The 112,463-nt window shown below is 69.1% G+C and carries 104 protein-coding genes (1 of these 104 running past the window's edge); 60 read left to right on the top strand and 44 right to left on the bottom strand.

The features are described 5' to 3' along the window. A protein-coding gene (fdhA, locus tag SD455_RS09440; protein ID WP_070158503.1) for a formaldehyde dehydrogenase, glutathione-independent crosses the window boundary here: on the top strand, window positions 1–1,128 show its 3' portion. It extends 87 nt beyond the left edge of the window; 1,128 of the gene's 1,215 nt are visible here — the last part of the coding sequence; the start codon falls outside the window, past its left edge; its stop codon occupies window positions 1,126–1,128. 132 nt (window positions 1,129–1,260) lie between these two features. On the opposite strand, the gene SD455_RS09435 is transcribed toward fdhA, so the two are convergent. From SD455_RS09435 to SD455_RS09410, 6 genes are all read right to left on the bottom strand, one after another. Beyond that, window positions 1,261–1,668 carry a hypothetical protein gene (locus tag SD455_RS09435; RefSeq protein WP_139827854.1) on the bottom strand — a complete coding sequence of 136 codons (408 nt, stop codon included), beginning with the start codon at window positions 1,666–1,668 and terminating at the stop codon, window positions 1,261–1,263. A 119-nt stretch (window positions 1,669–1,787) separates the two neighbouring features. Then, a complete protein-coding gene (locus SD455_RS09430) occupies window positions 1,788–2,042 on the bottom strand; it encodes a hypothetical protein (RefSeq protein WP_085437920.1) in 255 nt (84 codons plus the stop codon). 82 nt (window positions 2,043–2,124) lie between these two features. Beyond that, complete coding sequence (locus tag SD455_RS09425; protein WP_445507931.1) at window positions 2,125–3,300, bottom strand: S8 family serine peptidase; 1,176 nt, start codon at window positions 3,298–3,300, stop codon at window positions 2,125–2,127. Window positions 3,301–3,396: 96 nt separating this feature from the next. After that, window positions 3,397–4,104 (bottom strand): pyroglutamyl-peptidase I family protein, encoded by a 708-nt coding sequence (locus SD455_RS09420; RefSeq protein ID WP_445507930.1) that lies wholly within the window; start codon window positions 4,102–4,104, stop codon window positions 3,397–3,399. A 19-nt stretch (window positions 4,105–4,123) separates the two neighbouring features. Then, entirely contained in the window at window positions 4,124–5,188 is a 1,065-nt protein-coding gene (locus tag SD455_RS09415) for a LacI family DNA-binding transcriptional regulator (RefSeq protein WP_311025623.1), read from the bottom strand. Between the two features lie 88 nt (window positions 5,189–5,276). Then, on the bottom strand, window positions 5,277–5,630 hold the full coding sequence (locus SD455_RS09410) for a hypothetical protein (RefSeq protein WP_445507929.1): 354 nt from the start codon (window positions 5,628–5,630) through the stop codon (window positions 5,277–5,279). A gap of 259 nt (window positions 5,631–5,889) precedes the next feature. Here SD455_RS09410 and SD455_RS09405 point away from each other — a divergent pair, with 259 nt between their 5' ends. Next, on the top strand, window positions 5,890–7,122 hold the full coding sequence (locus tag SD455_RS09405) for an NAD(P)-dependent malic enzyme (RefSeq protein ID WP_445507928.1): 1,233 nt from the start codon (window positions 5,890–5,892) through the stop codon (window positions 7,120–7,122). A 71-nt stretch (window positions 7,123–7,193) separates the two neighbouring features. Here SD455_RS09405 and SD455_RS09400 read toward each other — a convergent pair whose 3' ends face one another. Then, on the bottom strand, window positions 7,194–8,066 hold the full coding sequence (locus SD455_RS09400) for an IclR family transcriptional regulator domain-containing protein (protein WP_445507927.1): 873 nt from the start codon (window positions 8,064–8,066) through the stop codon (window positions 7,194–7,196). Window positions 8,067–8,243: 177 nt separating this feature from the next. Between SD455_RS09400 and SD455_RS09395 the strand changes: the two genes are divergently transcribed. From SD455_RS09395 to SD455_RS09360, 8 genes are all read left to right on the top strand, one after another. Continuing rightward, window positions 8,244–9,212, top strand: coding sequence for an ABC transporter substrate-binding protein (locus SD455_RS09395; protein ID WP_445507926.1), 969 nt, complete (start codon window positions 8,244–8,246; stop codon window positions 9,210–9,212). 38 nt (window positions 9,213–9,250) lie between these two features. Beyond that, window positions 9,251–10,084 carry an ABC transporter permease gene (locus SD455_RS09390; RefSeq protein WP_445507925.1) on the top strand — a complete coding sequence of 278 codons (834 nt, stop codon included), beginning with the start codon at window positions 9,251–9,253 and terminating at the stop codon, window positions 10,082–10,084. Next, the gene (locus tag SD455_RS09385) at window positions 10,081–10,920 is read left to right on the top strand and encodes an ABC transporter permease (RefSeq protein ID WP_445507924.1); all 840 of its coding nucleotides are present in this window, start codon (window positions 10,081–10,083) and stop codon (window positions 10,918–10,920) included. The genes SD455_RS09390 and SD455_RS09385 overlap by 4 nt, the downstream gene beginning before the upstream one ends. Further along, window positions 10,920–11,762: an ABC transporter ATP-binding protein gene (locus SD455_RS09380; RefSeq protein WP_445507923.1), complete on the top strand. Its 843-nt coding sequence runs from the start codon at window positions 10,920–10,922 to the stop codon at window positions 11,760–11,762. The genes SD455_RS09385 and SD455_RS09380 overlap by 1 nt, the downstream gene beginning before the upstream one ends. Further along, window positions 11,762–13,051: an MFS transporter gene (locus tag SD455_RS09375; protein ID WP_445507922.1), complete on the top strand. Its 1,290-nt coding sequence runs from the start codon at window positions 11,762–11,764 to the stop codon at window positions 13,049–13,051. The genes SD455_RS09380 and SD455_RS09375 overlap by 1 nt, the downstream gene beginning before the upstream one ends. A 306-nt stretch (window positions 13,052–13,357) precedes the next feature. Beyond that, complete coding sequence (locus tag SD455_RS09370) at window positions 13,358–14,566, top strand: thiolase family protein (protein ID WP_445507936.1); 1,209 nt, start codon at window positions 13,358–13,360, stop codon at window positions 14,564–14,566. 59 nt (window positions 14,567–14,625) lie between these two features. Next, window positions 14,626–15,321 (top strand): 3-oxoacid CoA-transferase subunit A, encoded by a 696-nt coding sequence (locus tag SD455_RS09365; RefSeq protein WP_445507921.1) that lies wholly within the window; start codon window positions 14,626–14,628, stop codon window positions 15,319–15,321. Beyond that, entirely contained in the window at window positions 15,318–16,004 is a 687-nt protein-coding gene (locus SD455_RS09360; RefSeq protein WP_445507920.1) for a 3-oxoacid CoA-transferase subunit B, read from the top strand. Before SD455_RS09365 ends, SD455_RS09360 begins: the two co-directional genes overlap by 4 nt. Window positions 16,005–16,099: 95 nt before the next feature. Here SD455_RS09360 and SD455_RS09355 read toward each other — a convergent pair whose 3' ends face one another. After that, window positions 16,100–16,687: a PadR family transcriptional regulator gene (locus SD455_RS09355; protein WP_445507919.1), complete on the bottom strand. Its 588-nt coding sequence runs from the start codon at window positions 16,685–16,687 to the stop codon at window positions 16,100–16,102. A gap of 153 nt (window positions 16,688–16,840) precedes the next feature. Between SD455_RS09355 and SD455_RS09350 the strand changes: the two genes are divergently transcribed. Genes SD455_RS09350 through SD455_RS09340 form a run of 3 tightly spaced genes read left to right on the top strand, consistent with a single transcriptional unit; the run spans window position 16,841 to window position 20,420 of the window. After that, on the top strand, window positions 16,841–17,986 hold the full coding sequence (locus SD455_RS09350; RefSeq protein WP_445507918.1) for an aromatic ring-hydroxylating dioxygenase subunit alpha: 1,146 nt from the start codon (window positions 16,841–16,843) through the stop codon (window positions 17,984–17,986). 1 nt (window position 17,987) lies between these two features. Continuing rightward, on the top strand, window positions 17,988–19,004 hold the full coding sequence (locus tag SD455_RS09345) for a PDR/VanB family oxidoreductase (protein ID WP_445507917.1): 1,017 nt from the start codon (window positions 17,988–17,990) through the stop codon (window positions 19,002–19,004). A gap of 27 nt (window positions 19,005–19,031) precedes the next feature. Beyond that, window positions 19,032–20,420, top strand: coding sequence for an MFS transporter (locus SD455_RS09340; protein WP_445507916.1), 1,389 nt, complete (start codon window positions 19,032–19,034; stop codon window positions 20,418–20,420). Window positions 20,421–20,490: 70 nt separating this feature from the next. On the opposite strand, the gene SD455_RS09335 is transcribed toward SD455_RS09340, so the two are convergent. After that, the gene (locus tag SD455_RS09335) at window positions 20,491–21,036 is read right to left on the bottom strand and encodes a MarR family winged helix-turn-helix transcriptional regulator (RefSeq protein WP_445507915.1); all 546 of its coding nucleotides are present in this window, start codon (window positions 21,034–21,036) and stop codon (window positions 20,491–20,493) included. Window positions 21,037–21,162: 126 nt separating this feature from the next. Here SD455_RS09335 and SD455_RS09330 point away from each other — a divergent pair, with 126 nt between their 5' ends. From SD455_RS09330 to SD455_RS09305, 6 genes are all read left to right on the top strand, one after another. Then, window positions 21,163–22,089: an SDR family NAD(P)-dependent oxidoreductase gene (locus SD455_RS09330; protein WP_445507914.1), complete on the top strand. Its 927-nt coding sequence runs from the start codon at window positions 21,163–21,165 to the stop codon at window positions 22,087–22,089. 18 nt (window positions 22,090–22,107) lie between these two features. Continuing rightward, window positions 22,108–23,019 carry an amidohydrolase family protein gene (locus tag SD455_RS09325; RefSeq protein ID WP_445507913.1) on the top strand — a complete coding sequence of 304 codons (912 nt, stop codon included), beginning with the start codon at window positions 22,108–22,110 and terminating at the stop codon, window positions 23,017–23,019. Further along, complete coding sequence (locus SD455_RS09320; protein WP_445507912.1) at window positions 23,016–24,260, top strand: acyl-CoA dehydrogenase family protein; 1,245 nt, start codon at window positions 23,016–23,018, stop codon at window positions 24,258–24,260. Before SD455_RS09325 ends, SD455_RS09320 begins: the two co-directional genes overlap by 4 nt. Window positions 24,261–24,329: 69 nt before the next feature. Next, the gene (locus SD455_RS09315; protein ID WP_445507911.1) at window positions 24,330–24,800 is read left to right on the top strand and encodes a MaoC family dehydratase; all 471 of its coding nucleotides are present in this window, start codon (window positions 24,330–24,332) and stop codon (window positions 24,798–24,800) included. Between the two features lie 37 nt (window positions 24,801–24,837). Continuing rightward, the gene (locus SD455_RS09310) at window positions 24,838–25,836 is read left to right on the top strand and encodes an ABC transporter substrate-binding protein (protein WP_445507910.1); all 999 of its coding nucleotides are present in this window, start codon (window positions 24,838–24,840) and stop codon (window positions 25,834–25,836) included. 13 nt (window positions 25,837–25,849) lie between these two features. Beyond that, the gene (locus tag SD455_RS09305; protein ID WP_445507909.1) at window positions 25,850–27,436 is read left to right on the top strand and encodes an acyl-CoA synthetase; all 1,587 of its coding nucleotides are present in this window, start codon (window positions 25,850–25,852) and stop codon (window positions 27,434–27,436) included. Window positions 27,437–27,531: 95 nt separating this feature from the next. Here SD455_RS09305 and pcaC read toward each other — a convergent pair whose 3' ends face one another. The 6 genes from pcaC to SD455_RS09275 form a co-directional block, all read right to left on the bottom strand. Beyond that, window positions 27,532–27,936: a 4-carboxymuconolactone decarboxylase gene (gene pcaC, locus SD455_RS09300; RefSeq protein WP_311025643.1), complete on the bottom strand. Its 405-nt coding sequence runs from the start codon at window positions 27,934–27,936 to the stop codon at window positions 27,532–27,534. Further along, complete coding sequence (locus SD455_RS09295; protein WP_445507908.1) at window positions 27,929–28,765, bottom strand: alpha/beta fold hydrolase; 837 nt, start codon at window positions 28,763–28,765, stop codon at window positions 27,929–27,931. The genes pcaC and SD455_RS09295 overlap by 8 nt, the downstream gene beginning before the upstream one ends. 77 nt (window positions 28,766–28,842) lie before the next feature. Beyond that, entirely contained in the window at window positions 28,843–30,261 is a 1,419-nt protein-coding gene (locus SD455_RS09290; RefSeq protein WP_445507907.1) for a lyase family protein, read from the bottom strand. Window positions 30,262–30,274: 13 nt separating this feature from the next. Beyond that, window positions 30,275–30,868, bottom strand: coding sequence for a protocatechuate 3,4-dioxygenase subunit alpha (gene pcaG / locus SD455_RS09285; RefSeq protein WP_445507906.1), 594 nt, complete (start codon window positions 30,866–30,868; stop codon window positions 30,275–30,277). A 2-nt stretch (window positions 30,869–30,870) separates the two neighbouring features. Beyond that, window positions 30,871–31,662: a protocatechuate 3,4-dioxygenase subunit beta gene (gene pcaH / locus SD455_RS09280; RefSeq protein WP_311025647.1), complete on the bottom strand. Its 792-nt coding sequence runs from the start codon at window positions 31,660–31,662 to the stop codon at window positions 30,871–30,873. A gap of 65 nt (window positions 31,663–31,727) precedes the next feature. Then, a complete protein-coding gene (locus SD455_RS09275; protein ID WP_445507905.1) occupies window positions 31,728–32,519 on the bottom strand; it encodes an IclR family transcriptional regulator in 792 nt (263 codons plus the stop codon). Between the two features lie 131 nt (window positions 32,520–32,650). Between SD455_RS09275 and SD455_RS09270 the strand changes: the two genes are divergently transcribed. From SD455_RS09270 to SD455_RS09260, 3 genes are all read left to right on the top strand, one after another. Beyond that, the gene (locus SD455_RS09270; protein ID WP_445507904.1) at window positions 32,651–33,883 is read left to right on the top strand and encodes a 4-hydroxybenzoate 3-monooxygenase; all 1,233 of its coding nucleotides are present in this window, start codon (window positions 32,651–32,653) and stop codon (window positions 33,881–33,883) included. Window positions 33,884–33,984: 101 nt separating this feature from the next. Next, window positions 33,985–35,442 carry a benzaldehyde dehydrogenase gene (locus SD455_RS09265; protein ID WP_445507903.1) on the top strand — a complete coding sequence of 486 codons (1,458 nt, stop codon included), beginning with the start codon at window positions 33,985–33,987 and terminating at the stop codon, window positions 35,440–35,442. Between the two features lie 110 nt (window positions 35,443–35,552). Beyond that, window positions 35,553–36,842, top strand: a complete 1,290-nt coding sequence (locus SD455_RS09260; protein WP_445507902.1) for an MFS transporter — start codon at window positions 35,553–35,555, stop codon at window positions 36,840–36,842. An 86-nt stretch (window positions 36,843–36,928) separates the two neighbouring features. Here the strand turns inward: SD455_RS09260 and SD455_RS09255 are convergent, their stop codons facing one another. The 5 genes from SD455_RS09255 to SD455_RS09235 all read right to left on the bottom strand — a co-directional run bounded on the left by SD455_RS09255 (window position 36,929) and on the right by SD455_RS09235 (window position 40,838). Continuing rightward, on the bottom strand, window positions 36,929–37,579 hold the full coding sequence (locus SD455_RS09255; RefSeq protein WP_445507901.1) for a hypothetical protein: 651 nt from the start codon (window positions 37,577–37,579) through the stop codon (window positions 36,929–36,931). Continuing rightward, on the bottom strand, window positions 37,576–38,100 hold the full coding sequence (locus tag SD455_RS09250; RefSeq protein ID WP_445507900.1) for a hypothetical protein: 525 nt from the start codon (window positions 38,098–38,100) through the stop codon (window positions 37,576–37,578). The genes SD455_RS09255 and SD455_RS09250 overlap by 4 nt, the downstream gene beginning before the upstream one ends. Window positions 38,101–38,300: 200 nt before the next feature. Next, complete coding sequence (locus SD455_RS09245; protein WP_445507899.1) at window positions 38,301–38,870, bottom strand: hypothetical protein; 570 nt, start codon at window positions 38,868–38,870, stop codon at window positions 38,301–38,303. Between the two features lie 16 nt (window positions 38,871–38,886). Continuing rightward, the gene (locus SD455_RS09240; protein ID WP_445507898.1) at window positions 38,887–40,374 is read right to left on the bottom strand and encodes a hypothetical protein; all 1,488 of its coding nucleotides are present in this window, start codon (window positions 40,372–40,374) and stop codon (window positions 38,887–38,889) included. A gap of 116 nt (window positions 40,375–40,490) precedes the next feature. After that, entirely contained in the window at window positions 40,491–40,838 is a 348-nt protein-coding gene (locus SD455_RS09235; protein WP_445507897.1) for a hypothetical protein, read from the bottom strand. A 272-nt stretch (window positions 40,839–41,110) separates the two neighbouring features. Here SD455_RS09235 and SD455_RS09230 point away from each other — a divergent pair, with 272 nt between their 5' ends. The 3 genes from SD455_RS09230 to SD455_RS09220 all read left to right on the top strand — a co-directional run bounded on the left by SD455_RS09230 (window position 41,111) and on the right by SD455_RS09220 (window position 42,765). Continuing rightward, window positions 41,111–41,488, top strand: a complete 378-nt coding sequence (locus SD455_RS09230; RefSeq protein WP_085437264.1) for a YidH family protein — start codon at window positions 41,111–41,113, stop codon at window positions 41,486–41,488. Continuing rightward, the gene (locus tag SD455_RS09225; RefSeq protein WP_445507896.1) at window positions 41,488–41,820 is read left to right on the top strand and encodes a DUF202 domain-containing protein; all 333 of its coding nucleotides are present in this window, start codon (window positions 41,488–41,490) and stop codon (window positions 41,818–41,820) included. The genes SD455_RS09230 and SD455_RS09225 overlap by 1 nt, the downstream gene beginning before the upstream one ends. Window positions 41,821–41,934: 114 nt before the next feature. Further along, complete coding sequence (locus SD455_RS09220) at window positions 41,935–42,765, top strand: SurA N-terminal domain-containing protein (protein ID WP_445507895.1); 831 nt, start codon at window positions 41,935–41,937, stop codon at window positions 42,763–42,765. Between the two features lie 167 nt (window positions 42,766–42,932). On the opposite strand, the gene SD455_RS09215 is transcribed toward SD455_RS09220, so the two are convergent. From SD455_RS09215 to SD455_RS09205, 3 genes are all read right to left on the bottom strand, one after another. Further along, the gene (locus tag SD455_RS09215) at window positions 42,933–44,309 is read right to left on the bottom strand and encodes a DUF3100 domain-containing protein (protein ID WP_445507894.1); all 1,377 of its coding nucleotides are present in this window, start codon (window positions 44,307–44,309) and stop codon (window positions 42,933–42,935) included. Between the two features lie 321 nt (window positions 44,310–44,630). Continuing rightward, window positions 44,631–46,118, bottom strand: a complete 1,488-nt coding sequence (locus SD455_RS09210) for a chlorohydrolase family protein (RefSeq protein WP_445507893.1) — start codon at window positions 46,116–46,118, stop codon at window positions 44,631–44,633. After that, window positions 46,118–47,359, bottom strand: a complete 1,242-nt coding sequence (locus SD455_RS09205) for an amidohydrolase family protein (protein WP_445507892.1) — start codon at window positions 47,357–47,359, stop codon at window positions 46,118–46,120. Before SD455_RS09205 ends, SD455_RS09210 begins: the two co-directional genes overlap by 1 nt. Window positions 47,360–47,527: 168 nt before the next feature. Here SD455_RS09205 and SD455_RS09200 point away from each other — a divergent pair, with 168 nt between their 5' ends. From SD455_RS09200 to SD455_RS09180, 5 genes are all read left to right on the top strand, one after another. Continuing rightward, window positions 47,528–48,922, top strand: a complete 1,395-nt coding sequence (locus SD455_RS09200; RefSeq protein WP_445507891.1) for an MFS transporter — start codon at window positions 47,528–47,530, stop codon at window positions 48,920–48,922. Next, entirely contained in the window at window positions 48,846–49,493 is a 648-nt protein-coding gene (locus SD455_RS09195) for a GntR family transcriptional regulator (protein ID WP_070161336.1), read from the top strand. Before SD455_RS09200 ends, SD455_RS09195 begins: the two co-directional genes overlap by 77 nt. A 159-nt stretch (window positions 49,494–49,652) precedes the next feature. Then, window positions 49,653–50,630 carry a tripartite tricarboxylate transporter substrate binding protein gene (locus SD455_RS09190; protein WP_139827621.1) on the top strand — a complete coding sequence of 326 codons (978 nt, stop codon included), beginning with the start codon at window positions 49,653–49,655 and terminating at the stop codon, window positions 50,628–50,630. Window positions 50,631–50,635: 5 nt separating this feature from the next. Further along, window positions 50,636–51,148, top strand: a complete 513-nt coding sequence (locus SD455_RS09185) for a tripartite tricarboxylate transporter TctB family protein (protein ID WP_070161331.1) — start codon at window positions 50,636–50,638, stop codon at window positions 51,146–51,148. Window positions 51,149–51,174: 26 nt separating this feature from the next. Then, window positions 51,175–52,809, top strand: a complete 1,635-nt coding sequence (locus SD455_RS09180) for a tripartite tricarboxylate transporter permease (protein ID WP_445507890.1) — start codon at window positions 51,175–51,177, stop codon at window positions 52,807–52,809. 2 nt (window positions 52,810–52,811) lie between these two features. Here the strand turns inward: SD455_RS09180 and SD455_RS09175 are convergent, their stop codons facing one another. Continuing rightward, window positions 52,812–53,708, bottom strand: coding sequence for a LysR family transcriptional regulator (locus SD455_RS09175; RefSeq protein WP_070161325.1), 897 nt, complete (start codon window positions 53,706–53,708; stop codon window positions 52,812–52,814). Between the two features lie 158 nt (window positions 53,709–53,866). On the opposite strand from SD455_RS09175, the gene SD455_RS09170 reads away from it, so the two are divergent. After that, window positions 53,867–54,883, top strand: coding sequence for an MBL fold metallo-hydrolase (locus tag SD455_RS09170; protein WP_237089969.1), 1,017 nt, complete (start codon window positions 53,867–53,869; stop codon window positions 54,881–54,883). A gap of 100 nt (window positions 54,884–54,983) precedes the next feature. Next, a complete protein-coding gene (locus SD455_RS09165) occupies window positions 54,984–55,616 on the top strand; it encodes a trimeric intracellular cation channel family protein (RefSeq protein WP_445507889.1) in 633 nt (210 codons plus the stop codon). 34 nt (window positions 55,617–55,650) lie between these two features. On the opposite strand, the gene SD455_RS09160 is transcribed toward SD455_RS09165, so the two are convergent. The 3 genes from SD455_RS09160 to SD455_RS09150 form a co-directional block, all read right to left on the bottom strand. Beyond that, on the bottom strand, window positions 55,651–56,469 hold the full coding sequence (locus SD455_RS09160) for a creatininase (protein WP_083277653.1): 819 nt from the start codon (window positions 56,467–56,469) through the stop codon (window positions 55,651–55,653). Further along, window positions 56,466–58,079, bottom strand: a complete 1,614-nt coding sequence (locus SD455_RS09155) for a BCCT family transporter (protein WP_139827620.1) — start codon at window positions 58,077–58,079, stop codon at window positions 56,466–56,468. The genes SD455_RS09160 and SD455_RS09155 overlap by 4 nt, the downstream gene beginning before the upstream one ends. A 385-nt stretch (window positions 58,080–58,464) precedes the next feature. Next, window positions 58,465–59,124, bottom strand: a complete 660-nt coding sequence (locus tag SD455_RS09150) for a GntR family transcriptional regulator (protein WP_070161323.1) — start codon at window positions 59,122–59,124, stop codon at window positions 58,465–58,467. Window positions 59,125–59,233: 109 nt separating this feature from the next. Here SD455_RS09150 and glyA point away from each other — a divergent pair, with 109 nt between their 5' ends. The 6 genes from glyA (at window position 59,234) to purU (ending at window position 66,774) form a co-directional block, all read left to right on the top strand. Beyond that, window positions 59,234–60,568 (top strand): serine hydroxymethyltransferase, encoded by a 1,335-nt coding sequence (glyA, locus tag SD455_RS09145; protein ID WP_445507888.1) that lies wholly within the window; start codon window positions 59,234–59,236, stop codon window positions 60,566–60,568. Between the two features lie 2 nt (window positions 60,569–60,570). After that, entirely contained in the window at window positions 60,571–61,788 is a 1,218-nt protein-coding gene (locus SD455_RS09140; RefSeq protein WP_445507887.1) for a sarcosine oxidase subunit beta family protein, read from the top strand. Between the two features lie 9 nt (window positions 61,789–61,797). Continuing rightward, entirely contained in the window at window positions 61,798–62,100 is a 303-nt protein-coding gene (locus tag SD455_RS09135; protein ID WP_070161321.1) for a sarcosine oxidase subunit delta, read from the top strand. After that, complete coding sequence (locus tag SD455_RS09130) at window positions 62,097–65,018, top strand: sarcosine oxidase subunit alpha family protein (protein WP_070161320.1); 2,922 nt, start codon at window positions 62,097–62,099, stop codon at window positions 65,016–65,018. The genes SD455_RS09135 and SD455_RS09130 overlap by 4 nt, the downstream gene beginning before the upstream one ends. Continuing rightward, window positions 65,011–65,697, top strand: coding sequence for a sarcosine oxidase subunit gamma (locus tag SD455_RS09125; RefSeq protein ID WP_445507886.1), 687 nt, complete (start codon window positions 65,011–65,013; stop codon window positions 65,695–65,697). The genes SD455_RS09130 and SD455_RS09125 overlap by 8 nt, the downstream gene beginning before the upstream one ends. A gap of 183 nt (window positions 65,698–65,880) precedes the next feature. After that, window positions 65,881–66,774: a formyltetrahydrofolate deformylase gene (gene purU / locus SD455_RS09120; protein ID WP_139827626.1), complete on the top strand. Its 894-nt coding sequence runs from the start codon at window positions 65,881–65,883 to the stop codon at window positions 66,772–66,774. Between the two features lie 371 nt (window positions 66,775–67,145). Here purU and SD455_RS09115 read toward each other — a convergent pair whose 3' ends face one another. The 4 genes from SD455_RS09115 to SD455_RS09100 all read right to left on the bottom strand — a co-directional run bounded on the left by SD455_RS09115 (window position 67,146) and on the right by SD455_RS09100 (window position 71,992). Further along, entirely contained in the window at window positions 67,146–68,519 is a 1,374-nt protein-coding gene (locus tag SD455_RS09115; protein WP_083277650.1) for an MFS transporter, read from the bottom strand. 173 nt (window positions 68,520–68,692) lie between these two features. Further along, a complete protein-coding gene (locus tag SD455_RS09110) occupies window positions 68,693–69,481 on the bottom strand; it encodes an IclR family transcriptional regulator (RefSeq protein WP_070161316.1) in 789 nt (262 codons plus the stop codon). Between the two features lie 80 nt (window positions 69,482–69,561). Next, window positions 69,562–70,806 (bottom strand): M24 family metallopeptidase, encoded by a 1,245-nt coding sequence (locus SD455_RS09105; RefSeq protein WP_070161314.1) that lies wholly within the window; start codon window positions 70,804–70,806, stop codon window positions 69,562–69,564. A gap of 187 nt (window positions 70,807–70,993) precedes the next feature. Continuing rightward, on the bottom strand, window positions 70,994–71,992 hold the full coding sequence (locus SD455_RS09100; protein WP_445507885.1) for an Lrp/AsnC family transcriptional regulator: 999 nt from the start codon (window positions 71,990–71,992) through the stop codon (window positions 70,994–70,996). Between the two features lie 119 nt (window positions 71,993–72,111). Between SD455_RS09100 and SD455_RS09095 the strand changes: the two genes are divergently transcribed. From SD455_RS09095 to SD455_RS09060, 8 genes are all read left to right on the top strand, one after another. Beyond that, window positions 72,112–72,870, top strand: coding sequence for a DUF5058 family protein (locus tag SD455_RS09095; protein ID WP_070161311.1), 759 nt, complete (start codon window positions 72,112–72,114; stop codon window positions 72,868–72,870). Between the two features lie 15 nt (window positions 72,871–72,885). Then, entirely contained in the window at window positions 72,886–73,116 is a 231-nt protein-coding gene (locus SD455_RS09090; RefSeq protein ID WP_336581973.1) for a hypothetical protein, read from the top strand. A gap of 24 nt (window positions 73,117–73,140) precedes the next feature. Beyond that, window positions 73,141–73,629, top strand: a complete 489-nt coding sequence (locus SD455_RS09085) for a hypothetical protein (RefSeq protein ID WP_336581971.1) — start codon at window positions 73,141–73,143, stop codon at window positions 73,627–73,629. Window positions 73,630–73,656: 27 nt separating this feature from the next. Then, entirely contained in the window at window positions 73,657–74,901 is a 1,245-nt protein-coding gene (locus SD455_RS09080; protein WP_083277649.1) for an amidohydrolase, read from the top strand. Between the two features lie 175 nt (window positions 74,902–75,076). Beyond that, the gene (gene uxaC, locus SD455_RS09075; RefSeq protein ID WP_070161309.1) at window positions 75,077–76,483 is read left to right on the top strand and encodes a glucuronate isomerase; all 1,407 of its coding nucleotides are present in this window, start codon (window positions 75,077–75,079) and stop codon (window positions 76,481–76,483) included. 77 nt (window positions 76,484–76,560) lie between these two features. Next, window positions 76,561–77,958: a mannitol dehydrogenase family protein gene (locus SD455_RS09070; RefSeq protein ID WP_445507884.1), complete on the top strand. Its 1,398-nt coding sequence runs from the start codon at window positions 76,561–76,563 to the stop codon at window positions 77,956–77,958. Window positions 77,959–78,005: 47 nt separating this feature from the next. Beyond that, the gene (gene manD, locus SD455_RS09065) at window positions 78,006–79,235 is read left to right on the top strand and encodes a D-mannonate dehydratase ManD (protein WP_070161305.1); all 1,230 of its coding nucleotides are present in this window, start codon (window positions 78,006–78,008) and stop codon (window positions 79,233–79,235) included. Continuing rightward, window positions 79,232–79,810, top strand: a complete 579-nt coding sequence (locus SD455_RS09060; RefSeq protein WP_445507883.1) for a gluconokinase — start codon at window positions 79,232–79,234, stop codon at window positions 79,808–79,810. The genes manD and SD455_RS09060 overlap by 4 nt, the downstream gene beginning before the upstream one ends. 8 nt (window positions 79,811–79,818) lie before the next feature. On the opposite strand, the gene SD455_RS09055 is transcribed toward SD455_RS09060, so the two are convergent. Both SD455_RS09055 and SD455_RS09050 read right to left on the bottom strand, forming a co-directional pair. Continuing rightward, the gene (locus SD455_RS09055; protein ID WP_070161303.1) at window positions 79,819–80,841 is read right to left on the bottom strand and encodes a LacI family DNA-binding transcriptional regulator; all 1,023 of its coding nucleotides are present in this window, start codon (window positions 80,839–80,841) and stop codon (window positions 79,819–79,821) included. A 92-nt stretch (window positions 80,842–80,933) separates the two neighbouring features. Beyond that, window positions 80,934–83,261: a glycoside hydrolase family 3 protein gene (locus SD455_RS09050; RefSeq protein ID WP_085437256.1), complete on the bottom strand. Its 2,328-nt coding sequence runs from the start codon at window positions 83,259–83,261 to the stop codon at window positions 80,934–80,936. Between the two features lie 297 nt (window positions 83,262–83,558). Here SD455_RS09050 and SD455_RS09045 point away from each other — a divergent pair, with 297 nt between their 5' ends. From SD455_RS09045 to SD455_RS09035, 3 genes are read left to right on the top strand one after another with little or no spacing between them, the layout of a single operon-like run. After that, on the top strand, window positions 83,559–84,569 hold the full coding sequence (locus SD455_RS09045; protein WP_070161362.1) for a TRAP transporter substrate-binding protein: 1,011 nt from the start codon (window positions 83,559–83,561) through the stop codon (window positions 84,567–84,569). A 42-nt stretch (window positions 84,570–84,611) separates the two neighbouring features. Next, window positions 84,612–85,190, top strand: coding sequence for a TRAP transporter small permease (locus SD455_RS09040; RefSeq protein WP_070161301.1), 579 nt, complete (start codon window positions 84,612–84,614; stop codon window positions 85,188–85,190). After that, the gene (locus SD455_RS09035; RefSeq protein ID WP_201791077.1) at window positions 85,190–86,500 is read left to right on the top strand and encodes a TRAP transporter large permease; all 1,311 of its coding nucleotides are present in this window, start codon (window positions 85,190–85,192) and stop codon (window positions 86,498–86,500) included. The genes SD455_RS09040 and SD455_RS09035 overlap by 1 nt, the downstream gene beginning before the upstream one ends. Before the next feature lie 455 nt (window positions 86,501–86,955). On the opposite strand, the gene SD455_RS09030 is transcribed toward SD455_RS09035, so the two are convergent. Next, window positions 86,956–88,191: an acyl-CoA dehydrogenase family protein gene (locus SD455_RS09030; protein ID WP_445507882.1), complete on the bottom strand. Its 1,236-nt coding sequence runs from the start codon at window positions 88,189–88,191 to the stop codon at window positions 86,956–86,958. 62 nt (window positions 88,192–88,253) lie between these two features. Further along, window positions 88,254–89,771, bottom strand: a complete 1,518-nt coding sequence (locus SD455_RS09025) for a class I adenylate-forming enzyme family protein (protein ID WP_445507881.1) — start codon at window positions 89,769–89,771, stop codon at window positions 88,254–88,256. 413 nt (window positions 89,772–90,184) lie between these two features. On the opposite strand from SD455_RS09025, the gene SD455_RS09020 reads away from it, so the two are divergent. Genes SD455_RS09020 through SD455_RS09005 form a run of 4 tightly spaced genes read left to right on the top strand, consistent with a single transcriptional unit; the run spans window position 90,185 to window position 95,287 of the window. Further along, on the top strand, window positions 90,185–91,363 hold the full coding sequence (locus SD455_RS09020; protein ID WP_070161295.1) for a TAXI family TRAP transporter solute-binding subunit: 1,179 nt from the start codon (window positions 90,185–90,187) through the stop codon (window positions 91,361–91,363). Beyond that, the gene (locus SD455_RS09015) at window positions 91,360–93,456 is read left to right on the top strand and encodes a TRAP transporter fused permease subunit (RefSeq protein ID WP_083277648.1); all 2,097 of its coding nucleotides are present in this window, start codon (window positions 91,360–91,362) and stop codon (window positions 93,454–93,456) included. Before SD455_RS09020 ends, SD455_RS09015 begins: the two co-directional genes overlap by 4 nt. 53 nt (window positions 93,457–93,509) lie before the next feature. Then, on the top strand, window positions 93,510–94,391 hold the full coding sequence (locus SD455_RS09010) for an enoyl-CoA hydratase/isomerase family protein (protein WP_083277654.1): 882 nt from the start codon (window positions 93,510–93,512) through the stop codon (window positions 94,389–94,391). Continuing rightward, window positions 94,388–95,287 carry a 3-hydroxyacyl-CoA dehydrogenase family protein gene (locus tag SD455_RS09005; protein WP_445507880.1) on the top strand — a complete coding sequence of 300 codons (900 nt, stop codon included), beginning with the start codon at window positions 94,388–94,390 and terminating at the stop codon, window positions 95,285–95,287. Before SD455_RS09010 ends, SD455_RS09005 begins: the two co-directional genes overlap by 4 nt. A 30-nt stretch (window positions 95,288–95,317) precedes the next feature. On the opposite strand, the gene SD455_RS09000 is transcribed toward SD455_RS09005, so the two are convergent. After that, window positions 95,318–96,244 (bottom strand): LysR family transcriptional regulator, encoded by a 927-nt coding sequence (locus tag SD455_RS09000; protein WP_070161293.1) that lies wholly within the window; start codon window positions 96,242–96,244, stop codon window positions 95,318–95,320. 137 nt (window positions 96,245–96,381) lie between these two features. Between SD455_RS09000 and SD455_RS08995 the strand changes: the two genes are divergently transcribed. From SD455_RS08995 to SD455_RS08985, 3 genes are all read left to right on the top strand, one after another. Beyond that, window positions 96,382–97,662, top strand: coding sequence for a CaiB/BaiF CoA transferase family protein (locus tag SD455_RS08995; RefSeq protein WP_083277646.1), 1,281 nt, complete (start codon window positions 96,382–96,384; stop codon window positions 97,660–97,662). A gap of 26 nt (window positions 97,663–97,688) precedes the next feature. Beyond that, window positions 97,689–98,090, top strand: coding sequence for an acyl-CoA thioesterase (locus SD455_RS08990; RefSeq protein ID WP_070161356.1), 402 nt, complete (start codon window positions 97,689–97,691; stop codon window positions 98,088–98,090). A gap of 89 nt (window positions 98,091–98,179) precedes the next feature. Continuing rightward, window positions 98,180–99,424, top strand: a complete 1,245-nt coding sequence (locus SD455_RS08985; RefSeq protein WP_070161292.1) for an acyl-CoA dehydrogenase family protein — start codon at window positions 98,180–98,182, stop codon at window positions 99,422–99,424. An 11-nt stretch (window positions 99,425–99,435) separates the two neighbouring features. Here the strand turns inward: SD455_RS08985 and SD455_RS08980 are convergent, their stop codons facing one another. Continuing rightward, window positions 99,436–99,969: a GNAT family N-acetyltransferase gene (locus SD455_RS08980; protein ID WP_445507879.1), complete on the bottom strand. Its 534-nt coding sequence runs from the start codon at window positions 99,967–99,969 to the stop codon at window positions 99,436–99,438. Between the two features lie 11 nt (window positions 99,970–99,980). Next, window positions 99,981–101,429, bottom strand: coding sequence for a galactokinase (locus SD455_RS08975; protein WP_445507878.1), 1,449 nt, complete (start codon window positions 101,427–101,429; stop codon window positions 99,981–99,983). Between the two features lie 201 nt (window positions 101,430–101,630). On the opposite strand from SD455_RS08975, the gene SD455_RS08970 reads away from it, so the two are divergent. Beyond that, window positions 101,631–102,053 (top strand): organic hydroperoxide resistance protein, encoded by a 423-nt coding sequence (locus SD455_RS08970; RefSeq protein WP_070161354.1) that lies wholly within the window; start codon window positions 101,631–101,633, stop codon window positions 102,051–102,053. 140 nt (window positions 102,054–102,193) lie between these two features. On the opposite strand, the gene SD455_RS08965 is transcribed toward SD455_RS08970, so the two are convergent. The 3 genes from SD455_RS08965 to SD455_RS08955 all read right to left on the bottom strand — a co-directional run bounded on the left by SD455_RS08965 (window position 102,194) and on the right by SD455_RS08955 (window position 107,016). Beyond that, on the bottom strand, window positions 102,194–104,503 hold the full coding sequence (locus SD455_RS08965) for a family 78 glycoside hydrolase catalytic domain (protein WP_445507877.1): 2,310 nt from the start codon (window positions 104,501–104,503) through the stop codon (window positions 102,194–102,196). Window positions 104,504–104,529: 26 nt separating this feature from the next. Further along, complete coding sequence (locus tag SD455_RS08960) at window positions 104,530–105,810, bottom strand: MFS transporter (RefSeq protein WP_445507876.1); 1,281 nt, start codon at window positions 105,808–105,810, stop codon at window positions 104,530–104,532. A gap of 156 nt (window positions 105,811–105,966) precedes the next feature. Next, complete coding sequence (locus SD455_RS08955) at window positions 105,967–107,016, bottom strand: LacI family DNA-binding transcriptional regulator (RefSeq protein ID WP_445507875.1); 1,050 nt, start codon at window positions 107,014–107,016, stop codon at window positions 105,967–105,969. Window positions 107,017–107,372: 356 nt separating this feature from the next. Between SD455_RS08955 and SD455_RS08950 the strand changes: the two genes are divergently transcribed. The 3 genes from SD455_RS08950 (at window position 107,373) to SD455_RS08940 (ending at window position 109,596) form a co-directional block, all read left to right on the top strand. Continuing rightward, window positions 107,373–108,545 carry a pirin family protein gene (locus tag SD455_RS08950; protein WP_070161285.1) on the top strand — a complete coding sequence of 391 codons (1,173 nt, stop codon included), beginning with the start codon at window positions 107,373–107,375 and terminating at the stop codon, window positions 108,543–108,545. A gap of 152 nt (window positions 108,546–108,697) precedes the next feature. After that, window positions 108,698–108,925: a hypothetical protein gene (locus SD455_RS08945; protein ID WP_139827617.1), complete on the top strand. Its 228-nt coding sequence runs from the start codon at window positions 108,698–108,700 to the stop codon at window positions 108,923–108,925. 131 nt (window positions 108,926–109,056) lie between these two features. Continuing rightward, window positions 109,057–109,596 carry an NADPH-dependent FMN reductase gene (locus SD455_RS08940; RefSeq protein ID WP_083277643.1) on the top strand — a complete coding sequence of 180 codons (540 nt, stop codon included), beginning with the start codon at window positions 109,057–109,059 and terminating at the stop codon, window positions 109,594–109,596. A gap of 112 nt (window positions 109,597–109,708) precedes the next feature. On the opposite strand, the gene SD455_RS08935 is transcribed toward SD455_RS08940, so the two are convergent. The 3 genes from SD455_RS08935 to SD455_RS08925 form a co-directional block, all read right to left on the bottom strand. Further along, window positions 109,709–110,884 (bottom strand): glycerate kinase, encoded by a 1,176-nt coding sequence (locus tag SD455_RS08935; RefSeq protein WP_445507874.1) that lies wholly within the window; start codon window positions 110,882–110,884, stop codon window positions 109,709–109,711. Window positions 110,885–110,942: 58 nt separating this feature from the next. Next, on the bottom strand, window positions 110,943–112,034 hold the full coding sequence (locus tag SD455_RS08930; RefSeq protein WP_445507873.1) for a tartrate dehydrogenase: 1,092 nt from the start codon (window positions 112,032–112,034) through the stop codon (window positions 110,943–110,945). A 100-nt stretch (window positions 112,035–112,134) separates the two neighbouring features. After that, entirely contained in the window at window positions 112,135–112,392 is a 258-nt protein-coding gene (locus SD455_RS08925) for a LysR substrate-binding domain-containing protein (RefSeq protein ID WP_445507872.1), read from the bottom strand. Window positions 112,393–112,463: the final 71 nt, after the last annotated feature.

Here is a 112,463-nt window from a genome sequence, read left to right as displayed (position 1 = left end):
GAGGTGGCGGACCACTTCGGGATCACGAAGAAGGCGCCCCACGCCGCCATCCTGAAGATCGTCACCACCAACATCTGCGGATCCGACCAGCACATGGTCCGCGGACGCACCACCGCACCCCAGGGTCAGACCCTGGGGCACGAGATCACCGGAGAAGTCGTGGAGACCGGGGAGGATGTGCTCTTCCTCCGTGAGGGAGACATCTGCTCGGTGCCCTTCAACATCGCCTGCGGGCGGTGTCGCATGTGCGACGAGGGCAAGACCGGCATCTGCCTCAACGTGAACCCCGCCCGCGCCGGCGCCGCCTACGGCTATGTGGACATGGGCGGCTGGATCGGCGGGCAGGCGGAGTACGTCATGATCCCCTATGCGGACTTCAACCTGCTGAAGTTCCCGGACCGTGACCAGGCGCTGGAGAAGATCCTGGACCTCACCATGCTCTCTGACATCTTCCCCACCGGCTATCACGGTGCCTACACGGCCGGTGTCACCACCGGATCCACCGTCTATGTGGCCGGGGCCGGACCCGTGGGGCTGGCCGCCGCGCACTCGGCCCAGCTGCTGGGCGCCTCCGTGGTCATGGTCGGGGACATGAACAAGGACCGCCTCGCCCAGGCCGAGAGCTTCGGTTGCGTGGGCATCGACCTGACCGCCGAGGGGGAGCTGACGGAGATGATCGCCGAGATCGTCGGCGACCCGGAGGTCGACGCCGCCGTGGATGCCGTCGGCTTCGAAGCCCGTGGTCACGGGGAAGGCGCCGGGGAGGCTCCGGCCACCGTGCTCAACGACTGCATGACCGTCGCCCGCGCCGGGGCCGGGATCGGGATCCCCGGACTGTATGTCACCGGTGATCCTGGGGCCGTGGACGACGCCGCCAAGGAGGGCACCCTCGGTGTCCGCCTGGGGCTCGGCTGGGCGAAGTCGCACTCCTTCGCCACCGGTCAGTGCCCGGTGAAGCAGTACAACCGGAAGCTGATGAACCTGATCCTCCACGATCGGGCGCAGATCGCGCAGGCGGTGAGCGCCACCACCATCAGTCTGGATGACGCACCACGCGGCTACCAGGAGTTCGACGACGGCGCGGCCCGCAAGTTCGTCATCGATCCCCACGGGATGGTGCCAGCCTGAGTCTGCGACGACCCGTGAAGCGCTGGGGCGGCCTGTCGAGGAGGACGGGCCGCCCCAGCCCGGACCTGACGGAGGCCTCCCCGATGCTGCCGAGGCGCGCAGCGGGGTGTCGGCCGACCGCGGCCGACCGGATCAGAGGGCTCCGAGGATCTTGTCCAGGAAGAGGAAGCCGACCAGGCCGTAGACCGCACCGATCCACAGGGCGTGGGTGAGGCTGCGCCAGAACTGGCCGGTGGCGATCAGTAGGCCGAAGGCCCAGGGGACGCAGGCCAGCGCATAGCCGCCCACCAGGAACCACAGGCCGGTGAACTCCCGCAGCGCGAGCATGTACACCCCGACGCCGATGGTCCAGAGCATCGTGAACTCGAACAGCAGCGCGGCGATCACCACGGCGGTCACCACGGCCCACAGGTAGCGGCCCCAGGGGCGCCGCGGGCGTCGGGCGGATGCAGGCGGCCGAGAGGGTCCCGCCGCCCGCCCCGCCGTGCGCGCGGAGCTCCGGGACGGCGGCGGGCTCGGACGCTTCTTTCGGGTGCTCACGGCAGTCCACTGTAGCGCGCAGGGGTGACAGCGGAGCCCAGGGGACAGGCCGGTGTGGCCGGCCCCTCATCGCCCGCGCGTGCATCGACCGGGCTCACATGGCCTGGGCTCAACCCTGGTCACTGCACCTCGGCGTCGGGAGGGCTGATCCGGTGCTCCTGTTCGCGGTCCACCGAGACCACCCCGTCCACGGAGCGCAGAGCCTCCAGCTGCTCCTCCGTGGCGCGGCCATGGACCATCCCCAGCGACGTCAGCACACGGTTGACCCGCAGGCCAGCGGCCTGCAGCTCCGCGACGACCTCGTCGAGCCGCGCGGTCCGTTCCTCGTCCACCGTGACGATCCAGCCGACAGGGCGCTCTCCGGGGGAGGTCATGCCGCCAGGGTAACGTCGCGCCGGCGTCGGCGGACAGCCCTGCCCTCCGGCGGCACCAGCGGGCGGGCCCTCCCGGGACGTCTCACTGCTGCTCCTCAGCGGGCGGGGCCAGCGAGAGCCCCGAGCCCACATCCACCGAGGGCAGCTCCAGACGGGCCGCCTCCTGGACGATCTCCGCCCACAGCTCCCGGGCCCGGAAACCGGTGGCCTCCGCCAGCAGGGCCGCCACCCCGGAGACATGCGGTGTGGCCATGGACGTGCCGCTGATGACCCGGTGCCGCTGGTCGCCGGTCCAGGCGGAGAGCACGTCCACCCCCGGGCCCGCCACGTCCACCTGACCGCCCCGACCCGGAAGAGTCCTTGCGGAGAAGTCCGCAATGCCCAGCTGCGAGTCCAGGGCCCCCACCGCCATCACGTACGGGCTGTTCGCGGGGGCACCCACGAAGCCCCTCTCCCCGGAGCTGCGCCGGGCGTTGTTGCCCGCAGCCGCGATGATCAGCGACCCCTGCTCCAGGGCCCGGCGTCCGGCGGCCACATACGGAGGGTGGACCTCCGGCACGTCGGCCCCCAGCGACATGGAGATCACGGCGCACTCCTGCTGCAGCGCCCAGTCGATGCCGGAGAGGATGGAGGTGTCCGAGCCGGAGCCGTCGTCGCCGAGCACCTTGCCCGCGAAGAGCTCCGCCTCCGGCGCCACCCCGTAGCCAGGGCCGTCCTCGCGGCTGCGCGGACCGCCCACCGTCCCCAGACAGTGGGTCCCATGACCATGGCCGTCCTGGGCGGTCTCTTCGTCGATGAAGGATTCGGCGACGATCCCGCGCCCGGCGAGCTCCGGATGCTCCAGGTCCACCCCGGTGTCCAGGACTGCGACGCGCACACCGGCGCCGGTGTACCCGGACTCCAGAGCGCGGACGGCCTGCAGGCCCCACGTGAGCTCCTCGGTGTCCGTGAAGGAGTCCGGCAGCTCCGCCGGGCGGGCGGCCGGGGCGGCGTCCAGCACGCGGTAGATCCGCTCCGGCAGGACATGGACCGGGCGGCGCTCGGCCTGGCAGCGGCTGCGCAGCGCGTTCAGGTGGTCGGAGTCGGCGTCCACCACGGCGACGCCGAGCCGAGAGAAATAGGTCTCGGTGGAGAATCCCTCGGTGCTCAGCAGCCCCGGGGCAGAGTCCTCTCGGACCTGGGGGTCGGCGGAGTCGAAGACGACGACGAAGCGGCCGGGCCGCGTGGTGGTGGTCAGCGTGTGCTCGGGAGTATGCATGGGGGTGCCTCCTGCCTGATCAGCGCCGGGTCTCGACGCCTGTTCCCAGGGTAGGGGTCACGACTGACACGCACCGAGAGGGCGTGGCTGTGTCGCTCAGTGCAGGGCGCCGCCCGGGACGCTGGAATCGGCGCCGCCGCGCAACGTCTCCGCCAGCAGAAGCTCCACAGCCTCCACGGCCTGGGCCAAGCTCACCGGTGACTGCGGATCACGCAGGTCCGGCACATGGACGAAGCCCCCGGGCACGTCGAGGCCGCGGGCGGAGAGATCATGCAGCAGGGCGTAGAGCACGTCGTTGCACACGAAGCTTCCGGCGCTCAGGGACAGGTGCACGGGGATCCCGGCCTCGCGGATCCGGGCCAGGGCGGCCTTGAGCCGCAGGGTGGAGAACAGCGCTCCCTCGCCGGAGGCGACCACGGGCTCGTCGGCCGGCTGGGCGCCGTCGTTGTCCGGGATGCGGGCGTCGCGCAGGTTCACGCCTACCCGCTCCAGCCGGACCGCCTCCGTGCCGGCGGCCAGCCCCAGGGCGACGACGGCGGCAGGGGTGCGCCCCTGGGCGACGGCGGCGTCCACGGCGTCGGCGAGCAGGCCCGCGGCCCGGCCGAAGGCCACCGGCAGGCGCAGTGCGCGGACCTCCAGGCCGGGGACGTCAGTCGGGCCGGTCGGGCTGGCGGGGCCGGTGGGGTCGAGGGAGCCGGCGGCCCGTTCGGCCACGGCCGTCGCCACATCCCAGGAGGGGTTGTGCGCCATTCCGCCGAAGGGCTCGAAGCCGGTGAGGAGCACCAGGGGTGCGGCAGAGCTCATGAGGAGCGGATCCTGCGGGTCAGGCGGATTCGCGCGCGACGACGTGGGCGCGGCCCAGCATCCAGACCTCATCGACCGAGGCCTGCTCCGCGGCGGGGGTGCGACGGCGCGGGTCGTCGTCGACGGCGGCGATGACGGCGTCGGCGATCAGTGTGGCGATCACGGACTGGTCCCACTGGACCGTGGTCAGCCGGGGACGGGACCACTCCGCCAGGGAGACGTCGTCGTAGCCGACGACCGCGATCTCCTCCGGGCAGGCGATGCCCTCGTCCATCAGGGTGGCCAGCAGCATGAACGCGACCGTGTCCGAGAAGGCGCACAGTGCGGTCACCCCGGCCTCCCGGGCCTGACGCACCACCTCGCCCACGTCGGAACCGTCGGCGGCGACCTCGGCCGACAGGGTCAGCTCGACCCCGGCGTCCTGGGCGACCTTCTGTGCGGTGGCGGCCCGGAACTCGGAGATCTCGTGAGCCACCGGATTTGCGGTGCCCACGTATCCGATGCGCGTGTGCCCGGCGGCGGCGAGATGCTCCACCTGGGCCGCCACGCCGGCGTCGCGCGCGTTCTCCGGCAGCTGGGTGGCGGGCATCAGTGCGGTGCCGTAGGCGACGTCGTCGTCGATCCACTCCGGCAGGGCCCCGAAGAGCGGGAAGATCATCTGCGGGGCGAGATCCTGGACCAGCGCGGTCAGCGAGGCGTGGTCGGTGGACTCGAAGTGCACGGCCATGGAATAGCCGCGGCGGCTCAGCTCGGCGGTGAGCATGCCGATCAGTGCGGTGGCCGGCTCGCCGAGCTGGGTCTTCGGCACCACGCAGACCAGGTTGGTGGACTTCCCCGAGGCCAGCGACTTGGCGTTCCGGTTGGGGTGGTACCCGAGCTCCTCAGCGGCGTTGAGCACTGCCCGCCGGGTCTCCTCGGAGATCGTCTGGCCCGGGGTGTTGTTGAGCACGAAGCTCACGGTCGCGCGGGACACGTTGGCGCGCGCGGCCACATCGGCGCCGGTGGGCCGACGGCGGCGGGTCGGGCTGGCAGCTCCGGCGGTGCTGGAGCCGCCGGGGGCGCGGAGAGAGTCTGAGGCAGGCATCGTGATCAACGTAGCAGAGCGCGGGCCGGTTCCCGAGGAGCATCGACGCCGTGGGAAACATGCATTGTTCTGGGCCGGCGAGGGGCGGTCATCCGACCACCAGGATCAGCACGCCCATGGCCAGCACCGTGAAGCTGGCGCCGGTCCACAGCCCGTGCAGCAGGCCCCGGCGGACGCTGCCGGTGCCGGTCGCCACCGCCGCCGTGGCCGGCAGGCACGCCAGCGCGAAGCCGCCCAGCAGCCAGCCCACCCAGGGCAGCGCGACGCCGTAGCTCGCCAGTGCCATGAACAGCAGCTGGAAGACCGGCCAGCCGACGAGCAGGGCGAGGACGACTCCGACGACGACCGCGAAGGCTCGTCGGCGTCGCGCGATCCGGGCCGCGTCGCCGTCGAGCTCCGCCGCCGTGGGGCGATGTCGCCGGTGCTCCGGGGAGGTGGTCATGGGGCGAAGAGTAGACGCGCAGCGGTGACGAGCACCAGGTCACACGCCCAGTGGGAGCGCGCTGAACCGGACCCGGAGTCCATCTGATGGGACGGATGTCACAGGGAGGCGTCGTCGTGGCGTACCCTGGCCTGCACGGTCTAAAGAAAGTACTGACCACTGCGACGGTGCGAGCGCCGAAGACCTCGGCGGGCACGGCAGCGCACGGCCGGAGCGCACGATCCACCCGACGATGTGTGGAGCTCCCGCGGGATCCGCGATGCGCCGTGCCGACCTGATCAGACACTTTCCAGGAGTCATCACTGATGTCCACCATCGACACGACCGCGCCATCACTGACGACGAGGTCTTCGCCTCACATCTCGGCGGCAAGCTCACGGTGGAGTCCACCATGCCGCTGGAGTCCAAGCGGGCGCTGTCCATCGCCTACACCCCCGGGGTCGCGCAGGTCTCCCGCGCGATCCGGGACGACCCCGCCATGCACGCCACCCACACCTGGGCGTCCCGGCTCGTGGTGGTGCTCTCCGACGGCACTGCGGTGCTGGGTCTCGGAGACATCGGGGCGTCCGCCTCCCTGCCCGTCATGGAGGGCAAGTCAGCACTGTTCCGGGAGTTCGGCGGGCTGAACTCGATCCCTCTGGTCGTCGACACCACCGACGTGGACGAGATCGTCGAGACCATGGTCCGGCTGCGGCCCAGCTTCGGCGCGGTGAACCTCGAAGACGTGGTCGCGCCCCGCTGCTTCGAGCTGGAGCAGCGGCTCATCGAGGCCCTCGACTGCCCCGTCATGCATGACGACCAGCACGGCACCGCAGTGGTGGTGCTCGCCGCGCTGACCAACGCCGCCCGGCTGACCGGACGCCTCTTCGTCGACACCCGCGTGGTGATCGCCGGGGCAGGGGCCGCCGGCATCGCCGTGGCGGACATCCTGCTGGAGGCCGGCATCGGGGACATCATCCTCACGGACTCCCAGGGGACCATCCACCGGGACCGGGACGATCTCAACGTGGTCAAGGCGCGGGTGGCGGCGCAGACCAACCGGGAGAACATCATCGGCGGGGTGACCGAGGCGCTGGAGGGTGCTGACGTGTTCATCGGCGTGTCCTCCTCGCAGGTGCCGGAGGAGGCGGTCGCCGCCATGAACGACGACGCGATCGTCTTCGCCCTGTCCAACCCGGACCCGGAGATCATGCCGGAGGTCGCGGCCCGCCACGCCGCCGTCGTCGCGACAGGGCGTTCCGACTTCCCGAACCAGATCAACAACGTCCTGGCCTTCCCCGGCATCTTCCGCGGGGCCCTCGACGCCGGCGCCCGCCGGATCACCCCGGCGATGAAGGTCGCCGCGGCCACCGCCATCGCCGACATCGTGGGGGAGGAGCTCAGCGCGGAGTACATCGTGCCCTCACCGCTGGACGAGCGCGTCGCCGCCGGAGTGGCCGCCGCCGTGATCGCGGCCGCGCACCAGGACGGGGTGACCGACGGCATGGCGTGACCGGCGGCGTGGGGTGACCGGGGCTGTGCGACCGGCGCTGTGTGACCGGGGAGCGCTGCTGGATGCGCTGGTCAGCCCTGGACGGGGCGGCCCGTGCTCCGCTCCCAGGCGGCGACCGAACGTCCTGCCTCCTCTGCGGCGCGTCGCAGGGGAGGCAGGACGCGGTCACGTGTCTGCTCCGGTGTCTCGAGCCCCGCGGAGACGGAGACGTTGATCGCGGCGACCACGCCGCGGTCGGGATGCTCCACCGGCGCCGAGACTGACCGCAGACCGGTCTCCAGCTCCTGGTCCACCAGAGTCCAGCCCCGGCGGGCTGCGGTCTCGATGACCTCCAGGAGCTCCTCGATCCCGGTCCGGGTGACGGGGGTGAGGGCGGGACGGTCCGCCGCCTCCAGGAGTCGACGGCGCTCCGAAGCGACGAGCCCGCCCAGCAGCACCCTGCCCATGGAGGTGGCGAAGGCCGGAAGGCGGGTGCCGACGTCGAGGTCCATGCGCATGATGCGCCGGGTGTGGGCCCGGGCGATGTAGACGACCTCGTCGCCCACCAGCACCGAGGCGGAGCAGGATTCGTTGAGCTCCGCGGCCAGGGACCGCAGCAGCGGCTGGAGCACGTCATGCAGGCCGTTGCCCGACCAGAATCCGACGCCGAGGCTGAGCACCTTCGGCGTGAGCACGAAGAGCCGGCCGTCCGTGCTCGCGTAGTCCAGGTGGACCAGCGTCTTGAGCATGCGCCGGGCTGCGGCCCGGGAGAGCCCGGTGCGCCGGGCGACGTCGGAGAGCGTCATCGGGTCCTCGGCCTCGGCGAAGGACTCGAGCACCTTGAGCCCGTTGGCCAGCGACCTGACGAACTCCTCCTTGTCCGGGGCTTCCGAGGAGGTCGGGGTCTCCTGCGGCGCATCGGTGCGCTGGGTGGACGCGCCGTTCGCTGTGCGGTGGTCTTCCATGCGACGAGCCTATACCGCCCGGTCAGCGGTGCGACGGCATACGCGCCTCTTGACGTGATCCGCATCACAGCGGTGTAATGTGCCTATAGCGAACCAGTGTTCGCTCTGGGTACATCCTGAGGGTCCTGAGGAGCCCTGAGGGCCGGGAGGCCCAGCCGTTCACATCGAGGAGTCCCCATGCGACGCACCCTGACTGCCGGAGGAGCCGTCACCGCCCTGGCCCTGATGACCGCATGCGGCGGGGGTGACGCCGCAGACGACGGCGGCCCGGGCGCCGAGGGCGAGCTCACCGAGATCACGGTGGGCGTGATGCCGATCGTGGACACCGCCGCCATCTGGTTGGGCGTCGAGGAGGGCATCTTCGAGGACCACGGCCTCGACGTCACGCTGGAGGTGGCCCAGGGCGGTGCCGCCATCGCCCCCGCCGTCGTCAGCGGGGACTACGACTTCGGCTTCTCCAACACCGTCTCCCTGTTCATCGCCGCCGACCGCGACCTGCCGCTGACGCTGCTCACCCCTGGAGCGGCCACCACTGGGGACACCAGCGAGGACATCGGTGCCGTGCTCACCATGCCGGAGACCGGGATCGAGACACCGGCCGACCTCGAGGGCCGCTCCGTGGCCGTCAACACGCTGAACAACATCGGAGACGTCACCATCAGCGAGGTTGTGGCGCAGGACGGCGGAGATCCCACGGACATCAGCTTCGTGGAGATGGGCTTCCCCGACATGCCTGCCGCTGTGGCCTCCGGGGAGGTCGACGCCGCCTGGATCCTCGAACCGTTCTCCAGCATCGCTCAGGAGCAGGGCGCTGAGGTGGTGACCTACAACTTCGCCGAGACCGACGAGAACCTGCTCATCGCCGGATACTTCACCGATGAGCCCTTCTCCCAGCAGGAGCCTGAGATCGTCGATGCCTTCACCGCGGCCATGACGGAGTCTCTCGAATACGCCCAGCAGCACCCCGACGAGGCCCGCGCCATTCTGAGCACCTACACCGAGATCGACGACGAGATCCTCGAGCGCATGGTGATGCCGGAGTTCCCGGCGGAGATCGACCGCGAGTCGCTCCAGCATCTGGCCGACCTCTCTCACGAGCACGGGCTCATCACAGACGAGCTCGACGTCACTGAGATCATCCGCTGACACCTGCCGCTGACGTCCACGACCGGAGGTCCACCACCATGACGACTCAGACGGCCGCGCCGCCGTCGGCGACGACGCGCGCCGCACGCCGGCCCCGTGAAGGGACCAATCGGGCGCTGTGGGGCACCGCCGGGGTGCTGTCCCTGATCCTCGTGCTTGAGCTGCTGCCCCGCAGCGGCGCCGTCGACGCCCGATTCCTGCCGCCCTTCTCCGAGATCGGCGCCGCGCTCGCCGACCGGATCACCACCGGGGAGTTCTGGACCGCCCTGGGTGACACCCTGGTGACCTGGGCGATCGGATTCTCCATCGCCCTGGTGGCCGGGATCGTGCTGGGCATGGTCATCGGTTCCGTGGGGATTCTGCGGGACGCCACGGCGTCGACCATCGAGTTCCTGCGGCCCATCCCCTCCGTGGCGCTCATCCCCCTGGCGGTGCTGATGCTGGGCACCGGTCGCCCCGGGACCCTGCTGCTGGTGGTCTATGCGACCTTCTGGCAGGTCCTGGTGCAGGTGCTCTACGGGGTCCAGGACGTCGATCCGGTCGCCCGGGACACGGCCCGGTCCTACCGCTTCCGCTTCCTGACCACCGCGCGGACCGTGGTCTGGCCGACCACCTTGCCCTTCGCGATGACCGGATTCCGGCTCGGAGCCACTGTGGCGCTGATCCTCACCATCACCGGGGAGCTCATCATCGGCACCCCCGGGCTCGGGCGCCTGCTGGCCGTGGCCCAGCAGTCCGGTCAGGTCTCCTCCATGTACGCCCTGGTCATCGTCACCGGACTGATCGGGGTCCTGGTCAACCTCGGCGCCCGCGCCGTGGAGCGCCGGGTCCTGCACTGGCACTCCTCCGTCCGACGGGAGACTGCGTCATGACCACCACCCAGCCTGCGACCGCCCCCGCCCGCGCGAGCGGCCTCGTCGCTCTGCGGCGGCTTCCGGTGTGGCGTCGCCTCCTGACGCTGCTGGCGCTGCCGCTGATCCTGGTGGTGATCTGGTGGGTCACCTCGGACCGGGCGGACAGCTTCTTCTACCCGCCGCTGCGCGACATCCTGGCGACCTTCGGACCCACCTGGTTCGAGGGGCGGCTGACCGCCGACGTCGTGCCCTCGCTGGGCCGACTGCTGGCCGGCTACGCGCTGGCCATGCTGATCGGCGTCGGGCTCGGGACCGCCATCGGACTCAGCTCCCGGCTGCGCGCCTTCCTGGAGCCGGTGCTGGAGTTCTTCCGCGCCATCCCGCCGCCGGTGATGGTCCCGATCCTCATGCTGTTCCTGGGCATCGGCACCGGCATGAAGGTCTTCGTCATCGCCGCAGGCGCCGTCTGGCCCATCCTGCTGAACACCGTCGAGGGTGTCCGCGGCGTGGACGAGGTGCTGCGGGACACCGCGCGGACCTATCGGCTCGGGCGGCTCACCCAGCTGCGCACGCTGGTGCTGCGCGGGGCGACTCCGCAGATCGTCACCGGTGCCCGCCAGGCCCTGTCCATCGCGATCATCCTGATGGTCATCTCCGAGATGTTCGCCGCCCACAACGGACTGGGTTTCACCATCGTGCAGTTCCAGCGGTCCTTCGCCATGCCGGAGATGTGGACCGGCATCATCCTGCTCGGCCTGGTCGGCGTCGTCCTGTCCGTGCTCTTCCGCATCATCGAACGGCCCGTGCTCTTCTGGTACCACGGCCAGCGCCAGTCCCACAGGGGAGGAAACTGATGTCCCACTCAGCTCATCGACCGCCGACGGGATCCCCCATGCTGGAGGTCCGGGGCCTTCGGAAGGTCTACCGGTCCGCGTCCGGGGACACCGAGGCGATACGCGACCTGACCTTCGACGCCACCGCGGGGGAGATCGTGTGCATCGTGGGGCCTTCGGGTGCTGGGAAGACCACGCTGCTGCGGTGCATCTCCGGGCTGCTGGCCCCCACCTCTGGGACGGTGACGTTGGAGGGCCACGACGTCTCCGGCCCCCCGCGCGGCATGGCGGTGGTGTTCCAGGAGTACGCCCGCTCCCTGTTCCCGTGGCTGACCGTCGCGCAGAACGTGGAGCTGCCCCTGAAGGAGAAGGGGCTGAAGAAGTCTGAGCGGGCCCGGCTGGTCCAGGACTCTCTGGAGGCGGTGGGGCTGGGTGACGTCCCGGACTCCTACCCGTGGCAGCTCTCCGGCGGCATGCAGCAGCGCGTGGCCATCGCCCGCGCCGCCGCCTATGAGCCGCACATCCTGCTGATGGACGAGCCCTTCGCGGCCGTGGACGCACAGACGCGCGCCGATCTGGAGGATCTGGTGCGGGACCTGTGGCAGCGGCTCGGGATCACGCTGCTGTTCGTCACCCATGACATCGATGAGTCCATCTACCTGGGTCAGCGGGTGCTGGTGCTCTCCGCCCGGCCCACGGTGATCCTCGAAGACGTGGCGGTGAACCTCCCCGACGAGCGGGATCAGCTGACGACGCGCAACGATCCCGAGTTCGGCCGTCTGCGCACGCACATCTATGACCTCGTCCAGCGGGCCAAGCAGGGCTATCGTCCCGACGAGGAGGCGGCGGAGAGCGCGGTGTGATGGCCCCCGCGCCCCGGGGCGCCTCCGGCGGTCCGGCGGGCCCCGAGCGCCTGGGGCTGCTGGTGCTGGCGGTCATCCTGGTGGGTCTGACCCTGCGATCCCCGCTCGTCGGAGTGCCCCCGGTGCTGGGTGCCATCAGCGCTGAGCTGGCCTTCAGCCCGACGACGGCGGCGCTGCTGACGTCGCTGCCCCTGCTCGCCTTCGCGCTGCTCTCCCCGGCCGTGCCGCAGCTGATGCGCCGCCTGGGGGTGGACCTGACCCTGCTGCTGTGCCTGGTTCTGCTGGGTGCGGCGATCCTGCTGCGGCCCTGGGTCGGTGCTGCCGGGCTGCTGCTCGGCACGCTGGCCGTCGGGGCGGCGATCACCATGGGCAACGTGGTGATCCCGGTGCTCGTGCGGCGCGACGCCGGAGAGAAGGTGCCGCAGGTGATGGCCGCATCCACCAGTGCCTACGGGTTGGGGCAGGCGGTGGCCGCCGGTGCCGCCGTCCCGGTGGCGGTGCTCGCCGGCTGGCGCTGGGCGATCAGCCTCCCCGGCGTCTTCGTGGTGCTCGCGCTGGTGGTCTGGGTGCTGCGGATGCGGGTCGTCGGCGGGGCGGGCTCGAGCGGGCTGACGGCGGGACGGCAGGCGTCCGGGGCGGCTGGGTCGTCCGGGGCGTCGCCGGCGCCGGGTGCTGGTGCTCGGGCGGAGGCGGGCGGCGCCGTCTGGCGGGAGTCGGGGGCCTGGTGGCTGGCGGTCTTCTTCGGGATGCAGTCCCTGTTGTTCTACACCGGCGCCACCTGGATGCCCGCGCAGCTGGTGGAGTCGGGCGGGCTCAGCGAGGCCGCGGCCGGCACGGCCCTGTCGATCTTCCATCTGATCGGCATCGCCGGGACGCTGCTGGTGCCCTCGATGCTGAGCATCTCCGGGGACGCGCGGATCGTCGGAGCGGGAATCGGGGCCGGCTGGTTCCTCTTCTTCGCCGGGCTGCAGACGGTCCCGGAGCTCTGGCCTCTCCTCATGGTGCTGGGAGGTCTCGTGCAGGGGGCGGGCATCGGGCCGTCTCTGACGCTGATCGCCATGCGTCCGGTGGACCTGGCCTTCGGCAGGCAGCTCTCCGGCATGGTGCAGGGGGTCGGCTATGCGATCTCCGCGACCGGGCCGGTGGTGGTGGGGATGATCCATGAGGTCACTCGGTCCTGGTGGTGGGGGACGGGGATGCTGCTGCTGTGCTCTTCGGTGATGGTGGCGGCCGCGTGGCAGGCCGGCAGGAGCAGCCCGCTCGGGCCCGAGCCCTGCCCTGATGTCTGACCCTGAGGCCCGAACCTGTGACGCATCGACTGGGGGATCTGGACGCGGCTATGCGGCTTTCCGGGGCGTCGCTGTGTCCAGATCCCCGATCGACCAGGGCTCCGCGGGTCGACGGGGGCTCCGCGGGTCGGCGGGGTAGGAGGCGGGGTGTCAGGCATGGGGATGAGGGGTTGGGGTGAGGGTTGGGGTGAGGGGTTGGCGCGGCGCAGCAGGCGGTCTACACTGGGTGCGACAAGCGAACACAAGTACGCATAGCGAACATCACCGATGGGGTGGACGCGGGCAGGAGCTCTCATGCAGGACGCCATGCAGGACGTCTTCGTCTACGACGGCGTGCGCACACCGTTCGGCAAGGTCGGCGGAGCGCTCGCCGGTCAGCGCCCGGATGATCTCGCGCAGCTGGTCATCAGTGCGCTGGTGGACCGCGCCCCGGAGCTCGATCCTGCAGCGGCCGGAGAGGTCGTGGGCGAGGTCATCCTCGGCAACGCCAACGGCGCCGGGGAGGAGAACCGCAATGTCGCCCGCATGGCCTGGCTGTTGGCGGGTCTCCCTGTCGAGGTGCCGGCCACCACCGTGAACCGGCTGTGCGGATCCTCGCTGGATGCGGCGATCGCCGGAGCCCGGCAGATCGCCCTGGCTGAGACCGACGTCGTGCTGGTCGGCGGGGTGGAGTCCATGTCTCGGGCACCCTGGGTGCTGCCCAAGACGGACCGGCCCTTTCCGCTGAAGAACCTCGAAGCCGTCAACACCACTCTGGGCTGGCGGCTGGTCAATGACCGGATGCCCGCCGAGTGGACCGTCTCCCTGGGAGAGGCCACCGAGCAGCTGCGCGAGCGCCACGGCATCAGCCGTGAACGGCAGGACGACTTCGCCGCAGACTCCCACGCCCGTGCGGGCCAGGCCTGGTCCGAGGGCCGCTATGCCGAGATGGTCGTCGAGGTCCCCGGCGTGGACCTGCCCCGGGACGAGACCATCCGCGACGGCGTGACTCCCGAGTCGCTGGCCGGGCTGAAGACGGTCTTCCGGCGTGAAGACGGCACAGTGACCGCCGGCAACGCCTCACCCATGAACGACGGCGCCTCGGCCGCCTGGCTGGGCTCCGCCCGCGGCGGCGAACTGCTGGGGCTCGCCCCACAGGCGCGCATGGCCGGCTGGGGCACCGCCGCCAACGAGCCGCAGTTCTTCGGCTATGCCCCGGTGGAGGCGGCAGACCGCGCGCTGGCGCGGGCCGGGATCAGCTGGGCCGACGTCGGCGCCGTGGAGCTCAACGAGGCCTTCGCGGCCCAGTCCCTGGCTTGCCTGGACGCCTGGGGGTTCGGCGACGAGTACGACCCGGCGATCGTCAACGCCTGGGGCGGCGCCCTCGCGATGGGCCATCCCCTGGGAGCCTCGGGCACCCGCGTGCTGGCCACGCTGGCTCGCCGGATGCAGGCCGAGGGCGCCCAGTGGGGCGTGGCGGCGCTGTGCATCGGAGTGGGCCAGGGGATTGCTGTCGTGCTGGAGCGCGCGGACTGAGCTGTGCTGGAGCGCGCGGACTGAGCTGTGCTGGTGAACGCTGACGGAGGAGGACGAGGATGATCACGATCGCGGAGGATGCCGCCGAGGCGGTGGGACGTCTGGAGGACGGCTCCACAGTGCTGCTGGGAGGGTTCGGCAACCCGGGGCAGCCCATGGAGCTGATCGACGCGCTGCTGGACTCCGGGGTGCGGGATCTCACCGTGGTGAACAACAACGCCGGCCAGGCCGACGCCGGGCTCGCGCTGCTCATCAAGGAGCGCCGCGTGGCCAAGATGATCTGTTCCTTCCCCCGGCAGTCGGACTCCTGGCACTTCGATGAGGCGTATCGTGCCGGGGAGATCGAGCTCGAGCTGGTCCCTCAGGGGAACCTGGCCGAGCGGCTGCGTGCCGCCGGCGCCGGCATCGGGGGGTTCTTCACCCCCACCGGGTACGGCACCGTGCTAGCCGAGGGCAAGGAGACTCGCGTCATCGACGGACGCGGCTATGTGCTGGAGGAGCCGCTGCCCGGGGACATCGCGCTCATCAAGGCGCTGCGCGCCGACGAGGCCGGCAACTTGGTCTACCGGAAGACAGCCCGGAACTTCGGGCCGGTCATGGCCGCGGCCGCGGCCCGCACCGTCGTCCAGGTGGATGAGCTCGTCCCTGTGGGCGGCATCGATCCCGAGCATGTGGTCACCCCGGGCATCCACGTGGACACCGTCACCGTCATCCCGACCGCCTCCGGCGAGGCCGCCCTGAAGGAGATCGCATGACCGCGCAGCAGACCACCGGCACGCAGCCCTCGGCCCGTCTGGGTCGTGACGAACTCGCCCGGCTCATCGCCTCCGACATCGCTCCAGGGTCTTATGTGAATCTCGGGATCGGGCAGCCCACCCTGGTCGCAGATCACCTGACTCCGGAAGGCGGGGTGACCCTGCATACGGAGAACGGCATGCTCGGCATGGGGGCGCAGGCTCACGGCGACGATGTGGACCCCGATCTCATCAACGCCGGGAAGATCCCGGTGACCGAGCTGCCCGGGGCCAGCTACTTCCACCATGCCGACTCCTTCGCCATGATGCGCGGCGGGCACCTGGACGTCTGCGTGCTGGGGGCCTTCCAGGTCTCCGCGGCCGGCGACCTGGCCAACTGGTCCACCGGCGCGCCCGACGCCATCCCGGCGGTGGGCGGTGCGATGGACCTCGCGGTGGGCGCCAAGCAGGTCTTCGTGATGATGACGCTCTTCGCCAAGGACGGCTCCCCGAAGCTGGTGCCGGAGTGCACCTATCCGGTGACGGGACTGGGTTGCGTGACCCGGGTGTACACGGACCACGGGGTGTTCCTGCTGGACCGCCGCGCGGACGGGAGTGTCCGGCTGGTGCTGCGCGAGGCCCACGGGATCACCGTGGAGGAGCTGCGGGAGCGGATCGAGGTGCCCTTCGACGTGGCCGAATGAGCCTGGGCGGCATCCACTGGCCATGAATCCCGGCATCTCGACCCGCTCCACGGCACGCCATCGGGCAGATGGCGGGATTCGTGGCCAGTCGATGCTCAGTCCTCGGCCTCCAGTGAGTCGATGAGCTCCAGTCCCCGCTGGGCCCAGGAGACCTCGGCCTCGCCGCGGGCGATGAGTCCCTCATAGGCGAAGGCCTTGTACGCCACGATCCGGCTGTGGGCCTCGGGTGGGAACTTCTCCAGCCGGGCCGCAATGGTGCGCTGGCTGTGGTCCAGGATCTCCTCGCGGGCTGCGCGCCAGCGCTCCAGCATGCCGCTGTAGAACGCGATGTGCCGGCGCAGGTGGTCCCGGGACCGCTCGGCGTCGGCCCATTCGAAATAGGCAGCCTGCATATGGGCGGCGTCGCGCAACGGCCCATAGTCCAACGGCGTGTCCATCCACTCCCGGAAGGCCTGTTCCCCAGCTGCGGTGATGTAGTACCGCGTCTTGGTGCTGTTGGGCCCCCAGGGCACCTGCACCCCCTCGACGAGCTCCTCCTTCTCCATGCGTCGCAGCTCGGGGTAGATCTGCGAGTCCGGCGCGTTCCACACGTGACCCACGGAGCTGTCGAAGCGTTTGGCGGCCTCGTAGCCGGTCAGCGGCTCGGCGGTCAGCAGCGCGAGCAGGGCGGCGCGCAGGCTCATCGATCCGCTCTCCTTCCTCCTCAGATGCGGGGTCTTGACGACGACTATATCGCTGGCTACCGTGTGTCTCAGCTCACAGAATAACTATCGCCATAGTCAATGGACGAAGTGAGTCACGCGGATCAGTCGCGTGGCGGACACCAGGAGGCAGTGATGACGGATCTCGGACCCACCGGCGCGACCGCGAAGAACATGGAGTACCCCCTCAACGCCTGGTACGTGGCCGGATGGGACTATGAGATCGGGCGCAAGGAGATCACCGCCCGCACCGTGGCGGGACGTCCCCTGGCGCTCTACCGCACCGAGGACGGGAGGCCTGTCGCGCTGGCTGACGCCTGCTGGCACCGTCTCGCGCCGCTGTCCATGGGACAGCTCGTCGGCTCGGACGGCATCCAGTGCCCCTATCACGGACTGCGATACAACTCGGCCGGCCGGTGCACCCATATGCCGGCCCAGGAGACCATCAACCCCTCAGCCATGGTCGCCTCGTATCCGGCGGTGGAGCGGCACCGATTCGTCTGGGTCTGGCCGGGCGACCCCACGCTGGCGGACCCCTCGCTCATCCCGGACATGCACCAGATGGACTCCCCAGACTGGGCCGGCGACGGCCGCACGATCGACGTGGCCGCCAACTACCAGCTCGTGCTGGACAACCTCATGGACCTCACCCATGAGGAGTTCCTGCACTCCTCCTCCATCGGGCAGAAGGAGCTCAGCTCCTCCGACATCGACGTCACCCACGACGAGCGCACCGTCACCGTCACCCGGTACATGGAGGACATCGAGGCGCCCCCGTTCTGGCGGAAGAACATGCGGGACCGTTTCCCCGACTTCGAGGGCCGCGTGGACCGGTGGCAGATCATCACCTTCGAGATGCCCTCGACCATCTGCATCGACGTCGGCGTGGCCGAAGCCGGCACCGGTGCGCTGGAGGGCGACCGCAGCCGCGGGGTCAACGGCTTCGTGATGAACACCATCACGCCCGTGGATCGGCGGCGCTCGCTCTACTACTGGGCGTTCATGCGCAACTACGGCCTGGACCAGCAGCGCATCACCACGCAGCTGCGCGACGGCGTCCACGGCGTCTTCGCCGAGGACGAGGAGATGCTCATGGCCCAGCAGGAGGCCATCGAGGCCAACCCCGACCACGAGTTCTACAACCTCAACATCGACGCGGGCGGCATGTGGGTCCGCCGCCTCATCCAGGCCGCTGTCGAAGCCGAGCGGGCCTTGGGGGCCGACGCCTCCTCCGGTGAGCCGGTGGCGGCCACCGCCGACGGTGCGGGGGCGGTGCGCTGAGATGGCCGGTTCCGCTCAGGTCCGGTGGCAGACCGGGCGCGTCCACTCGACCACGCCGGCCGCCGAGGGGATCCGCCGCATCGAGCTTGACCTGGAGCATCCGGTCCGGGTCGAGCCCGGCGCACATGTGGATCTGCGCATCGACTCCGGGGACGTCCGCTCCTACTCGCTGGTCGGCGGTTCTCAGGACGGGCGTCGGATCACCCTCGGGGTGAACCTCTCGCCCACCTCCCGCGGGGGATCGCGGTTCATGCACTCTCTGCGGCCCGGAGACACCCTCCCGGTGACCTCCCCTCTGCAGAACTTCCCGCTGCGCGTCGGCGCCCCGCGCTACGTGCTGCTCGCCGGCGGCATCGGCATCACCGCCTTGGCCGGCATGGCTTCGGTGCTGCGCCGGCTCGGCGCCGACTACACGCTGGTCTTCGTCGGACGCACCCGAGGGAGGATGGCCTTCCTCGAGGAGCTGCGCGAGGCCCACGGGGAGAATCTGCGCGTGCACATCGACGACGAGGGCGTGCCGCTCTCCGTGTCGGAGCTCCTCGACCAGGTCGACTCCACCACCGAGCTCTACATGTGCGGACCCATCCGGCTCATGGACGCCGTGCGCCGGGAGTGGCTGCAGCGCGAGCTCCCGCTGCCGAACCTGCGCTACGAGACCTTCGGCAGCAGCGGCTGGTTCCAGGCGGAGGAGTTCCTCGTCCGCGCCCCCTCCTGGGGTGTGGAGACCGTGGTGGGAATCGGCGAGTCTCTGCTGGACGCCCTGGAGCGTTCCGGGGTGGAGGCCATGTCGGACTGTCGCAAGGGCGAATGCGGCCTGTGCGTGCTCGCCGTCGAGCAGCTCGACGGCGCGATCGACCACCGTGACGTCTTCTTCTCCGAACGACAGAAGCACGGCGACGCCAAGCTCTGTGCCTGTGTCTCCCGCGTCGCGCGACGGAAGGACTCCTCGGCCCAGGCCGACCAGGGGGCCCCGCCGTCGTCCTCCTCGATGCCCTCCATCACCCTCGACGTCCACTGACGTCCCCGCGCTCGGAAGGAACACCCCATGGATCTGCGTGCCCGCATCGACGCGGCCCCGATGACGTCCTACCAATGGCTCATCGTGGGGCTGTGCGTCGTGCTCAACATCCTCGACGGATTCGACGTCATGGCTCTGGCCTTCACCGCCGCCGCCGTCGGCGAGGAGTTCCAGCTGACCGGGTCCGTGCTGGGCCTGCTGCTCAGCGCCGCCCTGATCGGCATGGCCGTCGGGGCGCTCGTGCTCGGGCCTGTGGCCGACAAGGTCGGACGCCGCCCCACGGTGCTGATCTCCGTGGCTCTGGCCGCGATCGGTCCTGCCCTGGTGGCGGTCTCACACTCCGCCCTGGAGGTGGGCCTCTGGCGGTTCGTCACCGGACTCGGCGTCGGCGGCGTCCTGGTGTGCACCACGGTGATCGTCAGCGAATACTCCTCCGCTCGCTGGCGGGGGCTCGCGGTGAGCATCTACGCGGCGGGCTTCGGGGTCGGGGCCACGCTGGGCGGGCTGGCGGCGGTGACCCTTCAGGAGGGTTTCGGCTGGCGGGGCGTGTTCGTGGCCGGGGCGCTGCTCTCGGCGATCGTGCTGGTGGTGCTGATCGCCGTCCTGCCCGAATCGATCGACTTCCTGCGCGTGCGGGCCCGGCAGAAGGACCGCGCGCGGATCAGCCAGCTGGCCCGCCGGATGGGCCACGACCTCGACGCCGTCGACGCCGAGCTGGCTCGCGATCCGCACGCCCTGCGGGACGGCGCCGAGGCGGCCGGGCGCATCGGGGACCTTCTCCGCGGTGCTCGGAGGCGCCGGACGCTACTGCTGTGGGCGGCCTTCTTCTGCACCATGTTCGGCTTCTACTTCGCGAACTCCTGGACGCCCACCCTGCTGGAGACCTCCGGGCTGAGTCGGGAGCAGAGCGCCAACCTGGGCATGATGGTCGCCCTGGGCGGGGCTGTGGGATCGGTGCTCTTCGGCCTGTGCGCCAGCCGCTGGGCGGCCCGGACGGTGCTGGTCTGGTTCCTCCTGCTCTCCGCAGGGACGATGACGGTGCTCATCGCCGCCACGGCGCTCATGCCGGTGGCCTTTGTGATCGGGATCCTCATCGGCGCGCTCATCAACGGCTGCATCGCCGGGCTGTACACGCTCGCCCCCGCCCAGTACGGGCCGCGTCTGCGCAGCACCGGCGTGGGGTGGGCGATCGGGGTCGGGCGTGCCGGAGCGATTCTGGCTCCTCTGGCGGCCGGCGCTCTGCTGGACCTGAACTGGACACCCGGGCAGCTCTACGGTGCGGTGGCCGGCGTCGTCGTCCTCGGTGCGGCGGCGGTGTTCCTGCTGCCGCGTCCTGCCCCCGGGCCGGCCCCGGAGTCTCCTGTGGAACCCGCCGAGGGCGCGGATGAGCAGGTGCGCACCGGCGCCGCCGGGTAGCACTCCTTGACCGTGCAGGACGCCCTCGACTGTGCGGGGCCTCTCGACGCGGATCTGAGCGGCGGCTCCCTCAGGAGCCGGCCCGGTCGGCGGCGAACACCACGGCGGAGAGCAGCCGCAGGACCTCCTGGCGCTCCCGTTCGGTGAGGCAGGCGAAGAGCTCCTCGTGGGCCAGCTGCGTCTGCTCGGCGGCCTGCTCATGGAGTCGATGCCCTTCCGGCGTGCCCACCAGAATCTTGGAGCGGCGGTCCTGAGGGTCCACCTCCCGGCGCAGCGCGCCGCGGCGCTCCAGTCGGTCCACCAGGGCGACCACCTGGCTGGGGTCCAGGTCCAGGAACCGGCCGAGCTCGCGCTGGGAGGGCCGCGCGTCGGAGCAGGCCATGGACAGCACGGCGAAGTCGCGCACCTTGAGCCCCAGCGGGGCCAGCCGGCGGTTGGCCGCGGCATTGCCGAGCCCTCGCACCCGAGCGATGAGGAACGCCGCCTCCTGGGCCAGGGGCGTGTCGTGGAACCGAGTGATGTCGTCGCGTCGGTGGCCGGTCTCGGCGTGGGCGGCGGCATGTCCGGGGATCTTCACCGGGCTGGGCTTCTCCGGGCTGGAGTTCTCCGGGGTCATCGGGCCTCTCTGGAGTGAGTCGAATATGGGGTGATCGACAACCATTGACTTTCTCAATGGTATCGGTTGTGATGTATCTCACGTGACAGGGGAGCCTGTCTGTCGAAGGATACGAGAGGAGCCGATGTGCTGCTTGAAGGGAAGACGGCGATCGTCACCGGATCCGGCGCCGGACTGGGCCTGGCCTATGCGCAGGAGCTCGCGCGGCATGGCGCCGCCGTCGTGGTCAACGACGTCGACGCCGAGGCCGCGGAGTCCGCGGTGGCGAGCATCCGGTCCGAGGGCGGCCGGGCGGCCGCCTGTGTGGCGCCGGTGGGCAGCGCCGAGGCGGCCGAGCAGCTGGTCTCCACCGCCGTGGAGGAGTTCGGCGGACTCGACGTCCTGGTCACCAACGCCGGCATTCTGCGGGACCGCTCGCTGCTGAAGATGACTGACGAGGATTTCGACGCCGTCATCGACGTCCACCTGCGCGGCACGTTCACCGCCGTTCGTGCTGCCTTCGCCCACTTCAAATCCCAGCAGGTCCCTGGGCGGATCATCTGCATCGGTTCGCCCACCGGCCAGCGCGGCACCTTCGGGCAGACCAACTACGCCGCCGCCAAGGCCGGCATCGTCGGGATGGTGCGCACCTGGGCGCTGGAGATGCGGCGCAGCGAGGTCTGCGTCAATGCGGTCATCCCGGTGGCCGCCACCGCGATGACCAAGACCGTCCCCTATTTCCAGAAGGCTGTCGAGGCTGATGATCGTGGCGAACCGATGCCGGATTTCTTCCGGAAGACCCTCGGCTTCGGAACTGCCGACGACGTCGCCGGGCTGGTGGCCTTCTTGGCCTCCGACGACGCTGCCGAGATCACCGGTCAGGTCATCGGCGCGGGAGGGGATCGGCTTCAGGTCTGGAGCCACCCCGAGGCGGCTGCTGAGGCGCTGCACACAGGCGGATGGGACGTCGAGGCACTCCGGGCAGAGGGGCGCAGGCTCATCGAGGAGCACCTCCAGACAGTCGGGGAACACCTGCCCGAGCTGCCTGACGAGCTGAGGCCGGAGCAACTCTGAGGGCCGGGGGTAGAGCACATGCGCTACGAATGCGGGGTAGACCCCGAGGCCATCGAGGCCATCGATATGCACGTCCACCTCGAAGTGGACACCTGCGGACACCGCGCCCTGCCCGATGAGTTCTTCGACGCCTCCGCGGCCTACTTCAGGACCACCGACCGCACGCCGTCGATCGATCGGATCGCTGAGCTCTACCGGGAGGCTGCCATGGCCGCGGTGGTCTTCACCGTGGACGCCACCACGGCCCTCGGGCATCGCCCCAACTCCATCGACGACCTGGTGGCCGGCTGTCAGCGCCACCGGGACGTGCTGATGCCCTTCGGCTCCGTCGACCCACGCCAGGGCCGAGCCGCCGTCGTCGAGGCCCGCCGCCAGGCCGAGGAGCTCGGGGTCCGAGGATTCAAGTTCCACCCCTCCGTGCAGGCCTTCGACCCCTCCGAGGAGACCTTCCGCCCGCTCTGGGCGGAGCTGGAGGACATCGGGCTGCCCACGGTCTTCCACACCGGGCAGAACGGGATGGGCGCGGGGCTCCCCGGCGGCGGGGGGATCAAGCTGAAACACTCCAATCCGCTGCTGCTGGACGAGGTCGCCGCCGACCACCCGGGGCTGACCATCATCATGGCCCACCCCTCGGTGCCCTGGCAGGAGGAGGCCAACTCGATCGCCACCCACAAGGCCAACGTGTTCATCGACCTCTCCGGCTGGTCCCCCCGCTACTTCCCCGAATCCCTGGTGCGGCTGGCCAGCACCGTGCTGGCTGAGAAGCTGCTCTTCGGCACCGACTTCCCGCTCATCACCCCGGAGAAGTGGCTGCGGAACTTCGCGGAGCTGCCCATCAAGGACGAGGTCCGCCCGCTGATCCTCAAGGAGAACGCGGTGGCGCTGTTGGGGCTGGGGGCCGCCGGAGCCGCCGCAGGGAGCCGGTCATGAGTCTCGACCGTGAGTCCCACCGTCAGCACGGCCGCCAGCCCGACGACGCCCCCGGAGGCTACGCCGCAGGCCTCACCGCCGACCTGTACGGCTTCGCCCAGCGGCTCACCTCCACCGAGCAGGCCGTCCTGGAGGAGCTGCACGCGGTGCTTCAGACCGAGGTCCGCCCTCGGCTCGCCGAGGCCTGGGACGCCGCCCGCCTGCCAGAGGCGCTCACTGAGCCGCTGACCCGCCTGCGGCTCATGGACCCGCCGGCCCTCGCCCGGGCCGGCGAGCCCCTGCGGGAGATCATGCGGGGATTCATCAGCTTCGAGATCGCCCGCTGCGACCTCTCCGTGGCCACCTGGTTCAACGCCCAGGCCAGCCTGTTCCGCACGCTCTGCCGGATCGGCGGTGATCCAGAGACCGCCGCCGAACTGGATCAGCGCATCCGCAGCTATGAGCTCACCGGCGTCTTCGCCCTCACCGAGCCGGGGCACGGCTCCGACGTCGCGCGCGGACTGAGCACCACGGCGGCCCGCACCCCCGACGGCACGGGCTGGATCCTCGACGGCGCCAAGCGCTGGATCGGCGGAGCCGACCGGGCCGATGTGCTGGCCACCTTCGCCCGGGACGCCGAGGACGGACGGATCCGCTGCTTCCTGGTGCCGCGCGAGGCGCCAGGGGTCGATGTCCGGGTGATCAGGCACAAGGCCTCCCTGCGCATCATGCAGAACGCGGAGATCCGCTACGAGAGGGTCGAAGTCCCCGACGCCGCCCGGCTCCCCGGCATCGACGGCTTCGCCGACGTCTCCCGGTGCCTGCGCCGGATGCGCTCGGACGTCGCCTGGATGGCAGTCGGCGCCATGGCCGGGGCCTACGAGGCGGCGCTGCGGCAGGTCGGAGGCCGCGAGCAGTTCGGCCGGCCGCTGGCGGGATTCCAGCTCATCCAGGAGAAGATCGCCCGGATGCTCGGCCAGCTCACCGCCTCCCTGGCGCTGGTGGTCCGGCTGACCGAGCAGCAGCAGGACGGCATCTACCGGGAGGAGACCTCCGCCCTGGCGAAGATGCAGACCGCGCTGGCGCTCCGGGACGTGGTCGCCCTGGCCCGGGAGGTCTGCGGGGGCGACGGCATCACCCTGGAGTCCGACGTCGCCCGCTTCCATGCCGATGCGGAGGCCGTCTACTCCTACGAAGGCACCCATGAGGTCAACGCCCTGCTGGTGGGGCGGGCGGTCACCGGACACAGCGCCTTCGTCTGACCTGACCGCAGCGGATCCTGCCCAGCACCTCGCATGACCCCGACAGCACGCCCACAGCAAGGAGAGCATATGACCACCACCGCATCGCAGACCGTGGTGACCTTCGAGGAGGCCGCCGACCTGGCAGGCACCGACCTCGGCATCACCGCGTGGCGCACGATCACCCAGGAGATGGTCGACACCTTCGCCGACGCCACCGAGGACCACCAGTGGATCCACGTGGATCCCGAGCGCGCCGCCGAAGGGCCCTTCGGCGGAACCATCGCCCACGGGTTCCTCACCCTGGCGCTGATCATCCCCTGTTGGGGGGAGCTGCTCGACGTCACCGGGGTGACCACCAAGGTCAACTACGGGCTGGACAAGGTCCGGTTCACCGCCCCTGTGCGGGTCGGCTCCCGGGTGCGGATGCACGGCACTGTCGCCGACGTCGCGGTCCTCCCCGGCGGTGGGCTGCACCTGACCGTGGACGCCACCTTCGAGATCGAGGGGCAGGAGCGCCCGGCGCTGGTCGCCCGATTCCTGGCCCGCTTCTATGCCTGAGCACGGCCGTTCCCGTGAGCACACCTGAGGAGAAGTCATGACCACCGCCCGCACCACCACCATTCGCCGCACCCGCGCCCTGGGCGCCGCCGCCGTCGGCCTGCTCGCGCTCAGCGCCTGCGGAGGAGACGACGGCACCGCCTCCGAGGAGGGGATCCCCGAGGGAGAACTCGTCGAGGTCACCGTCGGGGTGCTGCCGATCGCCCCGTCGGTGGGGATCTACTACGGCATCGAGCACGGCATCTTCGAGGAGCACGGGCTCGACGTCGAGCTCGAGTACGCCGACGCCGGCGCCGCGATGCTCCCGGCGGTGAGCACCCAGCAGTACGAGTTCGGCATCGGCAACCCGAACTCCGTGCTCAATGCCGCGGACCAGGGCCTGGACATCCGGATCGTCTCCGGCTACACGAACTCCTGGGCAGAGGGAGACGACGTCGCCGGCGTCATCGCCAAGGCGGACAGCGGCATCGAGGACTGGACCGACCTGGAGGGCGCCTCCGTGGCGATCAACGCGCTGCAGACCCAGGGAGACCTGACCATCATGGAGTCGGTGGAGAACGCCGCCGGCGACCCGGAGGCCGTCTCCTTCACGGAGATGCCCTTCCCGGACATGCCTGCGCAGCTGGACCTGGACAACGTCGACGCCATCTGGGTGCCGGAGCCGTTCATGTCCCAGACGCTCAGCGACGACGCCAACCATCTGGTGGGTCACTCCTTCCAGGACGCCGTCCCGGGGATGCCCACCATGGTGGCGTTCAGCTCCGGAGACTACGTGGACCAGAACCCGGAGGTCGCTCAGGCCTTCCATGACGCGATGCACGAGGCGCTCTCGGCGGCCCAGGCCGATGAAGAGGGCGCCCGTGAGCTGCTCGTGGATTTCATCGACATGCCCGAAGAGGCCGCGATGAACATCGCCATGGAGGAGTTCGAGGCCGAGATCCGTACCGAGGAGATCGACGAGGTCGCCGCACTGATGGTCAAGTACGGATTCATCAGCGAGGTGCCGGAGATGTCGGAGATCTACTTCGTCGACTGAGGAGGAGCCGCACATGATCAACCACGGTCTGGGGGACTGGATCCACCGACGTCGGGTCCGGATGGCTGATCGGCCGGCCCTGTTCAGCACCGCCGGCGACCTCACCTATGGGGAGCTGGCCTCCCGCATCGACCGGCTGGCTCAGGCCCTGGCCGAGCGCGGAGTGCGGCCGGGAGACCGGGTGGCCTACCTGGGGGAGAACGCCCCCTCGGTGTTGGAGTGCCTCTTCGCGGTGAGCAGTCTGGGGGCAGTGTTCGTGCCGCTGAACACCCGGCTGGCGCCCCCGGAGCTGGCCTTCCAGCTGCAGGACTCCGGGGCGCGGACGCTGGTCTGCTCCGCCGAGCTCGGCCGGCAGGGTCTGGTCAGCTGCCCAGACACCCCGGTGGAGCGGGTGCTGATCGTCGGCGAGGAGACTGTGCCCGCCGAACTGGAGGACCTGGCCGACGAGCAGTTGGGCGCCGAGGTCTCCGCGCGGCCGGCGCTGGAGGCCTATGAGCCGGTCCTGGCCTCCGGAGCTGACGAGCGGCCCCAGGTGCCGGTGGCCCAGGACGACCTGGCGGTCATCCTGTACACCTCGGGCACCACGGGGCGGCCCAAGGGTGCGATGCTCAGCCACGGGAACCTGCACTGGAACGCGCTGAACGTCATCACCGACTACGACATCACCAGTCGGGACGTGGCGCTGATGATCTCCCCGCTGTTCCACGTGGCAGCCCTCAGCCAGGGGACCCTGCCGGTGCTGCTCAAGGGCGGCGCCGTCATCCTGGAGACCCGGTTCGATCCGGGACGGGCCCTGCGGCTGATCCGGGAGCACGGAGTGACGAACATGTCCGGGGTGCCCACCACCTATCAGATGCTCTGCGAACACCCGGACTGGGAGTCCACCGACCTGTCCTCGCTGCGCACGCTGACCTGCGGCGGGTCGGCTGTGCCGGCGCGGGTGCTCGACGCCTATGAGGACCGCGGCATGGCGTTCACCATGGGGTACGGGCTCACCGAGACGGCCCCCGGGGCCACGATGCTGCCGCCCTCCCATTCGCGGGCCAAGCAGGGCTCCGCGGGACTGCCGCACTTCCACACCGACGTCCGCGTGGTCCGCCCCGACGGCGAGCGGTGTGCCCCCGGTGAAGTGGGGGAGATCCTGGTGCAGGGTCCCCACGTGGTCTCCGGCTATTGGAACCGGCCGGACGCCACTGCGGCCGCCCTGGACGAGACAGACGAGGGCACCTGGTTGCACACCGGGGACATGGGGCACTTGGACGAGGAGGGGTTCCTGTACGTCACCGATCGGCTGAAGGACATGATCATCTCCGGAGGGGAGAACGTCTACCCGGCCCAGGTGGAGCAGGAGATCGCCCAGCTCGACGCGGTCGCCTCAGTGGCAGTGATCGGAGTCGAGGACGACCGCTGGGGCGAGGTGCCCCGCGCCGTCGTCGTGGTCCGCGAGGGTCACGAGATCACGGCGGAGGAGATCATCGAGCATTTGCAGGGAAGGCTCGCCCGCTACAAGATCCCCAAATCCGTGGTGTTCGTGGATGAGATGCCGCGCACCGCCTCCGGGAAGATCCGCAAGCCCGCCCTGCGCGAGCTGCACGCCTGAGGAGGGACGTCATCGAGTGGTCATGAACCCCGGCATCTCGACCCGATCTGCGGCGTGGCATCGGGCAGATGGCGGGATTCGTGGCCACTCGATGCTCAGTCCCCGCCGAGCTCCTCGGCAATGACCCGCTGGCCGATGCCGAAGGCGACGTTCGCCGCCGGCACGGAGCAGTAGATGGCCGCCTGGAGAAAGACCTCCTTGATCTCGTCGGCAGTCATGCCGTTGCGCAGGGCGGCGCGGATGTGCATCTCCAGCTCCTCCCAGTAGCCGCCGGCGATCATGGCGGTCAGCGTGATGGCTGAGCGCGTGGTGCGCGGCAGGCCTGGGCGGGTCCAGATGCTGCCCCAGGCGTAGCGAGTGATCAGCTCCTGGAAGTCCTCGGTGAAGGCGTCCTTCTTCGCCTCGGCGCGGTCCACATGCGCATCCGAGAGCACCTCGCGGCGCACCTCCATGCCGGCGGCGTAGGGGTCTTCAGCGGGTGTGGGGCGGGGGTCAGTCATCGAGCAGCTCCTCCAGGAGTCGGGCCGTGGCCTCGGGGGCCTCGGCGGGGGCCAGGTGTGCGACGTCGGGCAGCGTCACCGCCCGCACCGGTACGGAGCCTGCCGCCGCGCCGTCGGCGATCGCCGCGGCATCCGCCGGCGGACACACGGTGTCCTCGGCGCCGTTGACCACCAGCAGAGGACGGGTGAACCGGTCCAGACGGCCGGTGAGGTCATGGGCGCCCAGGGCGTGGCAGGCGTGGGCGTAGCTGTGGCGGTCGGCGTGCTGCAGGGACTGCAGCAGGGACGTGGCCACCCGGGGGTGCTCGGCCATGAACCCGGGGGCGAACCACCGCTGGACCGAGCCCTCCACCATCGTGGGGGTCCCCGCCTGGGCCACGAGCTCGGCCCGCTCGGCCCAGCCCTCCGGGGTGCCGATCCGGGCGGCGGTGCAGATCGCGGCCAGCCGGTCGATGCGGGTCCCCGGCCGCTGGGCCAGGGCCAGCGTGGTGGCTCCACCGATGGACACCCCGGCGGCCAGCACCGGGGTCGACGACGACACTCCGTGTTCGGCGACCACTCCCGCCAGGATCTCCTCCACGCCGTCGGCCAGGTCCTGGAGGGTGTACGGACCGTCGGAGGGCCGGCTCGCCCCGTGACCCGGCAGATCCCAGCCGATGACGACGAACCGTTCCTGCAGGTGAGGCACCGCGGGCCCCCAGAGCGCCGAGACGCTCGTGCCCAACGAAGGGCCCACCAGCAGCAGCGGGCGCTCGCCGGAGGTCAGGTCCTCGATGCGGCCGGCAAGCAGGGTCGGGGTGAGGGTGAGGGATCCCTGGGTCTGCGTCATCGACTCTTCCTGTGATGGCTGGTTGGTCAGTGGGGTGTGGCGGGTGGTGCGACGCCGAGGCGTCGGGGGCCGTGGCGTCAGGGGGAGAGCCCCGCTCGCAGCTCGGCGAACCGGGCCCGTGCGGCGTCGATCAGCTGCGCCGAGCGGCCCAGGTAGCGGTGGGGGTCCAGCGTCTCGGCCAGCTCGTCGTCGCTGATCGTCTCGGCCGGGAGCTTCTCCCGCAGCCGGACGGTCAGGTCGGACTCATCACGCGCAGCCTCGGCCAGCAGCGCCTTCAGCCCGGCCGGTCCGCCCGGGTGAGCGTCGCCCAGTCGGGCCAGGAGGCGTTCGCCGAGCACCCCCGGGCCTGCGGCGTCCAGGTTCTGACGCATCGCCGCCGGGAACACCTGAAGGCCCTCGCACAGCTCCGCGGCCCGGGCGGCCGCGCCCCCGCTGAGGCGCAGCAGCTCGGTCAGGGCCGGCCATTCGGCGTGCCAGGCGCCGTCGGGGCGCTCGTCCACGGCGGCGCCGGCGGCCTGGTGGAGCGTGGCCAGATGTCCGGGTCCGGCCAGGGCGGCGGAGCGGATCAGCACCGAGAGCACCGGATTCTGCTTCTGCGGCATCGCGGAGGAGCCTCCGCGGCCTGGGGCGGAGGGCTCGCGCAGCTCTCCGATCTCCGGGCGCTGCAGGGTGAGCACGTCGGAGGCCAGCGTGCCCAGCGCGGCGAGGGCCTCGGCGGCGGCGGAGGCCGCCTGCAGCACCGGGCCACGGCGGGTGTGCCAGGGCATGGCCGGGAGCGCCAGGCCCAGCTTCTCTGCCAGCCGGGCGGTCAGCTCCTCGGCGCGGGCGGGGGAGCCGGCGAGCTCCACCAGCGCGGCCTGGGTGCCGACGGCCCCGCCCCACTGCAGGGGGGCGGCACCGGCGGCGACATGCAGGTTCTCGGCGGCGTCGCTGAGCGCGGCCAGCCATTGGGCGGCGCGGAGCCCGAAGACGGTGGGCAGCGCGGGCTGGGTCAGCGACCGGGCGACGGCGAGCGTCTCCCGGTGGGCGTCCGCCGTCCGGCTCAGCACCTCCCCGGTGCGCAGCAGATCCGTCACGACCTGGTCGATCACCCGACGCACCACCAGCATCAGGGCGGTGTCCAGCACGTCCTGGCTGGTGGCTCCGCGGTGCAGCGCGGCATCCGTGGCTCCGCGCTCGGCCAGCAGCCGGCGCACCTCGGCGAGCAGTGGGATCACCGGGTTGCCGCCGCCGGTGGCGGCCTCGGCCAGCACCGCCGGGTCCGGATGGGCTGCCATGTCCCGGCTCAGTTCCCGCAGTGCGTCCGCGCTCTGCGCCGGAGCGAGTTCCGCCTCGGCCAGCACCTCGCCCCAGGTCGCCTCCACCTCCAGCAGCGCGGCGACGACGGCGGCGTCGGAGGTCATCGACGCCGCGGCGGTCCCGGCCCAGGCTGGGTTCAGCAGGCCGTGCTGCCCGGTCGCGGGCCCAGCAGAGTGTTGGTGCAGGGGAGATGTCATGGACACCATCGTGTCAGTCCGCCGGGCCGGTGACCTGTGGGGTGTTCGGGTAGCTCAGGAAGACCGTCTCGTCCTGGCCTTGGAACCGGATGTCGAAACGCAGGCCGTCATCGTCGCGGGCGGCGATCAGCGTGTGGCGTCGGTCCTCCGGCACGGAGACCAGCAGGGGGTCGGCGGCCAAGGCGTCGGTGTGCTCCGGCAGGTACGCGCGGGTGAAGAGTCGGTCCATCAGTCCGCGAGCGAAGACCGTGACCAGGATGAACGGTGCCGCACCGGCCGACGTCGGGCCCGGCTCCACGGTGGTGAAGCTGTAGTGGCCCACTGCGTCCACGGCGGCCCGGCCCCACCCGGTGAAGGTGTGGCCGTCACGGTGCAGGGAGCCCGGCTCGGCAGGGATGCGGCCTGCACCATCGGGCTGCCAGATCTCGATCAGCGCGTCCGGGACGGGGGCGCCGTCGCCGTCGTAGACGGTGCCGTGCAGCCGCACCGCCTGCGGGTGGGAGCGGTCCACCAGGTCCGGCCCGCCCTCATAGGGCAGCGCGAAGCCGAAGAAGGGGCCCACCGTCTGGGCGGGGATGGGGGTCAGGTCGCCGGGGGTGCGGGCCATGGTCAGTGCTCCTCCTGCTCGGACCAGGTGCGGTTGCTGCCGGACAGGACGATGTCCCAGCGGTAGCCGGTGTTCCATTCGTGCTGGGACACCGAGTGGTCGTACTCGGCCACCAGGCGGTCGCGCGCCTTGGGGTCGGTGATGGACTGGTAGATGGGGTCCAAGTCGAAGATCGGGTCCCCGGGGAAGTACATCTGCGTGACGATCCGCTGGGTGAAGTCGGTGCCGAACATCGAGAAGTGCAGATGCGCCGAGCGCCAGGCGTTGTGGTGGTTCTTCCACGGGTAGGGCGCCGGCTTGATGGTGGTGAACGTGTATTCCCCGTTCGGGCCCGTCAGGGCGCGGCCGACGCCGGTGAAGTTGGGGTCCAGCGGGGCGGGGTGCTGGTCCCGCTTGTGCATGTACCGGCCGGCGGCGTTGGCCTGCCACATCTCGATCAGCTGATTCGCCACGGGGCGGCCGTCGCCGTCGAGCACCCGCCCGGTGACCACGATGCGCTCTCCGATGGGCTCACCGTGGTGCTGGATGGTCAGGTCCGCCTCCAGCGGGGAGACGTCCTGGTGCCCGAAGGCCGGGCTGTGGAGCTCGATCTCCTCGGGGTCCGCGTGGTGCAGCGACTTGGTGGGGTGGCGCAGCAGCGAGCTGCGGTAGGGCGGGAAGTTCAGCCGGGCGCTGGTCTCCTCCCCGTCGGCGGCCTTGCGCGACTCGTAGTCGCGGTGGATCTGGGCGATCTCGGCGTCGATCTCCTCCTGGGAGGCCGCCGCCGCATCCGGATCGGTGGGCTTCTCCGCCATGGTTCCGCTCCTTCGCAGGTGAGACCGGGCGCTCCCTGAGGACGCCGGTGGGGACGGGTGCGTCCTCAGTCTGCGGGGCTCTCCGGGGCCCGCACCACGGGTGTCTCATTCAATGGCACAGTCGGCTGGGGCATGGCCCGGCTGATGCCGCGGGCGGCGGTCTGCAGCGCCATGAGGAACTGCGGGATCTCGGGCGAGTCCCGCGGTACGACGACGGTCAGCGCGGCCAGTGCGCGTCCGCGAGGGTCCAGCACTGGCACGGAGAGCCCTGCGGTCTCGGTGTTGATGACGCCCACCAGCAGGGCGTGGCTCCGCCGACGGGCCTCGGCGAGCTCCCGGCGCAGCTCCGGCCGGGCCGCCTCCGCGCGGTCCCCGTGCTCGGCCCACCAGCGCTCGGCGGTGCGCTGAGGTGCGAAGGCCAGCAGCACATGTCCCATGGAGGTCAGATGCGCCGGCATGGTGGTCGCCACCTCCGCCGGGTTGGCGACGGCGCCGTGCCGGGAGAGCCGCTCCACGATCAGTGCGCCGTCGTCGGCGAGCACCGAGAGCTGGGTGGTCTGCCGGACCACCGCATTGACGTCCTGCATGTACGGCAGCGCTGCGCTGCGCAGCTCCCGGTGGATGGGGGCGTGCTGGGCGATCTCCCACACTCGGCGCCCGACGACGATCTCGCCACCATCGGTCAGCGCCAGCAGGCCGCGTGTGCGCAGCTCCCGGATGAGCCGGTATCCGGTGGTCCGGGGCAGGCGTGCGGCGGCGACGAGGTCGCCAGGGGTCTGGGCCGGCTGCTCTTCCAGGGCGGCGAACAGCCGCATCACGCGGTCCAGGACGGCGTCGCCGCTGGGGGAGTTGGCCATGGGACCAGGGTATCGGCCATGCCGTGGGCGAGTCCTGTTCAATGGGATTCTCCTGGTGTCTCGCCCCTGCCGTCGCCACACTGATCGTGTCTCAGAACACATCAGCAGGACCAGATCAGCAGGGAGAACCAGTGAGCGCACACACCAGCCGAGTCGACGTCGGCATCGTGGGCGGCGGGCCGGCCGGCCTGATGACGGCATTGCTGCTCACGCGCCGCGGGATCAGCGTCGCCGTCGTCGAACGCCGCAGCCAGGAGACCATCCGGGCCACTCAGCGGGCGGGCATCCTCGAGGCGCCGACGGTGGACATGCTGGTCGACGCCGAGATCGGCTCCCGGGTGCTCACCGAGGGTCACGAGCACGAGGGTACGGTGCTCAGCTTCGACGGGGTCCAACACCGCATCGACTTCCAGGCCCTGGTGGGCCGCTCGGTGTGGCTCTACCCGCAGAACGAAGTCTTCCATGATCTGGCGACCGCCTGGCAGGCCGAGGGCGGCGAGATCCACTGGGAGGTGGACGACGCCGCCGTCGAAGGGCTCGAGGGCGACGCCCCGGCGATCACCTTCACGGATGCCGCCGGTGAGCCGCGGCGGATCGAGGCGGAGCTGATCGTCGGCGCCGACGGGTCCCGGTCCATGTGCCGGAAGCTCATCCCTGATGACGTCCGCACCGACTACCGCACCACCTACCCCTTCGCCTGGTTCGGGATCCTCTGCGAGGCCCCGCCTACCGCCCCGGAGCTGATCTATGCGAACTCCGAGGTCGGCTTCGCGCTGATCTCCCAGCGCAACGAGGACATCACCCGCATGTACTTCCAGTGCGATCCGGACACCGACCCCGAGGACTGGAGCGACGACGCCATCTTCGACCACATCCAGCGGGTGCTCGGCGGCGAGGACGTGGTGGCGCTGAAACGTGGGCGGATCATCGACAAGACGGTGCTGCCTTTCCGCTCCTACGTGTGCGACCCGCTGACCCACGGGCGGCTCGTCCTGGCCGGCGACGCCGGGCACACCGTGCCGCCCACCGGTGCCAAGGGGCTCAACCTCGCCTTCTCCGACGTCCGCGCCCTGGTGCCGCGCATCGAGGAGTTCCTCACCGGCCTGAGGCAGGGCGTCGAGGGCGCGGCCGACGTCGACCCGTTGACTGTCACCGAACCCCTGCGCCGCTATTCGAAGACCGCATTGGACCGGGTGTGGAAGGCCCAGAACTTCTCATGGTGGGCCACCAACCTGCTGCACCGCCGGCCCGGGGAGGATCCCTTCGCCCACCAGCGACGCCGCGGTGAGTTCGACGCCATCACCGGATCAGTCCACGGGCAGGCCTACTTCGCGGACTCGTACACCGGCTGGGCCGACGCCTGACGACCTGAGAACCTGACGACCTGAGAACCTGTCGACCTGACCACCTGAGAACCCACCACGGGACAGACCACCGGGCAGACCACCACGAGAGAGAGGCATCGATGACGCTGCTGGACTCCACCACCTGGACGGGCAAGATCCACTCCACGCGCTGGACGGAGGGCTCGGACGGCACGATCACCGTCCGGGAGCCCGCCACCGGCGAGACCCTCGGGGCCGTGGGCGCCGCCTCCCGCGAGGATGTGCTGGCCGCCTCCCGCGCGGCGGCCGCCGCGCAGAAGGACTGGGCCGCCCGACCCCCGCGGGAGCGGGCCGCCGTGCTGCGCCGGGCCGGACGGCTCTTCGAGGAGCACGCCGAGGAGATCCGCTCCTGGATCGTCTCCGAGACCGGCGCCATCCCGCCCAAGGGCGGGCTGGAGGCCAAGATCGCCGCTGACGAGTGCCACGAGGCGGCCGCGCTGCCCACCCACCCGCACGGTGAGGTGCTGGCCACCGACGAAGATCGCTGGTCCCAGGCGCGACGTCGGCCCGCCGGAGTGGTCTCCGTGATCGCCCCGTTCAACTTCCCGCTGATCCTCTCCATCCGCTCCGTGGCGCCCGCCCTGGCGCTGGGCAATGCCGTGCTGCTCAAGCCCGACCCGCGCACCTCCGTCTCCGGGGGTGTGGTGCTGGCCCGCATCTTCGAGGAGGCCGGCCTGCCCGAGGGGCTCCTGCATCTGCTGCCCGGCGGCCGAGAGACCGGCGCCGCCGTCGTCGAGGCCCCGGAGGCGCGCGTGGTGGCCTTCACCGGTTCCACGGAGGCCGGCCGCAGCATCGGGGAGACCTGCGCCCGGCTGCTGAAGCGGCCGCATCTGGAACTCGGCGGCAACAACGCGATGATCGTGCTCCCCGAGGCTGACCTGGACCGGGCGGTCTCCGCGGCCGCCTTCGGCTCCTTCATGCACCAGGGACAGATCTGCATGACCACGGGGCGGCACCTCGTCCACGAGGACATCCACGACGACTACCTGGAGCGACTCGCCGCGAAGGCCGACGGCCTGCCGGTGGGTGACCCGGCCCGGGAGCAGGTGGCCCTGGGGCCGATCATCGATGAGAACCAGCTCAAGCGGGTGGACTCCATCGTCCAGGAGACCGTGCTCCACGGCGGCCGCGTGGTGGCCGGCGGCACCCATGAGGGACCGTTCTACCGGCCCACAGTGCTCACCGACCTGACCGAGGAGAGCCCCGCCTGGGCGCAGGAGATCTTCGGGCCGGTGGCCCCGGTGATGCGGTTCCGCACCGAGGAGGAGGCCATCGCCCTGGCCAATGGCAGCGCCTACGGGCTCTCCGCCTCCATCCTGGGCGACGTCGGCGCGGCCATGCGGATCGCCGACCAGCTCGCCTCTGGGAAGATCCACATCAATGAGCAGACCGTCTCCGATGAGGCCTATGCCCCCTTCGGCGGCGTCGGCGACTCCGGCAACGGGAGCCGGGTAGGAGGCGCGGCCGCCAACATCGAGTCCTTCACCGAGCTGCAGTGGCTGACCCTGCGTCCGGAGATCGCCCAGTACCCGTTCTGACGCCGTCTCTCCGTCCCGACGCCGTTGGTCCCGACGCCGGCCAGGCCGCCGCCGTCGTCGTCGGCTCCGGCGTACTCTGAGCAGGGGCAAGGAGACGTCAGGAGGCGCGGGTGAGCAGAGGCGAGCCGTCACAGGTGGGCGCATCGGGCCGCGAGGGTCCCGGGATCGGGCTGCTGGCCGCGCTGCTCGGTGCGGTCGGGATCGGCCCGGTGCTGCTCTACGGGCTCAGCGCCACCAGTGAGCTGGTGATCGTCGACCTCGGCATCACCGAAGCCCAGTTCGGACTCTTCGCCACCGTCTGCTTCGCCTGCGCCGCCGTGGGCAACGCGTCTCTGGCCAGGCTCTCGGACCGGCTCTCCGACCGTGTCCTGATGAGCCTGATCTTCGTGCTCGCCGCGCTCGCACTCGGCCTGGCCGCCGTGCCGGGAGGCTACGTCCTGGTGCTCGTGGCCGCCGGGGTCTCCGGGCTGGCCCAGTCCTTCCCCAACGGGGTCACCAACAGGATCCTGCTGCAGCGCGTGCCCGCCCGCCGACGCATCGGCTGGGCCGGAATCAAGCAGTCCGGGGTGCAGGCCAGCCAGCTCACCGCCAGTCTCGCCTTCCCCGCCCTGGCGGTGTGGATCGGCTGGCGCGGCGCGTCCCTGCTCTCTGTGCTGCTGGCCCTGGGCCTGATGGCGCTGACCTTCCGGGCCCTGCGGGCGGCACCGCCGCTGAGCGCCCCCGATCCCGGTCGCTCCAGGCCGACCTCGGCCTCCCCGGGGGCGACGCCGGAGGCCCCCGGCGCGTCACCGGCCGCAGGCCGGGGACCGGAAGGGGCGTCGTCGAGATCGCGCCTGCCGGGGGCGGTGTGGGCGCTGACGCTCTTCGGCTTCCTCAACGGGCTGGGCGTCCAGGCGACCAACGTGTACCTGCCGCTGTTCGCGGTGCGGGAGCTGGAGTTCAGTCTGCTCGCTGGCGGCATGACCGCCGCGGCCGCCGGCGCGATCGGGGTGGCCGCCCGCGTGGGATGGGGCCGGGTGATGTCGCGCGGCGCCTCTGCACCGAGGCTGCTGCTCGCCCTGGCGCTGATGGCGCTCGCCGGGGCCGGGACGTTCCTGCTGGCTGGGGCGACCGGATGGGCGGCGCTGCTGTGGCTGGCCGTGGCGCTGCACGGGGCCTCGGCGCTGGGGGTCTCCGTGGTGATCATGGGGGCGCTGCTGCGCCGTATCCCCGCGGAGAAGATGGCCTCGGCCACCGGGATCGCCACGGCGGGGATGTTCGCCGGATTCACCCTGGGCCCGCTCGTGATGGGGCTGCTGATCGGCGCCACGGGAGGATTCCAAGCCGGGTGGCTGGCCGCGGCCGGGACCTATGCCGGCTGCGCAGTGCTCGCCGCCGCACTGGTGGCCCGGGGCCGGTGACGTCCTGCTGCGTTGCCGCCGGAGCAATTGTCGCTAAACGTCGCTTCAGTGCCTGGATTCCGACCACCGCTCCGGAGCCAAGGGTCTCAGCCGTCGTTCTCCTGTTCGTGCTCTTCGCGTTCGAGGAGCTCGGAGGGCCCGGGGTTTCTCTCTCGACGTTCTTGCCGGTGTTCTTCGGCGAAGCGTTCGAAGGTCTCGTACATGGTGTGGTGGTCGGAGCAGCGGGTCTGGTAGAAGACTTCGATGTGGGAGTCGTCACCGCGCACTTCGAGGAAGCGGCCCTCAGAGTTGCCTGCGCCAAAGACGGCGGGGCGGTCCATTTCGGTTGAGCTGGTGTGGTTGTTCGCGTTGGGGGTCAGGCCGAGTTCTGCGGTGATGGCTTCGCCAGCGGCGTAGACCTCCTCGCGCGGGAGGCCGTGGGAGTACTCGAAGATGACGCGGTACCGGTGGGAGTCTCCGGTGCAGGCGATCGGCCGGATGTTCTCGTGGTGATCTTCCAGGGTCCATGTGTTGCCGTTGGGCAGGAGGTAGTCCTGGCCGAAACGAGCTTCCATGGCCTCAGCGACTTGGCCGAGCTCTTTGAGCTGTTCGGGCTGGGTATAGCCGCCGTCAGTGGCGATCGAGGTGGATGAGGTAGGGGTGGGGTCCTGTCTGTCGGCTGTGGGGGTGCAGGCGGTCAGGAGGAGTCCCAGGGCCAGGGTCGTGGCGATGAGGGATCGGTGCGGTGTGCGGTTCACTCGTCCGCGTCTTCGTCGGGTCCGAGCCCGGGAGGGGGAGAGTATTGCTCCCGGAGTTCTTGCCGGTGTTCTTCGGCGAAGCGTTCGAAGGTCTCGTACATGGTGTGGTGGTCGGAGCAGCGGGTCTGGTAGAGGACCTGGATCTTGGAGTCGTCGCCTCGGACGCGGAGGAACCGGCTCTCGGAGTTGCCTGCGCCGAAGACGGCGGGGCGGTCCATTTCGGTTGAGCCGGTGTGGTTGTTCGCGTTGGGGGTCAGGCCGAGTTCTGCGGTGATGGCTTCGCCAGCGGCGTGGACCTCCTCGCGGGGGAGGCCGTGGATGTACTCGAGGGTGATGCGGTATCGGTAGGTTTCGCCGGAGCAGATCACTGGTCGGTAGTCGGCGTCCTGGTCTTCCAGGGACCACTGGTGGCCGTTCGCCCTGCGGAAATCATCACCGAGGTGGCGTGACATGGCCGCCACGACCTGGCCGAGCTCCTCGATCTGTTCGGGCTGGGTATAGCCGCCGTCAGCATTGATCATGTCGTCATCCTCGCGATCTGGTTCGTTGGACTGGTCCTCCAGATGAGTGGACTCGGGCCCGGCAGGTGCTGATGGGTCCGACTCTGGGCTGCAACCTGTCATGATCAGGGCGGCCGTGAGGGCAACTGTCGGGACGAGGCGACGCGGAGGATCAAGGACGATCCGGGGCAGGCGTCCCGTGCAATCGGCGGTTCTGAGTGTCATTCTCGTTCCTCGCTCCAGGGGAGACGCTCTTCCAGGTTCCGCCAGGTCGAACTTCGCTCGAGCTTTCTCCAGGGATGGTGGTGCTCAAGGTCCCAGCCATCCTCGTCGGCCGGCTCCGCGATCCAGTCGATACGGTCGTGTTGGCCGTTGAGAACCTCCATCACGGTGATGAAAGCCTGCGCGTCGAGGTCCAAGTACCCAGTACCGTCGCCGTCGTGTCGACTGTGGCTCGTGACTCCTTCGCCGTCGATGGGGGATGCGTCGAGGTACTGCCCCGTGCCGTCAGAATCGAAGATATAGGCGCCCGACCCCGGATCAGCGGGGTTGAAGGAGTTCTGACTCCACCACCCGCGCCCGATGTTCGACGTCCAGTCCCAGAATCCATCGGTGGCATAGACGGCGGGGTGGCCGCCGCCAGCGTCCTTGACGTGGAGATTGCCCAGGTCGTCGTCCTCCACCAGGCCGTCAGGGTATCCCGAGGACCCGAAGGAGATGAAGCTGTCCACATCATGGGCGGTCCGAGTCAACGCGTGGATGGACATGTTGGTGCCGTATGAGTGGGCCATGACGTCGAGTCGAGCGTCATGGTTGCCCCCTGCGGCTGTGGTGGCACGGTGACCGTCCAGGGCATGGGCAAAAGCCCAAGACCCAGCGTCGGCGCTGTCGGAGCGGAGCACGGACTCCTTCTTCAGCGTGGTGTCGCTCTGTGGGCGTGTCAGATGGTCTGTGTAAGCCGTACCGAGAGGAACGGTAAGAATCATGACCATGACTGAGGAGAAGAACCCAGCCGAGCCTTCGGGCCAGGAGTTCGTCGTAGACGTCCTGCGCATGGTCGACTTCGCCGGGCTCATGGTCCTTCGTCATCTGGTCGGTCCCGCTGTTCATGCCCGGCGCGTTGAAGACCGTCTGCTCGGCATCATCCGGATTCCCGATCGAGACAGAGGCCAATGGTGGATGGTCATCCACGCCTGTCACGCCCACGTTCAGCGACAGCAGAAGGCGTTCGCCCTGGCTGTCCTCATCTCCTATGACACTGTCTTGGATGTTCTCCAGGTAAGGCAAGTGTTCGTCCGGTGTGGAGGGGGAATCCAGCAGTCCGATCAACGTGCTCTTGTTCGCCTGGTCACGGACCTCGTACGGTACGCCTTCGGTATTTCCGACGATCACCGGCAGGTCAGACGTCAGTGCCTCCTGCTGCTCCTCATCGAGCTGCTCATGCCACCACTGGGCGCCGTCAGGCCAGCCGTCCAGCTCCTCCTGACTGCTCGGGGTGGGCAGGTTGCCGCGGTTGACCTGGGGATTCTCCCGGGCGAAGTCCTTGATCTCATCTGCGGACATGGCCGTCAGGTGGTCATAGAAGTCGCCGACGTCCTCCACGGTGCAGTCCGGGCCGGTGGCCGCCTTGTAGAGGTCTTCAGCCCGCTCGACAGGATCCCTCTGCAGGGTGGACAGCACCGCGGCCAGTGCGAAGCCGGGCGCGAAGTCCCGTGAGGATGCGGTCGTTCCCGGGCCGAAGACGGCAGCGGAGGCGGTACCGACGTTGAAGCTCAGACGGCCCCCGGAGTACGTCGGGCCCACACCAGGGGTCAGGCCGGAGCCGCCGTCGGCATAGGCGGTGGGAATCGACTCTTCCACCCCACCGTGGCCCTGCAGCGCGTCCAGCTCCTGTTCCGTATCGGACTGCAGGGTCTGCCACGCGTGGTTCAGCTGGACCACGGCCTGGTTGTGCTGCTGGACCTGCCGGCGCAGGAACTCCTCCGCGGCCGAGCCGTCGTCGTCAGCGCTCGAGGAGAGCCCCGTGGTGGACAGCTGCCCCTCCAGCTGGACCGCCTGTGCGGCGAGGTCATCGGCTCGCCGTTGCAGGGGGCGCCCGGCGAGGATGAAGTCGTGCAGCGTCCGCGCGGCCAACCCCCAGACTCGGGCCCAGTCATCCGAGTCGTCCGGGACGCCGTCGAGTGCGGACCACAGCTGCTCCTGAGTCTCCGGCTCGGAGTAGTGGAGCCGCACCGTCTCCCATGCGGTGGCCGCCTCGCGGAGCGAGGCCGCATGACGGTTCGACTCGTCAGCCATGCGTTGAGCCGCATCGTCGAGGTCCGTCCAGGGGACATCGATGGCCGCTGGGCGGAGGACAGCATGACCTGTCGCGGACAGGAGCGCCGTCCCGGCTCCGTGAACACCGAGCCCCGTCATCCGCGGCTCCCCGGACTGTCGAGCGGCCTGACGTTCGCGGAGGCGGCCTGGGCCTCGGCGGACATCTCCTCGTCACCCGTGGAGACGATCAGCGCCACCTGCTCCAGCACGTCGGCACACCCCTGGCCATAGGAGGCGGCCTTGGTGCCGGTGCCAGCACGCGGCGCGATGAGCCGGGACAGCGCGGCCGCCACACCGTCGGCGGTCCCGCAGAGCTCCGTGGATGCGCGAGCGGCCGAGGCCGCGTGCATCCCCTGGGCGCGCGCCGCCGTGGAGTGCAGACGTACCGACGTCGCCACGCTGGTCAGCCCAGCGGTCGAGATGTCATACCTGATGTCCCCCACAGGTCCTTCCTCGTCAGTCGCGCGCTTCAGCAGAATCGCCGACCACATCATCAGAGAAATCTGGACAGGAGCTTGACGGGGATGAGTATGACGCCGGCACGCGGTGCCGTCGGAGGGACTGCCGGAACGCACGCACTGACGCGAGGTTCAGCGACGATCGCTCCGCAGGCGTCCCGAGGAGGGGAGAACGTGGCAGACTCGTGGTGTCGCAGCCGGCGGGGGAAGCCGTCGCAGAAGCGGCATCGACCCAGTGCTGAGGCAGGGAGGAGCGCATGGCAGAGTCCACGGATCGCGGATGGTTGGAGTCCAAGCTGCTCGCCGACGGCGAGGAGCCGGACCCCCGGTTCACCCTGGCCAACGAGCGCACCTTCCTGGCCTGGATCCGCACCGCCCTGGCCTTCCTGGCCGGCGGCATCGCCCTGGAGGCGTTCGCCGCCGACGTCTTCGCCGACCCCTACCGGACCATCATCTCCGTGCTCACCATCGGGGTCGGGCTGCTCATCAGCCTCGGCGCGGCGGCCCGCTGGCTGCATGTGGAGCGCAGCCTGCGCCGTCGTCGTCCGCTGCCCATGCCGCTGATCATCCCGGTGCTCAGCTTCGCCTCCGGGGTGGCGATGGCGGTGGTGATCCTGCTGGTGGTCATCAGCTGATGCCGTCCACCCCGGCCGCGCTGCACGGCGACCCCGGACTCCAGCCGGAGCGCACAGTGCTCTCCTGGGGCCGCACCATGCTGCTGTTCGCCCTCATCGGAGCGGTGTTCCTGCGCTGGATGCCGCACTACGGGCTGTGGACCCTGCTGCTGACACTGGTCTGCGCCGGTGTCGCGGCCGGTATCTACCTCACCCAGCGCCTCCGCTACCGGCGCCAGGCCCGCGGGGTCCAGCAGGAGAAGGTGGAGGCCGACGTCGTGGCGGTCCTCTGCACCACCGGTGCCGTCGTCGCCCTGGGCGTGTTGGGTCTGTTCGCGGTGCTGTGGGCCTGAACGCCCCCTGAACGTCCGGGGTCGAGTCTGGTGTCGGGCTGGATGGAGCCTGGCTTGCATGTTGTGTCCCGTGTGCTACGTTGCCCGCTCATCCACGATCAGGAGGTGCTTGTCATGTCCAAGAAGCTGTTGACAAGCTGTGCCCTGGCCGGCGTGCTCTTTGCAGTCGCGGCCTGTGGCGATGCCCCCGAGGAGGGGGCCGACGCGGACACCACCGCCGAGGCGGAGCAGGGCGCCGAAGAGCAGGGTGCCGAACAGGGCGCTGAAGAGCAGGGTGCCGAGGGTGAGGCCGGTGCTGAGGGCGAGATGCCCGAGCCGGACACCTCGGACATCCCCGACGTGGTCGCCGAGGTCAACGGGGAGGAGATCTCCGGGGAGGACTTCGCGGCCTTCTACGAGAGCCAGTTCCAGCAGGCCGTCATGCAGTCCCAGATGAGCGGTGAAGAGCCGGACGAGGACGCCATCAAGGAGCAGTCCCTGGAGTCCATGATCGGCAACGAGCTGCTCATCCAGGACGCGGAGGACGCCGGCTACGAGGCCAGCGAGGACGACGTCGAGTCGTTGCTGGAAGACACCGCGGAGCAGTCCGGCATGGAGTCGGTGGACGACCTCATCGCCGCCTACGAGGAGCAGGGCATGGACGAGGAGCAGCTCCGCGAGGACGCCCAGAACCAGGTGCTCATCGATCAGGTGATCGAGGACATCGACGTCGAGGAGCCCTCCGAGGAGGAGCTTCGGGACTACTACGACCAGTCCGTGGGTCAGCAGGCCCCGCCCGAGGAGGGCGCTGAGGAGGGTGCCGAGGGCGAGGCCCCCGAGACCCCGGAGTTCGAGGACGTCAAGGACGAGCTCGAGGACCAGCTGACCAGCCAGAAGCAGGGTGAGGCCGCCCAGGCCCACGTGGACGAGCTCCGCGAGGATGCCGACGTGGAGACCCACCTCTGAGTCGCTGACTCACCCCGCGTCACCGACTCACCCATATCGCCGACCCTCCTCGGGTGCGGCTGAGGCACATCGATCGGTCGATCCGACGAGATCACCGGGCCTGTGAGGCTCAGATCCCGTCGGATCGACCGATCGATGCGTCGTGGCGCGTCGTGCGCCTGCGCCGGTCAGCCGGCTGGAAGGGCGAACTGCGCGACGACGGCTGCCGCCAGATACGCAGATCCCAAGGTGAGGAACCCGATGAGCACGACCTTCCAGCTCATCCTCTTCAGGCCCTCGATGTCGCGGCCGAGGCTCAGCCCGAGCAGTGCGATCTGCGGAAGGCCGACCAGCAGCACGTTGAGGTCCTGGGTCATGGCCACCAGGAACTCGGAGCCGGGGAAGAACGGCGCCGAGGCCAGGGTCGCCATGCCGAGTACCCAGATGCTCGCCGGCACGCCCCGGGTGTAGCGGGCCAGGAGGAAGGCCAGCACGGAGAGCCCGGTGACCATGGTGATGCCGATGATGCCGGTCAGGTTCAGCTCGCCGGTGCCCTGCCAGTTGATCAGCAGCGCGGCGACGCCCGTGAAGATGAAGGCGGCCACCCAGGCGGCGACGGTCTTCGGAGGCGGCGGGTCCTGCGGCTTCTTGGCCCGCGCGGGGCCCTCCTCTGGGGCGGGGACAGGCTCGGCGGCGATGCTGCGCGCATCCGCCTCCTGTTTGCCGAGGATCTTCACCCAGACTCGGTAGAACCAGCGGGCGAAGGGCAGCACCACGTAGACGCCCATGTAGAAGCCCACGATATTGGTGACCAGGTTGGAGATCGCGGCCAGCGCCATGATCTCGCCGGCCATCTCGGGGTAGAGCACGGTCAGTGAGCCGGCGCCGCCGAGCATCATGGACGCGGAGCCGAGGCCGCAGGCCAGGGCGAGGGCGCGCGGGTCGAAGATCTCCAGGCCGCCGGTGACGCCGGCGATCAGAGAGATGAAGGCCGCGCCGAAGACGGTGCCGAGCAGCCAGACGCCGAACACGCCCTGGTACTCCGGCGCCCGGACGCCCCATTTGTCGATCGCGTAGGCCAGGTAGGACTCGCGGTTGGCCGACCAGGTCGCGCCGATGGCCACCCTCCCCAGTCCCATGGCCACGGCCACCGGAATGCCGATGATGACGGTGCCGAAGGCGTTGCCCAGCTCCTGCAGGGCGATGGCGGGTCCGATGTCCACGAGGTCCGGCAGGGAGGGGCCGATGCCGGTGCCCAGCAGGGCGAGGAAGACGACGATGCCGACGCGGATCAGCAGTTCGCTGACGGCTCGCGTGGGCCCGGTGACGGGGCGCCAGGGTTGGAGTCCCACGACCGCGCCGATCAGCACTGCCCACAGCAGCGGGAACAGCACGATGGCGGCGAGGCCGATGGTGAGCTCATAGGTGCCGATGAGGACGGCGGCCGCGGAGACGCCGACGCCGAGTCCCATGGCCCACATCCAGGAGCGGCGTGTATGCCGCTGGAGCGGTGATTCGACGGCGATCGGTTCCGACTCCGCCGCAGTCTGTCCGGTGGTCTGCATTCAAGCCTCCCGCGTGAATTGGTATACCAAAACCATAGGGAGCGGTGTGACGTACGTCAATAGCTGCTGTGAGGCGTTTCACAGAGTGAGAAGGTTCTGTCACTCAACAGGAGAGGCGGCGCGGCGAGAAGAACGGGCCGACCCGAGAGCAGGGGGAGACTCCCGGGCCGGCCCGCAGGGCGGCGCCTGTCGACGGCGCCGATCAGGGGTGCCGACTCACCGGCACTGGTCACCGGCACTGGTCAGCGGCACTGGTCAGCGGAGCAGCGCCCTCTCAGACGTCGTGGCGAGTCAGAGGGCACGCGCTGTCAGGCGCGGCGTTCAGCGGATCGGGAAGCTCGGCGGCTGCAGCTCCTCCAGGCTCCGTCCGGCATGGTCGCTGATCGTGTGGGAGGCGATGTACTCGTCCAGGAACTCCTGGGCGCGCGGGAGGTAGTCGCCGTCGTCGACGGTGAGGATCGCCCCGTCCTCGACGATGGTCCGTCCGGCCACCACCACGCGGGTGATGTCCCGGCCGTCGCCGTTCATCACCAGGGTGCGCACCGGATCCGCATGAGGGCCCACATGGGTGCCGGTCAGATCCATCACGAAGTAGTCCGCCTGCGTGCCCGGCGCGAGCCGCCCGAGATCCTCCCTGCCCAGGGCGCGGGCCGGGTCCAGGGTGGCCGAGCGGAACAGGTCATGCGGTTGGGCGGCCGGGCCCCGACCGGTCAGGGTCTTGGTCATGGTCATCGCCAGATCCAGGGCGCGGATCATGTTCGGCGGGGCGGAGTCGGTGCCGATCACCACCCGCACTCCGCGGTCCCGGTAGGACTGGTAGCTGTCCATCGCGGAGCCGTAGTGGCCGCTGGGGATCGGGCAGAAGATCACTGAGGTTCCAGACTCGGCCAACAATGCCAGGTCATCGATGCTGTCTCCTCCGAGACCGTGCTGCGGGCCGCTGATCTCGGCAGGCATGTGCAGATGCCCCGGCATAGTCCAGGCGTGCGGAATGAACGTCCGCTCACCGAGGAACCCGATCTCGGCCAGATGCGGCAGCGAACGGCGCCCGGTCCGGGCGATCATCTCCCGGTTCTCGGGCACTCCCTGGGCGGCGTGCAGGCGGATCGGCACGTCCAGATCGTCGGCGGCCTGACGGGTCAGCCGCAGCGTCTGCTCGGTCTGCGTCTCGATCCGTGCCGGCAGCAGCGCCCCGCGGATCAGCCCGTCCGCGGCGCCGTCGTAGTCCTGGACGAACCGCACGGCGTCCTCCAGGCCTGCCAGGCCCTTCCGCTCGTCCCGGTGCAGCAGCATCTGCGTGCCGTCGGTGTAGGGCACATGGGTCCGGTAGCTGGGCCCCAGGTAGGCGCGGATGCCCAGCGCCTCCACCGCCTCAGCGGTGTCGGCCATGTCCTGGTAGTCCTCGCACCATTCCTTGTAGGTCTCGGCCGCGATCGGCATCATCGTGGTGATGCCGTTGCGGATCAGCTGGCTGATCGCGAACTCGCGCCGGAACTTCTCCTGGTCTCGGGTGAAGCGCGGACCGTGATCGTGCAGGTACTCCTCGGACCAGGCCAGGCCGAGCAGCCGGGAGGCGTCGGGCCAACAGTCGAACAGGGCGTGGTCGATGTCGGCCAGCGCGTTGAGGTCGATGAAGCCGGGGGAGACGATGGCGTGGCCGGCGTCGATCTCCCGGTCGGGGGTGCCCGGCCAGTCGCGGCCGACGAAGAGGACCTCGGCGTCGTCGTGGACGAGCTCGCCGTCGGGGATCAGGCAGTGGTCGCCGTCGGCGTAACCGATGACGAACCGAGCGCGGATGCGGGTGATCATCAGCGGACACCTCCGATCAGCTCGCCGCCGGAGGCCACCAGCCGGCCGGCGGAATAGACGTCTCGTGCGGACGGGCAGTCCATCACCGCCGCGGTGACGGTGTCGGCCTCCAGGAGGATGAAGTTCGCCGGGGCGCCCGCGGCGAGGCCGAACTCGGCGTCGTCGAGCAGATTCACGCCCTCGGGGCGGGCTCCGGCCATCACCATCGCCCCGCCGCGGGAGGCGATGTCCACGCAGGCCTCGACGTCGGCGTCGCGGCGGAACCCGTTGGTGAAGGCCAGCTGCCAGGTCCGGCGCAGCAGGTCGCCGTCACCGTAGGGGCTCCAGTGGTCACGCTGCCCGTCCTCGCCCAGGCCGAGCGCGACCCCGTGCTCACGCAGCATGCCCTGAGGCAGGGAGCCGATGGAGGGGGCCACCGTGGTCAGCGAGACGCCGGCCTCGGCGAGCTGCTCCACCACGCGTGCCACCTCCTTCTCCGGATTGGTGTGCAGGGCGAAGGCGTGGGAGATCGTCACCTTGCCCTGCAGGCCCAGCTCCCGGGTGCGGTGGGCGATCTCCTCCATCGAGAAGATGCCGGCGGTGCCGGACTCGTGCAGGTGGATGTCGGCGCCCGCACCGTGCTTCTCGCACAGCCCGAACACCACGTTCAGGTGGGAGACCGGGTCGCGGTCATAGAGGACGGGGTCCAGGCCGCCCACCAAGTCCGCGCCCTCGGCCAGCGCCTGGTCGAGCAGGTCGACGACGCCGGCCTCCCGCTGGATGCCGGCCTGGGGGAAGGCCACGATCTGGTGGTCGATGATGTCGGTGTACCGGGAGAGCCCCTCCTGCACGCCGTGGAACCGCTCCAGGCCGCAGTCGGAGTCCACCTGGGCGTGGGAGCGGATCCGCACTCCGCCGGAGGCGATGATCTGCGCCAGCGCGTAGGAGGCCTGGTCGGCCACGCTGCGCTCGCCGTCGCGCCATTTGCGACGGTCGTTCATGATGTAGCCGTGCAGCGTGCCGTCTGCGGTGTGGGGCAGGAAGGTCTGCCCGAGGCGGTTCGAGTCCAGGTGGGAGTGGACGTCGCCCAGGGCTGGAAGCAGGACGCGGCCGCCGCCGTCGACGATCTCCGCGCCGTCGGGGGCGGGAGTGGTCCCGGCCGGGATGATCTCCGCGATGCGGCCGTCCTGGACCGTGAGGTCGACGGCAGGTTCGTCGGGGGTGCGAGGGAAGAGTCTGACGTCGGTGAATCGGGTGGTCATCCGCTGTCTCCTGGATGGTCGGTGATGTCGGGCGTCGACGGCGTCGGTGGAGCTGACAGGGTCAGTCTCGGGCGACCTGCCGAGGGAGTGGGAGAAATCACGTCCACGTATTATGGTATACCAAACAGGAGTGGCACGATATTGAGGTGACAGGATCAGGAGGCGGGCATGAGAACTGACGCGCAACCCGGACGGGGCGCGACGGCCCTGGCCGTCCTGGCCCTGGCGCTGCTGGCCGTGTGCCTGCGTCCCGCCGCGACGTCGCTGGGCCCCGTGCTGGCCGAGGTCGAAGCTGCCTTCGCGCTGCAGGGGTGGCAGTCCGGACTGCTCACCGCGCTGCCCGGAGCCGCCTTCGTGGTCTTCGGGGCGATCTCCTTCCTGCTGCTGCGTCGGCTGGGTCTGTTCTGGTCCCTGGCCATCTGTGCGGCGGCCATCGGCACCGGGCTGGGCTTGCGGGTGCTGGTGGACAGCTGGTGGGGCTTCGCGGCGTTCACCACGCTCTCACTCGCCGGCATGGCGATGGGCAACGTGGTGCTGCCCGTCTTCGCCAAAGCGCGTTTCCCTGAACGCCAGGCCGTCTCGGTGACCGTCTTCATGGTGGGACTGGGGCTCGGCGCCTCCGTCCCAGCCCTGCTCACCGCACCCCTGGCCGAGCACGTCGGCGGGTGGCGCTTGGGTCTGGGGGTGTGGGCCGGACTGCCGCTGGTCGCCCTCATCGCCTGGGCCGCCCTGCGGCGCCTGGGCGGCGTCCCGGCCGCCTCCACCCAGAACCGCGGCGCCTCCGGGGCGGTCGGCCGCATCACCGCGTCGTCCGGGGCCTGGATCCTGCTGCTCTACTTCGGGCTGCAGTCCCTCCACGCCTATACGCACTTCGGCTGGCTGGCCCGGATCTACCGCGACGCCGGCCTGGACCCTGTCGCCGCCGGCGCCATGGTCGCGATCATCGTCGCCGGAGGCATCCCGGGCGGCTTCATCGCCCCCCAGATCGTGGTGCGCCGCTGGCATGTGCGCAGCGTGCTCATCGGCTACGGCCTGATCTCCGCCGTCGGCTACACCGGTCTGCTGGTCGCCCCCACCACCACCCCATGGCTGTGGGCGATCTGCCTGGCCATCGGCGGGTTCTCCTTCCCCTCGGCGCTGGCGCTGATCACCGCCCGCACCCGGGATCCGGAGGTCACCGCGCGGGCCTCCGGCTTCATCCAGTCCGGCGGCTACGTCTTCGCCGCCCTCGGCCCTCTGGCCATCGGCGTGGTCCTGGAGCGCACCGGCACCTGGACCGTGCCGCTGGTGGGGCTCATCGTGCTGGCCCTGGCGATGGCCGTCGTCGCCTGGTGGGCCTCCTCGCCCGAGTCTCTGGATGATGAGGTGGCGCCCGACGGGCCGCCGCCGGGCGAGTCGCAGGAGGCGGCCGATGCGGAGACGGGCAGCGCGGAGACGAGCATTCCCGAGGCGGGCCCAGCAGACGCGGAGTGGAACAATGAGACCTATGGCCGAGCCAGAGAACAGAGAGTCCGAGACGACGCGCGTGGCCACCCGGCTGCGCGAGCAGATCATCGACGGTGAGCGCCCGCCCGGCAGCAGGCTCGTCGAGCGTGAGCTGGCCGCCGAGCTCGGCGTGAGCCGGGTGCCCGTCCGCGAGGGTCTGCGCCTGCTGGCCGCCGAGGGTCTCATCACGCCCCGGCCCCGGACCTGGGCCATCGTGCGTGAGTTCACGGAACGTGATGTGCGCGAGCTCGAGGAGGTGCGCACCTCCCTGGACACGCTGGCCTTCACCTCGGCCGCCCGGCGCCACGACGATGCGGGACTGGCGCGCCTCGAGCGTGTCCTGGTCAACGGGGAGGCCGCGGCCCAGGCCGGCGACGCCGTCACCGCCCACCGTGCCGCAGCCGCCTTCCACTCCACCGTGGTGGAACTGGCTGACAACACCCACCTCCAAGAGCTGTGGGGCACCATCCAGAGCCGGGTCCGCTGGATGCTCAGCCAGCATGATGACCTGCTGGTGGTCACCCAGGAGCACCGCGGCCTGTTCGAGGCGCTCGCCTCCCGGAACGAGGAGCTGCTGGAGCGGCTGGTGGTCGAGCACGCCCAGACCAGCCGGGATCAGCACCGCGAACGTCAGGCCCGCCGCAGCTGAGCGGGGCGGCCTGTCTAGCGGTGAACTTGACGGGGACCGAGCTGCTAGACATAACGATCCATAGGGTCATTCATAATCAACTTATCGTTTTGTGATGTCCCATCCACTGTCATTATGAAGTGCACCACACTTCTGCACCGATGACCCGTGGAGGACAAGATGAGGACCCGCAGCGCACTCTTCGCCCCCTGGGCGGTTCTGACCATGCTGGTCGTGACGGCCTGCGGGCCGCAGGGCGGAGACGGCTCTGACTTCCCCTCCCAGAACGTGGAGCTTCTCGTCGGCTTCGCGGCGGGGGGCCACAACGACGCCACTGCTCGCAAGTTCGCCGAGGGGCTTGAGGCCGAGCTCGATGCGAACGTGCTGGTGGTCAACCGGGAAGGCGGAGGCGGCGCCATCGCCGCGACGGAGGCTGCGAATGCTGGCGCCGACGGTCACACGCTGCTCTTCGCCCCGACCGGTGCCTTCACGTCGGTGCTGCTTCAGCAGGACGTCTCCTACGGCATCGAGGACTTCCGATCCGTGGAAGCCGTCGCTGAGAACGCGTTCGTGATCGTGGTCCCCGATGACTCGCCGATCGAGAGTTTCGAGGACCTTGAAGACGTCGACGACCGGATGACGTACTCGGCCTTCGGTGAGGGCCACCAGACTCACCTGATCGGAGAGGGCATCGTCCAGGGTTACGGCCTGGACGCGGAGGTGGCGACCTTCCCAGGCGGCGCCCCTGCCTTGCCCGCGCTCGTCAATGGTGATGTCGACTGGGGCGTCCAGGACATCACCAGCGCCCTGCCACGAGTCCGGTCCGGGGAGCTTCGCATCCTGGCCATCAGCACCGACTACCTCCCCGACGCTCTCGATGAGGAGGTCCCGACACTCGGCGAGTTGGGGTTCGAAGAGCTTCAGACGGCCGGTTCCCAGGCCCTCGTGGTGCCGGCCGATACGCCCCAGGAGGTCTACGACGTGCTGGCCGCGGCGTCGACCGCTGTCGTCGAATCCGACGAGTTCGTGGAGTTCGTGGAGCAGTCCGGCGGTGCGGTCCCAGATGTGGAGGGAGAAGCCTGGTTCAGCGAGTACATGCCGACTGAGCTGGAACGGTTCCGGTCGCTGTTCGAGGATCTGGGCCTTGAGGTTCCGTGAGTCCGATGGCGATGCGGAACTCTCAGCCCGCACGGGAGCAGGAGCCCCTGCGCGAGCACCTCGATGACTTTGAGGGGACTCCTCAGCTGGATGAACCCGGACCCGTCGACTGGTGGTCGCCGGTGGTTCTGGCTGCCCTGGCCGCCGTCGTCATCATCCCCGCGGTCCAACTGGGCCTTGGCTCCATCGCCAGGCCGGGTCCGGGCCTCTGGCCCTTCCTCAACGCGATGCTGGTGGTGGCGGCCATTCCGCTGCTGCTGGCCACCCGGCACCGGTTCCATCCGCCGAATCGGTCTGAGCTGACCCGGGTCGCCCTCGTGGCCGGCCCGCTCCTGCTCTTCGTCCCCGCCTATGACTGGCTGGGCCTGATCGGGGCGGGGGCACCCGTGATGTTGATCGTGGCGCGCTTCGTGGCACGCATGAGGTGGCGGACGTCGATCCTGATCGCTGTGATCGCACCCGCCGCCGTCTACGCGCTCTTCGCCCTGGCCCTCGGGGTCAACCTCCGTCCGTTCTGATCCACCTGAGAGAAGCGACTTTTCCCATGACCGACATCCTCGCGGGGCTGGGGCACGGATTCAGCGTGGCGTTCCAGCCCGAGAATCTGCTCTTCGTCCTCATCGGCGTCACGGTGGGCACACTGATCGGCCTGATCCCGGGGCTCGGGCCGGTGGCGACCATCGCACTGCTGCTCCCTCTGACCTTCTCGCTCGACCCCGCCGGTGCCGTGATGATGCTCGCCGGGATCTACTACGGATCCATGTACGGGGGTCGGATCCCCGCTATCCTGCTGCGTCTGCCGGGTGACGCCTCTGCGGTGGTGACCACGTTCGACGGATATCCGCTGGCTCAGCAAGGCCGTGCCGGACCTGCGCTGGGGATCACGGCGATCGGTTCGTTCCTCGGGGGCACGGTGGCCATCATCGGGTTGTCCTTCCTTGCTCCGACGTTGGCCGGGGTGGCCAAGTCGGTCGGAAGCCCCGACATGTTCGTCCTGGCCGCGATGGGGTTGCTCATGATCGTGTTCCTCGGCTCGGGGTCGAAGGTCAAGGCGATCGTCTCGGCCGCGCTGGGGGTGATCGTCGCCACTGTCGGGTTGGATCCCACCACGGCTGATCCACGGCTGACCTATGGCAGTTTCGAGCTGACGGCCGGTGTCAGCATCGTCGCCGTAGCAGTGGGGCTGTTCGGGATCGGCGAGATCCTGTACAACGCACAGCAGGGCTTCTACGGCGGTCTGGCCCGATCGGCGATCGGTAGGGTCCTCCCAACGCGCGCGGACTGGCTGATGACCCGGATGGCGATCCTGCGGTCCTCGATCATCGGATTCTTCATCGGCATCATCCCAGGAGGAGGGGGCACGATCTCCGCGGTGGTGGCCTATGGGGCCGAGCGGCGGTTCTCCCGCCATCCGGAGAAGTTCGGCAAAGGTGCCATGGACGGCCTGGCTGCCACGGAGACCGCCGACAACTCCTCCTCGAACTCCTCCTTCCTCCCGCTGTTGACCCTGGGCGTGCCGCCGAATCCGGTGCTCGCCCTGATCTTCGGTGCGTTGCTGCTGCACAACATCACGCCAGGACCACAGCTCATCGATGAGCACCCGGACGTCTTCTGGGGCGTCATCGCCTCCATGTACGTCGGCAACATCCTGCTGCTGATCCTCAACCTGCCGCTGATCGGCCTCTTTGTGAGACTCCTGCGCATCCCGGGCGGAATCATGGCTCCGATCATCCTGATGGTCGCCGTGGCCGGCGTGTACTCGGTCCGGAACTCGATGTTTGACGTGCTGCTTGCGGTGATCTTCGGCATCGTCGGTTACGTGCTGCGCACTTTCAACTTCGGGCTGGGACCCTTCGTCCTGGGGTTCATCCTGGGACCGCTGCTGGAGGAGCATTTCCGGCGTTCAATGGTGCTCTCGGACGGATCGTTCATGATCTTCCTGACCCGCCCGATCCCCCTGGTGCTGATGTCGCTGCTTCTCGCGGTGATCATCTGGACCGTGGCGGACTCCCGCCGGAAGAACATGCGCCCCACCATCGACCAGTTTCGGGAGGCCGAGCGTGCGGAGGGTGTGGTTGCCGAGTCCGACTCAGGAGCCCGCCCGGGGTCAGAGGGCGAGCCAGTTGAAGAGGGTGACACGCCGCGTCATCCGGGAACCGATCCTCGACACGACGCCTGACGTCAGACCATCTGGTCCTGAAGGTGCCGCAGCGCCTCTCGCACGCGGGCAGGCAGCTCTTCGGAGGGAGCGGTGAGCGCGATGATGGGATTCGCTGGGATGTCGTCGAGGATCGGCACGTAGGACACCTTCAGGCCGTCATAGGTGATGTCCGTCTGAGGAGTCACATTCACGAACGCCCAGCCGAGTCCGTGCCCCACGAGAGACCGGACCGTCTCGAAGTTCGACGACGACCACTGGACGCGGGGCTGCAGCCCAAGGTCCATGATGATCTGGGTGACGCGTTCGACGCTCGGCGGAATGTCCACCATGATCATGGGCTCCTGGATGAGTTCGCGAAGCTGAATGCCGGGACGATCGGCGAGCGGGTGCTCCGCAGGGAGCATCACGTGATGCTGATTCGTGCCGATCCGCGTCTCGTCGAGATCCTCTGCTGACTGGCGTGCATAGGCGAACCCCAAGTCGGCCTGTCCGCTCCGCAGCATCTGATGGATCTCGGGAACGGTGGCCTCCGCGATGGTCACGTCCACCGCGGGATGCTCCGCAGCGAAATGTGACACGAGTCGAGGAAGCACGTGCGGTGACACAGTCATTGAACTGACGACGCGCAGCGTGCCGCGAATCTCGGAATGGTCGTTGCTGACAGCCTCTGATGCATCAGAGATGGCTGTGGCGGCCCGCCGGGCATGGGGCAGCAGGGCCTGGCCGGCAGGTGTGGGTTGGGCGCGACGTGCCGGAGCTCGGTTCAGCAGCTCTGCGTCCAGGCCCTTCTCCAGCTGCCGGATCGCCACAGAGATGGCCGCCTGGCTGATGTGCAGCTGCCGGGCTGCGGCGCTGATCGAGCCGTGGTCAACCACGGCGAGGAAGTACTCCAGTTGACGAAGGGTGATCTCCGGCATCGTGTCTCCTCGAGGCGTGGCGAGTTGAGCATGAACTTAATCTGAGTCGAAGTCTGCCATGACTTAAATTCGCTTTCCACTATGGGGCAGCCCGAGCAGACTGGATCCACGAGACGGGCGTGAGCAGGCGCCAAGCGGACAGTGAGGAGCGGAGACCCGTGAGCGGACTGACGAAGCAGAGTGGACACCACGTGATCACACTGGGCACGGCCGGCGGGCCGCGGTTCTGGCGGGACTCTTCGCGCACCGGCATTGCCACGGCCATCGTGGTCGACGACGGCTTCTATCTGGTGGACTGCGGCCACGGTGTCGGCCGCCAGATCGAGAGGGCAGGGCTCGAGATGAGCAGACTCAAGGGCATCTTCCTCACACACCTGCACTCGGATCACACGGTGGACCTCAACACACTGGCCCTGTTCGGGCTCTTTGAGCTCCAGGACAGGATCGGCCGACCTGTGCCGATCATAGGTCCCGGTGACCGGGGCGCCCTGCCGCCGGTGTCTCCACTGGCCGCCGTCGCGCCCAGTCCGGTGGCTCCGTACAGTCCCACCCCAGGGACTGCGGAGATGTTCATGCGGCTGATGGAGGCCGCTGCGACAGACCTCAACGACCGGGTCATCGATGCCCTCAGGCCGTCGCCGCTCGACATCTTTGCTGCGCAGGACATCGAGATCCCCAGCTCCTTGGAGTTCCACCCCAATGAGAATCCGGTGCCGGCGACGAACGGCTTCGAGATCTTCCGGGACGAGTCAGTGGTCGTCACGGCCACCCTTGTACAGCATCCGCCTGTCGCCCCGGCCTTCGCATTCCGCTTCGACACGGCCCAGGGCTCGGTGTGCGTCTCGGGGGACACGACGTACACACCGAATATGGTTCGACTGAGCCGGGACGCCGGACTGGTACTGCACGAGGCCATCGATTTCGACTTCATGGAGTCGATGTACCGGGGCAAGGACGACGAGATGTCGCGTGCATCCTTGGCGCATCACTACAAGTCCCACACCTCGGTGGCCGATGCCGTTCGCGTGGCCCGTGAGGCGGGGGCGCGGCGTCTGGCGCTGCATCACCTCGTCCCCGGCTCCGGTGCCATTGCCTGGGAGCGGGTGGCGGCTGAAGGGTACTCGGGAGAGTTCCTCGTGCCAGATGACCTGGCGGTCATCCCCTTCCAGGTCTGACGGCTGCTCTGCCCGCTGCGTCGGAGGAGACTCCCGCGTGGCAGGCTTGTGGTTGCGGACTTGGTGAGGGTTCGAGCGACGACCGAGGAGGAAAGCCGCGATGTCGATGACCACAGTGGTCCTCGTCCTGGAGCTGGTGGGCACTTTCGCCTTCGCAGTCTCCGGGGCGCTGCTGGCTGTGCGCAAGGGCTTCGATCTGGTGGGTTCGCTGCTGCTGGCGAGCCTCGCCGGACTTGGCGGCGGCGTGATCCGGGATCTGGTGCTGAACATCGGGGTCCCCAATGCCTTCGCGGCCCCGCAATACCTGGTGCCGGTGGTGCTCGCGGTCCTGGCGGTGTTCATCCGACTCATCCATGAGGACCGACTGCGGCGCACGCTGCTGGTCTTCGACGCCCTCGGGCTGTCCCTGTTCTGCGTCATGGGGGCGACGATCGCCCATGAGGCGGGGCTGAACCCGGTGGCGGTCGTTCTGCTGGGCGTCACCACCGCCGTCGGCGGAGGGGCGCTGCGCGACGTCGTCGCCAATGAGGTGCCGCAGATCTTCAACCCCCAGGGCGTCTACGCCGCCCCCGCGTTCCTGGGTGCGGGGGCGACGGCGCTGCTGCTGGAGACCGGCCTGTTCCACGCGATCAGCGCCGTCGCCGTCGCGCTGCTGGTGTTCGGACTGCGCCTGCTGGCGCTGCGGCACCGGTGGAGGGTGCCGCTGGCGGTGCTGCGGCGGCGCCGTCGGTGAGGAGTCAGTCGGCGACTCCGCAGCAGTGCGCTGGTCATCTGCTGTCCGGAAGTGCCAGCTCCTCGACGAGGTCGGTGCGGAGGGCCTCCACCACCTGGTCGAAGAGCAGCCGACCTTTCGCCGCATCGGATCCGCTGGGGGAGGAGAGGCATCCGCTGGCCGGGGTCCGCGCTTCCACCACTGGCAGACGGTCGAAGCGCGGGAGCTGCGCCGCCGGATGGTCCGGAGCGAGGTCCAGGCGCACCTTCGAAGGGTCGATGTGGAGCATCAGTGAGGTCTCGAGGACACCGCCGTGCTCGACGTCCCAGCCCGGGAACCCGTCGGGGTAGACAGTCTCCAGCGTGGTGGCTGAGACATAGTCCCAGTACGAGAGCAGCAGCGCCGCCTGGTCCTCGCGGCGGCCTGCGCCCAGGTCCCGGAGCGCGAGGTCGACCCCCTCGTAGAGGAACTGGTAGTTCTCATAGTGTCCATTGACCAGGACGACGTGGGCCACCCCTTGCTGCAGAAAGGACCTGGCGAGGTCCCGGGTCATGGCGATCAGCGACGTGGCGTCAAGGCTGGTGGTGCCGGGCAGATGGTCCCCGCCGCCGGAGCGCTGCTGAGACTTATACCCGTAGGTGAGCGCGGGAGCGACACGCATGGCGGTCCCTTCGGCGACCCCGGCGGCGATCCTGTCCGCCAGCAGCGCGTCGGTCCCCAAGGGGAGGTGCGGGCCATGCTGCTCCAGAGCTCCGACGGGGATCAGCACCGTCGAGCCGGGCTGCGTCGCCCAGCGTCTCCAGCTGACGGCGTCCATCATCGCCAGGTGGACCTCAGCCGGCTCTGCCTGGGCGGCTCGGTGGTCAGATGTCATGGTCGGTCTCCTTGCGCCGGCTGGACGACGGGTGACGATTCCGTGGTTCCTCCGGGGTCGTCATGGTCGAGATGGTCGTCCTCCGCGCGATGCCGCGGGTCGTTGATCTCCTTCTCCATCCTGCGGACCGCCGCCGTGCGGCACCTGAGACGGCGGATGAGGTTGACGATCATCACCAGAATGACGAAGGAGAACGGGAAGGCGCCGATGATCGTGCCCGTCTGGACGGTGTCGACGACCTGGGTCCCGCCCAGGGTGAGGAGGACCACGGCCACGGTGCCGATGCTCGCGACCAGCACCACCCGGAACCAGGGTCCGGCCTTCTTCGGGGCGGAGACGAACTCTGCCAGGGCGTAGCTGCCGGCGTCGAGGCTCGTCACGTAGTAGGTGGCCACGAGGATCGTGGCGATGACGAGCAGCCCAGTGCCGAGCACCGGGATCATGTCGAGGGTGAGGAAGAGCCCGGCGGCAGAGTCCTCGGCGACGGCCTCCGAGATCGACCGGTCAGTGGTGTCGTCGTAGTGCAGACCGGCTGATCCGATGATTCCGACCCATATCATCACGATCAGGGACGGAACGAGGGTCACGCCCAGGACGAATTCGCGGATGGTGCGTCCGCGGGAGATGCGGGCGATGAAGCCCGCCACGAACGGCGAGAAGGCGATGACCCAACACCAGATGAAGACGGTCCACCAGCCGTTCCAGGTGTCCTGCCAAGAGTCCAGCGCCGCGCCGCCTTCGCCCGCTTCGGTCCAGAACGACATCGGGACGAAGTGGGTGATGAAGGAGCCGAACGTCTGGGTGAGGTTGGACAGGGTGTAGACGGTGGGCCCGAAGACGAAGACGATGACCATCAGCATGATGCTCAGGACCGAATTGGTCTCGCTGATGCGCCGCATGCCCTTGTTGACACCGAGCAGCACGGAGATCGCAGTGAGCCCGGCCAGGGTCAGAATGACCCCCATCCAGATGCCCGGGCCGCTCTCCACTCCCGTGAAGGACTGCAGGCCGGCCGAGAACTGCATCGAGGCGAATCCGAAGGAGGTCGCCAGGCCCAGCACCGTGGCGATGATGGCGAGCAGCTCCACGACCACGCCCGCGGGACGACGGGCTCGGTGCGGAAGGATGTCGACCGTGGCTTCGCGGAATGTCAGGGTCTTGCCGAGATTGTGGTGGGAGTAGGCGAGGCAGACCGCTACGACGCAGTACATGGCCCATGCTGTGACTCCCCAGTGGAAGTAGGTCCACACCACGCCTCCTTCGCTCGGCGAGGAGCCTGAGATGAGAGGTGCGTCCACGCGGAGCATGAGAGGCTGAGCGATCCCCCAGAAGATCAGGCCGATCCCCTGACCGCAGCCGAACAGCATCGAGTACCAGGCGAATCGACTGTGTTCAGGGCGTGCCTGGGGGCCGCCGAGACGGATGCGTCCGTGTCTGCTGATCGCCAGCCAGGCGCAGACGCCGACGGCGATCAGTGAGTACAGCACGAAGTGCCAGGTGAACCCGGAGGTGACGAAGGTGCGCATCCGGTCGATGAGCTCGGCGGTGCGCTCGGGGTGTCGGATCGTCAGCACGACGACGGCGGCGATCATCAGCGGCGGGAGCGTCATGATGATCATCCGATCTGTTCGGGGGATGATCTGTCCGCGGAAGCGGGGCAGAACCCTCGGTGAGGAGGCGGGGTCAGCAGGGGGCGGTGACGGGATCCGTTCTTCGTCGGACGCAGGTGACGGGTCGGACCGATCGGGGCGCATCTGAGCGGTCGTGCGGGGCGGGGGTGTGGCTGCTGGTTCTGGTGACATGCGTCCTCCGAGAGACGTCTTCAGCGACAGAGTGTGGTCGATGGAGCCAGTGGGTGTGACCCGGCGTGGCCGACGGCGAGGCAGGGCCTCATCGAGGTGTTGCGTCAGTCACAACTGAGTTGCATGAATTATGTGGGGATCTGTCCTCGCGGTCAAGGGGCCCTCTCTGTCATGGGGCGACTCAGGGGTCCGGTCACAGCGCGGTGCGCACCGTGGCTTCGAACGCGGCGACGTGGGTGCGCGCGAGGCGTTCGGCGCCGGGGGAGTCCCCGCCGAGGATGGCGGCCAGCAGGGCCTCGTGCTCGGTGATGTGTGTGGTGATGCTGGGGAGTCGGTGCAGCACCAGGCACCAGATCCGGGTGGCCAGATTGTCCAGGCGGACGAGCGTCTCCTCCAGATGGGGGTTCTCGGCGGCGCGATAGATGGTGCGGTGGATCTCCAGATCCTGGGTGATGAGCTCCCGACGGCTCGACGTCGTCTCGATCAGCCGGATGGACTCGAGTGCGCGTTCGATCTGGCTCCGTGCGGAGCCGCCTCGTCGCTCGGCGGCTTTGGCGGCCGCATGCGGTTCCAGCAGCATCCTGATCTCGGAGATCGTTGCGAGTTCGGTGACGTCGGCCGGCGTCGCGAAGGTCCCGCGGCGCGGGTAGGTCACGACCAGATGGTCCGTCTCGAGGCGCTTGAGGGCCTCGCGCAGCGGGGTGCGGCCTATCCCCAGCTCCTCCGTCAGTGCGTTCTCGCTGATCGGCGCGCCCGCAGGGATGTCGAGCAGGATGAGGCGGTCGCGAAGCTCGCGGTAGGCGCGCTCGCCCAGCGGCAGCGGCCCAGCGGCCGGGGAGGGATCGGGACGCATGGCTGTCTCGCTATCTGCGCGGGAGGGGTTGACCGGATATGACGTACCTCATATTGTAAGGCGTCAACTGATATATCAGTTGTCGACAAACAAGGCACGAGGAGGGGACATGACCGTCACGCCCATCACAGACTCCGGGGTCTCCCGGGTGCAGACCGGATCACTCGGTCACATCGATCCCGAAGTCGCCGGACATATCGACGCCGAGCTGACCCGGCAGCGCGACGGGCTGGAGATGATCGCTTCGGAGAACCACACGGCGCTCGCGGTGATGCAGGCCCAGGGGTCCGTGCTGACCAACAAATACGCCGAGGGCTACCCCGGCCGTCGCTACTACGGCGGGTGCGAGCATGTCGACGCGATCGAGACGCTGGCGATCGACCGAGCTCGTGCGCTCTTCGGCGCAGCCCATGCCAACGTGCAGCCGCACTCCGGTGCCCAGGCCAATGCTGCGGCGATGCATGCGCTGCTCAGTCCCGGGGACACGATTCTGGGGCTCGACCTCGCCCATGGGGGACACCTCACCCACGGGATGAAGCTGAACTTCTCCGGCCGCCTCTATGAGGTCGCCGCCTACGGCGTCGACCCGGAGTCCTCCATGATCGACATGGACCACGTGGCGGAGCAGGCTCGCCGACACCGTCCGCGCCTGATCATCGCGGGTTGGTCGGCCTATCCGCGGCAGCTCGACTTCGCTGCGTTCCGTCGCATCGCGGACGACGTCGGAGCTCGCCTGATGGTCGACATGGCGCATTTCGCCGGCCTCGTCGCCGCCGGCCTCCACCCCAATCCGGTGCCCTATGCCGACGTCGTCACCAGCACCACCCACAAGACGCTGGCGGGTCCGCGCGGCGGGCTGATCCTCACCGACGACGACGCGATCGCCAAGTCGGTCCGCAGCGCAGTCTTCCCCGGCCAGCAGGGCGGACCCCTCGAGCACGTCATCGCCGGAAAGGCCGTGGCCTTCGGGCTGGCCGGTCAGGAGGACTTCCGCGAGCGTCAGACGCGCACAGTCGCCGGAGCCCAGATGCTCGCGGACAGGCTCTCCCAGGAGGACGTGAAGGAGGCGGGCGTCCGCGTGCTCAGCGGTGGGACCGACGTCCACCTGGTCATGGTGGATCTGCGCGACTCCCGGATCGACGGGCAGCAGGCCGAGGACCTGCTGAGCCAGGTGGGCATCACGGTGAACCGCAACGCCGTGCCGGACGATCCGCGTCCTCCGATGGTCACCTCCGGGCTGCGCATCGGGACCCCCGCTCTGGCGAGCCGCGGCTTCGGCGACGACGCCTTCGCCGAGGTCGCCGACGTCATCGCCCGTGCGCTGATCGCCGGATGCGCGGATCAGGGCGCCGAACCCGCAGAGGTGGCGACGCTGCGCGACCGGGTGGAGGCCCTGGCGGCGGAGCACCCCCTGTACCCGACACTGACACCGATGGGAGCCTGATCATGACTGAGGCGCTTCCGGAGCACCCGGACTTCCTCTGGCGGAACCCCGAGCCGAGGGACAGCTACGACGTGGTGATCGTCGGTGGAGGCGGCCATGGACTGGCCACTGCCTACTATCTGGCGACCCGGCACGGGATCACGGACATCGCCGTGCTCGAGAAGGGCTGGCTCGGCGGCGGGAACATGGCCAGGAACACCACGATCATCCGCTCCAACTATCTGTGGGATGAGTCTGCCGCGATCTACGAGCAGTCCCTGAAGCTGTGGGAGCAGCTTCCCGAGGAGCTCGACTATGACTTTCTCTTCTCGCAGCGCGGAGTGCTCAATCTGACGCACACGCTCCAGGACGTCCGGGAGGCGCGGCGCAGGGTCAATGCGAATGCGCTGAACGGGGTGGATGCCGAATTCCTGAGCCCGGCGGAGGTCAAGGAGGTGTGCCCGATCATCAACGTCGAGGACGACATCCGTTACCCCGTCATGGGCGCCACCTACCAGCCCCGGGCCGGCATCGCCAAGCACGACCACGTGGCCTGGGCGCTGGCTCGCCGGTGTGACGAGCTCGGAGTGGATCTCATCCAGAACTGTGAGGTCACCGGTTTCCAGCTCGACCGAGGTCGCGTCACCGGGGTGCAGACATCACGCGGACGGATCGCCGCGGGCAAGGTCGGGCTGGCGGCGGCGGGCCACTCCTCGGTGCTGGCCGAACTGGCCGGCTTCCGTCTGCCCATCCAGTCCCACCCGCTGCAGGCGCTGGTCTCGGAACTGTTCGAGCCGGTGCACCCGACTGTGGTGATGTCCAACCACGTCCATGTCTACGTCTCCCAGGCCCATAAGGGGGAGCTCGTCCTCGGCGCCGGGGTCGACTCCTACAACGGCTACGGGCAGCGCGGAGCGTTCCACGTCATCGAAGAGCAGATGGCCGCCGCCGTCGAGCTGTTCCCGATGTTCGCCCGCGCCCACGTGCTGCGCACCTGGGGCGGCATCGTGGACACCACCTTCGACGCCTCGCCGATCATCTCCGACACCCCGGTCGATGAGCTGTACGTCAACTGCGGATGGGGGACCGGTGGGTTCAAGGGCACCCCCGCCTCCGGGCTCACGTTCGCCCACACGATCGCCACAGGGAAGGCCCACCCGCTCAATGAACCCTTCGCGCTCGACCGCTTCGAGACCGGCCAGCTCATCGACGAACACGGCGCAGCCGCCGTCGCCCACTAGGAGACCCTCTTGCTGCTGATCACCTGCCCCCACTGCGGGCCCCGAAACGAGACCGAGTTCCACTACGGCGGCCAGGCGCACGTCGCCTATCCCCGGGATCCGCACGCCCTGGACGACCGCCAGTGGGCCGAGTACCTGTTCTACCGCGACAACCCGAAGGGTGAGTTCGCCGAGCGTTGGAACCACGCCGTCGGGTGCCGGCGATGGTTCAACGCGCTGCGCGACACCGTGACGTACCGCATCCACGAGACCTGGCCCATGGGGGAGCGGGCCACGGCGGACGCCGCCCACGAGGAAGGAGGAGACCGATGACCACTGGACGACTCACCACAGACCGTGCACCGGGCCACGGCATCGACCGAGACGTGACTCTGCGCCTGCAGGTGGACGGGCATCCGCTCACCGCCTGTGCGGGGGACACGGTGGCCAGCGCCCTCGTCGGCGCGGGGCGCCTGGTGTCGGGACGATCCATCTATCGGAGTCGGCCCCGCGGCATCATGAGCGCAGGAGTGGAGGAGCCGAACGCTCTGCTCGCCGTCAGCTCCCGGAATGCGGGCCACGCTGATGAGTCTATGATTCCGGCCACGACGGTCTCGGCCGTGGACGAGCTCGAGGCCAGGTTCCTGCAGGGTCTGGGTCGACTGGACCCGAGGCCCGACGGCGCCACCTATGACCACAAGCACGTCCATGTCGACGTCTTGGTGGTGGGAGCCGGCCCAGGCGGTCTGGCCGCCGCCCGGCAGGCCGCCGTCGGCGGTGCGCGCACCATGCTGATCGACGAGCAGCCACAGCCGGGCGGGTCCCTGCTGTCCAGCCGCGACGAGAGCATCGCCGGCCGTGATGCGAGGCGCTGGGCCGATGACGTCGCCGAAGAGCTGGAGGCCCGCCAGGACGTCACCTACCTGCGCAGGGCCACCGCATTCGGCAGCTATGACTCCAACTACGTCATCGCCGTCGAGCGCCGCACCGACCATCTCCCCCCGGCATCGCGCCCGGGGGTCTCTCGGGAGCGGGTCTGGCACATCCGCGCCGGCCGCGTCGTGCTGGCCACCGGTACGCATGAGCGCCCCCTGGTCTTCGCAGACAACGACCGTCCGGGCGTCATGCTGGCTGGAGCCGTCAGAAGCTACCTCAACCGCTACGCGGCCTTGGCCGGCTCGCAGGTGGTCGTGGCCACGACCAATGACAGCGCCTATGCCCTCGTGCAGGATCTCCACGCCGCTGGTGCGCCGCCCGTGGCCGTGGTCGACTCCCGGCCGGAGCCCTCACCAGCCGCCGCAGAGGTGCTGCGGGCCACAGGCGTGCGGGGTCTTTTCGGCCAGGCCGTCATCGGGACGGCGGGCGAGGGGGCCGACGGCCGGATCAGCGCCGTCTCCGCAGCTCCGCTGGATGCGCAGGGGAACCTCGCAGGCGAGCCTGAGACCATCCCGGTGGACCTGCTGGCGGTCTCGGGCGGACACTCCCCGGTGGTCCACCTGCACAGCCAGCGGCAGGGCCGACTGCGGTGGGACGAGGAGCTGGCCGCCTTCCTCCCGGACGCTCCCGTGCCCGGGCAGCAGGTCGTCGGCTCGCTCGCCGGCACCGCCGGCCTGCAGGCCGTGCTCGAGGAAGGCGCCCGGGCCGGGCATCAGTGTGCCGTCGAGATGGGGTATGCCGCCGAGCTCGAGATCCCCCGGGCAGACGCTCGTCCCGGCGCGGACTGCACAGGCGGACCCGTATGTCCGTTGTGGCTCGTCCCGCGCGCAGACGGGGAGCCTGCCGAGTGGGACACCCACTTCGTCGACCTTCAGCGTGACCAGACCGTCGCCGATGTGCTGCGGGCGGTCGGCGCCGGACTGCGCGCGGTCGAACACGTCAAGCGCTACACCTCGATCTCCACGGCCAACGACCAGGGCAAGACCAGCGCCGTCAACGCCATCGGGGTCATCGCCGCTGTGCTGAATGACGAAGTCCCCGAGGTCGGGACCACGACCTTCCGCGCCCCCTACTCGCCGGTCTCCTTCGCGGCCTTGGCGGGCCGGCGTCGCGGAGACCTCTACGATCCGGCGCGCGTGACCGCGATCCACCCCTGGCACCTCGCCCACGGAGCACTCTTCGAGGACGTGGGCCAGTGGAAGCGTCCGTGGTACTTCCCCCGGCCCGGTGAGGACATGGACACCGCCGTCCTGCGGGAGTGTGCCGCTGTGCGCGATTCTGTGGGATTCATGGACGTCACCACGCTGGGCAAGATCGAGATCCGCGGTGTCGACGCGGGGGAGTTCCTCAACCGCATCTACACCAATGGGTTCGCCAAACTTCCGGTCGGCAAAGGACGCTACGGACTCATGTGCGGCGCTGATGGAATGATCTTCGACGACGGCGTCACACTCCGCATCGCCGAGGATCGGTACCTGATGACCACCACGACCGGCGGTGCCGCCGGGGTGCTGGACTGGTTGGAGGAGTGGCATCAGACGGAGTGGCCGGAGCTGGACGTGTCATTGACCTCGGTGACCGAGCAGTGGAGCACGATCGCCGTGGTCGGCCCTCGGTCCCGTGACGTCATCGCCAAGCTGGCGCCCGAGCTCGACGTCTCCCGCGAGGGCTTCCCCTTCATGGCGTTCCGCGAGACGGAGCTGGTCGATGGTACCCCCGCGCGGATCTGTCGGGTCTCGTTCTCCGGCGAGCTGGCCTTCGAGGTCAATGTGGACGCCTTCTACGGGCTCAACGTCTGGGAGATGGTCGCCGAGGCCGGGGCGGAGTTCGACATCACGCCGTACGGGACAGAGACGATGCACGTGCTGCGTGCGGAGAAGGGCCTGATCATCGTCGGACAGGACACCGACGGCACCGTCACCCCGGATGATGCGGGAATGGGTTGGGCGGTCTCCAAGGTCAAGGACTTCGTGGGCAAACGGTCACTCTCGCGGCCTGACACAGCCCGTTCCGACCGTCGGCAGCTCGTGGGGGTGCTGCCTGTCGACGGCGCCACCCGCCTCGAGGAAGGCGCACAGCTCGTCGCCCGCGGAACGTCGATCACGCCTGATCAGGGTCCTGTGCCGATGATCGGTCACGTGACCTCCTCCTACCTCTCGGCCGCTCTGGGCCGTCCCTTCGGGCTGGCCCTGGTGGATGACGGCAGGAATCTCATCGGCGAGATCGCGCAGGTCCCGGTGCGGGACCGCGTGGTCGACGTCGAGATCACCTCACATGTCCTCTACGACCCCGAAGGGAGCCGGCGCGATGGGTGACCACACCGTGACGATGACAGCAGAGACGGCGCGGACCGGTCCGCATCAGGGAGGTCCGCAGGGCCCGCGGCGACGTTCACCGGTGGCCCACCTCGAGGAGGCCATGCACGATGCCGGAGTCTCGGGCCGGCGGGAGGTGCGGCTCCGCGAGATCGCCTTCCCGGTGCAACTGGGGGTGCGGGTGAGGCCCGGCACGCCGTCCGCACAGGCGGTCGAGCAGCGTGTCGGGCTGACGCTCCCTCAGCATCACCGGGGCACCAGCGGCGATCTGAACGGCCTGCACGCGGTCTGGCTCGGCCCGGATGAGTTCCTCGTCATCGACGTCTCCCGGGAGCAGCTCCCCGGCGAAGCTGAGGAGCTGGCCGGCTGCCTGGAGGGACTGCCGGGCCAGCTGCTCGACCTCTCCGCCAACCGTGCGGTGCTCGAACTGGCCGGCGTCGAGGCACGTGCGGTCCTGGAGAAGGGCTGCGCGGTGGATCTCCATCCGAGGGCGTTCCCGGTCGGGAGCGGGGTCTCCACGCTGCTCGGGACCGTCCCGGTGGTCCTGGTGCGCAGCGCGGAGACCACGTGGCGGATCCTGCCGCGGGCCTCCTTCGCGGACTACACCGTCCGGTGGCTGATCGACGCCATGGCGGAGTTCGCCCAGCCGGAGCTCCCGGGGGCACCGGGATTCCTCTGACGTTGGGATGACGCGCATCGGACCCTCTGCTGTGTGCGAGGGTCCGGTGTGCGTCCCTGGCGGACGCGCTCGACGGACGCGGGCGGAGGATCGAAGAACCGACGGACCTCAACAGGGGGTCTCATGGCCGACGTCAGTGCAGGTCGGCCTCCACCATCACTTCAGGAGGATGTCATGGCAGTCATGATCGGGCCTGACCGTGGATCGGCAGACCAGTCGCAGGACCATGTGCTCAGCATGGACTGTCCGGACAGACCGGGCCTGGTCCATGCTGTGAGCGGGGTGCTGCTGCGGCATGGGGGCGACATCGTGGAGCTCAGGCAGTTCGACGACCAGCACACCGGCCGATTCTTCCTCCGCGTCCAGGTCAGGCTGAGCGGACCTGGGGGCGCCGAGGTCGGCGGCGCGGGGATGCGCGAGGAGCTCGCCGAGCTGGCCGACGAGCTGGACGCCCGGTGGGAGCTCTTCCGCCACGGGGAGCCGCGGCGCGTGCTGATCATGGTGTCCCGATTCAGCCACTGCCTCAACGACCTGCTCAACCGGTCGCGGGCGGGTGAGCTGCCGATCGAGATCGCCGCCGTGGTGTCGAACCACGAGGATCATCGACAGCTCGTGGAGTGGCATGGGATCCCGTACTTCCACGTGCCGGTCACCCCCGAGACGAAGCAGGCCGCCGAGCAGGAGCTGCTGGACCTGGTAGGCCGGTTCGACGTGGAGCTGGTCGTCTTGGCGCGGTACATGCAGATCCTCTCGGATGATCTCACGAGGACGCTCTCGGGGAAGGCGATCAACATCCATCACTCTTTCCTGCCCTCCTTCAAAGGCGCCCGACCGTATCACCAGGCCTTCGACCGGGGAGTGAAGACCGTGGGCGCGACCGCCCACTATGTCAACGAGGAGCTGGACGAAGGTCCGATCATCGCCCAGCAGGTGGTCGATGTCGATCACACCTATATGCCGCAGGATCTGGTCGCCGCCGGACGAGACACCGAGTCGAAGGCGTTGTCCAACGCCGTCCGGTGGCACTGTGAGGGGCGGGTCTTCCTCAACGGGATGCGCACGGTCGTCCTGCGGTGAGGGCGCAGGACGATCGTGCGCCGCGACGCATCGCGGTCACCGGGCCCTCAGAGAGTGGTGGTGGGCCCAGGCGGCCGACCGCTGCTGTCCCGCAACCTCCCCGGGCCCTGATCCACGTGCTGTCGCCGAAGGTCATCGACGAGCTGCTCTGCGCAGACGCTGACACGCCCATGAGGCGCAGATCGTCGACGACGGGTGAGAACTGAACACTCCCGTCTCTGCTCCGAGTCCGGCCCGATCCGGCTCTGGAGGCTCCGGTTTCCCGGTCACACCACGCTGTCCCAGCACGCCTGTGCCGTCCGGGCAGACGTGACTCCCGCACAGCGCCGTCAGAACGAGGCTCACGCCCGTCGTGCGCGCCTCCCTGCCGTTCAGCGCAGCTCCTCCTGCGCCGTCTCCCGGGAGAGCAGGACCGCCACGAAGGCGATCGACGCTGCAGCCATCAGCATCCAGCCAGGGGCCAGCGCGGATCCGGTCACGGAGATCAGCAGCGTGGCCACGAATGCGGCGGTGCCGCCGAAGAAGGCGTTGGCCGAGTTGAACGAGACTGCGAAGCCGGTGTAGCGGATCCGTGTGGGGAACTGTTCGGAGAGGAAGCTCGGCAGGACGCCGTCGTTCAGTGCGAGCGTTCCGCCCATGATGACGAGGACCAGCACGCCGAGGAGGAATCCGTGCTTCAGCAGCATGAAGGCCGGTACGGCCAGTACGAACATGGCCACGGACGCCGAGAGCAGCACTTTGCGCCGGCCTACTCGGTCTGAGAGCGATCCGGTGATGAGGATGAACCCGATATAGGTGACAAGTGAGGTCGCCGTCATAGTGTTGGCCTGGGTCACTGAGAGGTCAAGCTGGGACTCCAGATAGTTGGGCATGTAGCTGAGCAGGATGTAGAAGGCGACCGCATTGAGCAGCGCGGCACCCAGGGCACGCAGCAGCAGGCGCCAGTGCTGGACGAAGAGGTCGCGCCAGGGCGCCGTGATGACGTCATCCTGCTGCTGGAGCGCCGTGAACTGCGGGGTGTCCTCCAGCCGGGTGCGGATGTAATGGCCGATCAGTCCCAGGGGTGCGGCCAGGAGGAACGGGATGCGCCACGCCCACTCATTCACCGCGTCCGATCCGAGAGCCGCGGTGAGCCCGGTGACGAAGAGCAGGCCGAAGAGCAGGCCGGCCGACGTCGAGGCCGGCACGACGGCCGCGTATCTGCCTCGCTGGCCCTTGGGTGCGTACTCGACGAGGAAGGCCGAGGCGCCGGCGTATTCCCCGGCAGCAGAGAACCCTTGCACCACACGGACCAGCAGGAGCATCAGCGGTGCGAGGATTCCGGCTGTCGGGTAGGTGGGGAGAAGTCCGATGCAGAAGGTTGCGACCGACATGACCAGGATCGACCAGGACAGGGCCGTCTTGCGGCCCCAACGGTCCCCGAGCCACCCCCAGAAGAACCCGCCGAGGGGTCGGACCAGGAACGAGACGGCGAAGACGGCCCACGCGCCCAGCAGCTGAGTCGTCGGATCGCTCTCCGGAAAGAACGCGATGGCGATGCTTCCGGCGAGGTAGCCGTAGACGGCGTAGTCGAACCATTCGACGAAGTTGCCGATGAAGGTGGCGGCGACCACTTTGCGTCGAGTGAGCGGGTCGACGGGAGTCAGTCCCGCCGTGTTCGGTGTTGGGGTGGTCTGGTGGGTGTCGGTTCGGTCGAGAGCCGGTGGCTGGGTGTGCCGGATAGGGGAGTCGGGCTGAGGGGACATGCGATACCTCCGCTCAAAGGTTGCGATGAACGCAACTCGGTTGCGTTAAGAGTATGAGCGGTGTCACATGTCGTCAACGGTTCGGCACAGTTCAGTGGGTGGGCGCGTGCGGGCATGCCGCGCCGAACCGGGGCGCGGATCGCAGCAGGAGGTGTGCCGAAGGGGTGTCGCGGTCAGGAGGGCTGGGGTGCGGCGCCCAGGCGCCGACTGACCCGGTCGGCAGAGTGGCGACACAGCTGCACCAGCTCCGGGATGCGCGTCTCTGGGACGCGGAAGGCGGGGGCTGCGATCATCATGGCGGCGACGACCTCCCCGCGGTGGTCCCGCACGGGGGCGGCGACTCCGGCCTCATCGGCGGACGTCTGGGCGTGGTTGACCGCGAAGCCCTGGCGGCGGACCTGGGCGAGCAGGTCGAGGTGCTGCTCCGTGGACAGGGACGGCGGGATCGTCACCCTCCCGGTGTCCAGGAGGCGCTGGGCCTCTCCCGGAGGGCGATGGGCGAGGAGCACCTGCACGCTGGCGCTCAGGCCGGTCGAGTATCGGCTGCCCAGCTCGGAGGTGTGTTTGACCTGAAGCCGGCTCGCCACCTGCTCAACCGTCACAGAGGATTCGCCGTCCCAGATGGTCAGCGCCGCGGTCTCGGCGGTCTCCGCAGCGAGATCCTGGAGCTCGTCGAGGGAGACGCGACGCACGTCCAGATTGGCCAGCAGCGGTCCGGCGACGGCGATCAGGCCCAGGCCGAGCTGGTAGCGGCGGGAGGGTTCGTCGCGCTCCACGATGCGCTCATCCTCGAGCGTGGCCAGGATGCGCGAGACGGTCGACTTGTGGAGGCCGACCTGGGAGGAGATCCCGGTGACGCTCTGCTGCGGCTCGTCGACGGTGAAGCAGCGGAGCACCTCGATGACGTTGACGATCACCGAGGGCTCACGGCCCGGCTGTCGCCTGGTCTCGCGGTCTGCCATGTCGGGGGCTCCTGTTCTCCAGCCCGTGGCCACGGTGGGGCCGACGCTCCGGCGTCGACCCCACCGTGCGATGAGGAGCCTCAGGCGAGGATGATGTTGTGCTCCGGTCCGAAGCCGAATCCGGTGATGTTCTCAGCTCCGTCCTCCTGGACGACGAGGATATCGTGTTCGCGGTATCCTCCCGCGCCGGGCTCGCCCTCGGGGATCGTGATCATGGGCTCCATGGAGACCACCATGCCTGGTTCGAGGACGGTGTCGATGTCCTCGCGCAGCTCCAGGCCGGCCTCGCGGCCGTAGTAGTGGGAGAGCACCCCGAACGAGTGGCCGTATCCGAAGGTGCGCCGGGGGAGGAGTCCGTGGCTCACGTAGATCTCGTTGAGCTCTGCCGCAATGTCCTTGCAGACCGCCCCGGGCCTGATCAGCTCGAGGCCGCGCCGATGCACCTCGACGTTGACGTTCCACAGGTGCAGGCTCGTCTCGTCCGGCTCGCCGAGGAACAGTGTGCGCTCCAGAGCGGTGTAGTAGCCCGAGGTCATGGGGAAGCAGTTCAGCGACAGGATGTCGCCGTGCTGCAGCCGGCGGGTGGTCGCCCAGTTGTGGGCGCCGTCGGTGTTGATGCCGGACTGGAACCAGACCCAGGTGTCCCGCACTTCGCGGTGGGGGAAGGTTCTGGCGATCTCGTGGGTCATCGCCTCGGTGCCGATGAGGGCGACCTCATATTCCATGATGCCCTCGCGGATGGCGGCCTTGATCGCCTCACCTCCGAGATCCGCAATGCGGGCGCCATGTCGGATGACCTCGATCTCCTCGTCCGACTTGATCATCCTCTGGCGCATGGCGGCCTGCGAGACGTCGAGGAGCTCGGCATCCGGGAAGGCGTCCTGGATGCTGCGTCGTGTCATCACCGGCAGGGAGTCGTCCTCGACGCCGATTCGTGAGGCGGGGACGCCGGCGCGGGCCACGGCCTGCTGCAGGCCGTAGTAGAAGTTGTCACGTTTCCAGTCGGTGTAGACGATGTTGTCGGCGTGGCTGGTCCGCCACGGCATGCCGGCATCGATGTTGGCGGTGACGGTGACTGAATCGTCCTGCGTGACGACCAGTGCGTAGTTGCGGCCGAAGGTGGTGTAGAGGAAGTCGGAGTAGTACTTGATGCCGTGGTAGCTGGTCAGGATCGCGGCGTCGAGGCCCTGTTCGCTCATGATGCGCCGAAGGCCCGACAGGCGGCGCTCGAACTCTTCGGCGGAGAACGTCAGCGGCTGCTTCTCGCCGTTGTGCAGCGTCTTCAGGCGCTCCAGGTCGGAGACAGTGTCAGTGGTGGTCGTCATCGGTGTGCCTCGCCGTCGTCGGGCGCCCATATGTGGAGAGCGCGGTGTCTGAATCGCTGAGTTGCATTCAACACAACTCAGTTGCGCCAATTATGGAGAGTGACGCTCGCCACGTCAAGGAGGCTGCTGAGGCGTGTGTGGCCTGGGGCGACTCGCGAGTCATGGGGGATTCTGGCTCCGCTGCAGCTCACCAGTAGTCCGCCGGCTTGGTGAGCAGCTGTCCGGCACGACCCTGCTCGTCGAGGGCCCAGCCGACGCGCTTGGGGATGTGGGTCAGCACGACGCTCTCTGCCAGCTGCAGGCTCGGCAGGGCTTCCTCGATCTGCTGTTCGATCTCGGTGATCTCCGCGGCTGATCGAAGCCACATCATGAACAGGAAGTTCGTCGTGCCTGTCGTGGAGGTGCACAGCCGCAGGGCTCCCATCTGGGCAAGCAGCGCAGCGGCTCGGGGGTGCAGCGTCGTCGGGAGGCGCGCGAACCATTGGCAGACGAGAGGGTAGCCCAGCAGTCCCTGGGCGACGTCGCAGCGCAGGGAGACTCGCCCGCTGGCCAGCACCTGGTGCAGGCGACGGCGTGCGGTGGTGGGTGCGAGGCCGGTCCGTGCGGCGACGGTCCGGGACGAGGCTCTCCCGTCCTCGGCGAGGATCCGGACGATCGGCCCGAAGGAGCGCAGGGAGCGGGGGGTCTGCGGATGGGCGGGTCGTGCCCTCAGCTGACGGATCTGGTCAGGGGAAAGGGCCCCGAGGTCCCAGTCGTCCGCACCCCTGTGCAGTGCGGTGCAGTGGAACGTCTGCCAGCGGAGCAGGCCTGGTATGGCGTCGAAGAGGGGGAATACCCGTTCTCGCAGGTCGCCGGGGTGGGGGACGATCACGGTGAGCAGCAGGTCCCGTCCGCTGGGGGACTCCTCCACCGAGTAGACCTCGGGGAGTGCGCACAGGGCTGCGGTGACGGACCTTCGGGAGGCCGGATCGCAGATGACGCTGTGGAGGGTCAGGGTCATCTCGTCCGGGGTGCCTCGTGGGTGTGCCGTGACCCAGGCGGCGCCGGACCGGCGGAGGTTCTCGAACCGTGCGGCGAGCGTCGAGGGATGGCGGGCGAGCACGGTCCCGAGATGTGTCCAGGAGGCGCGGGGGGAGACCTGGAGTGCATGGATCAATCGCAGGTCTTCCTCAGCAAGAACGGTCATATGTCCATCATCCGACGGGATCTTTGGATTTTTCTCGGAAATCTGGTGAAAGTGTCGGGCGTCACAGTCAAGGTGGAGTCGTCCGCGGAACACCCCTCGACGACGGAGGCATCTCGTCCATGACATCACCCGCCGCCTCGCCTGAGACGTCGACCGATGTGCTGGCTGTGGCGAACATGCCGCTGCTGTGGGTCAGCGCCCTCGGCGTCTTCCTGGTCATCATCGTCCAGACCGCCATCTATATGAAGGCCGCCCGGCGTGCCGGACCCGGAGTCGGCATGGATCGGCACGACCTACGGGTCTCCTTCCGGTCAGGAGCGGTCGCGGCACTGGGCCCCTCCGTAGCCGTGGTGATCGTCGCCCTCTCGCTGCTCGCGCTCTTCGGCACCCCTGGTGTCCTGGTCAGGATCGGTCTCATCGGCTCGGTGGCCTATGAGACCGGCGCAGCGTCGATCGCCGCCGGTGCCGCCGGGGCTGAGCTGGGCGGCCCCGGCTACACGCAGACGGCGTTCGCCGTCGCCTTCTTCGCCATGAGCGCCGGCGGCGCCATGTGGATGCTCGCCACCCTGCTGCTCACTCCGGTCCTGCAGCGCAGTGAGAAGCGGATCGCACGGTTGAACCCGCTGGTGCTGACCGTGGTGCCGGGAGCGGCGCTGGTCGCAGCGTTCCTCTCCCTGGGGATCGCGGAGGTCCGCATCAGCGCGGCGCATACGACCGCGTTGGTCGTCGGGGGCGCCTCCATGGGGCTCGCCGCCTATGCGGCGTCGCGTCTCTCGCTGCCCTGGATCCGGGAGTGGGGGCTGGGCCTCTCCATCCTGTCGGGCCTCGCGGCGGCATATGTCGCAGACCAGGCCGGCCTCGGACTGGGCATCAGCTGACACGGAAGGACACCCATGAGCACCTCCACCCTAGGGAATCCCCCGCGCTCGATGGCGCAGTTCACAGCGACGACGACACGTGCTGGCCGCCTCACCATGATCATCGGGCTGATGGTCTCTCTCTCCGGGCCGCTCTACCTGGTCCTCTTCGCGGACCTGGGCGTCACCGCCTCAGCCCTGCTGACGGCCTTCGCGGCCGTGGCCGGCACGTTCTTCATCATCTGGCTCGTCGAGCCGGTGACCTAATACCCGATCCTGGGCCCTGCCGCCATGTATCAGGCCTTCATGATCGGCAACATCTCCAACAAGCTCCTCCCCTCAGCTGTGGTCGCCCAGCAGAACGTGGGTGCTCAGCCTGGGACCGACCGGGGCAGCCTGGCGGCATCCATGGCGATATGCGGGGCCGCGGTGGTGCACATCGTCTCGCTGGTGATCTTCGTGGGACTGATGGGCACCTGGCTGCTGTCCATCACCCCGGAGACGGTGCTCGAGGTGGTGCGCACCTACGTCGTGCCGGCCGTCTTCGGCGCCGTCGCCGTACAGGCGATCATCACAGTGCGACGACTGCGCCCTGTGGTCATCGCCTTCGCGGTCGCGGTCCTCGTGCAGCTGGGGCTGGTGCCGCTGATGCCCGGCCTGGCATTCGTCGCCACCGGAATCTGTGTGCTCACCACGATCCTGCTGACCTGGTTCCTGCGACCGCGCGTAGCGGAGGGCCGCGCTGAGACCGCAGCGAGCGGGCAGCCCCAGGGGAAGTGACCAGTGACCGACCGGAGAGGAACCACGATGCATGCACCCGTCACGACGACGGCACCCGGACGAATCCACCTCGACGACGAGCCCAGGGGGCGACTGAGACAGGACTACCGGCACCTGCACCGCCACCCCGAGCTCTCGATGCAGGAGCATCACACCGCCGAGTACCTCACCCGCGCACTGGAGGCTGCCGGTCTCGAGACCTTCCGCTGCGGCGGGACCGGGGTCGTCGGGGTGCTGCGCAACGGGGAGGGCCCCACGGTGGCCTTCCGTGCGGACACCGACGGGCTCCCGATCGAGGAGGAGACCGGGCTGCCCTACGCGAGCGGCGCGCGGGGCACGCTGCCGGACGGGACCGAGGTGCCGGTCATGCACGGGTGCGGCCATGACGTCCACACCGCGTGCCTGCTGGGGGCCGTCCGCCACCTGGTCGCCCAGCAGGACGGATGGTCAGGCACCCTGCTCGTCCTCTTCCAGCCGGGCGAGGAGACCGCCGCCGGCGCGCGGGCCATGGTCGAGGACGGCCTCTGGGAGCGGGCGCCCCGGCCCGATGTCATCCTGGGGCAGCATGTCATGCCGATTCCGGCCGGAGAGATCCGGCACATCACGGGGAACGCCATGGCGCTCGCGGACTCGTGGCGAGTGACCCTCCGCGGGCGCCAGTCCCACGGTTCACAGCCTCAGGATGCGATCGACCCCGTGGTCCTGGGTGCCCACATCGTCACGCGACTCCAGACGGTGGTCTCCCGCGAGCTCGACGCCCGGCGCTCCGCAGTGGTGACGGTGGGGACCTTCCACGCGGGGCTCAAGGAGAACATCATCCCGGAGCAGGCGGAGATCACGCTGAACATCCGCAGTCTGGACGAGCAGACCCGCCGGCGCGTCCTCACCGCGGTGCGGCGCGTCATCCTGGCCGAGGCGGAGGCGTCCGCCGCCCCGGCGCCGGTCATCGAAGAGCTCTACACATTCCCGCTGCTCACCAACGACCCCGACTGGACGGCTTCGATCGTCGAGGCCCTGGGCGCCGAGCTCGGCCCGGACCAGGTGATGGAGAGCGAGCCGCTCATGGGCTCGGAGGACTTCGGCACGCTGCCGGCCTCCGCCGGCGTCCCCGGCGTGTACTGGTACTTCGGAGGACATGATGCGCAGACCCTGGCAGGGGAGCACGTGCCGATGAACCATTCGCCGCACTTCGCCCCGGAGGAGGAGACCACCTTGGAGACGGGCGTGCGGGCCGCGGTGGCGGCGCTGTGCCGAGCCTTCAGAGCGGGGTGAGCTCGGGCGCCCTTCAGCGGAAGGCGGCCTCCCCGGTGAGGCGCTGACCGATTCCAGGTCGTTCGCGTGCCGCAACGGGGAGTGCTCGGCAGTGGCGAGCGCGGCCGCCCACCGATGGTGGCAACTTCTGGCAAGAGATTGCCCGGGGGGTCTGCGCGGGCCAAGCATAGTGCCCATGCCGACTGAGATTGCTGATCACGCGGATCGTCTGTTGCCGGCCGACCCGAGGGTGCGTGAGATCGCCAGAGACCTCCACGCCGAGGTGGAGGCCCTGCCGATCGTCTCCCCGCATGGACACGTGGACGCCGCCATGCTGGCCGACGACACTCCCTTTCCGGACCCCACAGCGCTGCTGATCAGCCCCGATCACTACGTCACCCGACTGATCCACGCCAACGGCGTGCCGCTGGAGCAGCTGCGGGTCGGCGGGAGCGCCGAGGTCTCCCCGCGGGAGGCGTGGCGCATCTTCTGCGCGCACTGGGCGGATTTCGACGGCACCGCATCCGGGTACTGGCTGCGGCAGGAGTTCACCGGGGTCTTCGGCATCGACGATTCGACCATCACCGAGGACCGTGCCGACGAGCTCTATGACGCGATCTCCGAGCGCATCGCAGCACCGGACTTTCGGCCGCGGGCGCTGTTCGACCAGTTCGGCATCGAAGTCCTGGCCACCACCGACGATCCGCTGGACGATCTGGAGGCCCACCGTCGGCTGGCTGAGGATCCCACCTTCACCGGTCGGGTCCTGCCGACGTTCCGTCCTGACCGATACCTGAAGTTCGGTCCCGAGTTCCGTCAGGTCGTCGAAGCCCTGGTGGAGACGGTCGGAGGCGGAGTCTCCGGATACGCCGGGTATCTGCGCGCCCTCCAGGCCCGTCGCGGGTACTTCATCGACCACGGGGCGGTCTCCGCCGACCACGGGGCCCACACCCCACGCACTCTGCGGATGGACAAGTCCGAGGCCGAGGCTCTGTTTGAGAAGGGCATGACCGGCACGGCCACGCTGGAGGAGGCCCGCGCCTTCGAAGCGCACATGATGTATCAGATGGCGCAGATGTCGGCCGAGGACGGACTGGTCATGACGGTCCATCCTGGTGTGCACCGCAACACCCACACACCGACTCTTGAACGCTTCGGCCCGGACACCGGACATGACATCCCCTTCGCCGTGGACTACTCGAGCGGACTGCGTCCGGTGCTTGAGGACTTCGGCACCGTGGAGGGTTTCCATCTCATTCCCTTCACCATCGATGAGTCGGTCTACTCTCGCGAGATCGCCCCTCTGGCGGGCTTCTACCCCTCGGTGTTCGTCGGTGCCCCGTGGTGGTTCCTTGACGCACCGGACGCGATGCTGCGCTTCCGTGCCGCGGTCACCGAGACCACCGGGTTCACCCGCTCCTCGGGCTTCATCGATGACACCCGTGCCTTCTGCTCGATCCCGGCTCGTCATGACGCCTCACGCAGGGTGGAGGCCTCATTCCTGGCCAGACTGGTGGCAGAGCACCGCATCACCGAAGCTCGTGCTCATCAGGCGATCGTCGAGCTGGTCGACACCTCACCCAGGAGGGCCTTCAAGCTGTGAACGACGCATCGAATACGACAGGGGACACTCTCTCTCTCCTGAACCGCACCGATCACCAGACGGCACCAGCTCCGCGCGTGCGCATCGTGCACATCGGTCTCGGCGCCTTTCACCGGGCCCATCAGGCCTGGTACACGGCACTGGCGGATCCGCGGGGGGAGTGGGGCATCGCCGCCTTCACCGGACGCACCCGGACGGCGGCAGACCACCTCACCGCCCAGGACGGCCTGTACACATTGGTCACCCGCGGCCCGCTGGGCGATGAGTTCGACGTGGTGACCTCCATCGCCGAAGCTCATGACGGGGCGGACGTGGAGGCCCTGAGCGGTCTGATCTCTCGGGCCGAGACTGCGCTGATCACGCTGACCATCACCGAGGCCGGATATCACCTCACCCCTGGGCCGGAGGGCCTCCAGCTCGACACTGCCGATGAGGTCGTCGCTGCGGACGTCGCGGCGCTGCGCACCCACCGGACCGGAGGCGCCTTCACCCTCGGAGACGCCGGTCTGACCGGAGACGGCGTCCGCAGCGCCGCCGCACGCATGGTGGTGGGGCTGGCGGCGCGTCGCGCCGCCGGCTCAGGTCCGCTGGCCGTGGTCTCCTGCGACAACCTGCCCGGCAACGGGGCAGCGGCACGGGCGGCCGTCCTGGGGACGGCGCGGCTGGTCGACGAGGACCTCGCCGCATGGATCGCAGAGCAGATCTCGTTCGTCGACTCCTCCATCGACCGCATCACGCCGCGGACCGCTGAGGAGGATCGCGCCGCCGTCGCGGCCGCCACGGGTCGGACGGACCAGACTCCAGTGGTCACCGAGCCCTTCACCTCCTGGGTGCTCAGCGGCCGGTTCCCCGCCGGTCGACCGTGCTGGGAAGATGCCGGGGCCGTGTTCGTCGAGGACGTGGAACCCTTCGAGCGCCGCAAACTGTGGATGCTCAACGGTGCTCACTCGCTAATGGCCTACGCGGGACAGCTGCGTGGTCACTCCACCGTCTCCGAGGCTCTGGGCGACTCTGCCGTCTCCGACTGGGTCGAGGAGCTCTGGGACGCCGCCGGAGCCCATCTCCAGGACCCTGCGCTGGGCATCCCCGAGTACCGGGCCGCGTTGCGCGCCCGGTTCGAGAACCCCAGGATCGCACACCATCTGGCTCAGATCGGAGCCGACGGATCGCTCAAGCTGGCAGCCCGAGCGGTGCCGATCCTCCAGGCCGAACGGAGGGCCGGACGTCCCGGCACCGCTGCGCTGCGAGCCATCGCGGCCTGGATGGACCAGATCTGCGCACAGTTTGAGACAGGCCGGGAGCTCCACGACTCGGCTGCTGAGCGCCTCCGCGCCGTCATCGCTGAGGCCGACGACGCTGAGGCCGTCGACGACGCGCAGACTTCTGCCCTGCTCGCCGTCATCGACCCTGTGCTGGCTGAGGAGACCGAGGTCGTCACCGCGGTCCAGGGACTGCGCGGCACCTTCACCGACTGAAGTCACCCCCGGCGGAGCGCAGCTCCGCCCCACTGAGAGGACATCGTATGAAGATCACGAAGGCCGAAGTCTTCGTCACCAGTCCGTCCCGCAACTTCGTCACGCTCCGTGTGGAGACCGACGAAGGTCTGGTCGGGATCGGCGACGCCACGCTGAACGGCCGAGAGCTCGCAGTGGCCGCGTATCTGCGCGAGCACGTGACCCAGCTCCTGATCGGCCGGGACCCGCACCGGATCGAGGACACCTGGCAGTTCCTGTACCGGTCCTCCTACTGGCGCCGTGGACCGGTCACGATGGCGGCGATCGCGGCTGTCGACATGGCCCTGTGGGACATCAAGGGGAAGGCGGCCGGCATGCCCGTCTACCAGCTGCTCGGCGGCGCCTCACGGACAGGGCTGCGCGCCTACGGCCATGCCTCAGGGACCGACATCCCCGAGCTGTTCGACTCGGTCCGGGAGCACCTGGAGCTGGGCTATCGGTCCATCCGCATCCAGACCGCAGTGCCGGGGCTCAAGGCCGTCTACGGCGTGGCCGCCCAGGTGCAGAGCTCCGGGGAGCGTTACGACTACGAACCCGCCGGACGCGGCGCCTTCCCGCAGGAGGAGGACTGGGACACCCGGGCCTACCTGCGCCACCTGCCCACAGTGTTCGAAGCTGTCCGCAACGAGTTCGGCCCTGAGCTTCCGCTGCTCCATGACGGACACCACCGGATGACCCCCATCCAGGCGGCCAAGCTCGGCAAGGCATTGGAGCCCTACGATCTGTTCTGGCTGGAGGACTGCACTCCTGCGGAGAACCAGGACGCCCTGCGCCTGGTCCGTCAGCACACCACCACCCCGCTGGCCATCGGTGAGATCTTCAACACCGTCTGGGACTTCCAGGCACTGATCAGCGAGCAGCTCATCGACTACGTGCGGGCCGCCTCCACGCACTTCGGCGGCATCTCGCCGTTGAAGAAGGTGATGGACTACGCGGCGCAGTATCAGATCAAGTCCGGCTTCCACGGGCCCACCGACATCTCACCCATCGGATTCGCCGCCCAGCTGCACGTCGGGCTCGCCATCCACAACTACGGGCTGCAGGAGTACATGCCGCACTCCCCGGCGACCAACGAGGTCTTCGAGCAGTCCATGACCTTCACCGACGGCTATCTGCACCCGGGGCAGGCCCCGGGGCTCGGCGTCGAGTTCAACGTCGAGGCTGCGGAGAAGCACCCATACCAGCAGGCGTACCTGCCGTACAACCGTCTGGCTGACGGGACGGTCCACGACTGGTGAGCGCGAGCATCCCGCAGACTCCCGCGCGGCCGCCTCAGGGAGACTCCTCGCGCGTCTCCAGCGGTGGGCCGCACCGTGTGGTGGTCATGGGGGTCTCTGGCTGCGGCAAGACCACGGTGGGGGAGCTGCTCGCCGCGCAGCTCGACGGCAGGTTCCTCGACGGCGACGTCCTGCATCCCGAATCCAACATCGCGAAGATGCGTTCGGGGGTTCCCCTGGAGGACGCAGACCGCGAACCCTGGCTTCGACAGATCGGAGAGCTGCTGGCCGACGCCGCCGACGACGGCGGAGCCCTGGTGATCGGCTGTTCGGCGTTGAAGCACAGCTACCGGGAGATCATCCGTGAGGCGTCGCCGGAGGTGACGTTCCTGCACCTGCATGGGAGCCGGGAGCTGCTCGCCCAGCGTCTGGAGGCGAGGCCTGGACACTTCATGCCGGCGAGCCTGCTGGACTCCCAGCTCGCCACGCTGGAGATGCTCCAGCCCGACGAATCAGGACGGATGGTCGACATCTCGACTCCGGTGGCCGCTGTGGTGGACCAGGCCCGGAGCTGGCTGACGGGCTCTGCCGCCTGAATCGTCCCTCAGGCCGACGGCGGGCGGCCCGATGCCGGCCCGCTGGAGGAGCGCTCTACGAGTTTCGTGGGCAGCAGAACGGGTTCCTCCGAGGAGATCGCCCCGTTGATGATCGCGATCAGGTTCTTCACCGCCATCTCTCCCTGGTGCTGCAAGGGGGACGCCACTGACGTCAGGGCCGGGGTGGTGAGCAGCCCGATGCGGCTGTTGTCGAAACCGATGACGCTGACATCGGTCGGCACGTCCAGACCTGTCGCCTGCAGGCGGCGGATGAAACCCACCGCCATGATGTCGTTGTAGCAGATCACGCCTGTGGTGGGAGCCTCCGCCCATGCTCTCGCGGCCTGTTCGCCTCCGGCCACAGTGGGGACGCCGGGCCCGATGCGGCGAGTGCGGATGTCCAGGTCGATCCCGGCCTCCTGGGCTCCCCGCCAGCGCATGCCGTCCGTCCATGACGCTTCAGGGCCGGCCACGTAGGCCAACGAGTCGTGCCCGTGGGCGCCGAGGTGCTCAGCGGCCCTGCGCGTCCCGCGCGCGCTGTCAGTGAGCACGCTGGGCAGGCCCCGCACCTGGCGGTTCAAGGTGATCAGCGGGCGCTGCTTGGCGATTGCGTGTATCCCGGCATCCGAGAGCCGTGGGCTGGTCAGCACCAGACCGTCGACAGCGGGCAGGAACTGCTCGGCGGCGCGGCGCTCTCTCTCGTCCGACTCCTGGGCGTCGAACAGGATCACGGTGTATCCCGCCTCCTCGGCAGCCGCCTCGGCGCCGCGGATGACGTCGTGGAACACCGGATTGGCGATGTCTGCGACCACAATGGCCAGCAAACGTGTCGGCAGGGCGGTCAGCCCGGGGGAGGGCGGGCGTCTGCCGTAGCCCAGCGCTTCGGCGGCGCGACGAACCTTGTCCGCCGTCTGGGTGCTCACGCGACCGGGCCGAGCCAGCGCCCGGGAGACCGTCGAGGGGGCGACCCCTGCACGTTCGGCGACGTCATAGATGGTCGGAGGCCTCACCCGCTTCGCATCATCCGCCATGTGCGTGAGAGTACTCAGAGCACCGGACGGCGGCAACTCAAGGAAGACCCTCAAGGTGCCGCCGTCGAGCTCGTGGCGAGTCGCCGCGGGATCTACCTGCCCTCTTCGTAGGTGAGGCCGTGGCCGAACTCGAACAGGGCGCCGTCCTCGGTGTCGGCATATCCAGGGGCGTCGCTGTTCTGATCGATGACCGCCTGACGGGTGGAGGGCAGGGCGAAAGGCAGCCTGCCCTGCGGCGCATGCTCACCGGAGAGCACATCCATCAGGGCCGTGTCGCTCATGCCGAACCCGGCGACGATCGCACCGGCATCGAGCAGGCCGCTGTCCTCGTCCAGGACGTAGGGCTGGCGGAAGTAGACGTGCAGAACGACCTTGCTGGGGTCGTCCACCTCGTCCATGACCTCCTGGATCGTCTCCAGGGACGGGACGACCTCCCAGGACTCGGCCTCTTCCATCCCGGTGAAGTCCAGGATGGAGGACTCCCACGGATATGAGCCTCCGAAGATCAGGCCGTCATCGGTGCAGTCTTCGGCGCGATAGGCCACGCACGCGTCCGCGGCTCCGTAGGGGCTCCACCCGTCGAGGCCCTCCAGGCCGTCGATGGTGATCGGGTTGGTGTGTTCCAGATCGAGGCCGAACTCCTCATCGTCGCTGACATACTCGTCAGAGACATTGCGTGCCGTTATGGAGATCAGCACGTGGTCGCTCCCTTCGGCGCTGGGGCGTTCCTGGTCCTCGTCGACGTTGCCGTCGACGACGTCGAAGCCGTACTCGGCGACCGTCTCCTCGGTGAAGTCACCCAGGATGTAGACCTCCGAATCGGTCTCCAGGGGCAGGGTGGGCTCGCCGTCGACGTCCTCGTTCTGCAGCAGAGTCAGCGACTGCCGCTGCAGGTCCAGGCCGAGCTCCCGGTTCTCCTGGGCGCCGATGGTGGCTGTGGCAGCCTCGGGGTCAGCGTAGGGGTTCTCGAAGAGCCCCATCTGGAACATCGGTGTCAGCAGCCGCTCTGCCGCCTCGTCCACCCGCTCCTCGGTGACGAGGCCGTCATCGACGAGATCAAGGATGACGTCGACCTCGTTGAACCCGGAGAGGGTGTCCGTCCCGGCGTTGATCGAGGCCGCGACCCGCTCAGGCACGGAGGCCTCCTCCAGTCCCCAGGCCCGGTCGTTGATGATGCCGGTGTCGGAGTTGACGTACCCGCCGAAGTCGAGGTTCTCGCGCAGCAGCCCGTCGATGATCTCATCGGAGAAGGCGAAGCCGGTCTCGTCGTACTGCTGTTCGTCATGGGTCACATCCATCGGGATGCCGTAGTACGGCATGATGGAGGAGACTCCTGCATCGATGGCGGCCTCGAAGGGCAGCAGGTGCTCCCCGAAGGCGTCGGTGGGGTAGACCTGTGATTTCCCGAAGGCGTAATGCGGGTCCAGCCCCAGCTCCTGAGGCCCGCCGCCCGGGAAGTGCTTCAGCGTCAGTGCCACTGCTGTGTCGGGGGACAGGGAGACGCCGTCCTGGTCGACAGGGCCCTGCAGGGTGCCGACCAGGGTCTCCATGATGTCTGCGGCCAGCGCCGCATCCTCCGTGAACGTCTCATGAGTCCGGTACCAGCGCGGCTCGGTGGCGAGGTCGGCCATGTAGCCGTACATTCCACGCAGTCCGATGGATTCCCACTCCTGACCCATGACCTGCGCGAAGTCCTCCACCACACTCATGTCGCCGGTGGTCGGCGCTTCCCCAGTGGCCTCCGCCTCAGCTCCGAGTGCCGCCGCGGCGATGCCCGCCTCCTTGGGGAACGCGCTGAAGGCTCCCGCCGATTCGTTGATCCCGGCACGGGCGTCCGGGTCGATGTGGTTGCGCGCATTGGACTTGAACAGCGCCGGGATGCCCAATCGGGTGGCTTCGCTCAGCTCCTGCACGGCGTTCGTGAACTCCGCCGCCTCCGCCGGGGTCACGCTGGTGCTCGCCCGGAAGCCGCCGTCGGGATCCCCGCATTCGGCGTCGTCCTCATGGGTGACCTCGTTGCGGAAGACGAATCGGTGCATGTGCTCGGTGTCGATGTAGTCCTCGGCATGCTCCGGCACCGCGCCGCGCTCCTCGTCCAGGCACTCTGCATTGAGCGTGTCGATGAGCATCAGGCCGGCCTTCTCCTCCAGGGTCATCCGGCCCACCAGATCCGTGACGCGCTCCGAGGTGGGCAGGCGCCAGTCCTCATAGGGATCCAGTTCACCGTTGTCGTTCAGGTCGCGGAAGCTCTCTCCGTCGACCTCGATGATCTCGGCGACCCGGGAGTCGAGCTCCGGCGGCTCTTCGGATGCGCTCTCTGTGGGAGTGGCGCAGGACGTGGCGACCAGGGTCAGGCCGAGCGGGACAGGGAGAAGACCACGACGCAGGGTGCGTCGCCGTGGCGGGTGAGACGTCGTCATTGAGTGATCCTCCATTCGGTGTGGAGTGATCAGGATCACGGCGTGCGACGCCGACCGGCAACAAGTTGCCATGAGTTGCCGCTCCCCAGGCTGCAGTGCGGAGCGAGGGGTTCAGCGCCGGGGCCAGGGATGTGTCCTGGGCCACGTAGTCTGGCAACTCGTGGCAACAACTTCCCTGCCTTTCTGCGGTCTGACGACAATGCAGGTCTGAGGCTGTTCCTGTTCTGAGCGGCCGGATCACCCCACGGCGGCGACGAGGACGTCGTGGACGCACCGATGAAGGATGGACTGATTTCGATGAACAGCACCAGAACCCCGATCATCATCTCCAGCGTGGCCACAGTGACCCTGCTGCTGAGCGCCTGCGGCGGTGAGGCGGCAGATGGTGCCGACGCCGGCCAGACGCTGCGGCTGGCGCTGAACCAGTCTGAGGATCACCCGTCGTACATCGCGCTGGAGAACTTCAACGACCATCTCGCAGAGAACACGGAGGGGTGGGAGATCGACGTCTACCCCAATGAGACGCTCGGCGCGCAGGCCGAGGCTCTGCAGCTGGTCAGCGATGGAAGCGTGGACATGGCCATCGTCTCCGGCGCCCAGCTGGAGAACCTCAACGACGACTTCATGGTGTTCAACCTGCCGCGGGTCTTCGACGACGTCGACCATCAGATGGACGTCATCCACGACCCGGAGATCACCGGCGACCTCTATGCCTCGCTCGAGGACTCCCACAGCTTCACCGTGCTCGGAGGCTTCACTCAGGGGGCCCGAAGCGTCTACACCACGGACGGGCCGATCGAGACTCCGGAGGACCTCAGCGGACAGAACCTGCGCATCCAGGAGTCCCCGATCAACATCGCCATGGCTGAGGCGCTGGGCGGGTCCGCGACGCCGATGGCCTATGGAGAGCTGTACACCGGGCTGCAGTCCGGTGTGGTGGACGCTGCCGAGAACAACGAAGTCTCCTACTACACGCAAGGACACTACGAGGTGGCGCCCTACTGGTCCTACACGAACCACTTGGTGGGTCTGGACTACCTGATCATCAACTCCGACGTCCTGGACTCGATGAGCGAGGAGGACCGTGCGACCTTCGACGAGGGCTGGGCCGCCGCCCACCAGGAGCACACCGAGCTCTGGGCCGAGGCCACCGAGGAGGCCATCGCAGGAGCCGAGGCTGGCGGCGCCGAGTTCTCAGAGGTCGATGACGAGGCCTTCGACGACGAGCTCACGGCGATGGTCGAGGAGTTCATCACCACCGACTCCCAGCAGGAGCTCCATGACGCCGCACGGGATGCGGCTGAGTGATCCTGCTGTGCTGCCCGTGCCGGTGATGGTCGGAGGTGTGACGTGGACATTCTGAAGAAGTCCTTGGACAGAGGCCTCTACTGGATCACCGTGGTGCTCTTCGCGCTGCTGGTCCTGGTGGTGGTGTGGCAGGTCTTCAGCCGGCAGGTCGCCGGGAGTCCGGCCACCTGGACTGAAGAGGGGGCTCGGCTGACGTTCGTGTGGTTGGGGCTCTTCGCCTCGGCGTTCGTCTTCGGGGAGCGTGGCCACATCGCCGTGGAGTTCCTGGCGCGGAAGCTCCCCAGCGGAGCCGAGCGACTGCTCTCCGTGCTGGTCCAGGTGGTGGTGCTCACCTTCTCTCTCGTCGTGCTGATCTGGGGAGGATGGCGGGCGTCGCAGAACGCCTGGAACCAGGAGCTGAGTGCGTTGCCGTTCACCGTGGGGCAGATGTATCTGGCGCTCCCGGTGACCGGGGTGCTGATCACCTTCTACGCGCTGTACTACATCCAGGCGCTGGTGCGTGAGGCTGAACCTCCGTATCCCGACACCAGCGACGAGGACGACCCGCAGGTCCAGGTGACGAAGTACACCGACCGCAGCACGATCCTGCCCAGTACGGATGACCCACGGAAGGGGAAGTGATGGAGCCTGCGACGCTGACCGGACTCATCCTGCTGGTCGGGATCATCATCGGCATGGCCTTCTCCGTGCCGATCGCGGTGGTCATCGGCGCCGTCTCGTTCCTCGCCGCCATCCCGCTGCTCGGGCTGCAGGAGGCCGCGCTGATCAGCGCTCAGCAGATGTTCACCGGGATCAACTCCTTCCCGCTGTTGGCCATCCCCCTGTTCGTGCTGGCCGGGGTGCTCATGAACAACGGCGGGATCGCCGGGCGACTGGTCGATGCTGCCAAGGTGGTCACCGGTCGGATGCCGGCCTCCATGGCGCAGACCAATGTCGTGGCCAACGGCCTCTTCGGCTCCGTCTCCGGCGCGGCGGTCGCCTCGGCGGCGGCGGTCGGGACGGTGATGAACCCGAGGATGACCCAGGAGGGCTACGACCGCCGCTTCAGCGCCTCAGTGAACATCGCCTCGGCCCCGGCAGGGATGCTGCTGCCGCCGTCGAACACGTTCATCGTCTATGCGCTGGTCTCCGGGACCTCCATCGCAGCACTCTTCATGGCCGGCGTGGTCCCGGGAATCCTCTGGGTGCTGGCCTGCATGGTGGTGGTGCTCGTCTACGCCCTGCGCCAGCCCGGGCGACTGCGCACCCCGGAGCGGGTGAGCTTCGTGCAGGCACTGAGGGTGCTGTGGAGGGCATTCCCCTCGCTGCTGATGATCGTGATCGTGGTCGGCGGCATCATCGCCGGATACTTCACCGCCACGGAGTCCGCGGCGATCGCTGTGGTCTACTGCTTGGTGCTCTCCGCCTTCTACCGAACCATCCGAGTGCAGGATCTGCCGCAGATCCTCGTCGACGCAGGCCGCACGACGGCCATCGTGATGCTGCTGGTGGGCGTCTCCACAGTGCTGTCCTTCGTGCTGTCCTTCGCGAGGATCCCCCCGTTGATCTCGGACCTGGTCCTCGGTCTGACCGAGAGCGAGATCGTGGTGCTGCTGCTGATGATGGCGGTGCTCATCGCGATCGGGACATTCATGGATCCCACTCCGGCGATCCTGATCTTCGTGCCGATCTTCCTGCCCATCGCCCTAGAGTTCGGCATCGACCCGGTGCACTTCGGAACTATGGTCGTGATGAACCTGTCGCTCGGTGTGATCACGCCCCCGATCGGCAACGTGCTATTCGTCGGGGCGCGGGTGGCGCGGCTCCGCATCGAGCCGGTGATCGGGAAGCTCTGGCCGTTCCTCCTGGCGATCCTGGTGGCGCTGCTGCTGGTGGTGTTCGTCCCTGAGCTCTCACTGACGGTGCCGCGGCTGAGCGGTCTCATGGACTGACGCGCCTCGGACGGCGGACGGTGTCGCTGGTCTCCCCGGGCAGAATCTCACGTCGCGCGCCGGGGTGCTTGAGGCCGAGGCGGATGCTGCCGGCAGCGCTGGTGCTGCTGCCGGTGTGGAGACTCCAGCGGTCTAGGATCTGCTGCCCGAGTGCCTCAGGGGCCCCGGCCGAGAGGCGCTGGTGGACGGTCAGGACCTCACTCTACGGACCCCCAACGGCCTGGCCGGGCATCTGCAGCAGGAGGGGTGCGGGGTGTTCCTCATGGACTGCCGGGGTCATGGGCGCGATCTCGGGAGCCCCACGGATGAGGGGCGTCTCAACGAGGCATCGCGGAGCCTGGGGGCACGCGAGGAGCAGGGCTTCCCGCCCGGGCGGCCCTGCTCCTCAGGGCGAGTCTCCCGTGACGGATGCCGTGGCTGAGCCCTCCATCGCGGAGGCCGTCAACCTCAGATGATCAGCGGAAAGCGGCCTCCCCGGTGAGCCGCTGACCGATGATCAGGGTGTGGACCTCGTCAGTGCCCTCATAGGTGCGGACCGACTCCAGGTTGTTGGCGTGTCGCAGCGGGGAGTGCTCGGCGGTGATGCCGTTGCCGCCCAGGATGGTGCGGGCCTCTCGGCAGATCTCGATGGCGGTCCGGCAGTTGTTCAGCTTGCCCACGGAGATCATGTGGTTCTCCAGGGTGCCGGCGTCCTTCGCCCGGCCCAGCTGCAGGGCCAGCAGCTGGCCCTTGGTGAGTTCCAGGGCCATGTCGGTGAGCTTCTTCTGGGTCAGCTGGTAGCCGGAGAGCGGGCGGCCGAACTGCTGGCGCTCCGCCGCGTAGTCCAGGGCGGCTTCCAAGGCGTCTCGGGCCGCGCCCATGGCACCCCAAGCGATGCCGTAGCGGGCCTCCGAGAGGCAGGAGAAGGGGCCACGCAGGCCCGGGTGCTTCGGCAGGATCGCATCGGCTGGCAGCCGGACGCCGTCCAGGACGATGTCGCACTGCAGGGAGGCGCGCATGGAGAGCTTCCGTTCGATGGCCTCGGCCCGGAACCCGAGGGTGTCGGTCGGCACGATGAAGCCGCGCACCACCTCGCCCGCGTCGTCGGGGCGGGTACGGTGCTCGCCATCGACGGCGGCCTCGGACTCCCCGGCCGCGACCTTGGCCCAGATGATCGCCACATCCGCGATCGTGGCCAGGCCGATCCAGCGCTTCGCCCCGTCGAGCACCCATTCGTCACCCTCACGGCGGGCCCGGGTGGACATGCCGCCCGGGTCTGAGCCGGCGGTCGGCTCGGTCAGTCCGAAGCATCCGATGGTGTCCCCGGCGGCCATGCCGGGCAGCCACTGCTGCTTCTGCGCCTCGGAGCCGTGCTTGTGGATGGCCGACATCGCCAGCGAGCCCTGCACCGAGACCACCGTGCGGATCCCCGAGTCCCCGGCCTCCAGCTCCTGCATGGCCAGCCCGTACTCAGTGGCGCTGCGGCCCGCGCAGCCGTAGCCGCTCAGGTGCATGCCGAACAACCCCAGCTCCGCCATCTCCCCGAACAGCTCCGTGGGCAGGACCGCCTCGTCGTACCACCGGGCGATGTGCGGACGGATCCTCCGGTCCACGAACTCCGCAACCCGGTCCCGGGTGGCGATCTCCTCGGCGGAGAGCTGGGTCTCGATGCCCATCAGGTCGGTGCGGTGGAGGGCGGGGGTGGTGGTCATCAAGACTCCTTCGTCATGGGGCGGGTGCGGGTGGTCGGGGATGGGTGGGACTGGGCGGTGAGTCACGCGGGGTCGACGGTCCGCTCCGCCAGCAGGCTGCGGGCTGCAGGTCGAATGATCTTCCCCGCGGCGGTCCGCGGCAGAGAGTCGATCAGGTGGGTCTGCCGGGGGCGTTTGTACGGGGCGAGCTCCTGGCGTGCATGCTGATCGAGGGTCTCCAGCAGCTGGGTCCGGTCCGGTGTGCTCAGCTCCGCCGTGGGGCGACGTGGAACCACCAGGGCGGCGATCTCCTGTCCGAGCCTCTCATGGGGCTGCCCCAGGACCACGGCCTCCGCGACGTCCGGATGGGACGTCAGCACGTGTTCCACCTCGGCCGGATAGACGTTGCGGCCGCCGCGGATGATCATGTTCGACCGACGATCGACCAGGTGGACGTAGCCGTCCGGGGTGATCCAGGCGAGATCCCCGGTGCGGAGCCAGTCGCCGTCGAATGCCGCGGAGGTGGCGTCGGGATCTCCGGCGTATCCGGCGAAGACCGTGGGACCGCAGATCTGGAGCTCACCCACATGCTCCGGTCCAGGAGGGAGCGGAGTTCCGTCATCGGACACGACACGCATCTGCGTGCCCCAGGACGGTGTGCCGACTGAACCGGGGCGTCGTCGTGCTCTGCTCGAGTTCACGCATACCGACGACGTCGTCTCGGAGGACCCATAGCCCTCCAGCAGGGTCGCACTGGGAATCAAGTTCTCGAAGTCCTCCAGCACGCCGGGAGGCAGTGCCGAGCCGCCGGAAGTGACGTGACGCAGGCTGGAGAGATCACGTTCTCCGACGCCTTGTCGGATCATGTCCAGGAACATGGTGGGCACCCCGGAGAAGCGGGTTACCCGGTGCTCCTCGATGAGATCCAGGGCCTCGGCCGCCTCGAAGCGGGACTGGAGCACCAGCGTCATCCCCCAGGTCATGGCGGCGTTCATCAGTCCGGACATGCCGAAGACGTGGTGGAGGGGCAGGGAGGCCAGGACCACGTCGTCGGCCGTGGGTTGGGAACGAGAGAGCAGGGCGGTGCAGCTCATCCAGAGGTTCCAGTGGGTCAGCTGCGCGGCCTTCGCGGCTCCGGTGGTCCCGGAGGTGAAGATGACGGCGGCGACGTCCTCAGGTGATCGTGCCGTCAATGACTCGGCGCCGTCGTCAGCGCTGTGCTCGACGAGGCCCGAGAGACTCAGCACGGTGAGGTCATCGCTGCCCTCTGGCCGGCTGCCGTCCAGGGTGACGAGCGCCCGGGCGCCGCACGTGCCCAGTGCGTGTCGCACCTCCCGGGCTGACGAGTACGGGGCCATCGGGGCGACGGTGAGACCGGCTCTCAGTACGGCGTAGTAGGAGACGACGAACTCGGGCGACGTCGGCAGGCTCAGTGCGACGGTGTCGCCCGGCATGAGCCCGGCATTCCGGAGACCTCCTGCGGCGCGACGGATGTGGTCCTCCAGCTCGGCGAACGTCCACGACTCTTCGGCGGAGACCACTGCCAGCCGATGGGGACGCGTCTGGGCGGTGTGTGAGACGGCCATCGCCAGATTGAACATGAGGACTCCTTACTCCGCGTCACGGGTGAGAGTTGTGGCCTTCGCATCCGCGTGACGAGCAACACGTAACCAGGGTCGGCCCCGTTTGGCAACGCGGTGACCAGGCTCCGGGCGAGGGTGCGACGCCCGTGAGGTCCCCGCGCACCACGTGGTGGCCCGGACTCTCCTGATCTGGTGCGGGACTCGGCAGGCGTTGCGTCTGTCGCTCGTGATTCATGCGAAAAGAGGAATAAAGCCCCCGTGGAGTGTTGCGGATCACACTCTGCGGGTATGAATGGAGGTACTGCTCCGACCGCGAGGCGACGTCCTCGTTCCGTCCGCAGACGATTCTCAGGTACGCCGGCCCGACAGGCTCGATGCGGCCTGAGGAGTCGGCCGGACGTCTCGCATCGCGCTCCCCACCTGGAGGTCACATGTCCCCGAGGTTGACTCGTCGCACGTTCCTGGCAGCCGCGTCCGGGACCGGGCTGGCCGCGCTGGCCGGCCTCACCGGATGCAGCCCGGCCCCTGCCCAGGCCTCCGGCCTGCCCCGGCAGCTGGTCTGGTCCACCTACGGCGTCGGCACCGGGACGTACAACGATCTCGCCGCCGTCGCCAACACTCTCACGGGGCGCATGGGGGTCCAGGTCCGCCTCATGACCTCAGATACGGGGATCGGGCGACTGGCCCCCATGATCAACGGAACGGCCCACTACGCCCGCGCCGGAGACGAGTACTACTACGGCTTCGAAGGCGACGACGAGTTCGCCTCCGAGCAGTGGGGACCGCAGCCCATCCGGCAGGTCTGGGCTCCTCCCGGCAACTACGGCGTCCTGGTGCTGGCGGACAGCGGAATCGAGACCGTCGCCGACCTCGAAGGCAAGCGGTACCCGCGCCTGGTGGCCAGCACCTCGATGAATCGCAAGCTCGAGGCGATCCTCAACTACGGTGGCCTCACCGGCGAGGACGTGGTCCCGGTGGACCTGACCTACGGAGAGCAGATCGACGCACTGCGCACCGGCCACCTCGACGCGCTCTATCAGAACGTGGTCGGCTCGAACATCGAGGAGCTGGCCTCTCAGCATGAGGTCCGTTGGCTCGACCTCGGCGGCGATGACCCGACTCGCTATGAGACCTGGGAGGAGCTGGCACCCATGGTCCGGCCCGGTGAGTTCACCGGTGCCGGGATGGACGACGGCGAGACCGCCGTCAACATGGAGTACTCCATCCCGCTGACCACTGTGGCCGAACGGCCCGCGGACGAGGTCTCCGAGTTGGTGCTCGGGATCGACGAGCACTTCGAGCATTTCCGGGATGCCACACCGGACGCGCAGAACTTCGGGCCCGACAAGGTCCTTCTGGAGCCGATGGTGGTCCCCTTCCACTCCGGGTCCGTCGAGTACTTCCGCTCCATCGGACGGTGGACGGAAGGGCACGAGGCCCGTCAGCAGGCCCTGCTGGATCGTGAGGGACTCCTGGCCGAGGCCTGGCCGGGATTCTGGGAGCGCCATGGCGACGACGACGGCGTCGCCCGCCGCTGGAAGGACTGGAAGCGGGAGAATCTGCCGAGCCTGCCCTCCATCGATTCCACCGACGACGGAGCTGACGCATGACCTCCATCAGTCCTGAGCGCCGCAGCGCAGCGACGACCCGGCGGGAGCAACCTGAGGCCCCCGGGATGCCCGCGATGTCCGAGGGGGAGGAGTCCACGGAGACGCGCCGCGTCCTCGACGCCGTCCGGAGGAACCCTCGTCTGACCCTCCCGTGGACCGTGGTCGTCACCGGGCTCACCCTGGCCGGGATCCTGCTGACCATGAATCAGGTGTTCTTCTGGAACATCGGAGGCCTGGCCGTGCTGACCAACGCCTTCCTCTATCTGCTGATCGCCTGCTTCATCCCGATCGTGTTCATCATGTGGCCGGCCCGCGGTGCACGGTCCGCCCCGACCGCGGGCGAGGACGCCGCCCCGGGCGTCCCCTGGTACGACGTGCTGGTGCTGGCGGTCTTCCTCGCGTGCTGCCTGTGGTTCGCCTACCACGGCGTGGACATCCAGGAGTATGGCTGGGAGTTCGTCGCGCCGACCACTGCCACGGTGCTCAGCTTCGTCCTGTGGGGCATCGTCTTGGAGGCCCTTCGACGGGCCGCGGGATGGATCGTGGCGGTGCTGGCCCTGGCCTTCTCGCTGTATCCGATGGTCGCCGACGTCATACCGATGGGTCTGCTGCAGGGGATCTCCTACGACCTTCCGACGATCGCGCAGATCCACGTGATGGGGGCGGAGAGCATTCTGGGCCTGCCGCTGCAGACGGCAGGGTCCATCCTGGTCGGTTTCCTGCTCTTCGGCGTCGTCCTCCAGCACACCGGCGGCGCAGGGTTCTTCCATGGCCTGTCCATGGCGTTGTTCGGCCGATACCGCGGGGGCTCGGCGAAGGTCACGGTGGCGAGCTCTGCCGCCATGGGCATGATGAGCGGCTCGGCCGTCTCCAACGTGCTCACCACCGGCCCCATGACCATCCCTGCCATGAAACGCAGCGGTTTCAGCGCCCGCATGGCCGGAGGGATCGAGGCCACGGCCTCATCGGGCGGCTCCATCACGCCGCCGATCATGGGCACGGCCGCCTTCCTCATGGTCTCCTTCGTCGGGGTTCCCTACACCGAGGTCCTCATCGCGGCCACCATCCCCGCGGTGCTCTACTTCCTGGGCATCTTCCTGCAGATCGACGGCTATGCCGCGCAGCAGGGTCTTACCGGCACGCCGCGGGAACGGCTTCCTCGGCTGGGCGCCTCGCTGCTGGCGGGATGGCCCTACCTGGGGGCGCTCGCCCTGCTGACCGTCCTGCTGTTCACCTCAGGGTCAGAGTCCCAGGTCCCGTTCTGGGTCGTGGGCGTGCTCCTGGCCATCGCTGTGGTCACCCCGGGGCTGCGCTTCGGTCCGCAGGAATGGCTCGCGATGGTGCTCGACGTCGGCCGGACCCTCGGGCAGATCATCGCGATCATCGCCGGGGTGGGGCTGTTCCTGGGTGGACTCTCCGCCACCGGAGTGGCGCTGTCGCTGTCCCGCGACCTCGTCGCCGTCGTCGGGGACAACCTGCTGCTGATCCTCATCGCCAGCGCCCTGGTGTGCTTCATCCTCGGCATGGGGCTGACGATCTCCGCGGCCTACGTCTTCCTCGCCATCGTCATGGTCCCCGCCGTCACCGCGCTGGGAGTGGATCCGATCGCGGCGCACCTGTTCGTCATCTACTGGGCCTCGGTCTCCTACATCACTCCGCCGGTCGGACTGGCCGCGTTCGCCGCCGCAGGGATCGCCCGATCCAGCCCGATGGCGACCTGCATCTCCGCGATGAAGCTCGGTGCCGTGAAGTACGTCGTGCCCTTCGGGTTCGTGCTCAATCCGGCTCTCGTGGCCCAGGCAGGGTTCGGCGATGTCGCGCTGGCGCTGCTGGCCGGCCTCGTGGCGGTCTACGCCCTTGCCTGCGCGATCGGGGGCTGGCTGGTCGGCGTCGAAGCGCATGTGAGCGTGCCGCTGCGGGTGCTGCTCGGAGCCGGCGGGTTCCTTCTCTTCCTCAGCGGGAGCATCTGGGCGTTGGTCGGCCTGGCCGTCGTCGCGGGAGTGGTGGGCGTGGCCTGGGCGGGACGCGGCCGTCAGGAGGACGACACACCCCAGGATGCGGCCGCCGAGGCCGCCGCGGAAGGAGCACGATGACACTGCAACCGACCACCGAGACCGACCCGACACGTGAAGGGGCACAATCGACGATGACCACATATGCACACGAATCCACCCGCAGGGTCGGGAGCCTGATCCTGGACGTCGACGACGGCATCGGGACGATCACTGTGGACCGTCCGGAGGTCCGCAACGCCCTGGACAGCCGTGTCCTGCAGCAGCTGGCCGATGCGGTGGAGGAGCTCCGGTGGGACGACGCCGTGCGGGTCATCGTGTTCACCGGGGCAGGGGAGAAGGCCTTCGTCGCCGGTGCCGACATCAACGAGCTCGCCCGGCGCACGCCTGAGGACGGGCTGCGTGCCACCATGCAGCGGTTCTACACCGCCGTAGAGGCCGTGGAGAAGCCCACGATCGCCGCCGTCAACGGCTATGCCTTCGGGGGCGGGCTCGAGCTGGCGCTGGCCTGCGACATCCGGATCGCCTCCACGGCCGCTCGTTTCGCCCTGCCGGAGACGGGGTTGGGCATCATCCCCGCCGCCGGCGGCACCCAGCGTCTTGCCCGGCTGATCGGTGCCGGGCGGGCCACCGAGATGATCCTGACCGGGCGCCGTCTCGACGCCGATGAGGCGCTGCAGGCGGGGCTGGTTACTGCCGTCGTGGAACCGGACGGCCTGCTCGAGGAGGCGCGACGGACCGCAGCCCAGATCATGGCCCGGGGGCCGCTCGCCGTCCAGCTCGCCACCACGATCATCCGTCACGGTCTGAACGCCGACGCCGCGACCGGCATGCTCCTTGAACGACTGGCCCAGTCGGTGCTCTACAGCACCGGAGAGCGAGCAGAGGGCACCGGCGCCTTTCTGGAGAAGCGGACGCCCGACTACAGCGCGCACCAGGTGGTGCAGCCGTCCCGACCCACTGACTCCGGAAGCCCCGCCGCATCCGATCGCGCCCCTGAAGGAGGCCAGGAATGAGCACTCACGCCCACGAGCCCTCGACGCCTCAGGGGGAGTCAGCGATCTCCACGGCCACCGTGGTGGGCGCTGGCACCATGGGCTCACAGATCGCGGCCGTGTCCGCGCTCGCCGGCTTCCGCACCCACCTGGTGGACATCAGCCAGGAGCAGCTCGACTCCGCGGGCGACCAGCTGCGCTCCCGACTGGACAGGGATGTGGAGAAGGGGAGGCGGACTCCGGAGGACGTGGCCGCAGCCTGGGGTCGCCTGAGCATGACCACCGACCGTGACGCGGTCGCGGCCGCCAGCGACATCGTCATCGAAGCCGCTGTGGAGGAGCTCGGTGTGAAACGCCGGATCTTCAGCGAGCTGGACGCCGTCTGCGGTCCTGACACCATCTTGGCCACCAACTCGTCCAACATCGTGTCGTCCCGCCTGGCGGACGCGGTGCGGCATCCGGAGCGGGTGTGCAACCTGCACTTCTTCAATCCGGCCCTGGTCATGGAGTGCGTGGAGCTGGTGCCGCACCCCGGCACCTCGGAAGCCACGCTCGAACGCGCGGCGGACTTCACCCGCGCCCTCGGCAAGACCCTGGTCACGCTGCGGAAGGAGATCCCCGGGTTCGTGGCCAATCGGCTGCTCCAAGCCATCCGCCAGGAGGCGCTGAGCCTCCTGGACCAGGGCGTGGCCGACTTCCAGGACATCGACGCCGCCGCTCGGACGGCCCTGCGCCACCCCATGGGGCCCTTCGAGCTGATGGATCTGGTGGGAATCGACGTCGTGCACATGATCCGGAACGCCGAGTATGAGCAGACCGGCGACCCCGCGAGCCTGCCCCACCCGGCCATCACGGAGCTGGTGGAGGCCGGACGGTACGGCAGGAAGAGCGGACAGGGCTGGTACACCTACGAGTGACGGTCCGTCGTCGGGAGACGCCCCCGCGCCTCAGGTGTGTCCGTCCTGCCCCTCCTGCCCGTCCCGTGGGTCGGGGAACATGGTCTGGGCGATGTCGATGACCGCGTGCAGCGCCGGATTGTCGTCGGCCCGCCGCCAGATCATCCTCACCTCCAACGGGCGGTCCTCCGAGGTGATCGAGGAGAACACGACGCCGTCTGACGAGACGTTGTCCCGCACGGAGTCCAGACTGAGGCCGCATCCCATCTGGGCGCCGACGAGGACCACCTGCGTCCATGAGTCGGGTGCGGTCTGCACGACTCGGGGGACGAACCCGGCCGCCATCGCCAGCGAGTTCAGGCGGTTCTGCAGCGCGGCGCCGACACCACCGGGAAGGGTGATCCAGGGCTCCTCGGCGAGGTCCCGCATGTCGACCGTGGCCCGCGAGGCCAGCGGGTGGGCCGCCGGCAGGACCACCATCACCTCCTCCAGGGCGATGACTGCCGAGTCGACCTCGGCCGGCAGGAAGTCCCAGCGCCCGATGACCAGGTCCAGGGAGCCGTCCAGCACGCGCTCGAGACCCAGATGGGAGAACTGCGAGCTGTAGAGCTCCAGCATGAGCCCGGGGCGTGCCGCACGGACCTGGCGGGCGAGCTCGCCGACCTTGCGATTGATCGAGGCCCCCGCGAACCCGACGCGGACCCGGCCCGTCTCCCCGGTGAGAGCGTTGCGCACGGCCTGTTCCGCCTCCTCTGACGCTTCGACGAGCCTCCGGGCGGGTTCGAGTAGGGCGCGGCCGGCGGCGGTGAGGGCGACGTGACGGGTGCTGCGTTCGAAGAGGTCCGCTCCCAGGGAACGCTCGAGCTGCTTGATGAGGCGGCTCAGCGGGGGCTGGGCCATGCGCAGCCGGGAGGCCGCCCGTCCGAAGTGCAGCTCCTCGGCCACCGTGAGGAAGGCCTGAGCCTGGTGGACCTCCATGCGCCTCCATTGTTCGTGCTGCCCGTCCGATTATTGCCGCGCAGGTATCAGAGTTCAGAGGAATTTGTCTTGGACAAAGCCTAATCTGCGTGGTTGTGTGGTGCAAAGCACAGCGTTCACAGGAATCGGGGGAAGTGATGACACTGTCAGCCGAAGACGTCGCCGCCGGGGAGTACGGATCTCAGGACCAGGACCCGGCGTGCTGGCCGACGTCGCAGGCCACGCCCACGGGTCCACTGGCCGGCGTCGTCATCGCCGACTTCTCCCGGGTGCTGGCCGGGCCGTACTGCACCATGCTCCTGGCGGACATGGGGGCGACCGTGATCAAAGTGGAAGGCCCCGGCGGAGACGACACCCGCCAGTGGATCCCCCCGCACCGTGACGGTGTGAGCACCTACTACCTCGCGGTCAACCGCAACAAGCACTCCGTGATGCTGGATCTGAAGGATCCTGAGGATCTGCGCACCGCTCACGAGCTGCTCGATGCGGCCGACGTCTTCGTGGAGAACTTCAAGCCCGGAGGCCTCGCGAAGTTCGGCCTCGACGTCGAGTCGGTGGCGCGGCGTTGGCCCGAGATCGTCCATGTGAGCATCACCGGCTTCGGCACCAAGGGCGGGGCCACGATGCCCGGCTACGACCTGCTCGCTCAGGGCGTCTCCGGGTTCATGTCCGTGACCGGGGAGGCCGACGGTTCGCCGCAGCGTGCAGGAGTGGCGATGTTCGACGTCATCACCGGCCTCCACGCGGCAGTCGGCATCCTCGGCGCCCTGCGGGAGCGGGAGGCCTCCGGCAAAGGTCAGCATCTGGCCCTGGACCTGCTCTCCTCAGCGCTGTCCGGCCTGGTGAACCAGACCACCGGCTACGTCGCCTGCGGAAACGTGCCCCGGAGACTCGGCAACGACCACCCCAGCCTCTATCCGTACGGACCTTTCCCTGCGAAGGATCGAGACCTCATCATCTGCGTGGGCAACGACCGGCAGTTCACCCGACTGGTCACCCGCCTCGGGCTGCCGGAACTTGCTGACGACCCCCGGTTCTCCTCCATGGAGGCCCGGAACGGGCATCGGGACGAGCTCCGCCCTCTGCTCCTCGACGCGCTCGCCGGAGCCACGGCTCAGGAATGGTTCGACGCCCTGCAGGCTGAAGGCGTGCCATGCTCGCCCATCCTCGGGATCGACGAAGGGGTGGAGTTCGCCGCCTCTCTGGGCCTGGAGCCTGTGGCCGAGAGCGGCGACGGTGAGACGAGCGTGCCGACCGTCAGGCATCCTGTCACCTACAGCCGGACGCCCGCCAGCTATCCCAAGCAGCCCCCGGCCCTGGGGGAGGACCAGGACGCCGTGCTGACCTGGCTCGCCGAGCGGCGAGAGAAGAGCGGAGACTCCTCCGGCGGCGGCGCCTCGGCTGAGGGCGTGCGGTGACAGGCGTCGCACCGTTCACCTGCGCCATGCCGCTGCGATGGTCGGATCAGGACCTCAACGCGCATGTGAACAACGCCAAGGTCATCACGCTGTTCGAAGAGGCGCGCATCCAGGCCTCCTCCCAGTGGTTCCGGGGCATTCCGGAGAGGCCGCGCCTGGTGCGCTCCCTTTCCGTCGACTATGTCCACCCGCTGCACTACGGGGAAGAGACGACGGCGCGCGTGTGGATATCCCGGATCGGCACGACGTCGTTCAGCGTCCACCACGAGCTGCACCAGAAGGGGCGGGCCTGCGTCACCGGCCGTTCCGTGATGGTCTGCGTAGATCCAGAGGTCGGACGCCCGGAGCCCCTGAGCCCGGACCTCCGGGCCGCGCTCGAGGCGGCGCTGATCCCCGAGGACACTGCCGAAAGAGCAGGGCAGCTCTGATCCGGCCCGTCCTCGCTCTTCCCCGAGTCGACCGGTTCCGACCACTCCCTGCTGTCCATCCCGTACGTTCTGAGAAGGAGATGCCTTCGATGGCTGAGACCCTGAGTGCCGCTCCGGCGGCAGACACCTCTGTAGGCCAGGAGCCGACAGTTCTGGACTTCTTCGAGCTCGACGCGGATCTCAGCCAGGACGAGCGGGACCTGCGTGACCGGGTCCGGGAGTTCGGACTGCGAGAGATCGCCCCGGTGATCGATGACCACTGGGAGCGGGCAGAGTTCCCCACCTCTGTGCTGCCCGGATTGGCGGAGCTCGGCATCGTGGGCGGCTTCATCCCGGGGCACGGATGTCCGGGGCTCTCCCGGCGAGCTGCGGGGATCGTGGCGCGGGAGATGGGGCGCATCGACGGGTCCGTGAACACCTTCTTCGGGGTGCACTCGTCGCTGTGCATGGGCAGCATCTACATGCTGGGCAATGACGAACAGCACCACCGGTGGCTGCCCGCCATGGCTCGATTGGAGAAGACCGGGGCCTTCGCTCTGACCGAGCCGGCCCACGGCTCGGACTCAGTCTCGCTGGAGACGCGGGCGCGCCGAGAAGGTGACACCTGGGTGCTCGATGGGCACAAACGCTGGATCGGCAACGGACATGCCGCCGACGTCGTCGTGGTCTATGCCCGGGATGAGGCTGACGGCCAGGTCAAGGCGTTCGTGGTGGAGAGGCAGGACGACGGCGCCTGGCCTGCGGGTTATCGGCCTGAGGTCATCACCGGGAAGATCGGCAAGCGTGCCATCAACCAGGCGGACATCGTGATCGAGGCCCTCAGGGTCCCCTCGGAGAACCGTCTGGAGCACTGCGAGAGCTTCGCGGGTGTCAACCGAGTGCTGGCCGCGACGCGCGGCGGGGCGTCCTGGGAGGCGCTGGGCCACGGGATGGCCGCCTTTGACATCGCCGTCCGCTACTCCCTGGAGCGGGAGCAGTTCGGCGGGCCCATCGGCGGATACCAGCTGGTCCAGGAGAAGCTGGCCACGATGCTCTCCGACCTGGTCTCCATGCAGCTGATGTGCCTGCGAATGGCCGACCTCGCGGAGGCGGGGAGGCTGACCGGCCCTCGGGCCTCACTGGTGAAGATGACCACGTCGCGGAAGGCGCTGGAGATGTGCCGCACCGCACGGGACATCCTCGCCGGGAACGGCCTTCTGCTGGAGAACGAGATCGCGCGTCATCTCACCGACATGGAAGTGGTCTCCACGTATGAGGGGACCGACTCCATGCAGGCGCTCATCGTCGGTCGAGAGATCACGGGTCTCTCCGCCTTCACCCGTTCGCGTCGCTGATCGCAGTCGGCTCAGGGCTCCAAGCGCTTGACCAGCAGCTCCTCAGTCTCGGTGGCGGTGCCGGGGGCGCCGCCGTCGTCCACGGATGAGAACGTGGTGGTGGTGCGCACGCCGGTGGGCCGGTACCCCAGCCGCTCGTAGAGCCGCCGGCCGCCCGCGTTGTCCGCGCTCACGCGCAGCTGGAGGCTCAGCGCCTCCTCATCGTCGGCAGGCTCACCATCGTCCGCCGACTCACCCTGTGCGGCCCGCGCCAGCACCGCCTGCTCAGCCGCGTTCATCAGCGCGGTGCCGATGCCTTGCCCTCGCCAAGTCTCGACGACGTGGACGTTTCTCACCTCGGCAGGCCAGGTCCAGCACAGCTCCAGTGACCCGCTCAGCTCCTCCCCGCAGAAGGCCACCAGGCCCGTGCCGATGCCGCTGGTCTGCTGGCGCAGCAGATACGGGCCCATGCTCGCGGCGTCCGGCCGGGCGGCGAGGAAGGCGGGGAGGTCGGTCGCGCGGATCTCACGGACGGTCGGTCCTTCCAGAGGGGCTGGTGCGACCACCTGGAAGGCCCTCACCCCACCACGCGCGCCGGCGCCGACGGTTCCACATGCAGGAACCGCGGAGCGGTGAACCCCTGCTCCTGGCACACTCGGGCCGCAGCCCCGATGACCGCATCCTCGCGGTCGCGGGGCACCAGCGCGAGCACGGAACCGCCGAAGCCGCCGCCGATCAGCCGCGCGCCCAGCGCCCCGACCTCGGACACCGTCCCCACCAGGGCGTCCGCCGCCGGGAAGGAGACTTCGGCGTCGTCCCGCATCGAGGCATGCCCGGCGGTGAGGATGCGACCCACCTCGGCGGCCGCCGTCGTGGGCTCCAGTTCCTCGTCAGTGAGGATCCGGTCCAGCTGCTCAGATCGCAGCATCTCCGTCAACGCATGCCGCAGGCGACGCCGGCATGCCGCCGTGCTGCGCCCCTCGAGCGCCTCTGCGCAGCCGGTCAGCTCATCGCAGCCTTCCAGCTCATCGCCGCCGACCAACGTATCGAATCGTGCCAGCGCGGCGTCGACGTCGCCGGGCTCCGGATGCTCCGGCAGCAGATCCCGCAGCCGGTCCACACCGAGCAGGCGCATCGCCGCCTCCGAGTCGGCGCGACGATCGTCGAACTGCCCGTCACCCAGCCAGTGGGCCTGCCGGGTGTCGATCGCCAAGAAGGCGTGCTCGGCCAGCAGTCCGTCCATCGGCAGGCGCTCCACCGTGAAGTCCCGGCAGTCCAGGGACACCACATGACCGGCACGCCCCCTCAGGCTCACCGTCTGGTCCAGCCCGCCGGTGCCTGCACCGACCACCTCCACCTCGGCGCGCATGCAGGCCGCAGCCAGCCGGGCCCTCAGCTCGTCGTCCAGGGCCGCGTCCAGCGCGGTTCCACGGTTTGCCGCTCCCAGCGGGGTGGCCAGAGCGACGAACGCCAGCATCGCCGAGCACTCCAGCGCGGCCGAGGAGGACAGCCCGCCGCCGATGGGCAGGGTCGAGCAGATCAGCAGGTCCGCGCCGAAGTCCTCCGGCACCGCCAGCTCCGGGGCCTCCTCGCCCACCCGAGCCAGCGCCCACAGGGTGCCGGCCACGTACCAGGTCCATCCTGAGATCTGCCCGGGCACGATGGTGTGCACATCGGTGATCGTGGCCGGCTCGCCGGCCTCCGCGCCGTCGTCGCTCATCACCGCGGCGACGGCGGCCAGGCTGAGGGTCTGCACGCCGTCGTCGAGCTCCGGGTCCAGGGTGCGCAGCCGCAGCAGGCCGTCCTGCCGCGGGGCGGCGGCCACGTAGGTGCCATGCGCCAGAGCCATCGGCAGGCACCGGCCACCATGGAAGTCCACGTGTTCACCGTTGAGGTTCGCCCGCCCGGGGGCGAACCAGACGCCGTCCGGATCCCGGCCGAACTCCTCGGCGAACCGGGTGCGGAGCCCTGCGCTGATGCGGTGCGGCTCCCCGGGGGAGAGGCGGGCGGCGTCGTCGGAATGCATGGTTCCCTATTCTGCCTGGCGGACGGCCCGGACACGGCATCGGTGACACGAGCCAGGCTCACCGGCGACGTCCCGCCCCCGGGTGGAGGAGTGGTTGAACAGCGCACAGCTCTGAGCGAATACCGGCACGAACCCCTGGTCAAGGCCGGACAGATGTGTTGTTCTGATGCAGGACTGATCGTCGACCGAGAGGAGATCACCATGGAGACCCTGTACACGGCGGAGGCCATCGCGACCGGGGGAGGCCGCAACGGCCACACCCGTACCGACGACGGCCGCGTCGACCTCGACCTGGCCGCCCCGAAGGCCATGGGCGGATCCGGCGAGGGCGCCAACCCGGAGCAGCTCTTCGCCGCCGGCTACGCGGCCTGCTTCCACGGCGCGCTGCAGCTGGTCGCCAGCCAGGAGAACGCCGAGCTGGGCGACTCCTCCGTGGGGGCCAAGGTCGGCATCGGCAAGCTGCCCGAGGGCGGCTTCGGTCTGGAGGTCACCCTCGAGGTGGTCGTGCCGGACTTGCCCCAGGATGAGGCGCAGAAGCTGGCCGACAAGGCCCACGAGGTGTGCCCCTACTCCAACGCCACCCGCGGCAACATCGAGGTCAAGGTCGTCGTGACCGACGACTGATCGATCCGCGAGGAGAAGCGCCCGCGCTTCCGCCGCACGTGCCACGGCCCGTCTCCCTGATCAGGGAGACGGGCCGTTGTCGTCTCAGCGGCAGGCCATCGGCGCCTCTCAGCCGAGCCCCGCTTCAGCCGAACCCTGCCTCAGCCGAACCGCAGCTCGTGGCGCCCCGCCCCGAGCACGGCCGGCTCAGACTGCGGGAACGTGGAGGAGAGGTCGACGTCGGCCGCGACCCCCTCCGGGAGCTCCACCGTCAGCACCAGCGCCTCGCCGTCACGCCGCCACGCCACCGAGACCAGCCCGTGGGGCGTCTGCTGGGTGGTCTCGGCCCAGGTGATCTCCTCGGCGAAGACCCCGACGGGAGGCTGCGGGGCCACCCGCACCCGCGCATAGCCCGGCGCCGCCGGAGCCAGACCGCCGACCACACGGTGCATCCAGGCGGCCACCGACCCCAGCGCGTAGTGGTTGAAGCTGGTCATCTCCCCGGGGTTGATCGACCCGTCCGGCAGCATGGAGTCCCAGCGCTCCCAGATGGTGGTGGCCCCCATCGTCACCGGGTACAGCCAGGACGGGCAGCCGGTCTCCAGCAGCAGCCCGTAGGCCTCCTCCGTGTGCCCGGTGCGGCTCAGCGCCTCGGTGATGTACGGGGTCCCGGCGAAGCCGGTGGACACCCGGAACTCCGCCTGGCGCACCAGCTCAGCCAGGCGCTCGCCGGCGGCGGCACGCCGTGTCCCGTCCAGCAGGTCGAAGACGATCGCCAGGGTGTAGACGGTGGTGGAGTCCGAGCGGATCCGCCCCTCGGCGTCCACATAGTGCTCCAGGAATGCGGCCTGGACCCGGTCGGCCAGCGCGCGGAAGGTGGCGGCGTCATCGTCGCGGCCCAGGATCTGCGCGCTCTCGGCGACCATGCGGGCGGTGCGCACCACACAGGCTGTGGCCACCACTGCACGGTCGGCCTTGGCGTTCCAGGGCTCGTGGGGTGAGGCGTCCGGGTCCAGCCAGTCGCCGAACTGGAAGTCCTGATCCCACAGCCCGGTCGGCGAGAGCCGGGACTCCACGCGGCGCAGATGCGCGGTCATCGAATCGTACTGGGCGGCCAGGACGTCGGCCTCCCCGGTGGCCTCCCACAGCGCCCACGGGACCCACACGGCGGCATCGGACCAGATGGCGGCCGACTCCACCGGCTGGAACTCCTCCGGCATGTCCTGGTACTTCAAGGCATCCGGCACCACATAGGGCACGAACCCGTCAGCGGCCCGCTGTTCCGCATCCAGGTCCCGCAGCCAGTCGGCCAGGAAGCCGTGCACGTCGTACAGATGCGCCGCCGCCGGGGCGAACACGGCGATGTCACCGGTCCAGCCCAGCCGCTCGTCGCGCTGCGGGCAGTCGGTGGGCACGTCCAGGAAGTTCCCGCGCAGCCCCCACACGACGTTCTCGTGCAACCGGTTCACCAGGTCATGCGAGGAACGGAACGTCCCGGTGCGCGGCATCTCGGAATGCACGACGACGGCGGTCAGCGCGTCCGCGGTCAGCTCGCCGGGGTAGCCGGTCACCTCGGCGTAGCGGAACCCGTGGAACGTGAACGTGGGTTCGAAGGTGTCCCGTCCGCCGGAGAGGACGAACCGGTCGGTGGCGTCGGCGTGGCGCAGCGGACGGGTGCCCAGCTCGTCGTGCTCCAGCACCTCGGCGTGCCGCACGGTGATCGTCTCGCCCGGCGCCCCGGAGGCGGTCATCCGGATCCAGCCCACCAGGTTCTGCCCGAAGTCCACCAGGGTCTTCCCCGAGGGGGAGGTCCAGATCCGCTGCGGGGCGATCTCCTGCTGGCGGCGCACCGGGGGGCCCAGCGGCTCCATCAGCTCGGCATCGACCTCCAGGGTGCGCACCGGCACCTGGTCGGTGTCCTGTCCCCGCTGGCGCGCGTCGATGGTCTGGCCGTCGTAGAGGTCGTCGGAGAGGATCTCCGACCCGGAGGCCGTCCAGGACGTATCCGTGCGGATCGACTGCACGTGGCCGTCGTCGTACTCCACGTCCAGCTGCATGATCAGGCCCCGGTGCTCCCCGTAGAGCCGCCGACGCTCCTGCCAGCCCAGCTGCCCCAGGTACCAGCCGTTGCCCACGGTGGCGGTGAGCACGTGCTCGTCGTCGGAGGAGTCGGCCCTCAGCTGAGGGGTGATGTCATAGGTCTGGTAGCGCAGACGCCACTCGTAGCTGGACCAGCCGGGGGCCAGCACGTCCTCGCTGACCGGGACCTCGTCGAGCTGGGCCTCGTAGACGCCCAGGGCGGAGGCGCGCAGCGTGGCGCGGGCGACGCCTCCGTGTCCGGTGTCCAGCGTGAAGGCACGGCGGAACCGAGGGGCGGTGTCCACGGGCCGGGCCGGGGTGATGGCCTCGGCGGTGAGCGGGGGGAGCGCAGCGGCGCGGCCGGCAGGGTCGGTGGCGAGGTGCTGGGTCATGGCGTCCTTCTGTCGGGGTCGTAGGGTCATGAGGTGCGGGAAGCTGTCGGTCGAGGGTGCGCCGTCGTGTCCTTCTCGGACTGCAGGACCTTCGGGCGGCGCGCCACCCAGAGGAAGCCGATGAGCCCGGCCACCAGGATCACCCCGGCGAGGAACAGGAACATCAGCTCGGCGCTGCGGTCCAGGATCGCCGGGGTGACGAGCCCGACGCCGGCGGCGACGGCACGGGCGAACGCGATGGACACACCCTGGGCGGTGCTGCGGTGCGCGGTGGGGATCAGCTCCTGGGACCAGACCTTGAACATGGGTTCGCCGGAGACGATGCCGGAGATTCCGTAGACCACGCCGAACAGTACGAGCGCGACGATGGAGATCCCCACCACGGCGGGAACCAGGCAGGCGATGACCGCCGCGACGGTGCCGAGCACGAAGCCGAGCATCCGGTATCGGGTGTCCACGATGCGCATCAGGAACAGTGAGGCGGCGATGCTGCAGCCCAGTCCCACCAGGCTCATGGCCGAGGCCGTGGAGACGTCGGCCCCGGCCACATTGACGTACATGTAGGTGGAGAACTGCCCATTGGTGTTGGCGGCGATGTTGGTGATCGCGTAGAAGAGGGCGACCCCGGCCAGGGCGGGCAGCCAGCGGCGGGAGAACAGGTCCTTGAGGCTGGCCCGATCCACGGCGCCGGTGTCCACGTCGACCTGACGTTGCGCCCAGAGGGGAGATTCCGGCAGGCGCATGCGCAGCGCCAGCACCACGAGCGCGACCACGAGCAGATGGCCGTACATGATGCGTGCCCCGGTGGCTCCCATGCCGCCGACGATGATGCCGAAGACGTTGACCACCGGGATCGCGATCATCCACAGCACGTGGGAGAACGCCACCATCTTGCCCTCGTCGTTCTCCGGCGCGGCCTCGGCGATCATCGCCAACGACGGCGGAAGGTCGGCGCCGGAGGCGAAGCCGAGCAGAAGGATGCCCAGGTACAGCGCGCCGACGCCGGGTGCGGCCACCAGGATGAGCGCGCCCACGGCGTAGAGGACCATGGTGACGGTGAAGACGCGGCGGCGTCCGAAGCGGTCTGAGAGATTGCCGCCGATCAGGGCGCCGAGGCCGATCATGACCATCAGCAGTGCGGAGAGCTGGCCGAACTGGCCGGAGGTGATGCCGAGCTCGTCCTGGTAGAGCACCAGCGCGGTTCCGGTGGTGACGATCGCGCCGGCGTCGAGATACGAGGCCATGCCGGCGACGCCGGCGGTCCACCACGCGCGACGACGTGCCGACGTCAGGGGGGTCAGTGCCATGGGTGCTCCTGCGGACGAGGGGATGACAGTCGATGCCGCCCGGTGAGGTGCATCACGTGGGCGTGGTCACTCAGCGTAGACAGTTGTAGAACGTTTTACAAGCAGTAAGTGAAACGATTCATGACGCGTGTCGGTGTGCCTCTCGGTCTGCCCAGGTCAGCGTGGGGGCGCGCTGGTGCCGCGGACCACCAGCTGGGGTGTGATGACTCGATGGGCAGGCTCGGCGCGGCCGTCCAGCCGCTGAAGGAGCAGCTCCGCGGCGATCCTCCCGGTGGTGGGTCCGTCCTGGTCCACCGTGCTCAGGGAGACCCGGCCGATGCTGGAGACGAAGGCGTTGTCGAAGCCCACCACGGAGAGGGCCTCCGGCACGTCGAGGCCGCGCTCCTCAGCGGCCCGCAGAGCGCCCAGTGCGCTGCCGTCGGCTCCGGCGAAGACCGCCGACGGCGGGGTAGGGGCGTCCAGTGCCTGGGCGGTGGCGCGGTGGCCTCCGGGCTCCGAGTAGTCCGTCTCGATCACCTGTGCAGAGAGGCCATGGCGCTCCATGGCCGCCAGGTATCCGTCCAGCCGCGGAGTCTGGGACAGCACCGACGGGCGTTTCAGCTCCCCGATCGGCGCCGTGATGTGCATGATCCGCCGGTGCCCGAGGGAGACGAGGTGATCGACCGCCAAGCCCGCGCCGAGGTGGTCGTCGGTGACCACCGAGTCATAGGTCAGGGAGGGTCCATGACGGGCGACCGTCACCAGGGGCACGCGGCGCCCGAGCTCCTCCAGCCACGCGGCCTCCATGCTGGGCGTGATGAGGATCAGGCCGTCCATCTGGCGGTCCAGCAGGGCCTCCACCGCGCGCTTCTGCCGGGCGGGATCCAGCCCTCCGGTGATGAGCACCTCCTGGAACGGGGTGGGCTCCAGATGGGTGGTGATCCCGTCGATGATCTCCCACTGGAACTGCGCGGCCACGTCCAGCAGCATCACCCCCACCGTGAAGGAGCGTCCGCGCATCGTGCGTGCGCCGGTGTGGGGACGGTAGCCGAGGGCCTCGACGGCGGCCTGGACCTTCGCCCGCATCTGGTCGCTCACGCCGTAGGCGTCACGGAGGACCTTGGAGACCGCTGCGGTGGAGACCCCGGCCTCGGCGGCGACGTCGGCGATGGTGACGCGCCGCCGTCGTGACGCCTCTCCGGTGCGCTCCTCGCGTGACCTCCCCATGGTCATGGGAGGCTACACGACCTGCTCAGGGTGCACTCCCCGCTGGGCAGATCGAGGCCGGACAGAATCAGGCCGGCGAGATCCAGGCCAGCGCGGAGGGCGGGCCCGGCTCGGAGATGCGCCGCGGTCCGGGGTGCCGCAGGCCAGGCCTGGATGTGCCGCAGGCCAGGCCTGGACGACCGGCCGGACCGGGCGCCTGTCCTCATGAGTTCCAGGATGACGGCTCACTGTGGGAATCAGGTGAGAGAGAGGGAGGCGGCCGGGGCTCTTGCGGCGTCGTTCCTCTCGGCTACAGTGGAGACCCCAGATGATTCAAATCTGAATGACCCCCGTGGCTGAGTGTCGGAGGTGCCAGGATGAGCAATGTGGAGCGCGCCCCGCAGGAGCGGGTCTGTGTCAACGGCCCCCAGGTCAACGGCCCCCAGGTCAACGGCCCCCAGGTGGGCGGCCCCCAGGTGGGCGGCACCGGGGGACTGCGCGACGGCGTCGCCGTGGCTGACTCCGGCGTCGAGATCCTTGAGCCGCGGGAGGTGCCGCTCGGAGGGCCGCGGGCCATGACTGTCCGCCGAACCCTGCCACAGCGTGCGCGCTCCCTGGTGGGGGCCTGGTGCTTCCTGGACTTCTACGGTCCTGACGACGTCTCCGCGTCCACGCCGATGCGGGTGCCCCGCCATCCGCACACCGGACTGGCCACCGTCTCCTGGCTGTTCTCCGGCCGCATCGACCACCTGGACTCCGCCGGACATTGGGCCACCGTCCGTCCCGGTGAGCTGGCCCTGATGAACGCAGGGAGCGGCATCAGCCACTCCGAGTACTCCACCGAGGACACCACTGTGCTGCATGGCGCGCAGCTGTGGTTCGCGTTCCCGCAGGACCACCGGTTCTCGGAGCCCTCACTGGCGGCGTACCGTCCTGAGACCGTCACCGGCCGGGGTTGGGAGGCGAAGGTCTTCCTCGGCGAGCTGCTCGGCAGCCGTTCGCCGGTGCCCACGCCTCTGCCGCTGACCGGCGCCGAGCTGCGCCTGGAACCCGGTGCGAGCCTGGAGCTCACGATCCCCGCAGATCACGAACACGGCCTGCTCCCGGTGTCCGGCCGGGTGCGCGTCGACGGCGCGGACGTTCCCGCCGACCATCTGGCCGTGGCCGACGTCGGACGCACCGCTCTGCGGATCGACGCCGGTGAGGAGCCCGTGGCGGCATTGCTGCTGGGCGGCCTGCCCTTGGGAGAGCGGATCGTGATGTGGTGGAACTTCGTGGGTCGCAGCCACGAGGACATCGCCGCCTACCGGGCCGCCTACCAGTCGGAGATGGGCTTCGAGCCTCCTCCTGCGGGTTCCCCGCTGCACCGGCACCTGCCGGAGGGTGAGCCGCTCGGAGCGCCGCTGTCCGGGGAGCTGCGGGACGCGCTCGCCGGGGAGACCTACGACGACGGCCGCCCCTTCCCGCAGTTCGGCGACTTCCCGCGGCACACCGAGCCGCCCCTGCCTGCCCCGGCTCTGCCGACCACTCGGATGAAGCCGCGGGGATGAGCCGACCCTCCGGCGTTGACCCCGGAGCGTTGGTCGGAATCCACGCACTGACGCGAGGTTAGCGATACGATCTCCGGGGTCAACGTGGGGCGGACGCCAGCGCCCGCGAGATCAGGACAGAATCTGTCCTCATCGCTCCATAGCGTGGGTGCATGATCACCACAGCGCCCCGGCCGGATGCCCCCGCGTCCGAGAGTCTGGAACCTCCGCCCCATCGGCAGGCTCGGGCCGCACGCCGCGAAGCCCGACGCCGTCGTCGGGTTCTCTCCCGCGAGGTCCGACTCCTCCGTGCTCGCGAGCTGGCCCTGCAGCGGCTTGAGGTCGAGCGTGCGGGTCATCGGTGGAGGATCGGAGGCTCCGGGGACTTCCGCTGGATCTGAGCTGGAGCTGAGGCGGCATGGACCGGGGCTGATCCGGATCCCCGCCAGGGGTAGGCCTTCCCGTCACCTCCTCCCGCCCGCAGGGACTGTCGTGCCAGACTGGCATCGTCGTCGACGGGAAGGGAGCACAGATGGTGCGGATCGGATACATCGTGGGCAGCTTCGCGGAGGACTCCGTGAACCGGAAGCTCGCCGAGGTCTTGGTGGACCAGGCCCCGGAGCGGGCAGAGCTCACCGAGATCGACATCCGCCCCCTGCCGCTCTATGACCGGCACCTCGACGACGACTTCCCGGCCGAGATGACCGTATTCAAGGAGCAGGCCTCCGCCTGCGATGGGCTGCTGCTGGTCAGTCCGGAGCACAACCAGAGCTTCCCCGCTCCGGTGAAGAACGCGATCGACATCCTCACCCGACCCCCGCGGCAGGGCGTGCTGCGCGGTAAGCCGATGGGCATCGCCGGTGCCTCGCCCAGCAGGTTCGGGACCATCAACTCGCAGACTCAGCTGCGCAGCTTCCTGCCGCTGCTCGGGGTCAAGCTCATGGGCACCCCGCTGATGGCCGTGCAGGTCACCGAGGACACCTTCGGCGACGCCGGCCCAGACGAGCAGCTCGCCACGCGCGCCGCCAAGTACATGGAGGCGCTCACCACCTGGGTGGAGCAGCACTCCTGAGCTCTCCCGGGAAGTCCGCGCCACGATGACTCCGCGGTTTAGGCCCTTCTGAGGGCTCCCAGCGCCGGATAAGGGCCCAAACCGCGGAGGCAACTCGGTCCGCGGAGGGAGCTCAGCGGCTGTGCGCCAGCAGCCCGCAGGCTTGGGCCGCGGTCTGCGTGATCAGCTCGGGCGCGCGCTCCAGCAGCTCCTGAAGCTCCGCGGCCCCGGGCGCGATGGAGAATGCCCCGGTCAGCCCCGCCTCCCGACATTCGGCGGCGGTCAGCTTCACGGTGCCGGCGATGACGACGACGGCGGCACCCGCCGGCGCGTTGCGGCGCACCGCCTCCACGACCTTCCCACCCAGTGACTGGGAGTCCAGGGAGCCTTCGCCGGTCAGCACGATGTCGGCTTCGGCCAGTGACTCGGCCAGACCCACGGCCTCGCCCACCATCTGCGAACCCGGCACCACCTCGGCCCCGAGCAGGCTCACCAGTCCCACGGGGATGCCGCCGGCGGCCCCGAACCCGGCGGCCTCCCGGTAGTCCTCGGCGGCAGCGCCGGTGTGGGCGGCGAGCACCCCGGCCAGGTGGGAGAGCCCGGCGTCGAGCGCGGCGACGTCGTCCTCATCCGCGCCCTTCTGCGGACCGAAGACGGCGGCGGCCCCGCGCTCACCGGTCAACGGATTGTCCACGTCCACGGCGATCCGCCACCGCACCTCGGCGGCGCGGGGATGCAGTCCGGAGACGTCCACGGCAGCGATCTCGGCCAGCCCCTGCCCGCCGGGCGCCACCGGGGCGCCTGCGTCGTCCAGGAACTCCACGCCCAGGGCGCGCAGCAGCCCGGTGCCTCCGTCGGTGCTGGCCGAGCCGCCGATGCACAGCAGGATCTCCTCCACCTGGGTGCCGCCGGGGGCGGAGTCCAGCAGGTGCTGCGCGATCAGCCCGACCCCGTAGGTGTCGGCCCGGCGTGGCTGCAGCGGCACATCGCTGACCTGCGGGAGACCGTTGCCCTGCGCCGCCTCCAGCACGGCGGTCCGCCCGTCGGCGGAACGGCCCACCAGGGCCGTGGCGGGACGCCCGATGGCGTCGAGGACCTCCAGCTGTTCAGCCTCCTGGCCCCAGACCGCCAGCAACGCCTCCAGGGTCCCCTCGCCGCCGTCGGCGAAGGGAAGCTCGGTGATCTGCGCCTGCGGGAACACCTCCCGAGCGCCGCGGGCCAGCGCGGCGGCAGCCTCGGCGGCGGTGGCGGAGCCTTTGAACGAGTCGGGGACGCAGACGACGTGAGGCATGCGAGTGACGTGTGTCATGAGCCGATCCTAGGACAACTGGTCGCGTCAGTTGCTTCCGTGACTCTGATGGGGATGCTCAGTTGAGTGAGTCGATCACTGCGTTCGTCACGTCTTGTGTCGTTGCGGATCCCCCGACGTCAGGAGTGAGAACTCCCCGTCGGCAGGTCTCCTCAATGCCGCGCTGGAGGCTCTTGGCGGCGTCGGGGAGACCCAGGTGATCCAACATCAGGGCTGCGGAGCCCAATGCGCCGATCGGATTGCAGAGTCCCTTACCCGCGATGTCAGGAGCTGAACCATGGACGGGCTCGAACATGCTGGGGAATCTACGCTCCGGATTGAGGTTCGCGCTGGCCGCGAGTCCCAGTGATCCGGCCAGCGCGCTCCCCAGATCCGAGAGGATGTCGGCATTGAGATTGGATGCGACCACGACGTCGAGGTCCTCCGGATGGAGGATGAACTTCGCTGACATCGCGTCCACGAGGACGCTCTCCGTCTCGACGTCGGGGTAGTCGGCGGTCACGCGCTCGAACACCTCGTCCCACAGCACCATCCCGTACTGCTGCGCATTGCTCTTGGTGACACTGGACAGCTTCCTGCGTGGACGAGTGCGAGCCAGGTCGAAGGCGAACCGGATGATGCGTTCGCATCCCACCTCGGTGAATACGGCAGACTGCGTGGCGACCTCGCCCTGGCCGGGGCGACCGTTGAAGTTTCGTCCCCCGAACCCTGCGTACTCGCCTTCGGAATTCTCCCTGACCACCACCCAGTCCAGCGGCGTGGTGTCTGCCTTGCGCAGCGGGCTTTCCACGCCGGGGAGGAAGGTGACCGGTCGGACGTTCGCCCACTGGTCGAAACCTTGGCAGAGACGCAGTCGCAGGCCCCAGAGACTGATGTGATCCGGCACGGTCGGCCATCCGACCGCCCCGAAGTAGATTGCGTCAGAGTCCGACACCTGGTCCGGTCCGTCCTCAGGCATCATGCGGCCATGCCGAGCGTAGTAGTCGCTTCCCCAGTCGAGCTCCCGCCAGGAGAACGAAAACTCGCCCTTGGATTCCCGAGCGAGCGTGTCGAGGACCGTGCGGCCGGCATCTACGACCTCCAATCCCACTCCGTCTGCGGGGATCGCGGAGATGTCGAAGGTTCGAGTGTCTGTGGTGGGTGTCGTCATGGTGGCTCCTGATGGGTCTGAGGTTAGTCCTGACCCCCAGTACACCCACGGCCCGCGCGACTGTCTAAGACGTGATCGCGATCAGATTCATAGGCCTGTCTTATGTGTCGTTGTCCGAGTACTCCGCGGCGAGGGCCAGGAAGGAGCGCGCTCCAGGGGTGAGGTCCTGGGACCGGTGGACGGCCGCCACGTCCAGGTGCGCGGCCGGGGCGATGCCCCGAACCCGACACCCGGCGGCGAGTGCGAGGTCCTTCCACGATTCGGGCATCACAGAGTGGCCGAGCCCGGCGAGGATAAACGGCAGGAGAGAGGTGCGGTGCGTGACTTCTGCGACGACGCGCAGGCTGTTGCCGGTCAAGTCCGGTGGAGTGGTGTATGAGCCGTGATCCTTCGATCCTGTGATTCTGGGTCAGGCTGCCAGGGGCTCCA

It is taken from the genome of Nesterenkonia sp. K-15-9-6 (assembly GCF_052656005.1).
This window is presented reverse-complemented; position numbering and strand designations above follow the sequence as displayed.

What these genes read in the sequence shown, in the direction of transcription:
- SD455_RS09080 (WP_083277649.1), top strand. Translation starts at nt 73,657, where the DNA reads ATGCATGCACCCGTCACGACGACGGCACCCGGACGAATCCACCTCGAC.
- manD (WP_070161305.1), top strand. Translation starts at nt 78,006, where the DNA reads ATGAAGATCACGAAGGCCGAAGTCTTCGTCACCAGTCCGTCCCGCAAC.
- SD455_RS08950 (WP_070161285.1), top strand. Translation starts at nt 107,373, where the DNA reads ATGAGCAATGTGGAGCGCGCCCCGCAGGAGCGGGTCTGTGTCAACGGC.
- SD455_RS09165 (WP_445507889.1), top strand. Translation starts at nt 54,984, where the DNA reads ATGTCGATGACCACAGTGGTCCTCGTCCTGGAGCTGGTGGGCACTTTC.
- SD455_RS09105 (WP_070161314.1), bottom strand. Translation starts at nt 70,806, where the DNA reads ATGACGACCACCACTGACACTGTCTCCGACCTGGAGCGCCTGAAGACG.
- uxaC (WP_070161309.1), top strand. Translation starts at nt 75,077, where the DNA reads ATGCCGACTGAGATTGCTGATCACGCGGATCGTCTGTTGCCGGCCGAC.
- SD455_RS09425 (WP_445507931.1), bottom strand. Translation starts at nt 3,300, where the DNA reads ATGCATACTCCCGAGCACACGCTGACCACCACCACGCGGCCCGGCCGC.
- SD455_RS09025 (WP_445507881.1), bottom strand. Translation starts at nt 89,771, where the DNA reads ATGTTCAATCTGGCGATGGCCGTCTCACACACCGCCCAGACGCGTCCC.
- SD455_RS08975 (WP_445507878.1), bottom strand. Translation starts at nt 101,429, where the DNA reads ATGCATTCCGACGACGCCGCCCGCCTCTCCCCCGGGGAGCCGCACCGC.
- SD455_RS09360 (WP_445507920.1), top strand. Translation starts at nt 15,318, where the DNA reads ATGACCGCGCAGCAGACCACCGGCACGCAGCCCTCGGCCCGTCTGGGT.
- SD455_RS09045 (WP_070161362.1), top strand. Translation starts at nt 83,559, where the DNA reads ATGAACAGCACCAGAACCCCGATCATCATCTCCAGCGTGGCCACAGTG.
- SD455_RS09015 (WP_083277648.1), top strand. Translation starts at nt 91,360, where the DNA reads ATGACCTCCATCAGTCCTGAGCGCCGCAGCGCAGCGACGACCCGGCGG.
- SD455_RS08985 (WP_070161292.1), top strand. Translation starts at nt 98,180, where the DNA reads ATGGCTGAGACCCTGAGTGCCGCTCCGGCGGCAGACACCTCTGTAGGC.
- SD455_RS09085 (WP_336581971.1), top strand. Translation starts at nt 73,141, where the DNA reads ATGTATCAGGCCTTCATGATCGGCAACATCTCCAACAAGCTCCTCCCC.
- SD455_RS09380 (WP_445507923.1), top strand. Translation starts at nt 10,920, where the DNA reads ATGTCCCACTCAGCTCATCGACCGCCGACGGGATCCCCCATGCTGGAG.
- SD455_RS09035 (WP_201791077.1), top strand. Translation starts at nt 85,190, where the DNA reads ATGGAGCCTGCGACGCTGACCGGACTCATCCTGCTGGTCGGGATCATC.
- SD455_RS09370 (WP_445507936.1), top strand. Translation starts at nt 13,358, where the DNA reads ATGCAGGACGTCTTCGTCTACGACGGCGTGCGCACACCGTTCGGCAAG.
- SD455_RS09195 (WP_070161336.1), top strand. Translation starts at nt 48,846, where the DNA reads ATGGCCGAGCCAGAGAACAGAGAGTCCGAGACGACGCGCGTGGCCACC.
- SD455_RS09090 (WP_336581973.1), top strand. Translation starts at nt 72,886, where the DNA reads ATGAGCACCTCCACCCTAGGGAATCCCCCGCGCTCGATGGCGCAGTTC.
- SD455_RS09295 (WP_445507908.1), bottom strand. Translation starts at nt 28,765, where the DNA reads ATGACGCAGACCCAGGGATCCCTCACCCTCACCCCGACCCTGCTTGCC.
- SD455_RS09430 (WP_085437920.1), bottom strand. Translation starts at nt 2,042, where the DNA reads ATGACCTCCCCCGGAGAGCGCCCTGTCGGCTGGATCGTCACGGTGGAC.
- SD455_RS09220 (WP_445507895.1), top strand. Translation starts at nt 41,935, where the DNA reads ATGTCCAAGAAGCTGTTGACAAGCTGTGCCCTGGCCGGCGTGCTCTTT.
- SD455_RS09275 (WP_445507905.1), bottom strand. Translation starts at nt 32,519, where the DNA reads ATGGCCAACTCCCCCAGCGGCGACGCCGTCCTGGACCGCGTGATGCGG.
- pcaH (WP_311025647.1), bottom strand. Translation starts at nt 31,662, where the DNA reads ATGGCGGAGAAGCCCACCGATCCGGATGCGGCGGCGGCCTCCCAGGAG.
- SD455_RS09180 (WP_445507890.1), top strand. Translation starts at nt 51,175, where the DNA reads ATGACCGACATCCTCGCGGGGCTGGGGCACGGATTCAGCGTGGCGTTC.
- SD455_RS09350 (WP_445507918.1), top strand. Translation starts at nt 16,841, where the DNA reads ATGACGGATCTCGGACCCACCGGCGCGACCGCGAAGAACATGGAGTAC.
- SD455_RS09335 (WP_445507915.1), bottom strand. Translation starts at nt 21,036, where the DNA reads ATGACCCCGGAGAACTCCAGCCCGGAGAAGCCCAGCCCGGTGAAGATC.
- SD455_RS09355 (WP_445507919.1), bottom strand. Translation starts at nt 16,687, where the DNA reads ATGAGCCTGCGCGCCGCCCTGCTCGCGCTGCTGACCGCCGAGCCGCTG.
- pcaG (WP_445507906.1), bottom strand. Translation starts at nt 30,868, where the DNA reads ATGGCCCGCACCCCCGGCGACCTGACCCCCATCCCCGCCCAGACGGTG.
- SD455_RS09385 (WP_445507924.1), top strand. Translation starts at nt 10,081, where the DNA reads ATGACCACCACCCAGCCTGCGACCGCCCCCGCCCGCGCGAGCGGCCTC.
- pcaC (WP_311025643.1), bottom strand. Translation starts at nt 27,936, where the DNA reads ATGACTGACCCCCGCCCCACACCCGCTGAAGACCCCTACGCCGCCGGC.
- SD455_RS09265 (WP_445507903.1), top strand. Translation starts at nt 33,985, where the DNA reads ATGACGCTGCTGGACTCCACCACCTGGACGGGCAAGATCCACTCCACG.
- SD455_RS08935 (WP_445507874.1), bottom strand. Translation starts at nt 110,884, where the DNA reads ATGACACACGTCACTCGCATGCCTCACGTCGTCTGCGTCCCCGACTCG.
- SD455_RS08945 (WP_139827617.1), top strand. Translation starts at nt 108,698, where the DNA reads ATGATCACCACAGCGCCCCGGCCGGATGCCCCCGCGTCCGAGAGTCTG.
- SD455_RS09055 (WP_070161303.1), bottom strand. Translation starts at nt 80,841, where the DNA reads ATGGCGGATGATGCGAAGCGGGTGAGGCCTCCGACCATCTATGACGTC.
- SD455_RS09190 (WP_139827621.1), top strand. Translation starts at nt 49,653, where the DNA reads ATGAGGACCCGCAGCGCACTCTTCGCCCCCTGGGCGGTTCTGACCATG.
- SD455_RS09310 (WP_445507910.1), top strand. Translation starts at nt 24,838, where the DNA reads ATGACCACCGCCCGCACCACCACCATTCGCCGCACCCGCGCCCTGGGC.
- SD455_RS08955 (WP_445507875.1), bottom strand. Translation starts at nt 107,016, where the DNA reads ATGGGGAGGTCACGCGAGGAGCGCACCGGAGAGGCGTCACGACGGCGG.
- SD455_RS09020 (WP_070161295.1), top strand. Translation starts at nt 90,185, where the DNA reads ATGTCCCCGAGGTTGACTCGTCGCACGTTCCTGGCAGCCGCGTCCGGG.
- SD455_RS08960 (WP_445507876.1), bottom strand. Translation starts at nt 105,810, where the DNA reads ATGGCACTGACCCCCCTGACGTCGGCACGTCGTCGCGCGTGGTGGACC.
- SD455_RS09095 (WP_070161311.1), top strand. Translation starts at nt 72,112, where the DNA reads ATGACATCACCCGCCGCCTCGCCTGAGACGTCGACCGATGTGCTGGCT.
- SD455_RS09150 (WP_070161323.1), bottom strand. Translation starts at nt 59,124, where the DNA reads ATGCGTCCCGATCCCTCCCCGGCCGCTGGGCCGCTGCCGCTGGGCGAG.
- SD455_RS09250 (WP_445507900.1), bottom strand. Translation starts at nt 38,100, where the DNA reads ATGATCAATGCTGACGGCGGCTATACCCAGCCCGAACAGATCGAGGAG.
- SD455_RS09325 (WP_445507913.1), top strand. Translation starts at nt 22,108, where the DNA reads ATGCGCTACGAATGCGGGGTAGACCCCGAGGCCATCGAGGCCATCGAT.
- SD455_RS09390 (WP_445507925.1), top strand. Translation starts at nt 9,251, where the DNA reads ATGACGACTCAGACGGCCGCGCCGCCGTCGGCGACGACGCGCGCCGCA.
- SD455_RS09100 (WP_445507885.1), bottom strand. Translation starts at nt 71,992, where the DNA reads ATGACCGTTCTTGCTGAGGAAGACCTGCGATTGATCCATGCACTCCAG.
- SD455_RS09210 (WP_445507893.1), bottom strand. Translation starts at nt 46,118, where the DNA reads ATGATCACCCGCATCCGCGCTCGGTTCGTCATCGGTTACGCCGACGGC.
- SD455_RS09305 (WP_445507909.1), top strand. Translation starts at nt 25,850, where the DNA reads ATGATCAACCACGGTCTGGGGGACTGGATCCACCGACGTCGGGTCCGG.
- SD455_RS09115 (WP_083277650.1), bottom strand. Translation starts at nt 68,519, where the DNA reads ATGTCCCCTCAGCCCGACTCCCCTATCCGGCACACCCAGCCACCGGCT.
- SD455_RS09185 (WP_070161331.1), top strand. Translation starts at nt 50,636, where the DNA reads ATGGCGATGCGGAACTCTCAGCCCGCACGGGAGCAGGAGCCCCTGCGC.
- purU (WP_139827626.1), top strand. Translation starts at nt 65,881, where the DNA reads ATGATCGGGCCTGACCGTGGATCGGCAGACCAGTCGCAGGACCATGTG.
- SD455_RS09050 (WP_085437256.1), bottom strand. Translation starts at nt 83,261, where the DNA reads ATGACGACGTCTCACCCGCCACGGCGACGCACCCTGCGTCGTGGTCTT.
- SD455_RS09420 (WP_445507930.1), bottom strand. Translation starts at nt 4,104, where the DNA reads ATGAGCTCTGCCGCACCCCTGGTGCTCCTCACCGGCTTCGAGCCCTTC.
- SD455_RS09375 (WP_445507922.1), top strand. Translation starts at nt 11,762, where the DNA reads ATGGCCCCCGCGCCCCGGGGCGCCTCCGGCGGTCCGGCGGGCCCCGAG.
- SD455_RS09230 (WP_085437264.1), top strand. Translation starts at nt 41,111, where the DNA reads ATGGCAGAGTCCACGGATCGCGGATGGTTGGAGTCCAAGCTGCTCGCC.
- SD455_RS09315 (WP_445507911.1), top strand. Translation starts at nt 24,330, where the DNA reads ATGACCACCACCGCATCGCAGACCGTGGTGACCTTCGAGGAGGCCGCC.
- SD455_RS09215 (WP_445507894.1), bottom strand. Translation starts at nt 44,309, where the DNA reads ATGCAGACCACCGGACAGACTGCGGCGGAGTCGGAACCGATCGCCGTC.
- SD455_RS09200 (WP_445507891.1), top strand. Translation starts at nt 47,528, where the DNA reads ATGAGAACTGACGCGCAACCCGGACGGGGCGCGACGGCCCTGGCCGTC.
- SD455_RS09405 (WP_445507928.1), top strand. Translation starts at nt 5,890, where the DNA reads ATGCGCCGTGCCGACCTGATCAGACACTTTCCAGGAGTCATCACTGAT.
- SD455_RS09395 (WP_445507926.1), top strand. Translation starts at nt 8,244, where the DNA reads ATGCGACGCACCCTGACTGCCGGAGGAGCCGTCACCGCCCTGGCCCTG.
- SD455_RS09125 (WP_445507886.1), top strand. Translation starts at nt 65,011, where the DNA reads ATGGGTGACCACACCGTGACGATGACAGCAGAGACGGCGCGGACCGGT.
- SD455_RS09000 (WP_070161293.1), bottom strand. Translation starts at nt 96,244, where the DNA reads ATGGAGGTCCACCAGGCTCAGGCCTTCCTCACGGTGGCCGAGGAGCTG.
- SD455_RS09415 (WP_311025623.1), bottom strand. Translation starts at nt 5,188, where the DNA reads ATGCCTGCCTCAGACTCTCTCCGCGCCCCCGGCGGCTCCAGCACCGCC.
- SD455_RS08995 (WP_083277646.1), top strand. Translation starts at nt 96,382, where the DNA reads ATGACACTGTCAGCCGAAGACGTCGCCGCCGGGGAGTACGGATCTCAG.
- SD455_RS09005 (WP_445507880.1), top strand. Translation starts at nt 94,388, where the DNA reads ATGAGCACTCACGCCCACGAGCCCTCGACGCCTCAGGGGGAGTCAGCG.
- SD455_RS09365 (WP_445507921.1), top strand. Translation starts at nt 14,626, where the DNA reads ATGATCACGATCGCGGAGGATGCCGCCGAGGCGGTGGGACGTCTGGAG.
- SD455_RS09290 (WP_445507907.1), bottom strand. Translation starts at nt 30,261, where the DNA reads ATGACATCTCCCCTGCACCAACACTCTGCTGGGCCCGCGACCGGGCAG.
- glyA (WP_445507888.1), top strand. Translation starts at nt 59,234, where the DNA reads ATGACCGTCACGCCCATCACAGACTCCGGGGTCTCCCGGGTGCAGACC.
- SD455_RS09160 (WP_083277653.1), bottom strand. Translation starts at nt 56,469, where the DNA reads ATGACATCTGACCACCGAGCCGCCCAGGCAGAGCCGGCTGAGGTCCAC.
- SD455_RS09110 (WP_070161316.1), bottom strand. Translation starts at nt 69,481, where the DNA reads ATGGCAGACCGCGAGACCAGGCGACAGCCGGGCCGTGAGCCCTCGGTG.
- SD455_RS09155 (WP_139827620.1), bottom strand. Translation starts at nt 58,079, where the DNA reads ATGACGCTCCCGCCGCTGATGATCGCCGCCGTCGTCGTGCTGACGATC.
- SD455_RS09140 (WP_445507887.1), top strand. Translation starts at nt 60,571, where the DNA reads ATGACTGAGGCGCTTCCGGAGCACCCGGACTTCCTCTGGCGGAACCCC.
- SD455_RS09400 (WP_445507927.1), bottom strand. Translation starts at nt 8,066, where the DNA reads ATGGAAGACCACCGCACAGCGAACGGCGCGTCCACCCAGCGCACCGAT.
- SD455_RS09225 (WP_445507896.1), top strand. Translation starts at nt 41,488, where the DNA reads ATGCCGTCCACCCCGGCCGCGCTGCACGGCGACCCCGGACTCCAGCCG.
- SD455_RS09320 (WP_445507912.1), top strand. Translation starts at nt 23,016, where the DNA reads ATGAGTCTCGACCGTGAGTCCCACCGTCAGCACGGCCGCCAGCCCGAC.
- SD455_RS09240 (WP_445507898.1), bottom strand. Translation starts at nt 40,374, where the DNA reads ATGGCTGACGAGTCGAACCGTCATGCGGCCTCGCTCCGCGAGGCGGCC.
- SD455_RS09030 (WP_445507882.1), bottom strand. Translation starts at nt 88,191, where the DNA reads ATGACCACCACCCCCGCCCTCCACCGCACCGACCTGATGGGCATCGAG.
- SD455_RS09130 (WP_070161320.1), top strand. Translation starts at nt 62,097, where the DNA reads ATGACCACTGGACGACTCACCACAGACCGTGCACCGGGCCACGGCATC.
- SD455_RS09345 (WP_445507917.1), top strand. Translation starts at nt 17,988, where the DNA reads ATGGCCGGTTCCGCTCAGGTCCGGTGGCAGACCGGGCGCGTCCACTCG.
- SD455_RS08970 (WP_070161354.1), top strand. Translation starts at nt 101,631, where the DNA reads ATGGAGACCCTGTACACGGCGGAGGCCATCGCGACCGGGGGAGGCCGC.
- SD455_RS09175 (WP_070161325.1), bottom strand. Translation starts at nt 53,708, where the DNA reads ATGCCGGAGATCACCCTTCGTCAACTGGAGTACTTCCTCGCCGTGGTT.
- SD455_RS08930 (WP_445507873.1), bottom strand. Translation starts at nt 112,034, where the DNA reads ATGACGACACCCACCACAGACACTCGAACCTTCGACATCTCCGCGATC.
- SD455_RS09010 (WP_083277654.1), top strand. Translation starts at nt 93,510, where the DNA reads ATGACCACATATGCACACGAATCCACCCGCAGGGTCGGGAGCCTGATC.
- SD455_RS09340 (WP_445507916.1), top strand. Translation starts at nt 19,032, where the DNA reads ATGGATCTGCGTGCCCGCATCGACGCGGCCCCGATGACGTCCTACCAA.
- SD455_RS08990 (WP_070161356.1), top strand. Translation starts at nt 97,689, where the DNA reads ATGCCGCTGCGATGGTCGGATCAGGACCTCAACGCGCATGTGAACAAC.
- SD455_RS09410 (WP_445507929.1), bottom strand. Translation starts at nt 5,630, where the DNA reads ATGACCACCTCCCCGGAGCACCGGCGACATCGCCCCACGGCGGCGGAG.
- SD455_RS08940 (WP_083277643.1), top strand. Translation starts at nt 109,057, where the DNA reads ATGGTGCGGATCGGATACATCGTGGGCAGCTTCGCGGAGGACTCCGTG.
- SD455_RS09245 (WP_445507899.1), bottom strand. Translation starts at nt 38,870, where the DNA reads ATGGCCCACTCATACGGCACCAACATGTCCATCCACGCGTTGACTCGG.
- SD455_RS08965 (WP_445507877.1), bottom strand. Translation starts at nt 104,503, where the DNA reads ATGACCCAGCACCTCGCCACCGACCCTGCCGGCCGCGCCGCTGCGCTC.
- SD455_RS09205 (WP_445507892.1), bottom strand. Translation starts at nt 47,359, where the DNA reads ATGACCACCCGATTCACCGACGTCAGACTCTTCCCTCGCACCCCCGAC.